This window comes from Aliiroseovarius sp., assembly GCF_030148435.1.
Taxonomy (GTDB): domain Bacteria; phylum Pseudomonadota; class Alphaproteobacteria; order Rhodobacterales; family Rhodobacteraceae; genus JASBTN01.
The window spans coordinates 1-104,346 of record NZ_JASBTN010000040.1 but is presented as its reverse complement, the minus strand read 5'-3'; the positions used below and the strand labels follow the sequence as shown (position 1 = coordinate 104,346).

The window sequence follows — 104,346 nt, the reverse complement described above, 5'->3', positions numbered from 1 at the left end:
GCCATCAATCTGGTCATAGGCCTTGAAATCACCGAAATACTTGGTGATCGCAGCCGTCAGAGTGGTCTTGCCGTGGTCGACGTGACCAATGGTGCCGATGTTGCAGTGCGGTTTGCCGCGTTCAAACTTTTCCTTAGCCATACGCCTTGTAAGCCTTGTCTGTTGGGGGGCTCGAACGAACCCAGTTCATCATCGCGCGCTCGTTACTTCTTTGCGCGGAGAAAATCAAGCGGGACTTGTCGTCAGCCCGCCCCTAACCACCCTCAGCGGGAGGTTCGGGGGCTGCTTCGCCCGGAACAGGGATCGGTTCGCCGGTTTCCGGGTCGATCGGCACGTTCACGGTGCTGAGGTCGATCTCGGGCTCTTCCGTTTCCTCTACGCCTTCCAGCGGCTCACCGCCGAACCATTCGGGATTTTTCAGCATCCAGTCGTGAATCTTCTTCGCCAGGTTACGCGCCAGGTTGCGCCGCTGGGCATGGCGGTTCTGGGTCAGACCCGAGGACAGGAAGGTCTCGGGCGAGGCCCGCTCGAACACGGTAAAGCGTTTGGGCTCCTCGTTGAGCTTGCTCTGGGTCTCGTCTTCCCAGATCGTCACGCCGGCAATCAGAACGGATTTCGGGTTTGCCACCAAGGGGATACCAGGCAGGGCCAGCACGTATCCCTCGACCTTGACCGCGATGTGGAAATAGCGGTCTCCGTCGTAGCGCCCGAAGCGCTCGTCGATCGCGGCGGTAATGCTTTCCTGCCATTCCTCCTCGGTGGCCGGGCGGGTGAGCGGCCCGGGCACCGGGTCCGGCGCCACGACGATATTGTGGCCCAGCAGGAAATCGCCCATCGGTTCGGGCGGCTCCTGCAGGTCCTTGAATTCTCCACAGGCGCTCAGGCCGAGAGCCAGCGTCAGCGCGGTCAGAATACGGTACATGGATAGCTCCCCTTGGGTCGGTCCCAGCAGGAATACCGTGTAGGCGCACCAAGCGCAAATGCGCGATTTGCGCAGCGCGCCGCTCCGGGCATAGACTGCCCTCAGGAGGAGCCCCGATGCACGCCAGCCTGCCCGTCTCCGTCGCCCTGTCGACCCGCGAGCGCGGCTTTCTGCGCGTACTGGCCGAGGCCCGGCGCAATGCGCTGGCAATCATCCCGGCGCTGTGCCTGAAACAGCCGATCGTGTCGGGCAAGGTGGTCAGGCGGTTCCACATGGTACAGGATCCGGAAAGCCTGCGCGTGATCCTGCGGGACCGGGTCGATCAATACCCGAAATCCCCCGAGGTGGGCGCGATCCTGCGCCCGGCCATCGGCCGCGGGCTGTTTACCTCGGACGGCGATCACTGGCGCTGGCAGCGCCGCGCCGCCGCGCCTGTGTTCTCCCGTCGCAATGTCGAAACGCTCGGCCCGGTGATGACCCGCGCGGCCCGGGCCGTATCGGGGCGGCTCGATGCTGCGCTGGACGGCACCGCGACGGCCGAGATCGACATGGCCGACCAGATGCTGCTGACCGCTTTCGACGTGATCGGGCAGGTCTGCTTCAGCCACAATGACGGCATTCCCCATGACCTCGCGCGGCGCGCCATCGAACGCTATCTGGCGGGCGCCGGACGGGTCTCGCTGTTCGATTTCCTTGGCCTGCCGGAATGGGTGCCCCGCCCGGCCCGACTGATGGTGGGCGGCGATCTCAAGCGTCTGAAATCCGCCGCCGTCACCGCGATCGAGGCGCGGCGCACCATGGAAGTGGACAGCCCGGACCTGCTCGACATGCTGATGGCCAGCGAAGACCCGGACACGGGCCGTCGCATGACCACGGAGGAACTGCGCGACAATGTGCTGACCTTCCTTGTGGCGGGGCATGAAACCACCGCGCTGGCACTGTCCTGGTCGCTTTACCTGCTTGCCTTCGACCCTGCGGTGCAGACCCGCGCCCGGGATCAGGCGCGGCAGGTGTTGGGGAGCCGGGCGGCGACGGTGGAAGACGTGCCTGCCCTGCCCTTCTTTCGCCAGATCATCGACGAGGCGATGCGGCTCTACCCGCCCGCCGCGCTGCTGACCCGAACGGCGCTGGCGCCGGATCAGTTGCGTGATCGAGAAATCCGCACCGGCGACACGGTGATGCTGCCGATCTACGCGCTGCACAGAAACCGCGAGCTGTGGGACAACCCGGACAGTTTCAACCCGGATCGTTTCGAAGACCCGCGCGCGATCCCGCCATTTCAATACCTGCCCTTCGGCACCGGCCCGCGCGTTTGCATCGGCATGAGTTTCGCGATGCAGGAAGCGGTGATCATCCTCTCGACCCTGCTCGCGCGGTATCGGTTCGAGGCCATCCCCGACCGCGACCCGCGCCCCGAAATGGTGTTGAGCCTGCGCCCGGTGGGGGGCGTCTGGCTGAGGGTCAGCCGCGCCTAGTCCTTTTTCGACCCGCTTTGGTCGAGATTGCCGGTGGGGGCAACGCCGGTGTCAGCCGGGGCCTCCCCTGCCCGCCCCTTGCCGCCTTTCCTGGGCGCCTCGGCGGTCCCACCCGGAGTTTCGCCAACCTCGCGCCCGACATCTTCCAGCACGCCGCTGCGCGTGCCGCCACAGATGCGGCGCAAGGCCAGCCAGTCGCTGTCCGGGATCACCGGTGTGGCGCTGATCCCGGCGGCGGCCTCGGCCTCCAGCGCGGCCCGGATACGTTCCTCATGCGTCGGGTGCGAAGCAAAGTGGGCGACGATCCCTTCGGCATCCCCGTATTCCTCGCGCAGCCGTTCGAAAAAGTGGCCCAGAGCGGCCGGGTTGACCTCGGCCCGGGTCAGCACCCCGTAGGCGAAATCATCCGCCTTGACCTCGGCGGCCTGGGAATAGCTCGCGTTGATCAGGCTTTGCGCCATCATCAAAACCACGGTGCCGCCCGCGAAATCGCCCAGCAGCAGCCCCAGCACCCCGATGGACCCAGCGGTGCGCAGCGCGCCGCGGGTGGGATCACGATGAGCCACGTGGCCGATCTCGTGCGCGAGCACGGCGGCGACCTCGTCCGGGCTTTGCGCCGCGTCGATCAACCCGCGGAACAGGACCACATGGCCGCCCGGCAGGGCAAAGGCGTTGATCATCTCGTGATCCAGCACGTGGAGCTGCAGCGGATAGGGCAGCTCTCCCTCGGCGTTCAGCCGCCCGCGCATCGCCAGAAGCGCCGCATCGCCTTCGCGGCTGGAACAGGCAGGCAGCGGCGTCGCCCCCGCTTCGTTCAGCGCGACCCGGATCTGCCTTAGCGTGGCGTCGCCCAGCGCCTTTTCCCCCTCCGGCGGAAGCAGCATCGCCAGTTGCGCCGCCAGGACCGGGACCAGGCCGAAAATGATCAGCGCGACCGAGGCCACGGCGGCCACGGACCATTTCAGAAGCCGCCCCAGGTTCTCGACCGGCGGACGGCGATCAAGCGCGGGCGCGACGCTGCGGACATGCGCCACGATCTCTGCTCCGCACAGCATCAGGCGGGCGGGGTCGCGCCCGTCCTGCCGCAAGACGATGGACTGTTTTGCCCCGGCCTGATCCCGCAAGGCGCGCAGGTCCGACAGCGGCCAGTCCAGCCGGCTGCCATCGGGCAGGGTCAGGCGCAGCCGATCCGGACGCCCCCCGCCCGTCGGCGCGGACAGCTCGACCTCGACCCGCTGCCAGCGCGCATCTATGCCATCCACGAACCAGGCGAACAATCGGTCGGAGTCGGGCGGACCCGGCGGCCCGGGCGGGTCCGGGGGCGGCGGCGGCGGTTCCGGCAGGATGATCTCGCTCATAACGCGGCCCCCACATCCAGAGCGTCGGCAAAGCCTTCGGCCTCGGCAAACTCGTCCCGCGCCCTCTGGTCGATGCCCGCCAGCGCCTCGGGGTTCAGGATCTGCGTCTGGCTGGCGAAATGCGCCGCCATCGGCAGGGTGATGAACGTATGGCTGAGCGCGCTGCCGAGCAGAAAGAAGCTGAAATAGATGCCAATGCCCGCAAGGGTGAAGATCCAGGCGGGGATGGTGTCGAAGTTTTCTTCGAGGTTGTTCAGGAACTCGATCATTTCGACCGAGGCGCTGGCGGCCAGCAGGGCCACCACGCCGATCAGCAACGCAAATATGATGGCCAGCACGCTGAGATAGATCAGAAAGCCGCCCAGCAGCCATATGCCCAGCACCCGCCCCGCGCGCGGAGTGGAGCGAAAGCGCACCTCGCCCAGCTCCTTGTGATCGGTCAGCAGGCGCCAGCTGTGCGCACGCCAATAGGCCCCTGCGAACCCGGCCCAGGGTGCGGCCAGCACCGCCAGCGCGAGCCAGGTTTCATTGTCGCTCAAAACTGCCGCGCCGATCGACACGGCCAGAACTGCGATTGCGTAAAACGCGTGTTTCAACGGCCCATATAGCATGGTCCAGCGCCCGCCCTGTTGAAATGTCATCGAGCCGAAATGGGTGCGGTCGATCAGGTATTTCTCCAACCGGAACGCCTTGAGCGGATAGAGCAGCCCGAGCGTCGCGATTGCCAGCGCCCAGTAGAACATGGCACGCCAGGCATAGCCCCAGGCGCCGGGCTCCAGCCCGAAACGAATGCCGCGCCAGCGGGTGCGCGCCAGGATATAGCGCCGCGCGCGGTACTGGGCGAAAAAGATGATCGGCAGCACGCCGATAAAGCTCAGCGCATAGGCGGTGACATTGCCTTGGAACAGGGCAAAGCTGAAAAACATCAGGATCAGGTTCACGACCCCGATGTAGAAGGCCATGACCACCACGGCGACGAGGAAGCCCAGCAGTTTTTCCAGCGGCTGGCCGGTATATTCCAGCGGCGCACCACCAGGGCGAATCGCGCTCCAGTAATAGCGCCTGAGCCGGGTTTTCATCCAGAAACGGTAGATGCCAAGCGTGAGAACGGTCAGCACGCTCGCCTTCAGGGCCAGCCGGAACAGCACCCCCCTTTCACCAACATATTCCGTTGCAAGGGGTGTCATTTCTTACTCGAACCTGTTGTTGCGCGGAAAACCGTAGGGTGGCGCCTTGCCCACGCCCGCGCGTTTGCCGATCCAGGGGGACATGTCCACCTCGGTTCGGGTGCGGTCGCCGGCGGCGGGCCAGCTCAGCCCCTCTGCGAGGTTGAAGGTCCTGGCGTCGGACAGGCCCCCATCCAGTTCCAACACCCCCTGCTTGCCGCGGGCCGAGTTGTATTTCTGCAGCCTGACCCCCTTGCCCCGGCCCATTTCGGGCAGTTCGGACACCGGGAACACCAGCATCTTTCGGTTCTCCGACATGATCGCGACATGGTCTCCGGTGATCGGCACACAGAGCTTTGCCACGTCCTCGCCGACGTTCAGAACCTGTTTTCCGGTGCGGGTCTGGGCCAGCAGATCACTTTCCGATACCACGAAACCGTTGCCCGCGTTGGAGGCCACCAGGCGCCTCGCACCGGCGCTGTGGATGAACAGGTCGATGATCTCGGCCTCGTTGGGCAGGTCCACCATCAGGCGCAGGGGTTCCCCCATGCCGCGCCCGCCGGGCAGGTTCGCCGCCGACAGGGTGTAGAACCGCCCGGTCGAGGCGAAGACCAGCAGTTTGTCTGTGGTTTCGGCGTGGAAGATGAAGCGCGGACCGTCACCATCCTTGAATTTCAGCTCGCGATTGAGGTCGATATGGCCCGACATGGCGCGGATCCAGCCCATCTGCGAACAGACCACGGTGATCGGTTCACGTTCGATCATCGCCTCCAGCGGCACCTCTTCAACCTCGGCGGCCTCGGCAAACCGGGTGCGGCGCGCGCCGCCTGCCCAATCCTTGCCGAATTTCTTTTTCGCCTCTTTCAACTGATCGGAGATGCGGGTCCATTGCAGGTCCTCGCTGGCCAGAAGATCCTCGATCTCGGCCCGTTCGCGCATCAACTCTTCCTGCTCGCGCTTGAGTTCCATCTCTTCGAGTCGCCGCAAGCTGCGCAGGCGCATGTTGAGGATGGCCTCGGCCTGGACCTCGGACAGCTCGCCCTCGCCTGGCGCCGGGCTGCGGTAATCCGCCTCGGAGGTGGCTCGGACATGGGAGATGCCCCAGTCCTCGCGCATCAAGGCGGCCTTGGGGTCGTCGTCATAGCGAATGATGTCGATCACGCGGTCCAGGTTCAGGAAGGCGATGATGAAGCCTTCCAGAACTTCCAGACGCTTGTCGATCCTGCCCAGACGGTGGCGCGAGCGGCGCCCCAGCACGTCGCGGCGGAAGTCGAGAAACGCGCGCAGCACTTCCTTCATCGAACAGACCTTGGGCGTCACCCCGTCGATCAGCACGTTCATGTTGAGGGAAAACCGCGTCTCGAGGTCAGAGTTGCGGAACATCATGTTCATCAGCAGGTCGGGATCGACGTTCTTGGACTTGGGTTCCAGAATCAGACGGATGTCATCCGCCGATTCGTCGCGCACATCGCCCAGGATCGGAATTTTCTTGAGCTGGATCACCTCGGCGATCTTTTCGATCAGCTTGGATTTCTGCACCTGATAGGGGATTTCCGTGACCACGATCTGCCATTGGCCGCGCCCCAGGTCCTCGACCTCCCATTTGGCCCGCAGGCGGAAGCTGCCGCGCCCGGTGGCATAGGCCTTGGCGATGTTTTCCCTGGGCTCGACGATGACGCCGCCGGTCGGGAAATCAGGGCCGGGCACGTAGTTCAGCAACGTGTCATCGCGCGCGTCCGGGGTCTTGATCAGATGCAGGCAGGCGTCGATCAGCTCGACAATGTTATGCGGCGGAATGTTCGTCGCCATGCCCACGGCGATGCCCGCCGCGCCATTGGCGAGAAGGGTCGGGAACTCGGTTGGCAGCACGACCGGCTCGGTCAGGCGGCCGTCGTAATTGTCACGGAAATCGACCGCGTTTTCGTCCAACCCCTGCAACATCGCCTCGGCGATGAAGGTCATCCGTGCCTCGGTGTAACGCGAAGCAGCCGGGTTGTCGCCGTCGATATTGCCGAAGTTGCCCTGCCCATCGACCAGCGGGTAGCGCACCGCGAAATCCTGCGCCAGACGGGCCATGGCGTCGTAGATCGCCGCGTCGCCATGCGGGTGGAAATCGCCCATGGTGTCGCCGGAAATCTTCGCCGATTTCAGGAACTTGCCATTCGAGACCAGTTTCAGCCGGTTCATCGCGTAGAGGATACGCCGATGCACCGGTTTCAGCCCGTCGCGTGCATCGGGCAGCGCCCGGTGCATGATCGTCGACAGGGCGTAGGTCAGGTATCTCTCGCCAATCGCGCGGCGCAGGGGCTCGGCGGTTTCGCGGATGTGTTCGTTGTTATCGCTGCTCTCACTCATGCATGCGTTTTACCGGCCCGCGCGGGGCCGAACAAGGCGATGCGGAAAAACTTGACCGCTTTTCCCCGCCATTCTGCCCTTGCCTGAGGGGCTAAGCGCCCTTCCTCCGGGGAACGAACCTCCCCTGCGCTTGCCGACAGGCCCGCGCTGCCCTAGGTCAGGGGCATGACACAGCGTAGCCTTCTGATCACCGGGTGCTCGTCGGGCATCGGATATGACGCCGCCCATGGCATGGCCAAGCGCGGCTGGCGCGTCTTTGCGACCGCGCGCAAACAGGCCGATGTGGACCGGCTGGCCGCCGAGGGGCTGGAGGCGCTGCGGCTGGATTATACCGATCATGACAGCATGACCGCCGCTCTGGACGAGGTGCTGGCCCGCACCGGCGGCACGCTGGACGCCCTGTTCAACAACGGTGCTTTCGGCCTTCCGGGTGCTGCCGAGGATCTGCCCACGGAGGGGCTGCGGTCGATCTTCGAAACCAATGTCTTCGGCGTGCACGAACTGACCCGGCGGGTGATTCCCGTGATGCGCAGGCAGGGTCACGGGCGGATCGTGCAGAACTCGTCCGTCTTGGGCTTTACCACCTACAAGTGGCGATCGGCCTACGTGGCAACCAAATACGCGCTGGAAGGGCTGACCGACACGCTGCGCATCGAGATGCGCGACACGCCGATCAAGGTGATCCTGATTCAGCCCGGGCCGATCCCGACCCGGATCCGCGAGAACTCGCGCCCGCATTTCGAACGCTGGATCGACTGGGAGAACTCGGCGCGGCGCACCCAGTACGAGGACACGTTGCTAAAGCGGCTTTACAACGAAAAACTCGGCCCCGACCCGTTCGAGCTGCCCCCCTCCGCCGTGACCGAAAAGCTGATCCACGCGCTGGAAAGCACCCGCCCGAGGCCAAAGTACTTCGTCACCAAGGCCACCTGGATCGCCGCCATTGGCAAGCGGTTTCTGCCGACCTGGGCGATGGATGCGCTGATCGACCGCAGCTGACGCGCCCCGTCTTTCCCGGCAAGCGCTTCGACGCCAATGTCCCGAGAACGCCGCAGGCGTGGCAGGGTATTGGCGATGCCGTTCAAGGCGGGGCGCGATAAGCCTCGCCAAACGGCTTTGCCCGCGCTATCACACCCCTCACGAAACGCGCGCGAAAGGACCGGACATGTTCCAGGACCCCCTCTTCATCCTTGTTGTCATAGCCGTGCTGGCGGTGCTGGTGATCCTCATGCTGGGGATCGGCACTTTCGGCGCAGGCGGCGAACTGGCGCGCAAACATTCCAACCGGATGATGAGGTATCGCGTGATCGCCCAGGCCATCGCCGTCGCCGTCATCCTCCTGTTCATCTACATGCGTGGAGGCAACTGAACATGGTCGTTCTGAACCGGATCTACACCCGCAAGGGGGACAAGGGCGAAACCTCGCTCTCTGATGGCTCGCGGGTGGCCAAGCACTCGCTGCGCGTCGACGCCTATGGCAATGTCGATGAGACCAACGCGACCATTGGCCTGGCGCGCCTGCATTGCGCTGCCGAGGGTCGCCCCGAGATGGACGAAGCCCTGGGTCGCATCCAGAATGACCTGTTCGACGTGGGCGCGGACCTGGCGCGGCCAAATATCGACAAGGACGATGAGGCAAAATTCACCCCGCTGCGCACCTTCGCCTCGCAGGTCGAACGCCTCGAGGCCGAAATCGACGAGATGAACGAGAAGCTCTCGCCGCTGAAAAGCTTCACCCTGCCCGGCGGCACCCCGCTGGCCGCGCATCTGCATCTGGTGCGCACCGTTTCGCGCCGCGCCGAACGCATGGCGACCCGCCTGGCCGAGGCCGAGCCGGGTGACGTGAACCCCGAAGCGGTGAAATACCTCAACCGCCTGTCCGACTGGGCCTTCGTCGCCTCGCGCATTGCCAATGGCAACGGCGAACATGACGTGCTGTGGGTTCCGGGCGCGAACCGCTGAAAGCGGCGGTCTGTCCTGCGGACAGATCGGCGACCGGAAGGGCGGAGCCCCGGCCCCTTGGGGCGGGCGCGAACCGGTGAATGTCCAGGGCCCGCCACGCGTCAAGCAGGGCGGGCCGGTTTCAGTGCCGCGTTTGGTGCGCGGTTAGTCTTTTACCGGCACCCAGATCTCGTAGCGCATGACCATGCCGTTTTCCTCGGAGGCCTCGCAGTCCGGGTCGTCCGGATAGCATTCGAACACCGGCCCCTCGGCCAGCTCCACCCCTGCCCCGGGCAGCCAGTCCTGCAAGACCGCATCGAACATCTGCGGGATTTCCATTACCGGGCCCCGTGCACGGAACACCGCGTAGCGCCCGGCCGGTGTGCCGACGCGGCAGGCCCCGTCCGGAACCGCGCCATTGCCCGAAACCTCGACCGCCACCGCATAGTCGAACCCCTCCGGCGCGGAATTGTAGGACAGTCCGAAAAGCGCCCCGCACAGCCCGTGCTCCGGGCAGAGCTGCGCCTGGAAGAACCGCTGGTAAAGCGCCGGGATGCGATCGCGCGTCTCAGGGGTGAACCGGTCCGACAGACCGACGAAACAGCGCGCCGGGGCATCGACGAACTCGGGCATGGGCAGGGAGACCATCACCCACCCTCCTCCGGTTGCCACAGCTCGATCGGGTTTCCCTCCGGATCGTGAATGCGGGCAAAGGCACCGATGCCTTCCATCTCGACCTCATCTTCGACCAGCACGCCCTGATCGCGCAGCTGCGCCACCATCCCCGCCAGATCCGCCACGCGGAAGTTCAGCATGAACTGCTTGTCCGGATCGCCGAAGTAATCCGTGTCCTCCGGAAAGGGTGCAAACACCGTGGCCCCGCCACCGGTCTGCCAGGGCTGTTCCTCGACCGAAGTCGGCACCGGATTGATGCCCAGGTGTTTCTCATACCAGGCCGCCAACAGCCCGGGGTTTGCCGCGCGGAAGAAAAACCCGCCGAATCCCTGCACCTTTTGCATGCACTTCCTCCTTGTTCGCGCTACCAATTTCCGCCGAAGTCACGAAACGCGACGTCGCGGCGCAATTTCCTGTCGATTTTGCCCTGTTTTCCGATGGGATGAAACGCTAAACGATGTGCGAGAGCATGTCCGCCCTTCGGGGCAAAACTGGGAGAGATCCGCCAATGAAGGTGCTTGTGCCTGTCAAACGCGTGATCGACTATAACGTGAAGGTTCGCGTCAAAGCGGACGGAAGCGGTGTCGATCTTGCCAATGTGAAAATGTCGATGAACCCCTTTGACGAGATCGCCGTCGAAGAGGCCATCCGCCTGAAGGAAGCCGGCAAGGCCGACGAGATCGTCGTCGTCTCGATCGGTGTGAAGCAGAGCCAGGAAACCCTGCGCACCGCGCTGGCCATGGGCGCCGACCGCGCCATCCTGGTCAATGCCGCCGATGACGTCCACACCGACATCGAGCCGCTGGCCGTAGCCAAGATCCTGGCGAAAGTTGTCGAAGAAGAGCAGCCGGGCATCGTTCTGGCCGGCAAGCAGGCGATCGACAACGACATGAACGCCACCGGCCAGATGCTGTCGGCGCTGCTGGGCTGGTCCCAGGGCACCTTCGCCTCCGAGCTGGACATCGACGGCGACAAGGCCATTGTGACCCGCGAAGTGGACGGCGGTCTGCAGACCATCAAGGTGAACATGCCTGCCATCATCACCGTCGACCTGCGCCTGAACGAACCGCGTTACGCTTCGCTGCCGAACATCATGAAGGCCAAGAAGAAACCGCTGGACGAGAAGACCGCTGCCGATTACGGCGTCGACGTCACGCCGCGCCTCGAAATCGTTTCGACCACCGAGCCGGAAGCGCGTGCCGCCGGCATCATCGTCGGCTCGGTTGATGAGCTGGTTGGGAAACTCAAAGAAGCGGGGGCTGTGTAATGGCTGTTCTTCTTCTCGCCGAAGTCAACAATGGTGAACTGGCGCTGGACGCCACCGCCAAGGCCGTCACCGCCGCGAAAGCCCTGGGTGACGTGACCGTTCTGGCCGCCGGCGCCTCTGCCGCTGCTGCCGGTGAAGCCGCCGCCAAGATCGACGGTGTCGCCAAGGTGCTGGTCGCCGAGGACGCATCATTGGGCCACCGCCTGGCGGAACCCACCGCTGCGCTGATCGTGTCGCTGGCCGGTGACTATTCGCACATCGTGGCCCCGGCCACGACCGATGCGAAAAACGTCATGCCGCGCGTCGCTGCCCTGCTGGACGTGATGGTGATCTCGGACGCGTCCGGCGTGGTTGACGCCGACACGTTCGAGCGCCCGATCTACGCCGGCAACGCGATCCAGACCGTCAAGTCGTCGGATGCCAAGAAGGTCGTGACCTTCCGCACCTCGACCTTCGACGCGGCTGGCGAGGGTGGCTCGGCCGCGGTTGAAACCATCTCGGCTGCCGACAACCCCGGCCTGTCCGAATGGGTCGAAGACAAGGTCGCCGCATCGGACCGCCCCGAACTGACCTCGGCCGGCGTGGTCGTGTCCGGTGGTCGCGGCGTGGGTTCGGAAGAGGACTTCGCCCTGATCGAGAAACTGGCCGACAAGCTGGGCGCCGCCGTCGGTGCCTCGCGCGCCGCTGTCGACTCGGGCTACGCCCCGAACGACTGGCAGGTGGGTCAGACCGGCAAGGTCGTCGCCCCCGAGCTTTACATCGCCGTGGGCATCTCGGGCGCGATCCAGCACCTCGCGGGCATGAAGGACTCGAAGGTCATCGTCGCAATCAACAAGGACGAAGAAGCGCCGATCTTCCAGGTTGCCGACTTCGGCCTGGTCGCCGACCTGTTCGACGCCGTTCCGGCCATGACCGACCAGCTGTAAGCACGGTCAGACAGAATGCGAAAGGCCCGCCAATCGGCGGGCCTTTCCTTTTGCGGCGGGGCAACCGGCCCCCTACTCTTTACACTAGATTGGCCCTGCCGGCACCGGTCCTGTGTCTCGCCTCCGCCAGCTACAGATGCGGGCGCAGCGCCGCTTCCAAACTGTCCGCCGCCCGCGCATGGGCCACGGTGCCCAACATGGCCCGCGCGGCGGGCTCTTCCAGTTCGGAGTAGACCATGCCTTCGTGCCCGGCTTCGATTTCCGCCTGAGTCACCCGGACCTCGACCACGTCGGTGACAAAGGGGCGCAACTCATTGATCATTTCGCCCCCCACGAACAGCGGATCCGAACCCTGGATGGAACTGCTTTCGCTGCCTGCGGGCGCGTGATCGGCCATCCACAGAAGCACGATCTTGCCGTCGATCTTCGAAATCAGTGTCTTCATCCGCGCAACCCAGGCTTCCTTCAATTCCTGTTCAACCATGGCAAACCTGTCGGGGCTCACCCTGTGCAGGCTGGTCAGCAGGTGGCGCGTGAAACTGAATTCGGTGAAATCGACATCGCGGTAGATCGTCTTCAACAGATTCGAGGCGCGCAAGAACCGGTCGTTGCGCCGCGGGTGCACCGCATAGAACCGGTTCGACAGGTTCTGCGCCCCGGTCAACTGCACCACGGTCACGGCGGCCTTGCTGGCAGCCTCCAGGATTGTCCGGTCATTGACGTAAACGTCGATGCCGGCATTGACGCATCCGAAGTTCACGACCCTGTGGTCCAGCATCTCTTCAATTTGTTGCGGAAAGGGGCGTGTGACGAATTTTCCATAGGTCTCGGTGCCCCCCAGAACCGCCACGTATGGCCCGTCGAGCTTGCGCTTCGGCCCACGCAGCAGCAGTTTGGATTTTCCATACCGGCACGGATAATAGTCAAGGGCTCCCCTGCCCAGGTTCTGATAGACCATTCCACCCACTCCTTCTAATTCACCCGAATCCGAGATTCGCAGCGAAAGCTTGAGGAAGAGCTAAACTTACAATTCGTTCTGCTTTCCAAACCCCCGCTTAACCCTTGCACCCATGCCGCACTGCCGCATAGGGTGTGAGCAACTTACGAAAGGGAAATCCATGGCGATCGAAACGGTTGGTGTTGTCGGAGCAGGCCAGATGGGCAACGGCATTGCCCATGTTCTGGCTGTTGCGGGGTATGAGGTTCTTTTGAACGACATCAGCCAGGACAGCCTGGACGCGGCCATAGCGCGCATTGCCAAGAACCTGGACCGCCAGGTGACGCGCGACGCGATCAGCGCGGCGGACCGCGACGCGGCACTGGGGCGCATCCGCACCACGCTGACCCTGACCGACCTGGGGCCGACCGACCTGGTGATCGAAGCCGCGACCGAACGCGAGACGGTGAAACAGGCCATTTTCGAGGACCTGATCCCGCATCTGAAACCCGACACGATCCTGACCTCGAACACCTCGTCGATCTCGATCACACGGCTGGCCTCGCGCACCGACCGGCCGGAAAAATTCATGGGCTTCCACTTCATGAACCCGGTGCCGGTGATGCAGCTGGTTGAGCTGATTCGCGGCATTGCCACCGACGAGCCGACCTACAAGGCCTGCCTGGCCGTGGTGGAGAGCCTGAACAAGACCGCAGCCTCTGCGGAAGATTTCCCCGCCTTCATCGTGAACCGCATCCTGATGCCGATGATCAACGAAGCGGTCTATACGCTCTACGAAGGTGTGGGCAACGTGAACTCGATCGACCAGTCGATGAAACTGGGCGCGAACCACCCGATGGGGCCGCTGGAGCTGGCGGATTTCATCGGGCTCGACACCTGTCTTGCAATCATGAACGTATTGCATGACGGGTTGGCCGATACCAAGTACCGGCCCTGCCCGCTTCTGACCAAATATGTCGAAGCCGGCTGGCTGGGCCGCAAGACCGGACGCGGTTTCTATGACTATCGTGGCGACACGCCGGTGCCGACACGCTGACATCTGCGCGGCACAGCAGAAACCCGCGTGATCAGGAACGTCCCAGACGTAGGGTATGATCGCGCAACCAGGCCATGAACCCGCGTGGATCGCTCTGCAGAAGCTCCATCTGCGCGGCGGTCAGCTCCGGGCCGACGACGGGGGCTTGGGGCTTGTTGCAGGCATGCACGATCTCGTGCAGCAGCAGCGCCTGGCGCAGGGTAGCCGACAGGCGGTTGGCGATCTGGTACCAGCGGCTGTTCGAACCCGGGAAGAAGATCGGCACGACCCGCGCACCGGACCGGCGGATCAACTGGGCGGTAAAGACGTTCCATTCCTGTTCGATTGCCGGACCGAAGAACGTGTCGGAGCTGGCCACCACCCCCGAGGGGAACAGGGTCACGAGCCCGCCCGCCCTCAGGTGGGCCATGGCCTGGGCGCGCATCTCGACCATCTTCTTCTGCGCGTCCTTGTCATCCGGGAAAGGCACCGGGATCATGTAGCTCGACGCGACCTCGTCAATCCCGTCCAGCACCGCGCGGGTCAGGATGCGATAGTCGTCCCGCCGCCGCCCGATCAGGTCAGCCAGGATCATGCCATCGACCATGCCATGCGGGTGGTTGGCCACGACCACCACCGGCCCTTCGGCGGGGATGTTCGCAAGCTGCTCTTGCGGGGTCAGAAGCGGGATGCCCATAACGTCCAGACAGGCGCGCCAGAAGGCCTGACCCACCGGCGCCCCACGACGCTCCAGCTTGCGGACCATGCGGATGATGGTCAGCTTGCCGGTCAGCCATTCGATCGCCCGCACAAGGGTGGCCTGGAGCGGGTTTTCGAAACTGTCGGCATAGGTCAGAGAGCGGCGGTCATAGTGTTGCGCCTGACGGTCCTGCTCATCGTCACCCGTGCCAGATGTCTGCGTGCTTTCGACCAATTCTGCGCCTTCTCGAGTGTCTTTCACATGCCTTCGCCGAACTTGTCGGCCACCAGGGCGTCCAGAGCCTCCATCAGTTGGGCGGCCTGAGGCCCGGACGTCTGCACGTCAATAGTCGTTCCCTTGGACGCTGCCAACATCAAAAGGCCCATGATGCTGTCCCCCTCGGCGTCCAGCCCGTCCTTTTCCACCCGTGCCGAGGCGTCATGCTTCTCGACCACGTCAACGAATTTGGCCGACGCACGGGCGTGGAGGCCTTTCTCGTTCACGATCTCAAGCTTACGCATCATCTGGTCTGACATCGGTCACTTACTCCTGAGGGCCATCGATACAGTCAATATATTTGCGTCCCGCTTTCAACGCAGCCTCGGTGGCGCGGGGCACGGACAGGTGGCGGGACTTCGCCAGCTTCAGAAGCATGGGAAGGTTCGCGCCATAGAGAATCTTTCGGTCGCTCTTGCAACAGGCGGGCAGAGAGAGGTTCGACGGGCTGCCGCCGAACATGTCCACCACCACGACCACGCCGTCACCCGTGTCCACCGCATCGGCCGCGGCCTGGATTTCCGTACGCTTGTCGGTCCGGTCGCATTCCGCATCCGTGGAAATGGCCCGCATGCCGTCCTGTCTGCCCACCACATGCTCGACCGCGGCCAGGTATTCCCCGGCCAAGCCACCATGTGCGACAATGACGATCCCGATCACGCGTCCACTACCCCGCTTGCTGCGCTGTTCCGGGCAGGCCTTCGGCCCGGAGTTCCAGTTCCCGATGCCTAATTGACACCTGCCAGCCAGCCTGTGCAAGCGCATTTGCCAGCTTTTCGGCCAGTGCGACGGAACGATGTTTTCCGCCGGTGCAGCCAAAGCCGATCGACAGGTGGCTCTTGCCTTCCTCGCCATAGGCGGGCAACAGGAATTCGACCATGCCGAGCACCCGATCGAAGAATTCGTCGAAGCGTGCGTCTTCGGCCACGTAGGCCGCGACCTCGGGGCTGCGGCCATCCAGCGCGCGCAGGGTGGGGTCCCAATGCGGGTTGCGCAGGAAGCGCGCGTCGAACATCAGATCCAGCCCGCGCGCCATGCCGCGTTTGTAGCTGAAACTCTGCACCGAGACAGCCAGCATCTCGGCCCCGCCATTGCCGAGCCAGCGCAGCACCTCCTCCTTGAGGTCGTGGACCGACAGCTCCGAGGTGTCGATCAGCACCGATGCGCGCGCGCGAACCGGGGCCAGAAGCTCCACCTCGCGCAGAATGCCGTCCCCCGGCGCCTCTTCAGGTGCCAGCGGGTGGCGGCGGCGGGTTTCGGAAAAGCGCCGGATCAGAACGTCACGCGAGCAATCGAGGTACAGAAGCTCTGCCTCCCAGCCGCTTTCGCGCCTCAGCCAGTCGAGCAGCTCCAACAGCCGTTCGACCGAAAAATCACGGTTGCGCACGTCAATGCCCAGGACCAGCGGATGATCAAGAGGCGCGCCATCCAGAAGCCGTTCGATGAGAGACATCGGCAGGTTGTCGATCGCCTCGTAGCCCACGTCTTCCAAAGCGCGAATTGCCGTTGATCGCCCGGCCCCGGAGGCCCCGGTCACAAGCACGATACGCTGTGCCTTAGCCTCCTTGTTCCTGTTGTTCTTGTCCGTCACCGAACAGCTTCTCCATTTACCAATTGCCATATGGCACTTGGAAAATGTGGGGCGTCAACCCGCCAGAGCAAGTCCAGCGCCATTCCCGATATCGTGAGGCTTTTGGGGTGCGGCAGGCGGTCGGGCTCCTCCCGGGTCATGTCCACGGCCAGGTGCAGGGGCGCGGTTTTGACATGCGGCACCCGTATCAGCCCGACATTGCGGGCTTCGATCACCCCGGCCATGCGGGGCGGCGCATGGGCTATCAACCTGCCATCCGTACAGATCACCCGGCTGCGGTCATCGGCCACCAGCACCGCGCCCAGCGCCAGCAACTGCAGAGCAAGGCCGCTCTTGCCGCTGCCGGAGGGCCCCAGGATGAGCACCCCCTTGCCGTTTATCGCAACGGTGGTCGCATGAAAGACCTCGCCCTGCGGGGCGGTCACAGCGGCAGGCCCACCACGAAGCGGGCACCCAGCGGTTCCGAGGTGACATCGGTGTCTGTCGGGCGGATATTCTCGGCCCAGATCACACCGCCATGGGCCTCGACGATCTGTTTCGAGATCGCCAGCCCGAGCCCGGAGTTGTTGCCGAACTGCCCCTCGGGCCGTTCCGAATAGAAACGGTTGAAGATCTTCGCCAGCGCCTCGTCGGGAATGCCGGGGCCGGTGTCCTCCACCACGATCAGCACGCGGTTCTCGCGGTGACGGGCCCAGACACGGATCGCGTCGCCGTCGTCGCAAAAGCTCAGCGCATTGGTGATCAGGTTGACGAAAACCTGCGCCAGCCGCGCTTCGAGCCCCTGGATGACGACCGGATCGGGCGGCAGGTCGGTGATGAAGTCCACGCCCTTCTCCGACGCTTCGTTGCCCAGGTATTCGGTCAGATTGCGCAGCATCTTGAGAAGGTCGAAGGCCTCTTCATCCTCCTTCACCAGCTCGCTGTCCAGCCGCGAGGCGTTGGAGATGTCGCTGACCAGACGGTCAAGGCGGCGCACATCGTGGTCGATCACGTCCAACAGCTTCTCGCGCTGGTCATCGCGCTTGGCAAAACGCAGCGTGCCGATGGCCGAGCGCAGGCTGGCCAGCGGGTTCTTGATCTCATGCGCCACGTCGGCGGCGAATTGTTCGTTCGCGTCGATCCTGTCGTAGAGCGCCGCGACCATGCCGCGCAGGGCGGTCGAAAGCCGCCCGATCTCGTCCGGGCGGCCCGCCAGGTCCGGGATGCGGACCCGGCCCGGATTGACCCTTTTGGTGTTCTTGTCGCGCCCCAGCTCGGCGGCGGCGGCCAGATCCGACAGCGGGTTGGCAATGGTCGATGCCAGAACCAGGCTCAAACCGATCGACACCAGGATCGCAATGACGAACATCTGCAACACCTGCTCACGTTCGCTGCGCACCAGGGCGTCCAGCTCGCCCGAGGCGCTGGTCAGCGCGACGGCGCCCACCGCGCGGCCCTCAACGAGGATCGGCGTCGCCACCGAGAAGACCGTGCTGCCGGTCCCGTCCACGCCGGTCGATACCTGGGTCGTGCCAGAGAGTGCGGCACGGACAAGAGAGCGTGCCTGACCTTCCGCATCCACCCCGGAGGGCACCGGTTCACCCGAGTCGACAAGCGACGATATCCCCTCCCACACCCGGTTCAGCAGGTCGGTGATGATGGTGGAACGCCCATCGCGTTCCAGCCCCTCGACCGGGGCCGGCGCGGCGCGTTCCTGACCCATCGTGGTGCCAATCAGCGCCTCGGAACGATCGAAGACGAACGCCTCGACCCCGGGCGACAGATCGAGGTTGGCCAGAAGTGCCGCCGGGTCCACATTCCCCGTTTCGGCCCGAGCAAGCTCCCCCCCGGACACCGCGCCGGTGCCGGCAAGCTGCCCCAGGGCACGCGTGGCTTCGAACATGTCGGCGACTAGCTGAGCCTCGGCCACAAGGGCCGTTTCACGCTGAAAGACCAGACTGTCACGGAACGGGTTCAGATACAGAACCCCGGCCACCATGACGATCATGCCAAGAAGGTTGAACGTGATGATCTTGCGCGCCAGGGGCGAGCGGTTGATCGAAATCACCCCGCGCCGCTCGCGCCGTGCACGCAGCGCGCTGTCCACCGCGCTCTGGGGCGCGACCCAGTCCTCGCCCAATACCACGCCCGAGCCGGAGGACTTTGTATCTCGCACCGTATCTCGCACTTTGCTTTCCAGATTTTCCCCCGTTCGTTACGGGTTATTCCTCGTTGTATCTGTAGCCGATCCCGTAGAGCGTCTCAATTGCCGAGAACTCGGAATCCGCGCCACGCATCTTCTTGCGAAGCCGCTTGATGTGGCTGTCGATGGTGCGGTCGTCGACATAGATGTCGTCGTCATAGGCCACATCCATCAGCTGATCGCGGCTCTTGACGAACCCGGGACGTGTCGCCAGCGCCTGCAACAGCAGGAATTCGGTCACTGTCAGGGACACGTCCTGCCCCTTCCAGGTCACGGCGTGACGCAGCGGGTCCATCGCCAGATCGCCGCGCACCATGGTCTTGCTTTCCTCGACCTGGCCGATTTCGTCATTGGCGATCACTTCCTGGCGGCGCAGAAGCGAGCGGATGCGTTCAACCAGAAGGCGCTGCGAAAACGGCTTCTTGACGTAATCATCCGCGCCCATGCGCAGGCCCAGCACCTCGTCGATCTCGTCATCCTTGGAAGTGAGAAAGATCACCGGCAGGGTCGACGTCTTTTGCCGCAGACGCTGCAACAGGTCCATCCCGTCCATGCGCGGCATCTTGATGTCCAGGACAGCCATGTCCGGCAGGCGGTGATTGAACGCGTCCAGCGCGCTTTGCCCGTCATTGTAGGTTTCAACTTCGAAGCCTTCCGCTTCGAGAGTCATGGAGACCGACGTCAGGATGTTCCTGTCGTCGTCGACCAATGCGATCCTCGACATGTGAGGGTTCCTTGTACTGCTCGTTTTCATGTTTTTCCCCACTTTTCCGGTTTCGGCCTTGGGAATCAACAAAATAGTGCGAATCAAGCCCCGACTGCGGCTATTGAGCACCCGAAATCGGAAAATAATGACTAATATGCCTCACTTTCCGTTCCGATTGGTTGCGCAAACAGGGGTTTGGTATCGCTAACTTTGCGTTTGCGACCTGTTCCCTGATCAAAGCGTCGTGCTATAGCCACGCCACCGGTCCTCGTTCACATGAGGTCCGGCGCGCGGATATGGCCCTCCGTGCTCTCATGTGGAAACCATACGCCGGCAGACAGGACCAGAGCCGGCGACAGGAGTTAAATCAGATGACCAATGGACGCGTGAACCCGGCTTGTCGCCTGGAAGATCAAGGCATCACGGGGCTCGGCAATGTCTATTACAACTACATGGAGCCGGCGCTTGTCGAAGAGGCTCTGAAGCGCGGCGAAGGGCATCTGGGCAACGGAGGCGCTTTCCTGGTCGAGACCGGCAAGCACACCGGTCGTTCGCCCAAGGACAAGTTCGTGGTCAAGACCCCCAGCGTCGAGGACACGATCTGGTGGGAAAACAACCCGCCGATGGATCCTGCGAAATTCGACGTGCTGCATGCGGATATGCTGGAGCACATGAAGGGCAGGGATTATTTCGTTCAGGACCTTTATGGCGGCGCCGACCCGGCCCACCGCCTGGACGTGCGGATGATTACCGAACTGGCCTGGCACAACCTGTTCATCCGTCACCTGCTGCGCCGCCCCGACCGCGACGAGCTGGACGAGTTCGCGCCCGAGTTCACCGTGATCAACTGCCCCAGCTTCCAGGCCGACCCGGCCAGGCACGGCTGCCGGTCCGGGACCGTCATCGCACTGAACTTCGAACAGAAGCTGATCCTGATCGGCGGCACCGAATACGCTGGCGAAAACAAGAAGTCGGTTTTCTCGGTTCTGAACTACATTCTGCCCGGCAAGGGCATCATGCCGATGCACTGCTCGGCCAACCACGCGCCGAACAACCCGGTCGACACCGCGATCTTCTTCGGCCTCTCGGGCACCGGCAAGACCACCCTGTCGGCGGACCCCTCGCGCGTCCTGATCGGCGACGACGAGCACGGCTGGTCCGAACGCGGCACCTTCAACTTCGAAGGCGGCTGCTATGCCAAGACCATCGATCTGTCGGCCAAGGCCGAACCCGAAATCTACGCCACAACGTCAAAATTCGGCACCGTGATCGAAAACATGGTCTGGGACGAAGAGACCAAGGAACTGGACTTCCACAACGATAGCCTGACCGCGAACATGCGCTGCGCCTATCCGCTGGAATACATCTCCAACGCCTCCCCGACCGCCCTGGGTGGCCATCCGAAGAACATCATCATGCTGACCTGTGATGCCTTCGGCGTTCTGCCCCCGATCGCGCGTCTGACCCCGGCGCAGGCAATGTATCACTTCCTGTCCGGCTTTACCTCGAAGGTGGCTGGCACCGAAAAAGGTGTGACCGAGCCCGAGCCCACCTTCTCGACCTGTTTCGGGGCGCCCTTCATGCCGCGTCGCCCGGAAGCCTACGGCAACCTGCTGCGCGACAAGATGGCGTCGCATGGCGCGACCTGCTGTCTGGTCCACACCGGCTGGACCGGTGGCGCCTACGGCACCGGCTCGCGCATGCCGATCCGCGCCACCCGCGCCCTGCTGAAGGCCGCGCTGGACGGGTCGCTGGCCGAGGCCGATTTCCGCAAGGACAAGAACTTCGGTTTCGACGTGCCGATCAAGGTCGAAGGGGTCGCCGACCTGCTTCTGGACCCGCGCCGCACCTGGGACGACCAGGCGGCCTATGACACCCAGGCCGCCAAGCTGGTCGATATGTTCTCGAAGAACTTCGCCCAGTACGACGCCTATATCGACGACGACGTGCGCGCGATCGCAATCGGCTGATCGCGTCACGATCGGACTTCTGGAACGCCCCGGCCACGCGCCGGGGCGTTTTGCATTCGAGGCACGGGATCTGCTTGCATGGGGCATCTGCCGCGCGCGCCCTTCCCCGCTGCACCATCCCGCGTTACGCTTTCGCCAGATGATCCATGGAAAGAAACCCATGTTGCGCCTCCTGCTATTTCTCGTTTCGCTGGTGCCCGCGGCGGCCGGCGCCAACCCGCAGGTCCTGTCGGTCCAGTCGGGTTTTCTGTGTGGCGTGATCGGCAGCGGCAGCGCGCTGGCAGAGGACACCCTTGAAGGGCGCACCGACCTGATGGATGTTCACTTGCTCCGCGTCATCCCGACCCGCGTCGCCCCGGCGGCCAAGGGCATCCATATCGGCGTCGTGCTGCAGCGCGACCCCTCTTTCACCTCGCCCATCCGTGCGGTCACAGCCCATCCGCCGATGGGCCCCGACGGCGTGACGCAGCAGAGCTTCTTCACCAACCAGACCCCGGACGGGCTGGTCGGCGTGGGTTGGGAGTTCGAATACAGCTATGAAATGCTGCCAGGTGACTGGTCGATCACGCTCTATGACGGCGCAACCGAGTTGCACCGCGCCGAGTTCACGGTTGTTCCCCCCGCCCTTTTCCCGCAGGACATCGACATCTGCGACGGGCCGGACCTGTTGTCCTAGAAAACGTCAGTCACACCGCCTGAGCGGCCCGTTGACCAGACGCTCGTCCCACAGGATCGTCAGCGCTTCGCCTTCCAGCACGAATCCCAAATTGTAACCCCGCACGGAATCTTCTCCACACAGCGCCCTTGCCGCACGGAACAGCCCGCCGCTCTGCGGCTGAGCGTCAAACCACGTGAGCCTGCACCAGACCTCACCCTGCCTGAGCCACTCGGGGCCGATTTCGAACGGAGCGGCCAGACGCGTGCCGCCTTCGAGGACCGGACGCCCCGCACATTGCGCCGGGGTGCCCCACCGCCCGAGCAACGGGTCAGCCAAGGCCGGGGTCGAGATCAGGAGGAAAACAAGCCAACGCATGGGGCGAGCCTAAGGCAATGTTGCCGTTTCGCGCAGTCACGATCCGGTCAGCCCATCAGACCCTTGCGCAAAAGGTTCAGACCCGCCAGCACCAGCACCACCAGGGTCAGCCGCTTGAACAGGGCCTGGTCCATCCGGTCATGCGCCCAGGTGCCCACGGCCATGCCGATGAGCGCAGGGGCCAGCATCAGCACCGACAGGGGCGCGGTATGGGCACTGAATACGCCGGAGCGCAGATGCGCCGCCACCAGCACCACCGCGCCCAGACCATAGATCACCCCCTGCACCCGCATCTGTTCCGCCTTGGGCGTGTCGATCGCGGTCAGATAGGCCACCGTGGGTGGCCCCCAGACCCCGGACATGCCACCGAAGAACCCTGCGAACCCGGCAATCGCCGCCTCGTCACGCATCCGGTTCTCGGGCCGCAGATTGGGTCGCCAGCCGACCAACTGCATCACGCTGAACAGAACCACCGGCAAGCCGATGGCAATGAAAAGCGCGCGCGGAGAAAGCACCGTCACCAGTTGCGCGCTGGCACTCAGAACCCCGAGCATGACCAGCAGGTACACCCGGAACCGAAGGATTGCCGACAAGGCCACGCGCCAGCCCTGCCGCAGGCTCTGGTACAGGTTCGAAACCACCGTGGGCAGGATCAATGCCGCAAGTGCAACCTCGCCGGGCAAAACCGTCGCCAGACCCGAGATCATCAGCATCGGCATGCCAAAGCCCACCGCGCCCTTTACGAAGCCCGCCAGCAGGGTAAATCCGCCCGCCGCCAGGAGAATCCAAACCGGGATTTCGGCAACTATCCCACTCATTTCACGCCCTTTTTCACACCTTTGCCCGCAGCCTACCGGATTCCGCACCGCCCCGCACGGCAAAACATCGTTGCGTCATTTTCGTTCGCGTTCGACATTCGTGACGTATTTTTATTGCGCTGCACCTGCGAAATGGCTATCTCTTCCCGGACCTTTGTTACGGAGCCGAATCCATGCCGCATGATGGACAGGAGATGACCATGACCACCGCCCTGATGGACAACCTGATGACCCTGACCGGCGCCGCCGTGGCGCCTTGCGAAACCGTGCTGGAGGCCGCGAAAGCTTCGGTCCGCGACATGGTGACGGATGGCGATCGTGTCTCGGGCAGCCTGCTGGAAGCCAACCAGAGCGCCGCCCACGCCCTCTCGTGGCTGGCCACCTACGTGGAAAGCCTGCGCCAGATGCAGGCCTGGGCCACCCGCCTGACCGAGGCCGGGCAGATGGGCGAGATGGAAAGCCTGATCCTGCAGATCGCCTTCGGTGAATACCTGGCCCAGATCAAGGGCGGCATGATGATGAGCCAGAACGAGATGGCCCGCCTGTCGGACATGAATGTCGACGCGGCCCCGCTGGCCACTGCCGAGATCGACGCTCTGATCGCTGGTGGCAACACGCCCGCCGCCCGTGCCCGTCTGGTCGAGTTGATGCAGGGCAATGCCGGTCACGCCACTTTCGGCGCCACCGGTCTGGACGAAGAGCTGGAAATGATCCGCGAGACCTTCCGCCGCTATGCCGACGACCGGGTGGTGCCGAATGCCCACGAATGGCACCTGAAGGACGAATTCATCCCGATGGAAATCCTCGAGGAACTGGCGGAGATGGGCGTGTTCGGCCTGACCATTCCCGAAGAATACGGCGGCATGGGCCTGTCGAAAGCCTCGATGGTGGTGGTCTCCGAGGAGCTGTCGCGCGGTTATATCGGCGTCGGCTCGCTGGGCACCCGGTCGGAAATCGCCGCCGAGCTGATTCTGGCCGGTGGCAGTGATGAGCAGAAGGAAAACTGGCTGCCGAAACTGGCCTCGGCCGAGATCCTGCCGACCGCCGTCTTTACCGAACCGAACACCGGGTCCGACCTCGGCTCGCTGCGCACACGCGCGGTCAAGACGCAGGACGGCGATTACGAGATCACCGGCAACAAGACCTGGATCACCCACGCCGCGCGCACCCATGTCATGACCCTGCTGGCGCGCACCGATCCCGACAGCACCGACCACCGCGGCCTGTCCATGTTCCTGGCCGAAAAAACCCCGGGCGACGATGCCAACCCCTTCCCCACCGAAGGCATGACCGGCGGCGAGATCGAGGTGCTGGGCTACCGCGGCATGAAGGAATACGAGCTGGGTTTCGACGGGTTCAAGGTCAAGGGCGAGAACCTCTTGGGCGGGGTCGAAGGCCAGGGTTTCAAACAGCTGATGAAGACCTTCGAAGCGGCCCGCATCCAGACCGCCGCCCGCGCCATCGGCGTGGCGCAGAACGCGCTGGAGGTCGGCATGCAATATGCCGAGGACCGCAAGCAGTTCGGCAAGTCGCTGATCAACTTCCCGCGCGTCTCGGGCAAGCTGGCGATGATGGCAGTCGAGATCATGGTCGCCCGCCAGCTGACCTATTTCTCGGCCTGGGAAAAGGATCACGACCAGCGCTGCGATCTGGAGGCCGGCATGGCCAAGTTGCTGGGCGCCCGCGTCGCCTGGGCCTGCGCCGACAATGCGCTGCAGATCCATGGCGGAAACGGCTTTGCGTTGGAATATCAGATCAGCCGCATTCTTTGCGACGCACGGATTCTCAACATCTTCGAAGGTGCCGCCGAAATCCAGGCGCAGGTGATTGCCCGACGCCTGCTGGGGTGATCCGGCCACAGTTTCATACCGACACGCCCTCCGGACCCCCGGGGGGCTTGTTTTATTTTGCAGGTGCAGCATAATCTTTCTGCACCTGCAATCGCCGGTGCTATCCTTCGCCGCTGCCCGAGGAGGCCGCCATGCTCAAGAATAAGACCCGCCTGAACGCCGATGATTGGCTGCAAACCGGCTTCGATGCCCTTGTCGAACAGGGCCCCCAGGGGCTGAAGGCCGAACCGCTGGCGCGACGCATCGGCGCCACCAAGGGATCGTTCTACTGGCATTTCCGCGACCTGCCCGACTTCCACGCGCGCCTGCTGGCAAAGTGGGAGGAACGTACGCTGCTGGCGCTGGCGGCAACCGGGCAGGAGGAAGCGGATGCGGTGAAACGGTTGGACCGGCTGGGCTCGCTCAACAGCGACGATCCCGCCGAACAGGCCATTCGCGCCTGGGGTCAGGACAATCCAGCGGTGGCCGAAACCGTCGCCCGTGTTGACGGCCATCGCCGCACCATGCTGTCGGTCACATTGGATGAGCTGGATCTAACCAATCCCGAGTTTGCCCGCATCGTGCAGGGCGCACATATGGGGCTGGCAGAGCTGTCCTCAGCCGACGGGGCCGACAATTCCGGCGCCATGTCTACCCTGCTGGCTGCTTTGCTGGCGTTGCGGGACGCTTGACGCGGGCCTCGGGCCGCCCCACATTTAACAAATGCGTTAAATAGGAGAGCCCCATGCGTGCGATCACAATTACCTACGCCTATTCCGGTGACGAGGACACCTGGACACAGGCGATCCACAACTTCATCAGCGCCGTTGACAATGACCCGCAGGCGGCGGGCAAGTTCACCTACCAGGTGGCCGTGGCCGACGACGGAGTAACCCGGTTCCACTGGGGCCGCTGGGACGCGCCCGAAACCCTGGCCCACGTGCAATCCCAGGAATATTTCCGGACTTTTGCCGGCCAGGTGAAGGCCTTCGCAGGCGGGGCACCGCAGAACACCGGCCATGATGTGGTGATGAAAACCGGTGGGTGGTAGGCGTCCGCATGAAAAAGCTTCTTGCCCTGCTGGTCGTCGCTGTCGCGGTGTTCGTCCTTCTGCAGGTATCCGGCAGGGACGAGACGATTTCCGGGTATGCCCCGTCGGGCGTGACCTGGAGTCTGGAGGCGCTGGGCGGCACCGCTTACCCGGCCCGGGCGACGATCAGCTTTCCCGAGGAAGGCCGGATCATCGGCGACGCTCCCTGCAACGGCTACAGCGCCACGCAATCCGCGCCCTATCCCTGGTTCGAAGCCGGGCCCATCGCCGCAACCAGACGCGCCTGTCCCGAGCTTGCGGAGGAAGCGGCCTTTTTCGAGGCGCTTGCCCGCGTCACCCTGGCCGAAGTCGCGGGCGAGGTTCTGATCCTCTCTGGCGAGGATGGGTTCGAGATGGTGTTTTACGCCCGACGTTGACTGTCTGGCCGGGCACCCCGCCCCCCGCGACCCTTCCTTGCTCCGCCGCACCGCCACGCAGCGAGGTTTTTCGTTGCCCTCCCCGCCTGCCCGACGCAAACTGCGCCCAGGTGCTGACGGGTGAGGGATACAGGTGGCGTTCAGTTTCGTGCACACGGCGGATATTCACCTCGATAGCCCGTTGAAATCCCTGGCGCTGCGCGATGCGGAACTGGCCGAAATGGTTGCCAATGCCTCGCGCACGACCTTTGCCCGCATCATCGACCTCTGCCTTGCCGAACAGGTGCAGGCGCTGCTGATCGCGGGCGACCTGTATGATGGGGCGCAAACCTCGATGAAGACGGCAGGCTTCCTGGCCCGGCAACTGGAGCGGTTGGACGCGGCGGGGATTGAAACCTTCATCATTCGCGGCAATCACGACGCCGCCTCACGCATTACACGCGAGCTGGTTCTGCCCGACAGTGTACATGTCTTTGGCGGTCGCGCAGGTGTCGAGGAACGCGACTGGAACGGCCAGCCAGTGGCGCTGCATGGCATCTCCTTTGCCAAGCCCCACGCACCGGACAGCCTGCTGGAGAAGTTCGGAACACCCCGCCCGGGCGCTTTCAACATCGGCATGCTGCACACCAGCCTGGGCGGATCGCCCGGCCACGACCCCTATGCGCCCTGCACGCTGGCCGAGCTGCAGGCAACCGGCTTCGACTACTGGGCGCTGGGACATATCCACAAGCGGGCGCAACACTCAGGCCCGACAACGGTGGTCATGCCCGGCGTTCCCCAGGGCCGGGACATTGGCGAGGCTGGCGAGAAATCGGTCACATTGGTCCGGGTGGACCAAGGCAGCGTCACGACCGAGGCGCGGCCGCTCGCCGTGGCGCGGTTCGACCGGCTGGACGTGGATTGTAACGGTCTGGCGGATTGGACCGACCTTGTGCGTGCGCTGAAGGCGGCACTGCGCGTGGTGGATCCGGGGGACACACAGCGCATCATTCGCCCCGTGCTCAGCGGTGTCACGCCTCTGGCCTGGCGGGCCGGGCGCGATGCGGAACTGCTGCTGGAAGAGGCGCGCAGCGAGGCGGAGGGAACCGATGGGCTGTGGATCGACAAGCTGACCCTGGCGCTTCAAGCCGAAGGTAACGCCGCCCCCGCCGGTCCGGTGGGCGAGTTGATGGAGATGATTGCGCAGACCCCCTTGTCACCCAAGGACCCGCGCGTACAGGCGGAATACGAGCTCCTGCGCAAACAACTGCCCACGGAGCTGCGCGACATTTTCGGCGCGGATGAGGCGGACACGGCCGCAACCCTGACCGAGGACCTCGCCAAGGGCGCGCGCGACCTTCTGTCCCGTCTGGACGGGGAGGGCTGAGCAATGCGTCTGGACCGGCTCGAACTTACGCGCTATGGCAAATTCACCGACCAGATGGTGGATTTCGGCCTGGCGAAAGCGCCCGATCTGCATGTGATCCACGGGCCGAACGAAGCGGGAAAATCCACGCTTCTGTCCGCCTGGCTGGACCTGCTTTTTGGCGTGCCGGACCGCAGCACCATGAATTTCCGGCATGATTACAAATCCATGCAAATCCGCGCGGCGCTGGACATCGGTGGCAGGGCGCATCATGTGACGCGGCTTAAGAAACGCGAAGGGTCACTTCTGGATGCAACGGGAAGTCCGGTGGGCGAAGCCTTTCTGTCCGGTGCCCTGCACGGCATGAGCCGGGGCAGCTACACTGCCATGTTTTCGCTCAACCGGCAGACGCTGGAGGAAGGGGGAGAGAGCATCCTGGCCTCGCAAGGCGATCTGGGCGAACTGCTGTTTCAGGCCAGCGCCGGCTTGAGCGACCTGTCCGCACAGCTGGCCGGGCATGATGCAAAAACCCAGGAGTTCCTGAACCGTACCGGGCGCAAGGGACAGCTGCGGGAGCTGGGCAAGGACCTGATGGAGCTGACCCGGCGGATCAAGGAACTGGACACCCAGGCCACCGCGTTTGCCCGCCTGGTCGCGGCACGCGATCAGGCCGAAACCACCTGGCGCAGCTCCAGGAACCGGCTGGACATCGCCAGCCGGCGCAGCATCGAATTGGAACGCCTGCGCAACGCGCTGGGGCCCGGCAACCACTTTCGCCGGCTCGAAGCAGGGATCACCGGGTTCGGGAACCTGCCCGATCCCCCTGCGGACTGGCTTCGCGAGGCGGGCGCTCTGGACCGGGCGCACTCCGATCTGCGCGCGCGGCACAAAGCCGCCGCCGACAGGGTCGAGGCCCTGAGCCGCGACCTGTCCCGGGTGCCCGACGACCCCGAGTTCCGCGCTCTGGCGGACCGGATCGCCGAGGCCGAAGCGCTTAAGTCCGCCCACGACACCGCGCAGACCGATCTGCCGAAACGCGAACGCGAACGTGAAGGCGACGCGGCGCGTCTGGCGGACTGCCTCTTCCGATTGGGGCGCCCCGGCCAAGACCCCGCGGTTCTGCTGCCTGACGCTGCCACCATGGGCCAGTTGCGCGGGCTGGTCGAAACACACGCCTCGCTTCACGCCGCACATCAGACTGCCAGGAGCGAGCTCCTCCGCGCCCGCACGCGGGCGGATCAGGCCACGCAACGCCTGACCGACGCCGGCGGCGGCACGACCGACCCCGGAGAGGTGCGCGGGCTGGTGGCCATGCTGCGCAGCGAAGACCTGCGCGGTGCGGCCGACCGCGCCCTGACGCAGCGGGATCAGGCGGAAACCGCCCTGGCCAAGGCCCTTGCGGCACTGGCGCCCTGGCAGGGACAAGCGGCGGAGTTGGCCAGCCTGCGCCTACCGGACAGAAACACGTTGACCCGGTTGGGCGAGCGGCTGGACGCCGCTGCGCAACACGCGCGGGCCGCCGAGGCGGAGCTGACCCGGCAAGAGCAGGACCTCGCCACCCGCCGGGCCACGTTGCAGAAACAGACCCCGCCTGACGGTACGAACGCCCAGGAAGCCGCCAGGGCCCGCGCCCACCGCGAGGCGACCTGGGCCGCGCACCGGGCCAGCCTGGATCCGGCCAGCGCTGATCGGTTTGAACAGGCCATGCGCCTGGATGACCGGATCAGCGCCACATTGGCCGATCGCACCGCCAAAGCCGATCGCGCCCGCGAGGCGGCACAGGCACTGGCCCAGGCCGAGCATCAAGCCAGTCAGGCGCGTGGCACCCTCGAAGATACCCGCCGCGCCCATGAGGCATTGCGCGAAGAACTGGATGGGTTGCGCCTCGCCATCTCCCCCTCCCTGCCCGACGACATGGAGGCTTCTCATTTGACCGACTGGCTTGACCGCGTGGCGGTGGCCCTCGACGCCCTGGTCATACGCGACGATGCCAACCGCGCGCTGTCCCGCGCAGTGGGTCAGGCGGAACGGGCCCGAAACGAGCTTCTGGCCGCTTTGGACCGGGCCGGCCGCTCCTTGCCGAAGGACGCGGGACTTACCCCGGCACTGGAAACCGCACAGGCCCTTCTGGATGCCGCCGCCCGTTTGGATACCCTGTCCGACGCGGCCCGGCAGGCCGGTGACGATCTGAGCGAACGGCAACATATGGAAACGGAAGCTGCCGCCGCACTGGCCGAATGGCAGGAAGGTTGGAGCCTTGCTCTGCAGGGCACCGCCTGGGCCGATCCCCTGCCCGAAGCGGCCGAAATGCGCGCCATTCTGGAAGAGCTTGGCACGCTGCGCTCCCTGCAAGAGAAACTGCGCGAGCTGGACCATCGCATCGCTGCCATGACCGAAAACCGCGACCGGTTTGCACTGGCCGTCAGAGATTTGGCGCGCGACGCCAGACTCGACCATACCCTTACGTATAGCGACGCCTGGCGAGTGCTGCGCGATCGCGCGCTTCAGGCCCGGGCAGCAGACACCCGGCGCGGCGATCTGCAATCGCAACTGGACCGCGCCCGCAGGGACCTGTCCGAACTGGACAGGGAAAGCGCCAGTCACCGCGCGCGGATCGACCAGATCGCGGCTTTCTTCAGCGTTGCGGACTGGACTGCGGCGCGGGCTGCATTGGCGCAGGCCGAGCAACGCGCGCAGCTAAAGCGGGCACAGGCCGAACGGGCCGACGAATTGTGCGAAATCCTCGGCACGCAGACCGAGGAAGAGGCCCTGGCCTCGCTGGAGGGGGTGGACGCAGACAGCATCTCTGCCGAGATCGACCACCTGAACACTGAGCTGGCGACGCTGCGCAGCGCACAGGACGAGAGCCACGCGACCTTCCGCGAGGCCGCAGCCGCGCTTGCGGCCGTGGGCGGCGATGGTGAGGTGGCCCGGCTGGAAGAGACCCGACAGACCTGCCTGATCGAGATCGAGGAGGGCGCGCGGGCGCATCTGCGGGCACGGTTGGGGCTGGTGGCGGTTGAAGACGCCCTGAGACGCTACCGCGACACGCATCGCAGCGGCATGATGACCCGCGCCTCGCAGGCGTTCAGCACCATTACCGGCGGGCGCTATTCCGGCCTGACCACTCAGGCCGACGGCCAGCGCGAAACTCTGGTAGCCCTTCCTGCCGAGGGTGGATCGCGCCAGGCCGGCCAACTGTCAGAGGGTACTCGGGCGCAGCTTTACCTCGCCTTGCGCATCGCGGGCTATCATGAATTCGTGCGACAGAACGGACCGGTGCCCTTCATTGCCGATGACATCATGGAAAGTTTCGACGATGAGCGCGCAAAGGCGACCTTCGGCTTGCTCGCCGCGATGAGCGGGCTGGGGCAGGTGATCTATCTGACCCACCACGCCCACATGCGCGATCTGGCGCAGGCGGCCTGTGCCAAGGTGCGGCTGCATGAGCTCACCTGACCCTACGGGGGCATAGGGTCAGCCTTGGAGCTTGTCCAGCCCGTCGCGCAGCAGATGGTATCCCGGTTCCATGTGGTCGCGCAGGCGCTGGTTGTAGCCACCCGGCGTGTCGAGCGCGGCAAGGCTGTCGGCGAGCGAACCCGCCTTCATCGAATTGGCGATCAGCGTGGTCAGGAAGGCTTCGGCCCGGGTAGCGTCCCCGGTGCGCTCAGCAAGCCATTCCCCTGCCGTGGCCACCAGCTTCAACGCGGGGGACAGCGTGGCCTGGGCAGCCATGAAGGGGACCATCTGGGCGGGATCATCGAAGGCAATGACCAGGTTGCGTGCGCCGACCAGCGCCTGAACCGTGGGGGACGGCGGGCAGGAAAACACCGGTGAACCGCCGGTCGCGATGACCGGAAAGGGGATCAGCATCACCGGATTTTCGGCCGGGGCCACAAGTCGGGCCACATGGTCAAGCGGCAGGTCGCCCATCAACGAAACCACGATGTGATCGGGCCGGAAGGAAAGCGGCTCAAGCGCCGCGTCTGCCTGAGCCCCGGTGGTGCCGATCAGCACCACGTCGCAGGTATCCAGAACCGCTTGGTTTTCCGCGACACAGACATTTTCGAACTCCGCCGCCAGCGCCCGGGAATTTGCCGCCGAACGGGCGGAGACGGTGATCTGATGCCCGTCCCCCGCAATGCCGCGCACCACCGCCGTGGCAATGGTGCCGGTGCCGATCACGCCGATACGCATGTCAGATATCCTTTACAAGCCGCAGCGCATCATAGATCGCCGCATGGGTGTTGCGGGCGGATACGGCGTCGCCAATGCGGAAGAGCTGATAGCTGCCCTCCGGATTGCGCACCACGGTCTGTGGCCGTCCTTCAATCAGCGCGTCATGGTCGACGGCGCCTTGGTTGGACGCCCCTTCACGAAGCTCGAAATAGAGGTCATCCAGCGGCAGGGTGCCATAGTTCACCACGACCTGGTCATACACTTGCGTATGGGTATGGTCGGAATAGTCCGTGCCGATGGTGGCGACGAGTTTGTTGCCCTCGCGCGCCACGTCCAGCAGACGGCGCGTGACGGTGAAGGTCACATCCTTGTCCTGCAGCGCCCGCATGTAGGGCACCAGATTCATCGCCATGATGTCCGGGGCAAAGACGCGGTCAGGGGTCATGACCTCGACCTTGGACCCTGCTCCCGCTGCGATCTCAGCGGCCTGAAGCCCTGGGTGATCGCCGCTTTCGTCATAGATCAGCACATGTTCAGCCGGTTTCACGTCGCCCGAGATGATATCCCAGGAGGTTATCACATGCTGTGCCTCGCCATTCTCGAACAGTTCGGTATTGGGCAAGCCGCCGGTGGCGACGATCACCACGTCCGGGTTAAGCGCGGTCACGTCATCGGCCTCCGCCCAGGTGTTGAAACGAAACTCCACATCGCGCGCGGCGCATTGTGACATGCGCCAGTCGATGATCGAGATCATCTCGCGGCGGCGGGGCGATTGTGCGGTCAGCCGGACCTGGCCACCGGGATCGGGCTGGGCCTCGAAAACCACCACTTCATGCCCCCGCTCAGCGGCAACACGGGCGGCTTCCAGACCGCCAGGGCCTGCACCGATCACCACCACCTTCCTCTTCTCATCCGCCGGCGGGATGTCATGGGGCATGGTCAGCTCGCGCCCCGTTGCCGCGTTGTGCATGCACAGCGCATCGCCCGCCTGATAGATCCGATCCAGGCAATAGGTGGCACCGACGCAGGGGCGGATGTCCTCTTCGCGCCCTTCCTCGATCTTGCGCACGATATGCGGGTCGGCCATGTGCGCACGGGTCATGCCGACCATATCCAGCAGCCCCTCGGCCACCGCATGGCGGGCGGTGGCTACGTCGGGGATCTTGGCGGCGTGAAAGGTCGGCATGCCGGTGGCCTTCTTCACCGCACCCGCGAAATCCAGATGCGGCGCGTTGGCCATGCCCTGAACCGGGATCACGTCGGTCATCGCCGGGTCGGTGTGAATGCGCCCCTTGATCACGTTCAGGAAATCGACCTGCCCGATGGCGGCCAGCCGTTTCGAGATCTCGATGCCTTCCTCGGCCGTGATCCCACCCTTCTGCGCCTCGTCGGCCGTATAACGCAGCCCGACGATGAACTCGGACCCGACGCGTTTGCGAATGGCATCCAAAACATCCATCGGAAAGCGCAGTCGGTTTTCCAGCGTATCCGCCCCGTAGGGCCCGACAAGGTCATTGGTCAGCGGCGACCAGAACTGATCCAGCAGGTGGCCATAGACCTGCAGCTCGATCCCGTCCATGCCACCGGCCTGCATACGTTCCGCGGCATCGGCAAAATCACCGATGATCCGCTCGATATCCCAATCTTCGATCAGCTTCGGAAAGGCCCGGTGCGCCGGCTCGCGGTGCTTCGACGAGGACACGGAGGGCAGCCAGTTTCCCTTGTTCCATCCGGTGCGCCGCCCCAGGTGGGTCAACTGGATCATCACCGCGCAGCCATGTTCATGCACGCCGTCGGTCAGGCGTTGCACCCAGGGCACCACTTCGTCGCGATAGGCCAAGATATTGTTGAACACCGGCGGGCTGTCACGGGACACCGCCGCCGACCCCGCAGTCATGGTCATCGCCACGCCCGCCTTGGCACGCTCCACGTGATAGGCGGCATAGCGTTCCTTGGGCATCCCGTCCTCGGGATAGGCGGGCTCGTGACTGGTCGTCATGATCCGGTTCTTCAGCGTCAGGTGCTTCAGCTGAAAGGGTTGCAACAGGGGATCTTTGGACATGGCTACATCTCGCTGTTCGGGGCGAATTGCCCCTCTTTATCTTGCCGAAAATCTCCCGGGGGAGCGCGAGGGGGCAGCGCCCCCTCGCCCCGGCCGGACCGCACGGGCGGCCCGGAACTCAGTACCACATATCGTCCACAGACGATTTTTTGCGCGTGACGAAATCGCACAGCGCCTCGTCGACGGCTTCGTCCAGCGCCGGGGCCTCGTATTCCGCCAGAGCCTGTTTCCAGCGTTTGTTTGCACGCTCGGCCATCTCGACAGAGCCCTGTTCGTCCCAGCTTTCCCACGGCTGGTCATCGTTCAGCGCGCTATCGTAATAGGCGGTCTTGTAGTGGCGCATCGTGTGCTCGGTCGAGAACAGGTGCTCACCCGGTCCCTTCTCGGCCAAAGCCTCGAATCCCAGCGTGTCCTCGTTCACCTCGAACCCTTTCATATAGGCATGCAGCGCACCGCAGATGTCCGTGTCCATCATGAATTTCTCATAGGACATGGACAGCAGACCGTCGACAAAACCGGCCGAGTGCAACAGGAAGTTCGCGCCGCAGTGGATCGCCGACATCATCGACATCATCGACTGCTGCATCGCCTGCCCGTCCGGCGCCTTGGAGGTCGAGAAATTCCCGGCGCAGCGCAGCGGCAGTTTCAGACGGCGCGCCAACTGGCCATAGGCGAGCGACCCCAGAGCCGGCTCCGGCGTGCCGAAAGTGGGCGATCCCGAGCGCAGGGACATCGAGCTGATGAAGCTGGCCAGCACCGCTGGCGCGCCGGGGCGCACCAGCTGGGTCAGCGCGCAGGAGACCATGCTTTCCGCAAGACACTGCGCGACCGACCCGGCCACGGTCAGCGGCGACACCGCGCCACCCAGAAGGAACGGCAGATGGACGGACCCCTGCCCGGCTTCGGCATAGGCGCGGATCCCGGCGGTGGTCACACCGTCCAGCACCAGCGGCGATGTGGTGTTGAAGTTGCCCATGATGACGCAGTTCTGATCGGTGAATTCCGCGCCGAACAGGATGCGCGCCATCTCGATCGAATCCTCGGCCCGTTCCGGCGCCGTGATCGACCCCAGGAACGGCCGGTCGGAATATTTGATGTGGCTGTAGACCATGTCCAGGTGGCGCTTGTTCACCGCCACGTCGGTGGGTTCGCAGATCGTGCCGCCCGAATGGTGCAGCCAGGGCGAGCTCTGCGCCAGCTTGATCAGGTTCTGGAAATCTTCGATCGTGCCATAGCGGCGCCCCTTGTCCATGTCCATCACGAAGGGCGAGCCGTAGGACGGGGCAAAGACCGTATGCGGTCCGCCGATCTGCACCGTGTTCTTCGGGTTGCGCGCGTGCTGGGTAAAGACCTCGGGCGCGGTTTTCAGGATCTCGCGGATCATGCCGGGCGCGAATTTCAGGTTCCAGCGTTCCGGGTCCAGCTGCGTGACCTCGGCGCCGGCCTTGCGGAACAGCTCGACAGTGACCGGATCCTCACGGAATTCGATGCCGATCTCGGCCAGGATCCGTTCCGCCGTGGCCTCGATCCGATCCAGGCTTTCCTCGGACAGGATGTCATAGGTCGGAATGCCGCGCGTGATGTAGGGCACCTCCAGATGCGGGTTCTGACCGGGCTGGCCGGACCGGGCCTCTCCGCCGCGCGACCGCCTCCGCGTCTTGCGCACAACCGTTGCTTCGCTCATCGCTGTCTCCCTGACGATTCACTTGAGTTGACATAGCTGTCACCACAATTGACATACCTGTCAAGTTCTCTAAGAATGCGCCCATGGACCAAAAACGACATATCGCCGCCGCAAAACCAGCAACCCGGACCCGGGCCAGCGAGGATATGTGGCTGAACGCCGCCCATGAAGTGCTCTGCGAAAGCGGGGTGGAGGCGGTAAAGGTCATGCCCCTGGCCAAGCGGCTGGGACTGACACGCACGGGATTTTATTGGCATTTCAAGGATCGCGACGCGCTGCTCGAAGCCATGGTGGCCCGGTGGGAGGACAAGAACACCGGCAACCTCATTGCCCGCTGCGAGGCCTATGCGGAGACCATCTGCGAGGCGATGTTCAACCTGTTCGACTGCTGGCTGGATGCCAACCTGTTCGACGCGCGGCTGGACCTGGCGATTCGCAACTGGGCGCGCAATGATCCGGCATTGCAGGAAAGACTCGACCGCGCGGATGCCCGGCGGCGCAAGGCCATTACCGACATGTATCTGCGATTCGGGTTTTCCGATGCTCAGGCCACTGCACGGGCGATGACGGTGATCTATACTCAGGTCGGCTATATCTCGATGCAGATCGAGGAAGACCGCGCGGAACGTATCGCGCGCATGCCCGATTTCATCGAGGTCTATACCGACGCCCGCCCCAGCGATGCCGAAGAACGCCGCTTTCGCGCCCGCCACGACGTCTTGCAGGCCCGCGCCAGCTAACCTCCCCCCGCTCGGCACCGAGGTTTTCGGCAGGAATTCAGGGTCTTCCATGCGCACCAGATCAGCCAGCCGTGGCCGATTTGCCACCCCCTCGCAGCCTGGTGAACGCGCGAACCATTGAGATCGGCAAAACCCGGTGTTATTTTCAGGGTACGCCCAGCGCCGGGGCTGGACGGCGTGTAGTGAAGGAGGACTATGTCCTGTCTCATGTTACAAAGGCCGCCGATGACGCGGCCGACGCGGAGCCTTCCATGGTGACGGCATCCGATCTCACGGTAAGCAACGCCCTGCTTGACCGCATCCTCAAATCGCTTGACGAAGACAAGGCCGAAGACGTCGTGACAATCGACCTTTCGGGCAAGTCGGAAATGGCCGACCACATGGTGGTCTGCTCGGGCCGCAGCTCGCGCCAGGTGGCGGCAATCTCGGAAAAGCTGACGGATCGCATCAAGCAGGAGTTTGGCATCTTTTCGAAGATCGAGGGCAAGGACCAGGGCGACTGGGTGCTGATCGACACGGGCGACGTGATCGTCCATGTGTTCCGCCCGGAAGTGCGCGAGTTCTACCAGCTTGAAAAGATGTGGCTGGATCCGGGCGCCGCGCGCACCGGCAACTGAGCCGCGATGCGGATCCATATCTGCGCGGTGGGCCGCCTGCGGGCGGGCCCCGAACGTGAGCTGATCGACGACTATCTGACACGATTTGACCGCACCGGGCGGGCCTTGGGCCTGGGCCCGGCCAATGTGGTCGAGGTCGAGGACAAGAAAGGGGGCGGCATGGCCGCCGAAGCGGCTCTGCTGGAACGCTCCATTCCCAGGGGCGCGGTGATCTGCGCGCTGGACGAGCGCGGCAAGCTGATGTCCTCGCCGGATTTCGCCGCCCAACTGGGCCGTTGGCGTGATGACGGACGGGGGGACCTGGCCTTTGTCATCGGTGGGGCGGACGGGATCGACCCCAGCCTGCGGGGGCGGGCGGATGCGAAGTTGTCTTTCGGCAAGATGGTCTGGCCGCATATGCTGGCGCGGGTGATGCTGACCGAACAGCTTTACCGCGCCGCGTCGATCCTGGCGGGCAGCCCCTATCACCGGGTGTGATCGGTCTAACCCAGCCCCATATCGGTTGGGGCCAGCCTGAAGGCCTGGCCGAACCCTCCGTTCAGAAACCCGGCCTCCACCGCGAATCTCACGAAGCGGAAATCACCGAAATCGACATAGAGTTTCGCCTTGGGGTGCCGGGTCAGATAGTGGTCACGCAGGGCGCCATGGCTGGTTTCGCGTTCTGGAAACTCGGCCCGCGCGGTCAGGGTCAGGCGCGGGTGCACGAGGGGGTTTCCCTTTTCTCCGGGCTCCCCCACCAGCAACGAACAGGCCGGGTTCGCCTTCAGCGCCCTGCTGTGAAAAGCGATGTCCGAGATCAGGCTGACCGGATGCCCGTCCGGGTCCGTCGCCAGCGCAATGCGGGTGACGAAGGGCGCACGGGTATCGGGGTCCAGCACGCCCAGCGCGGCAAAGCCCGCCCCGTCGATCAGGCCGCGGGCCAGTGCCCGGGCCTCGTCGTCGGTGGGGCGGACCGGGCCTGTGTCCTTGTCGGACATCCCCTTACCCGACCTGCAGGACGATCTTGCCGATATGCTGGCTGGTCTCCATCCGGGCATGGGCCTTGGCGGCGTCGTCGAGGGCAAAGACCTGGTCCATCACCGGTGCCACCCGGCCCGCATCCAGCAGAGGCCAGACTTTCTCGGCCAGTTCTTCGGCGATACGCGCCTTGGCCAGGTCCGACTGCGGGCGCAGGGTGGACCCGGTCACGGTCAGGCGCTTGGCCATGATCAGGGCGAAGTTGACCTCGGCCTTGGGGCCCGAAAGGAAGGCGATGTGCACCATCCGGCCGTCCGGCGCCAGGCTCTTGATATTGCGTGCAATATAGTCGCCGCCGACCATATCGAGCACCAGGTTCGGCCCGCCTTCGGGCTTCATCACCGCGACGAAATCCTCCTCGCGGTAGTTGATCGCACGCTCGGCCCCCAGATCGCGGCAGACCTGGCACTTCTCTTCCGAGCCCGCGGTGGTGAAGACCCGTGCGCCGAAAGCATTGGCAAGCTGGATCGCGGTGGTGCCGATGCCGGACGAGCCGCCATGCACAAGAAAGCGTTCGCCCGCCTGCAGCCCGCCGCGCATGAAGACGTTGGACCAGACGGTGAAGAAGGTCTCGGGCAGGCAGGCGGCTTGTTTCATCCCCATGCCCTCGGGCACCCGCAGCGCGTGGGCGGCAGGTGTGGTGACATATTCCGCGTAACCGCCGCCGGGCAGCAGCGCACAGACCTTGTCGCCAAGGCTCCACTGCGTCACGCCCTCGCCCAAAGCGACCACCTCGCCCGAGGCTTCGAGCCCCGGCAGCGGGCTTGCCGTCGGCGGCGGCGCGTAGCTGCCCGCGCGTTGCAGCGCGTCGGGGCGGTTCACCCCGGCAAACGCCACCTTGATCAGGATGTCGCCGGGACCGGGCACGGGCACGGGCGCCTTGATCGGGCGCAGAACCTCGGGGCCGCCGGGTTCGGAAATCTCGACGGCACGCATGGTTGTGGGCAGGGTCATTGGTTTTCCTTCTGTTCCCAGTGTCCGGGGTAATTCGGGCGTGGGCTGCCGGGGGCCTTGATCGTCTCGAGGATCTTGCCCGGCCCCGCCATGAAGGCCCGGGCAAGCTTGCTGTCGCGCGCCTTGGCCTTGAATTTCTCGAAGCTCATTACATTGTCGATACGCCGGTCCAGAAAGGCCCAGGTCGCGGCATGGCCCTCGCTGTCATCGCCCAACCAGTAGAGCACGGTGGAACTGTAGACCGCCGACAACGTCGCCCGCTTGGTGTACCAGTTCACGTCGCGTGAACTGTCGCCCAGCGTGGTCCAGATCAGGTCACTGGTGCCCCACAGCGCCGCCGCCCCGTCGCTTGCATGCTGCGGCAGGGCAAAGAGCGTCATGCCGCGGCGCACCACCTCCCTGTCGGCCAGTTCGAGGCGCATGCGCACCCCGGCGGCAATCCGGTCGCGAAAGCGCATTTCGCCCAGGTCGGCCGCCTTCAGCCGCGCCACCATCTCCGCGTCGCCCTGCCTGTGAAAGGCCAGCGCCATATCCACCGCGCCGCGAGGATACATGCCCCGCGCCTCGTCTGCGCTGAGCCCGCAATCGGCGGCAGCCGCGTCGAAACATGCCGCGGTCCAGCCGTCGAAGGGCACATGCAGAAGGGCGGCGTTCAGAAGGTCTTGTGCTGTCGTCATGGGGGCGACTGTCGCACAGGGCGCAAAGCTGGACAAGCGGACAAAGGCCTGCTAAGGGAGGCGCTCCTGCAATTCTGCAAACTCCAACTTAGAAAGGTGGTGACAACCACATGCAGGTTTCGGTTCGCGATAACAACGTAGACCAGGCGCTTCGTGCGCTGAAGAAGAAACTTCAGCGTGAAGGTGTCTTCCGCGAGATGAAGCTTCGGCAGCATTTCGAGAAGCCCTCCGAGAAGAAAGCGCGCGAAAAGGCGGAAGCCATTCGCCGTCAGCGCAAGCTGGCTCGGAAGAAAGCGCAGCGTGAAGGCCTCCTCTGAGGTCTGACGCATCCGGCAGAGGGGTTCACCCCGAACGCCACGACGACCCCCGCGGCCCCGCCTCGGGGGTTTGTTGTTTTAAGGGGGGCAATTCCCCCCAATTTGCCCGACTCACCCCATATGGGGCACACTGGAGGCACAGCACTGACGGCGCCCCGGGCGCCCGGTGACAGGATCGACGCAGCACAGACAGAGGCCAGACACTGGACACACCTTGGGCGCCTTCGCGAATACGGAGGACACCATGGCTTTATCCGCACGCCTTGAAAACCACCTGAGCGCCCGCGAGATCCCCTACTCGACGCTCAAACACCCGTTCAGCGTCACCACCGCCGAATGCGCCGAGGCCGCCCATATCCCGGGCGATCACCTGGCGAAATCGGTCCTGATCCACATGGAGGAAGGCCCGATGCTGGCGGTCGTGCCCAGCAACCACCAGGTCGACCTGCACGCGCTGCAGAACATGATGCACCGCCGCCTGGGACTCGCCGGAGAAGAGGAAGTACGCGAGCTCTTCGACGATTGCGACCTTGGCGCAGCCCCGCCTGTCGGCGAGGCCTATGACGTGCCGACTGTGGTCGATGACAGCCTTACCGGGCTCGACAAAGTCTGGTTCGAAGGCGGCGACCACCGCACCCTTGTCGAGATGCGGGGGCGCGACTTCGACCGCTTGATGAAACGGGCCAAACACGGCTCGTTCTGCTGCATGCACTGACACTTTCCCCGCCGGCCGCCTGACTGCCGGCGGGGCAACCCAGAAGGAGGAATATGAATGAAACCGGTTGTTCTGTTGGTCGGGCGCCTGCCGGACGTGATCAGCAACGTGGCGCGCCAGCTCGAGGATCTGCCGATCCAGTGGCTCGGCGCCCACGACCGCGAGGAAGTGATCCGTCAGCTCGAGGCCGAACCCGGCATCAGCGCGGTGGTGATCGGCGCCGGGCTGGACGATACCATCCGCGGCGATCTGATCGGCGTCATAGCCGCGCGCCGCCCGGATGTCTGCATTCACCTCAAGGACCGTGCCTCGGGTGCGCCGGGCATGGCCCCGTTTGTGCGCCGCGTGGTTGAAATGGAGGTGCTGGAGAAGGCACGGGTTTGAACACACAGGCCAGCGCACCCCGCGCCATTCCCTCTTTTCCTTGCTGAAAATATCCCGGGGTGAGGCCGCCAGGCCGAGGGGCAGCGCCCCTCCAGGCTCACGAAGTGAGCCACGCCCAACCCCTGACAAGCCGAAGGCGCGGGAAGGGGGCAGGAGCGCGCCCTCAAACCTCGCGCAGGTTTTCCTGTACGGCGGCAATGATCTCCTGCGGGTGCGTGTAGCCAATGCCGTGGCCCGCGCCGGGCACTTCCAGCTTCCAGGCGTCGCGATTCCACACGGTCAGCTTGCCGATGGCGCTGGCGGGGATCACGTCATCCTCGGCGCCCCAGATCGAGACAACGGCCACATACATCCTGGACAGCTCGCGGTGTTCCGCCTCCAATTCTTCGCACAACATATGGCGCTCGCTGGACAGGATCGACCGCAGGTAGCCCCTGGTACGAAGGTCGGCTGCAATTCGGTCGGGCAGGTCGGGGATTACCGTCGCCCCATCCGCATCCGCCCGCGCGCCACGCTTCAGAAGCAGCCCGCCAAAGCACATCCACAGCCAGGTGCCGAACCGCCCTGAGATGCGCGCCTGCTTCAGCAGCGGATGGGGCGTGTAATCCATTCCGGCCGGGGCCAGCAGAAACAGCCGGTCCACCCGCTCGGGGTGTTTCGCGGCAAAACAGGTCGAAATCGACCCGCCCATGGAATAGCCGAACAGGCAAATCTCCCTGTCCTCGGGAATGCCAAGAGCCGCCAGCAGCTCCTCGAGCTGCCCGAGGAAGAAATCCCTGTCCTGTATCCCGGCGGGACGGTCGGAGTATCCCCGCCCGTAGAGGTCATAGGTCAGGATGCGAAATCCCATCAGGCCGAGCCCGTGAAAGAGGCCGGAAAACACCCAGCTGGCCGAACTCAGCCCATGCACCATCACGATCACCGGCCCGTCGACATGGCCGTGCCACTGGTAATGGGTCACGCCGCGCGACAGGGTCACGAACTCACCCGGCGCATCGCGGCGCGCGGCCGCGTCCATCGGGCGGCGGGTGCGCTCGATCAGCCAGGGAGCGGCGATAAGCAGCGCCAGGAGGAGAAGGAAAACATAGCCGATCAAGCCGCTCTCCACAGCACCGGGAACCAGTCCTCGCGCAGGCGCTGGCCGGTCTCCATCCCGTGGCCCGGGAAGGGCGGCGATGTGCGGCCGGGGCGCTCGATGTATCGCGCGTCGTCGCCCATCCAGCGCAGAGACAGTGCCCGGCGGCGGGTATCGGCAAAGTTGCCACGCGCGCCATGCACGGTGCGATAGTCGAAAACCACCACGTCACCCGGCTCCATCGGCCATTCCAGCACCGTCATGTCACCGGGGTTGGCATCCGGGTCCGGCACCGCAATCCAGTCCTGCCCGGCGTCATAGAAGTCACTGTCATCCGCCCAGCTGACCGGGCGCACCATGCGCTCCCATTTGTGACTTCCGGCAATGAAGCGCAGCGAATTCTCGCCAACCGGATCGAGCGGGATCCAGAAGCTTGCGGTCTGCTCGCCCTCGACGAAATAATAGGGCCCGTCCTGATGCCAGGGCGTGGGTTTCGGCGTGCCCGGCTCCTTCACCAGCACGTGGTCATGGAAAAACTGCGCGCGCGCGCTGCGCATGAGCCGCGCGGCGATCTCACCGGCCGGGCTTTCGCGGATCAGGTGCTCGTATTCAGGAATCCGGGTCCAGTTGACATAGTCGTCAAAGAAGCGCCCTTCGGTCACTGCGTTTTCCGACGCATATTCTCCCGGCGAGGCCAAGTTGCGCTCGACACCCGCGCGCATCACCTCGACCCAATCGGTCAGCGCGCCGGGGATCATCACAACGCCGTCGCGCTGGAAGTCCTCGATCATCCGATCTGTAATCCTGGGGGCGCTCATCTCATTCTCCACGCTTGCAGGATATAGGTGCTGGTCATCAGGTCCAGGTGGGCCCCGCCGCCGTTCTTGAACAGCGTAATGTCCTCGGGGTTGCGAGAAAAAGCTCCGCTCACCACGTCATAGTAATCGCCTGCCACATCATCGCGGGTAATGATCCCGCGCGCCAGCGGGTCCTTGAATTCACCGATATGGTCAAGCACCGTGTCGCGGCTGTCCATGAACAGGCGGGCCCGTTTCAGGACGTCGTCATCGGCCTCGCGCATGTCCGGGCGGTAGGCGCCGATCAGGTCGAGGTGCTGGCCGGGGCGCAGCCACTCACCCTTGAGGATCGGTTCGGTGGTCATGGTGGCGGAGGTCACGATGTCAGCCACGCGCACGGCGGCCTCCAGATCGGGTGCGACCTCGGTATCGGGGAAGTCGGCCGCTATCGCCTCGGCCCCGGCGGGGCTGCGGTTCCAGATCAGGAAGCGGGCAGCGGGGAAGGTCGCACCATAAGCCTCGCGCAATGCGCGCGCGACGGTGCCCGCGCCGACGATCAGGATAACCTCGCTGTCGGGGCGGGCCAGCAGGCGGGCCCCCAGAACACTGTCACCGGCGGTTTTCCACTTGGTCACAAGCAGGAAATCGACCAGCGCCTCCAGTTCGCCGGTCACATCATTGTAAAGGTTCACCGCCCCCTGGATGGACCCCAGGCCCCGCGCCACATTGCCCGGAACGATATTGGCGGTCTTTACCGCCGACCCAAGCCCGTCGATCCAGGCCGCACGGGACAGCATCGTGTCCTCACCACGATACAGGAATGTATCGCCGACCTCGGCCCTGGGCAGCTTGTGTCCGGCCAGAAAGGCGTCGCCCAGGGTGGACCAGTTCAGGTGTTCTTCGGCTTCGAACGGTACGATTTCGATGCTCACGGCTCGCCCTCCTCCAGCAATCCGGCGATGATCAGGCGCGCCACCCAGCCCTCGGGCGAGGTAAAGATATGCCCCTGCCAGCCGCGCGCCTCGGCCGCGGCGATGTTTTCGGCGCGGTCGTCGACAAACAGCAGGCGCTCAGGTGCGACGCCGCAGTCTCGTTCGACCATTTCATAGATGCGGGCCGAGGGTTTGGTGCACCCCATATGGCCCGAGATGTACCGACGGTCGAATTCGCTCAGAAAGTCCTCGCGGCTCTCGGAGAGCGCAAAGGAGCCGATGCCGAAATTCGACAGTACAAAGACCGGCACGCCCTTGGACCTGAGCACCCGCAGCGTGCGAACGGACAGGTCGATTACCGGTGTGGCCAGGTCCAGCCAGCGGTCATGCCACCAGCGGATTTCCTGTTCGAATTCCGGATACTCGGCGGCGGTGCCATAGATCGTCTCGCGAAAATCTCCACCGCGGTCGACCAGCTCGTTCATGTGATGCAGGTCCACGGTCGCGAACATTTCGCGGCGGCGTTCCTCGCCGATCCAGCGGTCGTAATGTTGCTCGGGCTGCCAGGTGATCAGCACGTTGCCGATGTCGAAGATCACCGCCTCGGGTCTGGGAAGGGCCCTGGAATTCGTCTGTGTCATGGCGCGACCCTAGCGCGGGATTTGACCAAGGGGAATGTGAAAAGAAGCAGAGCAGCCGATGCGGAATCCACTACCGGAAACAGGGGCCTATTCGGCCGCAGCGGTGCCGGCCTGGCCGTGGTAGCTCACCAGGGTTGCCAGATCTTCCGGCGCCGTTTGCGCCGAGAGACAGGCACAGGCGTTTGCAGAATGCGCAAAGATCGAGCCGTCCGAGAAGAAGCTGGAAGCGGTCACGAAGATCACCTTGGCGTCAGGGTGGCGGTAGGCGGCGAAATCGGCCACGGTCAGCGCGCCGCCCCGGGCCAGATCAAGGTTCAGCACAATCACGTCGACGGCGCTTTCGGTCAGGTAGCGGACCGCGCTTTCCTCGCCATCCATCAGCCGCACTTCTGCGTCCTGACGTTCGAGATGCTGTTTCCAGATCCCGCCAAGGTCTTGATTGCTTTCAACAATCAGAACGCGCATTGCCACCTCTCCATTTCATTAAACTGTCGCATAAATCCGCCGGAAATTCCATTTGTTTCCTTCCAACTGGTTAAACCCGGGTGGCCTCGCCCATAGCGTGTCAGGCAGGGCGAAAGGAATGGACAAAGCGTTGCAATTCGGGTTGAAACCCGGGGCGGGAATTGGCGATCTGGCCCGGCGGGCCTGTCGATAGCGTCAGGAAGCCTGTCGCAACTTGCAAAATTCGCCCCGGGGGACCTGCGGTTCCTGACCAAAGGTTGTTCTTCCCGCGTATCGGGGGGCAATTGCCGTTAACAAAGGTTAATTTCAACCGGGAAGTGTTCCCTCGGAACACTTCCGCCAGCGGTTGGACCGGGGAATCGGCCGATAGAATCGCCCGGGGAATAAGGGGGAAGCACAGGATGGCACAGCGCGATCACGGCGGCGGTCTGGACGCCGCGAAAGCCCGGTTCGGAGGGGGGGCAAACGACTGGTTGGACCTGTCCACCGGCATCAATCCCCTGCCCTACCCGGTCGGCGAAACGGCGCCCGAAGCCTGGACGCGTCTTCCCGACCGGAACGCCTTCGACCGGCTGGAACAGGCGGCGCGCGACTTCTGGAAGATCCCGGACCAAGCGGCCGTTCTGGCCGCGCCCGGCGCCTCGGCGATCATCGCCCGTGTGCCGACGCTGGCCGCGCCCGGCGTGGTGGACATTCCCGCGCCCACCTATAACGAACATGCGGCCGCGTTCACCGGATCGGGCTGGCAGATCGGCGACAGTGGAACGGCCCGCGTGCTGGTGCACCCGAACAACCCGGACGGGCGGCTGTGGCAGGAGGGGCTGGACGCTCCCTTGATGGTGATCGACGAGAGCTTCTGCGACGTGACCCCCGAGGCCACGCATATCGCCCGCGCCGCCGCGCCCGGCACGCTAATCCTGAAGAGTTTTGGCAAGTTCTGGGGTCTCGCAGGGTTGCGGCTGGGCTTCGCCATCGGCAATCCGGCCCTGATCGAAAAGCTGCGCGAGGCGCTGGGGCCCTGGCAGGTCTCCGGTCCGGCGCTGGAGATCGGCGCGCGGGCCTTGGAGGATCTGGCCTGGGCCGAAGCAACCCGCGCCCGTTTGACCCGCGATACGGCCCGCATGGACGGCTTGCTCACCGCGAGAGGGGCCCGGCTGGCGGGGGGCACGACGCTTTTTCGCCTCTATGAGGTCGACAGTGCCGAAACCTGGTTTTGCCGCCTGGCCCGAGCCCATGTCTTGACCCGCGTCTTTCCCTACTCGAAAACTTGGATACGGCTGGGCCTGCCCGGACCGAATGGTTGGGATCAGTTGGAGCGTGCCCTGTGACGATTGTGATTGCGATGCTGCTTGATGCCCTCATGGGCGAACCGGACTGGATCTGGCGGCGGGTGCCGCATCCGGCGGTGCTGATGGGGCGGGCAATCGGCTGGCTCGACAAACGGTTCAACCATGGCAGCCTGTTGGCAGGCGGCGCAGTTCTTGCCGTTCTGGTCGTTGCGGCGGGGATGCTGGGCCTGTTGCTGAGTGCATTTGGCCCGGTGGCGGAGGTCCTGATCGGTGCGATTCTGATCGCGCAGAAAAGACTGGTCGAGCACGTGCGCGCAGTGGCCACGGGGCTGCGGTTCTCGCTTGCCGAGGGTCGGCGAAACGTGGCCATGATCGTCGGACGTGATACCGCAGGCATGGACCGTTCGGCAGTGGCCCGCGGCGCGATCGAAAGCGCGGCCGAGAACCTGTCGGACGGGGTCATCGCGCCGGTGTTCTGGTTTCTGATCGGGGGCTTGCCGGGGCTCATGATCTACAAGGTGACGAACACGGCGGACAGCATGATCGGCTACCGCACGGCGAAATACGAGCGCTTCGGCAAGGCGGCGGCTCGGTTCGATGATCTGCTGAACTGGATTCCCGCGCGGCTGAGCGCAGTTCTGATCGTGGCCGCCCATTTTCGCCCCGACGCCTGGCGCGCGGTGCGGGCGGACGCACCCAGGCACCGCAGCCCGAACGCGGGCTGGCCCGAGGCCGCGATGGCGCAGGTTCTGGGCGTCGCCCTGTCCGGCCCGCGCACCTATGACGGCGAGCTTCGGCAGTATCCCTGGGTCAATATCGGCGGGCAACGCATGCTGACCCATGAAGATGTCGACCGCGCGGCGTCTGCGTTGTGGCGCACCTGGGCCCTGCTCTTCGCGGTGGTCGCGCTGGGTGCACTGATCATCGCGGTTGTCTGAGGAGCCAAACCCTTTATCCTGACTTCAACGTCTTTCAGAGAGGGTTTCATGCGTATCATTCTCAGCGCCGCCGCGCTTCTCTTCGTGGCTGGCGCCGCCAGCGCGCAGGTCAGCGTACAATGTGGCGGCAGTTTTTCGAATTTCGTTGCCAAGATGACCGATGCCGCCGCGCGCAAGGGCCATGACCGGGGGGTCGCGCAGCGTTTCTTTGCCGGCGTTCGCCATGACCCGGCCACGATCAAGGCGGACCGCGCCCAGGGGATTTTTGCCAAGACCTTTACCGAGTTCTCACGTCAGTTGATCAGCCAGAATCGCATGGATCACGGCCGCCGCAACCTGCAAAAACACGCCGCGATCTTTGATCGGATGGAACGGCAATACGGCGTCTCGCGCGGGGTGCTGACAGCTTTCTGGGCCTTCGAGACGGATTACGGCGGCTTTCAGGGCAATTTCAATACGCTGAATTCGCTGATGACCTTGAGCCACGACTGCCGCCGACCGGAGCTGTTCCAGCCGCAGGTCTTTGCCGCGTTGGAGCTGTTCGAACGGGGCGATTTCAACCCGGCCACTTCGACAGGCGCCTGGGCGGGCGAGATCGGCATGGTCCAGATGCTGCCCGGCGACATTATCGAGGCGGGTGTGGACGGCGATGGCGACGGGGTGGTGGACCTGCGCCGCTCGCCTGCCGATGCGCTGCTCTCCGGGGCCAATATGCTGAAACGGCTGGGCTGGCGCGCGGGCGAACCCTGGCTGCAGGAGGTTGTGGTGCCAGCCGATCTGGACTGGTCCAGGACCGGGCTCGATACCTCGATGAAGGTCGGCGAATGGGCCAGGCTGGGCGTCACGGCGCGCAATGGCAACCTCGGGCCGGAAACCCTTGAGGCCTCGATCCTGCTGCCCCAGGGACGCAAGGGTCCGGCCTTCATCGCCTATCCGAACTACCGGGTCTATTTCGAGTGGAACAAGAGCTTCGTCTACGTGACCACGGCAGCCTATTTCGCCACCCGTCTGGAAGGCGCGCCGGTGTTCGACCCGCGCAACCCGGAAGCGGGACTGTCTGGGGCGCGGATGAAACAGCTTCAACAGAAACTGAAGGCGCGTGGTCATGACGTGGGCAAGGTGGACGGTATCCTGGGCGCCAAAACCCGCGCCGCCGTGCAGGCGGAACAGAAGCGGCTGGGAATGCCCGCGGATGCCTGGCCGACACCGGCGCTTCTGAACGCGCTGTAGGAGCCGCGAGCCCGGGCGCCAAAAAAAAGAAACGCCGCGGAGAACCCGCGGCGTTTGCTGTTTCCTGTCTCAGGCGTGGCTTACCAGCCGATGGTCGCCTCAAAGCCCTCGAACTCTTCGACCCAGAGCGCCACGACCGACGCGAAGTCCACAGCATCCATGCCCTGGCCACCCATGTAGACGTCGTATTCCAGCTTCGTCACCCCGTCATCCAGCACATAGGCGCGCGAGTAGCGGCGGTCGGTGTTCCATTGGTTTACCATCTGCATCGACACGGACCCATCGGCGTTATAGCCCGAATAGAACTGGATCGATCCGCAATCGGCCCCCCCCGTGCAATCGTAAAAGAAGATCGTATATTCACTGCCGGACTGGCGCACGGTGATCATCGGATCATCAACGGTGTCACGACCAAGGCGCGCGGGCACCCCTTCGTTGAAATAGTAGTCCATGATCGACTGCGGATTGCTTGCCGTCACGTTCTGTGCACTTGCCGCCGTCGCCACGAACGCCAGCGCGCCTGCCGCAAGAACAGTCTTGAAATCCATTAAACCTCTCCCCGGAATAGATCTTGTCGGCTTGAGCTTACGCAGCACAAGACAGGCGGGCAACGGGGGAATTCCAGAAAGTTTCCAGCGCAGGCTAGGTCGGGTCAGGCGACCATCGCCTCGGCCTTTTTCAGGTCCACGCTGACCAGTTGGCTGACGCCCTGTTCGGCCATGGTCACGCCGAAAAGACGGTCCATGCGGGCCATGGTGACGGCGTGGTGGGTGATGATCAGAAATCGCGTGTCGGTGCGGCGCGTCATCTCGTCCAGCATGTCGCAGAAACGGGTGACATTGGCATCGTCCAGCGGCGCGTCGACCTCGTCCAGCACACAGATCGGCGCGGGATTGGCAAGGAACACGCCGAAGATCAGCGCCAGCGCCGTCAGGGTCTGTTCACCGCCCGACAGCAGGCTCAGGGTCGAGAGTTTCTTGCCCGGCGGCTGGCACATGATCTCCAGCCCCGCCTCCAGCGGGTCGTCGCTTTCGACCAGCACCAGCTTGGCCTCGCCACCGCCGAAGAGGTGGGTGAACAGCATGCGGAAGTTGTTGTTGACCTGTTCAAAGGCGGTCAGAAGCCGCTCGCGGCCTTCCTTGTTCAGACTGGCAATGCCGGTGCGCAGCGCGCGGATGGCTTCCTCCAGGTCGGTCTTTTCCTTGACCAGGTTGTCGTGTTCTTCCTGAACTTCCCTGGCATCCTCTTCGGCGCGCAGGTTCACCGCACCAAGGGCATCGCGCTGGCGTTTCAGCCGGTTCACATCGTGTTCGATCTGCTCGGAGCCGGGCATCTGGTCAGGATCGACGTCGAGACTGTCCAGCAGGTCCTGCGGCGAGACCTCCTGTTCCTCGCCGATCCGTTCGGCAGCATAGGCGACTGTCTCGCGGGCGGCATCCGTGCGGGCTTCGGCGCGGGCGCGGGCTTCGCGGGCCTCACCGGCCATGCGGGCGGCGTCGCGTTCGGCACCCGCCGCTTCGCGTTCCTGGTTTTCGCCCTCGGCCAGCGCATCGGCGCCGGCCTGGCGGCGCGCTTCGGCCTCGTCGATGGCCGAGGACAGCTCTTCGCGCTTGGCGGCCAGTTCCCCGGGGGCGGCGGTGGCTTCATACAGGTCTTCGGTCGAGGCCTCGCGGCGCTCTTCCAGCTCGGCGATACGCCGTTCGGCGGTGTCCAGGCGGTGGCGCCAGCCGCTGATTTCCTTGTGGATTTCCTGACTGCGCTTGACCCGGGCCTCACCCTCGCGGCGCAGCTCGTCATGGGACGACCGGCGCGTCATCATCGTCATGCGCGCGGCCTCGACGGTCATTTTGATGTCTTCGACCTGCCCCCGTGCCGAGTCCAGGTCGCCCAGATCGGCCACGGCGCGTTCTGCCTCGGCAAGACGCTGACGGGCAGCCATCGCCTCTTCCTCGTGGCGGGTCACGGCCAGGCCGAGGTTTTCCAGCTTGCCGCCGGCGATATTGCGGTCGGCCTCGGCACGCGACAGGGCGCGGTTGGCCTCGTTCACGGCGCGGTCGGCGTCGCGGCGGCGTTCGCGGGCCAGCTTGTCGGCCTCGGTGGTCAGGACCAGCTGCTCTTTCAGCATGTCATGCGCGGCGCGGGCGCCGTCGGCACGGGCGGTCGCTTCTTCGAGGTCCTGTTTCAACTCCTGCAAGCGGTTCAACTGCTCCAGCCGCAGCGCGGCGGTCGAGGGCGCATCCTCGGCGCCCGCGCGGAACCCGTCCCAGCGCCACAGGTCGCCTTCAATGGACACCAGCCGTTGCCCGGGTTTCAGCTCCGATTGCAGACGCGGCGCATCTTCCGGGTCAATCAGTCCGACCTGGGACATGCGGCGGGCAAGGACTTCGGGCACGGTGACATAGTTGGTCAGCGCCATGACACCATCGGGCAGCGGCTGCGCCTGCGGATAGACCGGCAGCGTGGCCCAGCCCGAGGGCGCATCGCCGTCGATGGCGGGCGCCCGCAGGTCATCGGCCAGCGCCGCACCCAGCGCCTTTTCATAGCCCGATTTGACCCGCACCAGATCCAGAACCTGGCCCTGTTCGGAGCTGTCACGTTCCACCAGACGGGCCAATGCCTGTACCTCGGCATGGAGCGCATTCACCTCACCCTCGGCGGAGGAACGCGCGGCGCGGGCATCGGCCTCGCGGGCCTGCGCATCCGCGCGGGCGTCATCGGCTGCGGCCAGCGCATCTTCGGCCAACTCGGCGGCTTCGGCGGCCTGTTCGTGGGCCTCGGTGGCGCGTTCGAAATCCTCGTCCGACCGGGACAGAGACGCGCGGGCCTCGTCCACGGCAGCACGGGCCTTGGTCGCCTCGACCTCGGATTTCGCCAGCGTCTTCTGGCTGTCCTCCAGCAGGCGGTGGGCGGATTGGTGACGGGCGGCGAGGCGTGCGACATCCTCGGTCAGTTGGGCAAGGTCGCTTTCGCGTTCCTGCAGCACACCGGCGGCCTCACGTGCGGCTTCCTTGGCCTCTTCCAGCTTGTCGTCATGGCCCTCGCTGGCCTTGCCGAGCTGCTCCTGCTCCCATTCCAGCCGCTCGATCGTTTCGCCCGCGTCCTTGTTCAGCCCGCTTTCACGGTCAATATCCTGGCCCAGCTGGTCGATCCGGCGTTTCAGCGTTTCGATCAGTTCAAGCGCCTGGGCCTCCTGATCGCTGAGCGTATCGCGCTGGACTTGCAGGCGCTGCAACACCGCCGCTGCAATCGCCTCTTCCTCGCGCAGGGCGGGCAGCTTGTCCTCGGCCGCCTCGCGCAGCTTGGTGGCGTTGCGGGCGTTGGCCTCGGCGCGGGCAGCGAGGGTGGTGCGTTCGGTCAGCTCTGCTTCTGCCGCCGAGCGGGCCTCATCAGCCTCCTTCCAGCGACGGTAGAGAAGCAGCCCTTCGGACTTGCGCAGCTCTTCCCCGATGGCGCGGTAGCGCTGCGCCTGACGGGCCTGACGGGCAAGCTGCGACAGCTGTCCGGCCAGTTGTTCGATCACGTCATCGACGCGGGTCAGGTTGGTCTCGGTCCCCTTGAGCTTCAATTCCGCCTCGTGGCGACGACGGTACAGGCCCGAAATGCCGGCGGCTTCCTCCAGCACCCGGCGACGCGCCTTGGGCTTGGCATTGATCAGCTCGGCGATCTGCCCCTGCCGTACCAGCGACGGCGAATGCGCCCCGGTGGAGGCGTCCGCGAACAGCATCTGCACGTCACGCGCGCGCACATCCTTGGTGTTGACCTTGTAGGCGGACCCGGCATCCCGGGTAATGCGGCGCACGATATCCAGACTGTCGGAATCGTTGAACCCCGACGGCGCGAGCCGTTCGGAATTGTCCATAAGCAGAGCCACCTCGGCGAAATTGCGCGCAGGGCGCGAGGAGGCACCGGCGAAGATCACGTCCTCCATCCCCGCGCCGCGCATCGCCTTGGCGCGGTTCTCGCCCATGACCCAGCGCAGGGCTTCCAACAGGTTCGACTTGCCGCAGCCGTTTGGCCCGACAACGCCGGTCAGCCCGTCCGCGATCACCAGATCGGTCGGGTCGACGAAGCTCTTGAAGCCATTCAGTCTGAGTTTGCTAAACCGCACGCGGGGCAAGGCCTGTTAGTGATTCCTGTAAAGGATGATTGTTCGGCCGCATTGGGAATGAGTCAACGCCGATCCCCACAATCTGGGGAAATCCGCCGAGTTATCCACAAGATATCGTGGTTGTGCGCGATTAAAATCCGGCGCAACCTGCGCGAAATGGTGTTGGGCGGCTTATGGGGGTGAAAATGAGCGTCATCATCGAAACGGGCGATCCGCGCGAGCCGCAGGCAACCGCCCTTCTGAAACAGTCTCACGCGCTGATGGAGAGCCTGTTTCCCCCCGAAGACAACCATTTCCTGGATATTTCCGAGCTCTGCCAGCCCGAGATCACCTTCTTCGTGGCACGTCAGGGCGACAAGATCCTGGGCACCGCAGCCCTGGCCAACAAGGGCGGCTATGGCGAGGTGAAGTCGATGTTCGTCTCGCCCGATGCGCGCGGGCTGGGAGTCGGGGCACGGCTGCTCGACCGGCTGGAAGCGCAGGCGCGCGAGATGGGACTGGGTGCGATGAAGCTGGAGACGGGGTCGCTCCTGAGGGAAGCGCACCGGCTCTATGCACGGGGCGGATTTGCCGAATGCGGGCCTTTCGGTGAGTACGAGGAAAATTCGTCGTCGCTTTTCATGGAGAAGGCGCTGTGACCCGGTACGAGATCGACGGAGCCCGGTTTGCAGATTTTGACGGTTTCTGCGACGAGATTTCCCGCCAACTGATCCCCGACACCTATTGGGGGCGCAACCTGAACGCCTTCAACGACATCCTGCGCGGCGGCTTCGGCACGCCGGAAGAGGGGTTTCACCTCGTCTGGCGCAACGCGGATCTGTCGCGGGACAGTCTGGGCCGGGCCGAGACCCTGCGCGTGCTGCGCGCGCAATTGAAGGCCGCGACGCCCGAGCAGCGTCCGCTGGTGCTGGAGGACATCGAGGACGTGCTGCGCGGCAGCGGCGATACGCTGTTCGACTGGCTGGTGATGATCCTGCAGGAACACGGACCCGGTGGCAGCGAAAGCGAGGACAACGTTACCCTGACCCTGCTGGGCACGGGTGGAACGGAGATGAAGCCTTGAAAACGATCGGCATTCTGGGCGGCATGTCGGCCGCTTCGACCCAGACCTATTACAAGGTTCTCTGCGACGAGACCCGGGCGCGGCTGGGCGGGCTGCATTCGCCCGACCTCCTGATCCGTTCGCTGGATTTTGCGCTGATCGAAAACTTGCAGATGGCGGGCAACTGGCAGGAGGCCGGTCGCATCCTGAACACCGAGGCACAGGCGCTGGAACGGGGTGGGGCCGAGCTGATCGTGCTGGCCACCAATACGATGCACAAGCTGGCAGGGGAAATGATGGGCGGCGTGGGCATTCCCATGCTGCACATCGCCGACGCCACCGCATCCGCGATCACCGAGGCCGGGTTGAAGCGGCCGGGGCTGATGGCGACCGCTTTCACGATGGAGCAGGACTTCTACACCTCCCGTCTGGTCTCGGCCGGACTGGAGCCGGTGATCCCGGGGGATGAGGATCGCGCCGAGACTCACCGCATCATCTATGAGGAACTGTGCAAGGACGTCACCACGGATGACAGCCGCGCGGCCTTTGAAAAGATCGCGGCACGGCTGGTCGAGGCGGGCGCGGATTGCCTCATCCTGGGCTGTACCGAGGTCGGGATGCTGCTGAACGCTGGCAATGTCGCGGCGCCGGTCTTCGACACCACGCTGATCCATTGCGAACGGGCCCTGGACTGGGCGCTGGCGGAGTGACTTCGCAAGGGGCCACCGGTTCGCAGGCGGCCCGGAACATGCGCGCCCGTATGGAGCTGGCCGCAATCCCTGCCGCCCTTTGAACCACGGGCTCTCAAAAGGCTGCCAGGATCTCCCGCGTGGGGGGGACTGCCCGGCCTCCTCTCTGCATTTCGCAGGCCGGTCCGAGGCCGCTCACACCGGGTCGCAATAGATTTCGGTCATGCGCACCCCGCGCCCCGCACTTTCCCAATCCGCCACCACCTGACAGTCATAGGCTTGCGGCCCGATCCGTTCGACCGGCGACAATCGACCCGAGCAATTCAGCCGCGCCCTCGCCATGGCCGGATCGCCGGCAAAGGTATTGCGGCGCAGCTTGCAACCGGTGGCCTGACGGATCGCCATTTCCGCCTTGGCTTGCGCCTCCGCCCAGTCCGGCAGCCATTCGCGCGAGGTTCGGATAAGCTCGACCCGGTCATCGCGGCGATAGACGGAAAAGCGGCTGCCATCGACCACAACTACCGTTCTTTCGGCCCGCGCCATGCCCGGCGTGGGACTGTCGCACGCCGCAAGGGGCAGAAATATTGACGCAAAAGCAAGGATCTGGCGCATGGGAGCCTCCTGTGCCGAGCGTCGCACACCTTGGTTAACCAAGTGTTACCAATTCCGGCCTCCCCCCTCCCCACCAATGCAAACCCTCAGGAATGCGGCGTGGAAACCTCGATCAGGTTGCCGTCCGGATCACGAAGGTAAAGCGACAGGATCGGCCCGGTTGCCCCGGTGCGCGCCACGGGGCCTTCCTCGACCTCCAGACCATGGGCCACGAAATGCACCTGCCAGTCAGCGAGCGGTGTCTCGGTCAGGAAACACAGATCGGCCGAGCCGGGCCCGGGCATGGCGGCCCTAGGCTCGAATTCCGCCCCCGCCTGGTGCAGGTTGATCTTCTGCACCCCGAAGGCAAGTGCCATGCGGGTCGTGCCATCGGCGGACTGGAACCGCTCTGCCTGCATACCAAGCACCCTGGTGTAGAAGGCAACGGTTTCGCCAATGTCCGCTACCGTCAGAACCAGATGATCGAGCGATGTGACACGCATGGGTTTTCCTTTTGGCGGGGCGGGGCTACGGTGCCACCATGACCGATGACCTGACCCGAACGCAAAGCGTTTCCGACGTGATGGACCCGGCTCGCGCGCACGCGCTTCATACTGCGCTGGGCCTGCCCGGTTCGCCGCCCGATATCCTGCCGCCCTTTTTCCACCATCTCTATTTCTGGGACGTCCAGCCATCCGATGCGCTAGGGCGGGACGGACATCCGAAAGTGGGCGGGGTGATCCCCGACATGGGTCTGCCACGCCGCATGTGGGCGGGAGGACGGCTGGAGTTCCTGTCGCCGTTACAGGTGGGGCAACCGGCGCAAAAACACAGCCGGGTAGAGAAAGCGTCCCACAAGGTCGGTCGCACCGGCCCGCTTGGCTTCGTCACCCTGCGCCACGAGGTCACGCAGGACGGGGAGGTGAAATTGCGCGAGTACCAGGACCTGGTCTATCGCGAGGACCCGAACCCGACAGCGCCCAAACACCTGCCCCCCGAGGCGGGCAAGGATGAAGACAGCTGCGAGGCCCACGGCTTTACCTCCACACTGCTTTTCCGCTATTCGGCGCTGACCTTCAACGGCCACCGCATCCACTATGACCTGGACTATTGCCGCGACTTCGAAGGCTACGCGGGGTTGGTCGTGCACGGCCCCTTGCTGGCGCAGTTGCTGATGCTGAAAGCCGCGCGGGAATTGGGCCCACTAAAGACGTTTGGTTTTCGCGCCACCGCCCCGCTGGTGCATAGGGAAACCGCCGAGCTTTGCCGAAAGGGCACCGACCTCTGGGTGCGGGGCCCGGACGGGCGCCAATGCATGGAAGCAACCGCAGAGGTTTGAGAGCCGCCTATGGAAATGCGCCTCTGCTTTCATCTTTCTTCAAATATCCCGGGGGGTCCGGGGGGCAGCGCCCCCCGGTCCAGCGGCCCTGACGAGAGCACCACAGGCGCTTGAACAAGGCCCTCTTGAGGGTTACAGGCTCGCCTCCACCCGGAACCGCTCCGGCACAAGATCCACGCCGTCCAGCACCAGATCCGCCATCACCTCGGCCACCTTCGGAGCCATGCCGAAACCGGTCTTGAACCCGCCATTGGCGATGAATTCCCCGTCCCGCCCAGGCCAGGCCCCCAACATCGGCGCACGGCTGCGGGCGCGGGGTCTGAGCCCGGCCCAGCGCTCGACCACCGGAGCAGCGCGCAGCACCGGCAGCACCTCGCCCGCCCGCAGCAGGATCTCATCCAACAGCTCGTCGGTACCATCTGGCGACGTATAGTCCCGCTCGGACGTCGATCCGACCGCCACGGTCCCATTCTCATGCGGCACGATCAGCACCGGCCCGGCCGCAACCTGCGCCATGCCGCGTGCATCCAGGCCCAGCACGGCGGCCTGGCCCTTGACCCCGTTGCCGACCTGCTTCTCACGCTCGGCGGACAGGGCCTGCAACCCGGCCAGCCCCGTGGCCCAGACCACTTTGCCTTCCGCAGGAGTGTCACCAATCACAACCTCTCCACCCAGCGCGCGAATGGCCCCCGCCAACGCGTCGCAGGCGGATCGTGGATGGATGCGGGCACTCAGCGTATCGTGAATCACCAGCCCCGTCGCGGAGGCGGGCGACCAGTCACCCCCGGGCGCCTCGACCACCTGCCACACCGCCTTGCCCTGCCAACAGGCCAACGCAGTTTCCGCCCTCTCGCGCGCCAGCTCCAGCCCGCGCTCGGTATCGACGGGCTGCAACCGTCCAATCCGGCCGTAACCTGTGGACAGGCCCGACAGCTCAGCCGCCCGCCCCCAGAACGCCTCGGCGAAAATCAGGCTCTGAAACTGAAACTCTTTAATATCGTTCCACTTTTCCGGCGCGTGAGGGGCCAGCATGCCGACTACGCCACCGGAACAGCCCGCCGCCACACCGGTGCGCTCCACCACGCGCACCTTCGCCCCGCGCAGCGCGCAGGCAAACGCGACGCTCAAGCCGAACACGCCCGCGCCCATCACGGTCACATCAGTGATTGCCAAAGCGCAAATCCTTCCCCATTGTCGCCCAGTTGCCCCCACTCATAGGCGATCACATGGGACAGGACCAGACGGCAGAGCTTGAATGGAAGGACGGTGCCACGCCGGTGGCCGTACGGTTCGACGACCCCTATTTCAGCCTGCAAAACGGGCTGGAAGAAACGCGCCATGTCTTCCTGGCGGGCAATGACCTGCCCGCGCGGCTCCGCCCCGGGTTTCACGTGGCCGAGCTGGGCTTCGGCACCGGGCTGAACATGCTGGCGCTGGCACTGGTGGCTGAATCCCCCACGCGTTTCACCAGTTTCGAGGCCTACCCGATGGCTACTGATGACATCGCCCGCGCGCTGAACGCCTTCCCCGAGGCGCGGGCAATAGCCGACCCCTTTCTGGACGCCTGGGCCAGGGGCGCACGAAGTTTTCGGGTCGGCCAGATCGAGGTCGAGGTGGTGGAAGGCGACGCCCGCAAGACCCTGGCAAAATGGGAAGGGCAGGCCGACGCCTGGTTCCTCGACGGGTTCTCGCCGGCCAAGAATCCCGAGCTTTGGGGCGACGAGTTGATGTTGGCCGTCGGCACCCATACTGCGCCGAATGGAACCTGTGCGACCTATACCGCCGCCGGCTTCGTGCGCCGCGCGCTGGAGGCCGCCGGTTTCCGGATCGCCCGTATCCCCGGCTATGGCCGCAAACGCCACATGACCGTGGGGAACCGCTGATGAGCGGCACGGACAATCGGCTGGGCATCTGGCTCATGGTCGCCACCACCTTCGTCTTTGCGATGCAGGACGGCATCTCGCGCCACCTGGCCGAAGCGACCAATGTCTACATGGTCGTCATGGTGCGCTACTGGTTCTTTGCCGCCTTCGTCATGGCCCTGTCCGCGCGCCGGGCGGGCAGCCTGTGGAAGGCGGCGGCGACCGAACAGCCGGTCCTGCAGGCCTTTCGCGGCACGCTCCTGGCCGCCGAGATCTGCGTCACGGTGCTGGCCTTCACCATTCTGGGCCTCGTGGAAAGCCATGCGGTGTTTGCCTCCTACCCGCTGATCGTCGCCGCGCTGTCCGGCCCGGTGCTGGGTGAACAGGTCGGCTGGCGACGCTGGGCGGCAATCGGAGTGGGGCTGATCGGCGTTCTTGTCATCCTGAAGCCGGGCTTCGGTGTGTTTTCCCCGGCCGCGATCATCCCGCTGATCGGGGCGGCCATGTTCGCGCTCTACGGGCTTCTGACCCGCTATGCCGCACGAAAGGACACCACTGCGACCAGCTTTTTCTGGACCGGCGTGACCGGCGCGGTCGTGATGACGGCGGTCGGCCTCTGGTTCTGGGAACCGATGAGCGGCCGGGATTGGATCTGGATGGGCGTGCTGTGCCTCTCGGGCGCCTTCGGCCACTGGCTGCTGATCAAATGCTACGAGGTCGCCGAGGCCAGCGCCGTGCAGCCCTTTGCCTATCTGCAACTGGTCTTCGTCTCGGTGCTGGGCGTGACCGTCTTCAACGAAACGATCGAGACCAACGTGATCCTCGGCGCAGCCATCGTCGTGGGCGCGGGGACCATTAACCAGATCCGCGCCCGCAGGGTGGCCTGAACCGGACAGCTACAACTTTATATTGCCAAAAAAATCCCGGGGAGCTCGAGGGGCAGGGCCCCTCGACACCGCGACGTCGAGGAGCGCGCCTGAGGCGCGTGAGGAGACGGCGCAATCCCTACTGCTTCAGTTCCCGAGACAACGAGAGCGGCGCGACCTTTCCCGTCAGACGCGCGCGATAGACGGCAAGGCTTTCCGTCACCCGCATCACGTAATTGCGTGTCTCGCGAAACGGAATGTGTTCGATCCAGTCGACGATATCGACCTCGGCGACGCGCACGTCCCCGAAAAGCTCGGACCAGCGCACCGACCGGGTCGGCCCCGCATTGTAGCCCGCCGCGATCAGCACCGGGTTGCCGTCGAATCGTTCGATCAGCGCGGCCAGATACTCGGACCCCAGCCGCGTGTTGTATTCCATATCCGTTGTCAGCCGGGCCTTGTCGTAGGACAGGCCCACTTCGGCGGCCATGTCCCGGGCCGTTCCCGGCATCAGTTGCATCAAACCCATCGCACCTGCGCCTGACACGACGGAGGGATCGAACTCGCTCTCGCGCCGGGCAATCGACAGCTCAAGGGCGCGCGGCACCGACCGGTTGCCGCGTCCGATGTCCGGTGTCGGGAAATAGGGCCCCGGTATGACCCAGCCCTTCCGCGCGGCATTTTTTGCCAGCATGACCTGCAAATGCGGCTCGTTCACCGACCCCGCCCAATCGGCCAGTTGCCCGATCCCTTCACGGGTCTGGGCGTCCGCCAGGTGCACGACGAAACGCCTCGCCCAGTAACGTTCTCCCGCCGCCTGCCAGAGCCGCACGGCCTCCATCAGCTCGCTGTTCCAGAATTCGGCCTCGGTAAAAGGTGGGAAAGTTTCCGTACCCGCCAGGTCGGGATCCATCGGCAACCCGGCCGCTTCGCCAGCCAGCTGGCCATAGAACGAGGTCTGATACTCCGCGCCAAACTCGTAAGCGGCCTGGGCCGCGATTTCATTGCCCACCGCGGCCTGTGCCCGGCCTTCCCAATACCCTGCCCGACCCAACGAGATCGGCGTCTGCACCCCCAGGCGGAAGCTGCGGAAATGCTCAAGCGCAAGCTCGGGCTTGTCCAGCTTGCGCAAGGCGAGGTAGCCCGCGAGCCATTCCAGATCGTTCTGGTTCGCGCCGCCCGAAAGGTAATGGGCCGTTGCCAGACGATAGGCCTCTTCCGCCCGGCCCTCCCGCATCAACCAACGCGCCAGCACGCGGCGCCAGCTGGCCCAGCGACCGGGATTCCCCAATGAGATCGCCGAGACGGAGCGTTCCAAGAGCAAAGCCACCGCATCGTCGTTGCGCCCCTTCGACGCCCGCCAGAGGAACCGTTCATAGGCCAGGCCGGGATCATCCTTCAGCGCGGCAGGCACCCCGGCAATCAGCGCATCCACGCCGTTGACCTTGCGCCGCAGGCCAATCCGCGCCTCTGCCAGCTTTTGCCGGTCCGCATCCACAAGCGGCAGCATGCGCCGGGCCTGTTCGGTCAGGCCGCGCCAGAGCAGCATGTCGAGGCGGTTCCAGTGATGTGCCCGGAGCACCGCGCGCCAGCCTGATTTGAACGCCTCTTCTTCCTCCTCGGACAGGGACATGGAAATCCAGGCAAGAACCACCTGCCCTTCAGCTTCCTCGCCTGCCCCGGTTTCCGTCAAGGCACGCGCATATTGCAACGCCCCGTGGCCGGTCTGCGGCGGCTGGTCGGCGAAATAGGCGAGCACCTCGGCGGCGGGCGTGTCGGGCGCTATCGTCCCCTCCATGCGTTTGCGCAGCAGCTTCAGACCGGGCCAGTCCCCATTGTCAGCAAGGAAAGCCCGCGCTTCGCCGAGCGTCCCCTCACCCGCGCGCAGACGGTGCCAGGCGATCAGTTCACCGGGCAACCCGGCCCCGGCCGCCTCGGTGGCGGCAGGCCAGTCCTCGTTCTCGACCGCGTCCATTGCGCGGCTCAGCGCGGCGACCTGGGCGGCATTTTGGGAAAGGGCGGGCAGGGCCAGCCAAATGGCGGCCAGCAGGCAAAGAATCCGTTTCATGGGAAAAAGGTAACGTCACGATGTCACTGGGCAACACACAAACTTGGCATTTGCCCCGAACACGGCTAATTTCCGCCGCGTTTGCAAAGGGGCGACTCGCGCCCCGCCAACTGGACAACAAAGGAACGTGTCATGTTCAAAGGATCTCTTCCTGCCCTGGTCACGCCGTTCAAGGACGGCGCAGTGGATTTCGACGCGCTCAAACACCTGGTCAACTGGCAGATCGAGCAAGGCTCCTCGGGCCTCGTGCCGGTGGGCACGACGGGGGAAAGCCCGACCCTGACCCATGAGGAACACGAGGCGGTCATCGAGGCCACGGTCGAAGCCGCCGCGGGCCGCGTGCCGGTGATCGCCGGAGCCGGGTCGAACAACACCGCCGAGACCCTGCGGTTCATGGAACACGCCAAGCGCGTCGGCGCCACCGCCGGGCTGGTGGTCACGCCCTATTACAATAAGCCGACCCAGCGCGGGCTGATCGCGCATTATACCGCCGTGGCCGATGCCGTGGACCTGCCGATCGTGATCTACAACATCCCCGGCCGTTCCGTGGTGGACATGTCGCCCGAGACCATGGGCGAGCTGGCAAAGCATAAGAACATCGTCGGCGTGAAGGACGCGACCGGCGACCTGGCCCGCGTGAGCTTTCAGCGCATGACCTGCGGCGCGGAGTTCTGCCAGCTGTCCGGTGAAGATGCCACCGCCCACGGCTTCAATGCTCAGGGCGGGGTGGGCTGTATCTCGGTTACTGCCAACGTGGCACCGCGTCTTTGCGCCGACATGCAGGCGGCGACGCTGGACGGCGATTATGCCCGCGCGCTGGAGATCGCCGACAAGCTGATGCCCCTGCACCAGGCGATCTTTACCGAACCAGGCCTGGTCGGAGCCAAATACGGCCTGTCGAAACTGGGCCGCTGCTCGACCGAGGTGCGCTCGCCGCTGACCGAGCTGGAGGACAGCACCAAGGCGCTGATCGACGCGGCCATGCGTCACGCCGACCTCGTCTGATGGGGTTCGAGAAACGCGAGGGGGAGGTCGCCCTCCCCTTCGATCCCGCCGACAGCGACGGACCGCGCGTGGCCTTCATCGGTCGCGTGCGTTCACGCTGGCAGCCGGGCGATGCGCCGCGCAATATCGGCTCGGCCCGCGAAGCTGGGGCGGCGGCGACCGTCGAGCTGGAGCCCGGCTATGCCCAGGGTCTGCAAGGGCTCGACGTCGGACGACATATCATCCTGATGTATTGGATGGATCGCGGACGGCGCGACCTGATCGTGCAAAGCCCCCGCCACACGGCGGCGGGACGCGGCGTGTTCTCCCTGCGCAGCCCGGTGCGGCCGAACCCGATTGCCATGTCGACGGTCAGGATCACTTCGCTGGACATCGAGGCGGGCGTGATCGGCATTGACGCCATCGACTGTTTCGACGGCACGCCGGTGGTGGACATCAAACCCTGGATCGAAACGATCGACATGCCGCAGGGGTAAGCGCACACCCCGCCTCCCGGAAACCGGGGGCATGTGCGGACCATGGCGCGCGAACGACAACGGCGCACCCGTTGCGCGCCGGGTCTGGACAGTGCCCGCTCAGGAGCCTACATCCCGGCCATGGCCAAGAAACCCAAATCCGACCCCAACTACAAGGTGATCGCCGAAAACCGGCGCGCGCGGCATGACTATGCGATCGAGGAAGACCTCGAATGCGGCATCGTGCTGTTGGGGTCCGAGGTAAAGAGCCTGCGCGCGGGCGGCGCCAATATCGCTGAAAGCTACGCCGCGGTCGAGGACGGAGAGCTCTGGCTGGTCAATGGCCGCATCGCCCCCTACGCCCAGGCCAAGACCTGGGGGCACGAGGAACGACGCAAGCGCAAGCTGCTGGTGTCGAAACGCGAACTCGCGCGGCTGTGGAACGCCACCCAGCGCAAGGGCATGACCCTGGTGCCGCTGGTGCTCTACTTCAACCACAAGGGCCTGGCGAAGATGAAAATCGGCATCGCCAAGGGTAAGAAGCACCACGACAAGCGCGCCGATGCCGCGAAACAGGACTGGAACCGCCAGAAGGCCCGCCTGCTGCGCGACAAGGGCTGACCACCTCGGCCTTCCCTTTCATCTTTCCAAAAGGGTCTATTCCAGCTCAGCGCCTGAGCGGTTTCAGTCTGCACGATTTAAGCAGCCCTTTGTAGAGGTCTTCGTTGCGCGTGTTGAAGCGGAATCCGGTCTCCTTCAGGAACACCGGGAAAGCGGTTCTGCGCAATCCATTAAACTTCTGGTGACGCCGCTTTGCGTAGCTCCAGAAGCTCTCGATCCCGTTGATGTGACGCCCGTCTTGAACGAACACCGGGGCTGCCTTGCCATAGTATTTCGTAATCCGGTGAAGGCGCCTGAAGCCGGCCTCGACCAGGCCGTCATAGGACCGGAAGCCGTCCGTGGTGATCTCGGCCGAAAGTTCCACCCAGCGCGACCGGAAGGTGCAGCGATCCGTGGATCACGCGATCTACCGCCAGAGGAACCTCTTCGAGAGATACTTCAACAAGATCAAACACTTCCGCCGCATCGCCACCAGGTTCGAAAAGCTCGCCGTCACCTTCCTTTCCGCAATCGCCCTCGCTTCAGCAAGACTGTGGACCAGAGCTTATGAGTCCACTACCTAGCCCCGTCCGTGCGGTTCCATCCAGTCCAACACCGGGTTGATCGGAATGATCCTGTGCGGATTGATGGTTTCATGGCTGTAGTGATAGTGCCGCACGATATGGTCGAAATGCACCGTGCCCGCCACTCCCGGCCACTGGAATAGCTCCCGCGTATAGGCCCAGAGGTTGGGGTAGTCGATCAGTCGCTTCCGATTGCATTTGAAATGCAGGTGATAGACCGGATCGAAACGTACCAGCGTGGTGAACAGCCTCCAATCCGCTTCGGTGACACGATCGCCCAGCAGGTAGCGGTTTTCGCCAAGACGCTCCTCCAACCAGCCGAGACTGTCAAACAGCTCCCTCACCGCCGCGTCATAAGCCTCCTGGCTGGTTGCGAATCCCGCCTTGTAGACGCCGTTGTTGACTGAACTGTAGACGCGCGCATTCACCTCTTCGATACGGGGGCGTAGGGCCTCGGGCCAGTAATCATCGCTGTTCCCGGTCAGCCCGTTGAAGGCGGAGTTGAACATGCGGATGATCTCGGAGCTTTCATTCGATACGATGGTTTCACGGTCCCGATCCCAAAGGACCGGCACCGTGACGCGGCCCGAGACATCGGGCTCCGCGCGGGTATAGACGTCGCGCATGAAGCGCTGGCCATGCAGCTGGTCTCCGGTCGCACCGGGGAAGCCCGTGTCGAAGGTCCAGCCCTCCGACAGCATGTCCGGATGCACGACCGAGACACCAATATGCTCCTCCAATCCCTTGATTTCCCGAAAAATTAAAGCACGATGCGCCCAGGGACAGGCATAGGAGACGTAGAGGTGGTAGCGCCCGCTTTCCGCCGCGAACCCGCCTTCTCCCGAGGGGCCTGCCGCCCCTTCAGGCGTGACCCAGTTGCGAAACTTTGCCGGTTTGCGCACGAAGGCGCCACCGGTGGATTTGGTATCGTACCAGGTGTCGTGCCAGGTGCCGTCGACGAGCTGTCCCATGGAATCTCCTTTCCTTCCCAACCTAGGCGCAGGTGCGCGGGGGGGGAAAGCGGCACCCCTGCGCAGGGGCGTTGCAAATCTGCACAGAAGACCCGGGAAACGCTGTGTCGCCAAAGGTTAACTTGACCGCAACCAAGCGAATGCCATGATTGGGGCCCGTCTTGGAGGATGGACATGGAATTTCTGCCCAAAGAGGTGCGCGAGGGTCTGGAAGCCGCCCGCAAACGCGACCTGAAGAAAAAGTCCCGTCTGCGCGTACGCGTAAACGAAGAGGCGTTCCCGGTGCTCAAATTCTGGGACACCGGCTTTGCGCTGGACATCGAGCGTGCGCCGCGACTGCGCGGGCTGGTCGATCTCTATGACGGGTCGCGTCACCTCTACCAGTGCCTGATTATCGCCTCGGAGGAGGAAAACGGTCAGATGAAATACGAATTCAAACGCAACACCGCGGTCGAGGATCGCGCGCCTCTGGATTTCGCCAGGGATGAAAACGCGCCCGTCGCGCTGATCCCCGGACGGGCGTAAGCCCCGCTGCCGGACACGGCTAAGGCCCGGACTTGGTCAGGGGCGGATTTTCGCCTCGGGTTCACCCCCGGCCATGGCCCGGGTTTCATGTATATCGGCATCCGAAGCGGCGATGCGCCCGGCGGTCCGGTCAGTGGGATATGTCACTGCCCGTCCCGCTCGCGCAGATCACCACCTATTGCAGATCACCGAAGGCCGCCTGCATGCGTTTCACCGCCTCGACCACCCGATCGCGCGAGGTGGCCAGGTTGAAGCGCATGAAGCTTTCCCCTCCGGTGCCGAAAGACGGGCCCGGGCTGGCGGCAATCTTCGCGTCGTCACGAATGCGGGCGGCAATCTCGTCATGTGTCATGCCCGTGTCCGAGAAATCCACCCAGGCCAGGTAGGTGGCGGCAAGGGGCAGCGAATGCAGCCCCGGGATGGCATTGATCCCCGTGTCAAAGATCCGCCTGTTCTCGGCAAGATGCGCAATCTGCGCATCGACCCACGCGGCGCCTTCCGGACTGTAGGCAGCGGTGATCATTTCGACACCCAGCATGCCGGGCCCGTAGTCGAGGGTTTTCAGCCGGTGACGCATGGCCGCGCGCAGGTCGGGGTCCGCGATGATCATGTTGCCTGTGCGCTGCCCGGCAACATTGAAAGTCTTCGAGGCCGCGGTCAGTGTCACCAGACAGGGGCGGGCTTCCGGCGCAGCCACGTCCATCGGCACGAAGGTGCTGCCCGGATAAACAAGGTCATGGTGGATTTCGTCGGAAATCAGCAACAGATCGTTGCGCCGGGCAAATTCGGCAACCTGGCGCAATTCCTCGGGCGTCCAGACCCGTCCGGACGGGTTCTGTGGCGAACACCAGATGAGGATCTTCTCGGCGCCCGTCAGCCGGGCCTGTGCGTCCTCCAGATCCAGCGCATAGGTGTCACCATCGCGCTTCAGCGGGCATTCAACCACCTTGCGGCCGGCCCGGTTAATCTTCATCGCGAATTCGTGGTAGACCGGTGAGAAGATGACAATGCCATCCCCCGGATTGCTCCACACATCAAGGCTCAGCGCGATGGCATTGCCAAGCCCCTGGCTGGTCAGCACCCAGTCTGGTTCGATCTGCCAACCGTGCCGGTTCTTCATCCACCAGACCACGGCATTCAAATAGTCGGGATGGTCCCAGGAATAGCCGAACACGCCATGGTCCGCCGCCTTGCGAAGAACCTCGCGCACACAGGGCGCGGTGGGAAAATCCGAATCCGCCGTCCACATCGCCAGGCCGCCCTCGGCCGGGACACCGAACAGGGCCTCCATCTTGTCCCATTTGGTACAGTTGGTGCCGACACGGTCGACGTGTTCATTGAAGTCGTCGGAAAAGGTCATTCATGGGCTCCCCGGATGCGTCCGCGACAAGCTAGCGCCGAATTTGCCATGTGCAAGAGGCGTTGCGCCCAAACGGGTCATCGCATACATGAAACCCATGACACTGCGACCGATCCTGATCCACCCCGACCCGCGCCTGAAGAAGGTGTGCGATACCGTGCCGGACCTGTCCGACGAGCTGCGTACGCTGGCGAAGGACATGCTGGAAACCATGTATGATGCGCCCGGCATCGGCCTTGCCGCGCCGCAGGTCGGCGTGACCAAGCGGCTGATCGTGCTGGACTGCGTCAAGGACGAAGACACCGCGCCGCAGCCCTTGATCATGTTCAACCCCGAGATCATCGGCAAAAGCGACGAGACCAACGTCTATGAGGAAGGCTGCCTGTCGATCCCCGAGCAATTCGCCGAAGTGACCCGCCCGAAAGAGGTCGCCGTGCGCTGGCTCGACATGGACGGCAATGTGCAGGAGCGCGACTTCGACGGGCTCTGGGCGACCTGCGTGCAGCATGAGGTCGACCATCTGAACGGGATCCTGTTCATTGACCACCTGAAGCCGCTCAAGCGCCAGATGATCACCCGCAAGATGCAGAAGCTGAAACGCGAGATGGCGCGCGGATGAGCCACCGACCCTTTCTCATGTGGCCGGATACGCGGCTGCGCACCCCGGTCGCACCGATCGAGGCCGTCACCGACGAGACCCGCGCGATCTGGGACGAGATGATCGAGGCGATGGATGCGATGCCCGGCGTCGGTCTGGCCGCAGTGCAGCTGGGCATCATGCAGCGGCTGGCCGTGGTGGACGCCTCGGACGAGCGCGGCCAGGCGGTGCGCATGGCCAATCCGGAAATCCTGCACAGCTCGATCGAGTTTCGCGAGCACGAGGAAGCCAGCCCCAACCTTCCTGGCGTGTCGGCCAGGTTCAAACGCCCACGCGCCGTGACGGTGCGGTTTCTGAACCAGGCAGGCGTCTGGGACCGCAAGGATTTCGTCGGGCTCTGGGCCACCTCGGTGCAGCACCAGATCGACCACCTGAACGGGCGCATGTATTTCGACAACCTGTCGAAAATGAAGCGCGACATGCTGCTGAAGAAGGCAAAGAAGCTGCGGTGAGGACCGCTCCAGTCCGACAAGAGGGAAGCGTGATGCGTGTCATTTTCATGGGAACTCCGGATTTCTCGGTCCCCGTTCTGAACGCCCTTGTCGAGGCTGGCCACGAGATTGCCGCCGTCTATTGCCAGCCACCCCGTCCCGCCGGGCGCGGCAAGAAGGACCGGCCGACCCCGGTACACGCCCGCGCGCTGGAGCTGGGATTGGACGTGCGCCACCCGGTTTCCTTGAAAGGCGCCGGGGAACAGGCGGAGTTTGCCGCTCTGAAAGCCGATGTCGGCGTGGTCGTCGCCTATGGGCTGATCCTGCCGCAGGCAGTGCTCGACGCCCCTGCCCATGGCTGCCTGAACATCCATGCGTCCCTGTTGCCCCGTTGGCGCGGCGCCGCCCCGATCCATCGCGCGATCATGGCGGGCGACGCCGAGACCGGCATCTGCATCATGCAGATGGAGGCAGGGCTCGACACCGGTCCGGTGCTGCTGCGCGAGGCAACACCGATTAGGGCCGAAGAAACCACCGCCCTTCTGCATGATCGCCTGTCGGAAATCGGCGCGCGGCTGATCGTCGAGGCGCTTGGCCGGCTCGGCACGTTGAGCCCCGAAGCGCAGCCCGAAGTGGGCGTCACCTATGCCGAAAAGATCGACAAATCCGAGGCCCGCATCGACTGGACCCGCCCGGCCACAGAAGTTGACCGGCTGATCCGGGGCCTCTCGCCCTTCCCCGGCGCGAAATGTCAGATCGGAACGGAACAGGTCAAGCTGCTGGCCTCCCGCCTGACCGACGGGGCCGGTGAGCCGGGCCAGGTGCTGCACGGGCTGACCATTGCCTGTGGGGACGGCGCGGTGGACATCCTGCGCGCCCAGCGCCCGGGCAAACGCGCGATGGACACCGGGGATTTCCTGCGCGGCTTCGACCTGCCAGACCGGATTTCCTGACCTTCACATCTGCGGGCGATGCCCCATATTGAAGGTATGTCAGTCGTTCTTCTGGTAATCATCGGCGCCGCCGCGGGCTTTCTGGCCACGCGGCTCATGGATGTGCAGACCTCGGTGCCGGTGACGGTGGCCATCGGTGTGCTGGGCGCGCTGGTCGGCAGCCTGCTGCTGCGACTGGTACTGGCCATGACCGGGATGGCCTTCGGCTTTCTTGGCGCTGTTCTGGGGGCCATCGCTCTGATCTGGCTATGGCAGAGGTTTTTTCACAACTGACATTTGGGCCTGCCCGGTAGTCCACATCGCTCCCCTTGGGCATGGCCTCGAAGGGGGGGCATTTCGTGAAAGAGCCCGACACGCGGCGGCTGTCACGCTGCATCGGCTTGCGCGGAACAAGGTCGGACAACGCAGCGGGGGGCTTGCGTTAACCTCAGGTTAACCGGATTGGCCCATTCTTGACCTCATGGTTATCCGCTGTCTGACCCTTGCCTGTCTCGCGATCCTGTACCTGACACAGGGCGCCGAAGCGGGCGCGTGGCCGCGCGGGGACGGGGCGGGGTTTCTGCAACTCCAGCTACGACAGCCCACCACCGGATTGGCTGAGGCTCCCATCGCCTCGGCCTATCTGGAATACGGATTGACCCCATCCGTAACAGCCGGCGGGAAGATGGAGATCGATCTGGACGCTGGCACATTGTCCTCCGGCATGCTGTTCGGTCGGTGGCATTTCACCTCCGACAGCTTTCCGTTCAAATCAGCGGTCGAAATTGCGGTCGAGGGGAACGAAGATCGGCTTTGGGTCACACCGACTTTGCACTTGGGAAAGGGATTTGACACCGCTTTCGGCCCCGGTTGGATCGACACGACGTTATCGACCGACCTGTTTGCGGATGGAAACTCGACCGCCTATACGGGCTTCGCGCAGATCGGGTTCAAACCGGCGGACCGCCTGTTGACCATGATGGGTATCGAAGCCATGTACCAGTCCGGTCAGAGCCAGATGAAGCTCATGCCCTCCATCGCCTGGGAATTTGGCGAGGGCCGCCACCTGACGGGCAGCTACACCCACACACGAAAGGGCGACACCCTGGACGAACTTTCGCTGGGCCTGTGGCTCAACTTCTAGCGCTCAGCCCTTGAACGGCGCCATACCCTCGCGGGCCAGCGCGTCAGCGCGTTCATTTTCGGGATGGCCGGCGTGGCCCTTGACCCATTCCCAGGTCACTTGATGGCGCGCCTGGGCCTCGTCCAGCCGTTGCCACAGGTCGGCGTTCTTGACCGGTTTCCTGGCCGAGGTCTTCCACCCGTTTCGCTTCCAGCCGTGGATCCAGCCGGTCACGCCGTTCTTCACGTACTGGCTGTCAGTCACCACGGTAATGGCGCAGGGCTTGCCCAGGGTTTCCAGCGCGCTGATCGCCGCCAGAAGCTCCATGCGATTGTTGGTCGTATTGGCGTCCCCGCCCTTCAGCGCGCGTTCCTTGACCAGCTTGCCGCCTTCCATGGCCTGCAGCAGCGCCCCCCAGCCGCCCGGGCCGGGATTCCCGGAACAGGCCCCGTCGGTATAGGCAAAGAACTCAGCCATGCGACTGCACCAGAATCCAGCGGGAAAGCGACCCGTCCAGACCGGTCCCTTCCCCGTGTTCGACATGATCAGGCGTGAACCCGGCGGTGGTCAGATGCTGCAACAGCTCGTCCTCGGAATAATGGGCATAGAAGCGACCGATCGTGTCGCGGTGCTCGCCAGTACCGAGTTTCATGCCGATGTGAAAGAGCCCGTTCGGCACAAGCGCCGCGTGGATCCGGGCGAGCACATCGGGCAGGTCAGATTTTGCCATGTGGAGCAGGCTGAAATTGGCCCATACCCCGTCGTACTGTGCCTGTTCCGTCAGGGCGGCAAAAACCGCCACCTGCGCCGCGACACCCTGCGCGCGGGCCAGGGCGACCATCTCGACACTGGCATCCGTGGCCGCGACCGAAAGCCCGTGGGCAGCCATTTCAACGGCACATTGTCCAGGGCCGCAGCCCAGGTCCAGCACGCGGGCGCCGTCGGGCAGACCCGAGATGAAACGCGGCAGGCCGGGCGTGACCTCCCGGGCCACCATCTCGGCATAGGCCTGCGCCTGCGCGTCATAGACGGCCAGGGTCTCGTCATCGTGGCTCATGTTTCCTCGACCATCGCAAATCCGGGGGCAAGACCCGCCTCAGGCCGGTTCGCGCAGCACGCGCGGGATCTTGAATTCGATATCCTCCTGCGCGGTTTCCACCAGCTCGACGGTCACGTCGAAATGGTCGCGGAAGGCATCAATTACCTCGTCGATCAGCACCTGTGGCGCCGAGGCCCCGGCGGTAAGCCCGACCCCGCGCACGCCCTCGATGGCGCGCCAGTCGATTTCGGAGGCGCGTTGCACCAGCATGGAATAGGTGCAGCCGGCTGCGCGGGCCACTTCGACCAGGCGGCGGGAGTTCGACGAGTTCGGCGCACCGATTACCAGCAGCGCCTCAACCTTCGGCGAGACCGCCTTGACCGCCTCCTGCCGGTTTGTCGTGGCATAGCAGATATCTTCCTTGTGCGGACCGATGATGGCAGGAAAACGGGCGCGCAGAGCGGCGACGATTTCAACCGTGTCATCCACCGACAGGGTGGTCTGGGTGATATAGGCCAGGCGATCGGGATCGCGCGGGGTGATGCTGGCCACGTCGGCGGGAGTTTCGACCAGCAGCACCTCGCCATCGGGCAGTTGGCCCATGGTGCCGACGGTTTCCGGGTGGCCCGCGTGGCCGATCATCACCATCTGCAGCCCGTTCGCGTGGTGGCGCTCGGCCTCGATATGCACCTTGGACACCAGCGGGCAGGTCGCATCGACATAGACCATCTTGCGGCGCGCAGCCTCGGCAGGCACCACCTTGGCCACACCGTGGGCGGAAAAGATCACCGGCCGGTCATCGGGGCATTCATCCAGCTCTTCGACAAACACCGCGCCCTTGGCCCGCAGCCCGTCCACCACGAATTTGTTGTGCACGATCTCATGACGCACATAGATCGGCGCCCCCCATTTCTCGATCGCCATCTCGACGATCTTGATGGCCCGGTCGACACCGGCGCAGAAGCCGCGGGGGGCGGCGAGGTAGAGCGTCAGCGGGGGCTTGGTCATGTCTGGCGTCCTCATATCCTTACGGCGCGGTGATAGCGCGGGCAGGCCCTCCGGGTCCATCGCAAAAGAAAACCGGAGCCGCTGGCCCCGGTGTTCCAAATCGTCCTTACACCCGCGGGCCGTCCCGTGCCCCCGATGCGTCTATTCGCTGAGAGGATCAGTCCTCCTCGCTCTCGGCTTCCGCAGGCTCGTCCGGGGCAGGTGCCTTGTCGGTGAATTCGCGCGGTTCGCGCGGCGGGCGACCGATGACATCTTTCAGCTCGTCCAACTCGATGAAATTGTCGGCCTGACGGCGAAGCTCATCGGCAATCATCGGTGGCTGCGAGCGAATGGTCGATACGATCGACACGCGCACGCCCTTGCGCTGTAGGGCGGCCACAAGCGGCTTGAAGTCGCCATCGCCGGAAAACAGCACGATGTGGTCCACGTGGGCGGCGATTTCCAGGGCATCGACGGTCAGTTCGATGTCCATGTTGCCCTTGACCTTCCGCCGACCCATGGAATCCGTATATTCTTTGGCCGGCTTCGTCACCATCGAGAAGCCGTTGTAGTGCAACCAGTCTACCAGCGGGCGGATCGGAGAGTAGTCGTCATTCTCCAACAGGGCCGTGTAGTAGAAGGCACGCAGCAGTTTGCCTCGTCGCATGAACTCTTGCCGCAGCAGTTTGTAGTCGATATCGAACCCGAGCGACTTGGCAGCCGCATACAAGTTCGATCCGTCTATGAACAGCGCGAGCCGTTCGTCTCGGTAGAACATAATGCTTCCTTTCGAATTCTTTCGTCGAACATCTCGTGAGTGGTAAGGGATTGATCTATACGCCGACGAAAGTTTTGGGCACCTTAGGGAAGTTTGAGCATGTCGCAACCCCATACCGCGCCGAATACAGGCGATATCGCGCTGATAGCGCTAGGAGGCAACCTTGGCTCAACCCACGGTATGCCCAAGGAAAATTTACACCGCGCCCTATCGGCGCTGGAGGCCATGGGCATCGAAATCACGGCGGTGTCCCGATTCTACCGCACACCTTGTTTTCCTCCCGGTGCGGGTCCGGATTTCGTCAATGCCGCAGCGATGATTGTAACACATTTCGCCCCGGATGTCCTGTTGACCCGGCTGCATGCGGTGGAAGCACAATTGGGACGCGAGCGGACCAGCAGGTGGGAAGCCCGGGTGGTGGACCTGGACCTGCTGGCGATCGGCGACCTTATCCTGCCCGACGCGGTGACGCTGGACCACTGGATCGGCTTGCCGCCGGAGGTGCAGGCCCGGGAGGCGCCGACCCGGTTGATCCTGCCCCACCCGCGCCTTCAGGACCGGGGGTTCGTACTGGTCCCGCTGGCCGATATCGCGCCCGATTGGCGCCATCCGCGGCTCGGTCGTTCCGTGACCGAGATGCTTGCCGATCTGCCGGACGGTGAAATTGACGGGGTCGTCCCGCTTTAGCCTCCGCAGAAGCGGGCGAATCGGCTTGCCTTCACACGGTCAAGTCCCTAAATAGGCACTTCACACCCCTTTCAAGGATGGAGCTGCACATGGCCCGCGTGACGGTTGAAGATTGCGTTGACAAGGTCCCGAACCGGTTCGAACTGGTAATGCTCGCCGCACATCGTGCGCGCGAAGTGTCCGCCGGTGCCGAGATCACCGTAGATCGCGACAACGACAAGAACCCCGTCGTGTCCCTGCGCGAAATCGCGGACGAGACCCAGACGGCAGACGAGCTGCGCGAGCGCATGATCGAAAGCCACCAGACCCAGATCGAGGTGGATGAGCCCGAAGAGGACCAGATGGCCCTGCTGATGGGCGCCGAAGCCGCCGACAAGCCGGCCGAGGACGACATGTCCGAAGAAAAGCTCTTGCGCGCTCTGATGGAAGCGCAGGGCCAGGGTTGATTTTCAGGGGCTGAACACCTCTGCGAGTGGGGAGCGTCGCGGGTGGCGAGCTGGAAAGACGAGCTTGAGCATCTCGATATCGACGGGCTGATCAAGCTCATCGCCACTTACAACCCGAACTCCAATTCGGACCTGATCCGGGCCGCCTTCGAATATGGCGGCCTGATGCATTTCGGCCAGTATCGCCATTCGGGCGACCCCTATTTTACCCACCCGTTCGAAGTGGCGCAGATCCTGGCCGATATGCAGCTGGACGATGCCACGATCATCACCGCCCTGTTGCATGACACGATCGAGGACACCGGATCGACCTACGGCGAGGTGGTCGAGAAATTCGGCGCGGAAATTGCCGGGCTGGTCGATGGTGTTACCAAGCTGACCAATCTGCAGCTGTCCTCGTCCGAGACCAAGCAGGCGGAAAACTTCCGCAAGCTCTTCATGGCCATGTCCAAGGATCTGCGGGTGATCCTGGTCAAGCTTGCCGACCGTCTGCACAACATGCGCACGATCAAGGCCATGCGGCCGGAAAAGCAGGTCATCAAGGCACGCGAGACCATGGATATCTATGCCCCGCTGGCCGGACGCATGGGTATGCACTGGATGCGCGAAGAGCTTGAGGACCTGGCCTTTTCGGTGCTGAACCCGGACGGGCGCAAGTCGATCATGCGCCGCTTCCTGAGCCTGCAGAAACAGACTGGCGACGTGATCCAGAAGATCACCGGCGACATTCGCACCGAACTGGCCAGGGCCGGGATTGACGCCACCGTGCTGGGGCGCGCCAAGAAACCCTATTCGATCTGGCGCAAGATGGAGGAAAAGGAGCAGAGCTTCTCGCGCCTCTCGGACATCTACGGCTTTCGCATCATTACCGAGCACGAGGGCGCCTGCTACCGTGCCCTGGGGGTCATCCACCAGCGCTGGCGTGCGGTGCCGGGCCGCTTCAAGGATTACATCAGCCAGCCGAAATCGAACGGCTACCGGTCGATCCACACCACGGTATCGGGCCGCGACGGCAAACGGGTCGAAGTGCAGATCCGCACCCGCGCCATGCATGACGTGGCCGAAACCGGCGTGGCGGCGCATTGGTCCTACAAGGATGGGGTGAGATCCGAAAACCCCTTCGCGGTCGATCCGGCCAAGTGGATCGCCGCGCTGACCGAACGGTTCGAGACCGCCGATGACCACGACGAGTTCCTCGAACACGTGAAGCTCGAAATGTATTCGGACCAGGTCTTCTGCTTCACCCCCAAGGGCGAGGTGGTAAAGCTGCCGCGCGGCGCGACGCCGCTGGATTTTGCCTATGCGATCCATACCAAAATCGGCGACAGCTGCGTCGGCGCCAAGGTGGATGGCATTCGCGTGCCGCTCTGGACCCGGATCAAGAACGGCCAGTCGGTCGAGATCATGACCGCCGAGGGCCAGAGCCCTCAGGCCACCTGGATCGACATCGTTGTTACCGGACGCGCCAAGGCCGCGATCCGCCGCCGTCTTCGCGAAGAGGACCGCGACCGTTTCATCCGCCTGGGCCGGGAACTGGCCCGCGTGGCCTTCGAACATGTCGGACGCCGGGTCACTGACCGGGTGCTGGAAACCGCCGCCAGGCAACTGCGCCTGAAAGACGCGAGCGAGGTCCTGGCCCGCCTTGGCAGCGCCGAGTTGACCGGCGTCGAGGTCATCGCCACCGTCTATCCGGAACTGCATTCGGTCGGCGACGAGATCGACGTGGACGCCGCCGTGGTCGGCCTGCAACCCGGCCAGGCCTTTACCCGGGCGGATTGCTGTCAGCCGGTGCCGGGCGAGCGCATCGTCGGCATCACCTATCGCGGCAAGGGCGTGATGGTGCACACCATCGACTGCAAGGCGCTGGCCGAACTGGAGGACGACAGCAACCGCTGGGTCGATATCCAGTGGCATTCGGGCCGCCACCCTGCGGTGCACACGGTCAGCCTGGAAACCACCATCGCGAATGATGCAGGGGTGCTTGGGCGGATTTGCACATTGATTGGCGAGCAGAAGGCCAATATCTCGGACCTGAGGTTCCTGGACCGCAAACCGGATTTTTACCGCCTGATTGTCGATGTCGATTTACGAGACCTGGAACATCTACATGCTGTTATGCTGACTCTTGAGGCCGACAGCGACGTGGCCGCCCTGCGGCGCCACCGGGACCTCGACCGAAAACCGTAACCGGCCGCAAGGTCCAGACCAATGGGGTCAGGCTTGTTCAAGCGCAACCCACGTAGCTATCTCAGGATCACCGCGGAGTTCTTCTATCCGCGCGGTGGCTGGTATCGTGCGGCCGGATATGTGATCCACCGGCTCAGGCGTCTGCCCGATCCGCCGCACCGGATCTCGCGCGGGATCGCCGCCGGGGTCTTTGTCTGCTTTACCCCGCTCTTCGGGCTGCATTTTCTGACCGCTGCCATCATCGCTTTCCTGATCCGGGGAAATATCCTGGCCTCGATCCTGGCGACCTTCTTCGGCAACCCTCTGACTTTTCCGCTGATCGCCGAACTGTCGATCAGCCTGGGTGCACGTTTCATGGGCCTGCCGATCGACATGCACCTGCCGCAGATCATCGACGCCTTCGGTGGCGCCCTGGGGGATCTGTGGTTCAACACCCGTGCGATGTTTACCGACGAAATCGCCGACTGGGGCGAGCTGCACCATTTCTTCCGCCGGGTATTCATGCCCTACCTGGTCGGCGGGCTGCTGCCGGGTCTGGGCGCGGGCATGATAGCCTATGGGCTGTCGCGCCCGGTAATCCACGCCTACCAGCGCCGCCGCATCAAGAAGCTGCGGGCGCGGTATGAAAAGCGCATGGCCGCGCGCGCAGAGGCTGACGCGGCCGAATAAAGGCGTTATGGATTCGCCGAGGACAAGGCGAAAGGAACGCGCGATGACCGGATATCTTGGCAAGCTGCGGCTGGGGGTGAACATCGACCACGTGGCCACCGTGCGCAACGCGCGTGGTTCGGCCTATCCGGACCCGGTGCGGGCTGCCAGACTGGCTGAACAAGCCGGCGCCGACGGTATCACGGCCCACCTGCGCGAAGACCGCCGCCACATCGCCGACGCGGATATCGACGCGCTGATGGAGGCGCTCACCGTGCCGCTGAATTTCGAGATGGCCGCCACGGAAGAAATGCAGGCCATCGCACTGCGCCACAAGCCACATGCGGTCTGCATCGTGCCGGAAAAGCGCGAGGAACTGACCACCGAGGGCGGATTGGAAGTGGCGCGTCAGGAAAATCGCCTGGCCCATTTCATCAAACCGCTGCGCGACGCGGGCTGCCGGGTGTCGATCTTCATCGCCGCCGACCGTGCCCAGATCGAGGCTGCCGCGCGCATCCGCGCCGAGGTGGTCGAACTGCACACCGGCGCCTATTGTGACCTCCACGCCGAGGGCCGGTTCGAGGAACGCGACGCGGAGCTGGAACGCCTGCGCGACATGTCCGCCTATGCCCATTCGCTGGGGCTGGAGGTGCATGCCGGTCACGGGCTGACCTATGACACGGTCGCCCCGATCGCGGCCTTCCCCGAGGTGATGGAGCTGAACATCGGCCATTTCCTTATCGGCGAGGCGATCTTTCGCGGGTTGACCCCGGCCATTGCCGAAATGCGCCGCGTGATGGACGAGGCGCGGACATGAAGGCGGTCTGGTATGAGGGCTTCGGCCCCGCCGACAAGGTGCTGGTCCACGGCGACTTGCCCACACCTGATCCGACACCGGGTGAAGTTCTGGTGCGCATTCGGGCCTCGGGCATCAACCCTTCGGACGTGAAACTGCGCGCAGGTGCACGGCCCGGTGCAACCATGGCTTATCCGCGGATCGTGCCCCATTCGGACGGCGCGGGCGTGATCGAAGCAGTGGGTGAGGGCGTGGATCCCGCGCGGATCGGCCAAAAAGTCTGGCTCTGGAATGCCTGCTGGCAGCGCGCCTTCGGCACCGCCGCCGAATTTGTCGCCCTGCCCGCCCATCAGGCCGTGCCCCTGCCCGATGGAACGTCTTTCGCCGAAGCCGCCTGTTTCGGCATCCCCGCAATGACCGCCTGGTACGCGCTCTATCGTGACGGGCCAATCGCAGGCAAAACCGTGCTGATCACCGGCGGCGCGGGCACGGTCGGGCGTTATGCCTGCCAGATGGCCGCGCTGGGTGGCGCCCGGGTGATCACCACCGTTTCTTCTGCCAGGAAAGCCGCACATAGCGGCACCGAAGAGTGGGTAAACTATCGGGAACAGGACGTGGCCGAGGCTGTGCGTGACATGACGGATGGCGCGGGCGTCGACCGGATCGTCGAAGTCGATTTCGCCGCCAATCAGGCGGCCTCGCTGGCGCTGATCAAACCGGGCGGCACCATTGCCTCCTATGCCTCTGCCAGCCAGATGGCGCCGGAGCTGGCCTTCTATCCGTTCATGTTTCTCAACGTAACGCTGCAGATGCTGATCGTCTACCAGCTCGACCCCCAAACCCATGCGCGCGGCGAGGCGCAGCTGACCGAATGGCTGTCGGCCGGCAAGCTCTCGCACGCGGTCGTGCCCGGCGGCAGTCTGGCCGACACCGCCGCCGCCCATGCCACGGTCGAGGCCGGGCGGAAACTGGGCACTGTCGTGGTCGAGGTCTGAGATGATCCTGGGCATCGGCACCGATCTTGCGAATATCGACCGTATCGCAGGCACGCTGGAGCGGTTCGGCGACCGGTTCCGCCACCGCGTCTTTACCGACACCGAACTGGCCAAGGCCAGGCGCCGCAAGGACGAGGCCGGTACGCTGGCCAAGCGCTGGGCCGCCAAGGAAGCCTGCTCCAAGGCCCTCGGCACAGGCCTGGCCATGGGCATCTCCTGGCGCGACATGGCGGTGTCGAACATGAGGACCGGTCAGCCCGTGATGGAAGTCACCGGATGGGCCGCCGAACGGCTGGACGAGATGACCCCGCCGGGACACCAAGCGATCCTTCACGTCACCCTGACCGACGACCACCCCTGGGCCCAGGCCTTTGTGGTGATCGAGGCCCGGCCGATCCCCCCGACTTCGGGTTGACTTGCGGCCCCCATCCGCCCACATAGCCTCCGACAGCCCAAAAGTCATAGCAACAGGCAGGACAGATCATGGCAGAGAAGAAAGAGGACGGCCTCTGGGAGAATGTGAAGACAATCTTCTGGGCGCTCATCATCGCGGGCATCTTCCGCACGCTCTTCTTCCAACCGTTCTGGATCCCCACCGGGTCGATGAAGGATACGCTCCTGATCGGCGATTTCCTGTTCGTGAACAAGATGGCATATGGCTATTCGCGCTATTCCTGTCCCTTCTCGATGTGCCCGATCTCGGGTCGGATCTTCGGCTCGGAACCCGAACGCGGCGATGTGGTCGTGTTCCGCCACCCGGTGCTGGGCACGGACTATATCAAGCGCCTGATCGGCCTGCCGGGTGACAAGATCCAGATGAAGAACGGGATCCTGTACATCAATGGCGAAGCCGCGCCGCAGGTGCCCGCCGGCACCTTTACCGAAACCAAGGCGCTTCAGGGCCGGTTCGGCACCATGCCGCGCTGCATCAACGATCCGGTCGGCCAGGGCGGCAGCTGCGATAAGGAACGCTTCATCGAAACCCTGCCGGGCGGTGTTGAACACGTGGTGCTGAATGCCACCAACCGCAACGGCACCGACAACACCCGCGTCTTTACCGTGCCCGAGGGGAACTATTTCTTCATGGGGGACAACCGCGACAACTCGACCGACAGCCGGGTCGTAGCACAGGCCGGCGGCGTCGGCATGGTGCCCGCCGAATACCTGCTGGGCCGGGCCGATCGCGTGATCTTCTCTTCCGCCGGCAAGCGGCTGGTCTATTTCTGGACCTGGCGCAAGGACCGTTTCTTCGAGGCAATCGAGTGAAACTGTCGGCCGACCTCAAGTCCTTCGAGGACCGGTTGGGCCATAGTTTCGCGCGGCCCGAACTGCTGATCCGTGCGCTGACGCACGGGTCGATCAGCTCGGCCACCCGGCCCGACAACCAGCGGCTGGAGTTCCTGGGCGACCGGGTGCTGGGCCTGGTGATGGCCGAAAAGCTGCTGGCCGACGATCCGGATGCGCCCGAGGGCACCCTGGCGCCGCGCTACAACGCGCTGGTGCGCAAGGAAACCTGCGCCGACGTGGCGCGCCAGGTCGATGTGGGCGCGGTGTTGAAACTTGGCCGGTCCGAAATGAAGACCGGCGGGCGGCGAAAGCTGGCCCTGCTGGGCGACGCAATGGAGGCGGTGATTGCCGCGATCTACCTCGATGCGGGCTTCGAGGCGGCGCAGGCGGTGATCCTCCGGCTCTGGGGCGACCGGATCCGAAATGTCGAGGCGGATGCGCGCGACGCCAAGACCTCGCTTCAGGAATGGGCCCAGGCACGCAAGCTGCCGCCGCCCGCCTATGTCGAACTGTCACGTGAAGGCCCGGACCACGCGCCGGTCTTTACCATCGAAGTGCGGCTTGAGAACGGGCGCAACGCCACCGCCACGGCGCCGTCGAAACGGGCCGCCGAACAGGCGGCCGCCTCGGCCCTTCTGGCAGAGATCAAGGGCTGATCCTTGCAGCGCTCGCCCCGGCGGGGCGACAAGGCAGCGCTTGTCGCGAAGCTCTGGCCCCTGCCCTCGGAATGCGCTACACCCCGAAGCCGCAACAAAGGACATGCCATGACCCAACGCGCCGGTTTCGTCGCCCTGATCGGAGAGCCCAATGCGGGCAAATCGACCCTGACCAATCACATGGTCGGGGCGAAAGTCTCGATCGTCACTCACAAGGTGCAGACCACCCGCGCCCGTATTCGCGGCGTGGCGCTGGAAGGCGACAGCCAGATCGTCTTTGTCGACACGCCCGGCCTGTTCCGGCCACGCCGCCGTCTGGACCGCGCCATGGTTGCCGCCGCCTGGGGGGGCGCGGCGGATGCCGATATCATCGTCCTGCTGATCGAGGCGCATCGCGGCGTCACGGACGGGGTGAAACGCATTCTCGAGGGGCTGGAGGAGATCGGGCGCGGACGTCAGGTCGCGCTGGCCATCAACAAGATCGACCGGGTCCAGGCCGAGCAGTTGCTGGCCCTGTCCAAGGACATGAACGAGCGCTTCAATTTCGTCGAGACTTTCATGATTTCGGCCGAGAAGGGCCACGGCGTGGGCGACCTGCGCAAGTGGCTGGCCGCGCGCATGCCGGAAGGCCCCTGGCTCTATCCCGAGGACCAGATCGCCGACCTGCCCCTGCGCATGATCGCCGCCGAGATGACGCGCGAGAAGCTGACCCTGCGCCTGCACCAGGAGCTGCCTTATCAGCTGACTGTCGAGACCGAAAACTGGGAGGAGCGCAAGGACGGGTCCGCCCGGGTTGACCAGATCGTCTATGTCATGCGCGACGGCCACAAGGGCATCGTGTTGGGCAAGAAAGGCGAAACGATCAAGGCGGTCTCGCAATCTGCCCGCGCCGAGTTGGAGGAATTCCTGGGCCGCAAGATCCACCTGTTCCTGCAGGTCAAGGTCCGGCCGAACTGGCTGGAAGAGAAAGAACGTTATTCGGAAATGGGCCTGGACTTCCGGGACGGGAACCAGTGACGCGACTAACCGCGGATGTCTGGGTCTCGGCCTATCTGACCCGCCTGCGGTTGCAGGACATTCCGGCCTTCGTGGTCAAAAAGGGCGACCTGACCGCAGGCACTGTGCTGGTCAAGCTGAACACGCTCGACGGCAATGCCACCGCCTACCAGCGCAGCTTCGACCTGATGAGCGGGGAGCGCGCCTGGGTGGTGCTGTCGGAAGGCGAAGAACGGGGTGTCGACGCGGCCCTGGCCCGGCAGCGCGGCTTTGACCCGGACCTCTGGGTGATCGAAGTCGAAGACCGCGCTGGCCGCCACCTGCTGGATGAACCCGGACTCAGCGATTGACCTTGGCCGTAAGGCAGGCACAGTAGCCTCATGGACTGGCGGGATCAGGGCGCGCTTTTGAGCGTTCGCAAACATGGCGAGACATCGGCGATCATCGAGGTCTTCACGGCCGAACATGGCCGCCATGCGGGCGTTGTGCGGGGCGGTGTTTCCCGCAAGATAGCACCAATCCTGCAACCGGGTGCGCAACTGGACGTGGCCTGGCGCGCACGGCTTGAGGAACATATCGGCAGCTTTACCGTCGAACCGGTGAAAAGCCGGGCCGCCGTCCTGTCGGACCGCACCGCGCTGGCCGGCCTGAACGCGATCTGCGCGCTCCTGGTCTTTGCCCTGCCCGAACGCGAGCCCCATCCGGTGCTCTATGAGCGCACCCAGGCGATGCTGGACCTGCTGTCCACCAACGACGCCTGGCCGCTGGCCTATCTGAAATGGGAGCTGGCATTGCTGGAGGAGCTGGGCTTTGGGCTCGATCTGTCCGAATGCGCCGTTACCGGCACCCGCGAGGATCTGGCCTATGTCTCGCCGAAATCCGGCCGGGCGGTCAGCGCGGAAGGTGCTGGCGAATGGGCCGACCGGCTGCTGCCTCTGCCCGCCGAGCTGCTGGGCATCGGAACCGGCGACCCGGCGGGCGTTTTGCAGGGGCTTGCGACCACCGGCCACTTCCTTGTCACCCGCCTGGCACATAGCCTGCATGACAAGCCACTGCCCGAGGCGCGGGCGCGGCTGATCGATCGATTGAAGAAGGAGGCCCCATGAAAAGCTTTGCCGAACTGCGTGACCTGGCCGTAGCCCGCAAGGGCGAGGATTATCTGGCCGCCCATATGCCGGAACCGCCCAAGGTGTCCCTGCGCGACCAGAGCGACGATCGCGTGCTGGCCGCCTTTGCCCGTGGCGTATTCCAGGCCGGGTTCAGCTGGAAAGTGATCGAGGCCAAATGGCCGGGGTTCGAGACCGCCTTTCACGGCTTCGACGTCGGGCGCAATGCCTTCATGTCCGACGAAGACCTCGACGCGCACCTGCACGATACCGGGATCGTGCGCCATGCTGGCAAGATACTGTCGGTACGCGACAACGCCATCTTCCTATCCGACCTCGCCCGCGAACACGGCTCAGCGGCGGGATACCTGGGCAACTGGCCGCACGAGGACACGGTGGGACTGTTTGCGCTCTTGAAGAAACGCGGCGCGCGGCTGGGCGGCATGACTGGACCTTATGCCCTGCGCTCGCTGGGCTATGACAATTTCATCCTGTCGAAATCCGTCACCGCCGCGCTGAACCTGGCGGGGGTGATCGACGGGGCAGCCTCGTCGAAAAAGGCGCAAATGGCCGCACAGGAAGCGTTCAACACCTGGGCCGAGGAAAGCGGCGAAAGCCACGCCGTAATCAGCCGCGTACTGGCTTTCGCGGTGCCGGACTAAGGGCAGGTCGGCGCGACAAGAATGCTGTTTTGCACAGGCACCGAAACAGATATACCCCTGCCAACACGCATTCCAAGAGGGCACCTCCGTGACCGACAACCAGAAAACCACCCATTTCGGGTTCCAGACCGTGCCCGAGTCGGAAAAGGCGGGCAAGGTGCATGGTGTGTTCACCAATGTTGCCTCGAAATACGACATCATGAACGACGTCATGTCGGTCGGAATCCACCGGGTCTGGAAAGACGCGATGATGGATTGGTTGGCCCCGCGTGCCGGGCAGCGGCTGCTGGATGTGGCAGGCGGCACCGGCGATGTCTCGTTTCGCTTCCTGACCCGCGCGCCGGAAGCGTCGGCAGTGGTTCTGGACATGACAGAAAGCATGCTGGTCGAGGGCCGTCAGCGCGCTGAGGCGGGGCAGAAGGCGGACAAGCTCGACTGGGTGGTCGGCGACGCCATGGCGCTGCCGTTCGAAGACAACAGCTTCGACGTTTACACGATCAGCTTCGGCATTCGCAACGTGACCCGCATCCCCGATGCGCTGTCCGAGGCCTACCGCATCCTGCGCCCCGGCGGGCGCCTGATGGTACTGGAATTCAGCCAGCTGCCGGTGGACGGCATGCAGAAGCTTTATGACCTCTATTCCTTCAACGTCATTCCGAAGATGGGCAAACTGATCGCGAATGACGCGGACAGCTATCAGTACCTGGTTGAAAGCATTCGAAAATTCCCCGACCAGGAGACCTTCGCCCAGATGATCCGCACCGCCGGGTTCGAGAATGTGAAATACCGCAACCTGTCAATGGGCATCGCCGCGCTGCATTCTGGCTGGAAGATCTGAGATGAAGGGTCCGCTCAATATCTGGCGCCTGATCCGCACCGGCGCCACCTTTCAGCGCACCGGCGCCATGGGCGTGGTGCTGGACGCTCTGGACGCGCCGCCGCAGCTGCGCCTGGCCGCCCGCGTGATCGGCTTTCCCTTCGCCTGGCTCGGCAAGAAGGGCGACCCGGACCTGCCCCCCGTGACCCGCGCCATTACAGCGCTGGGCCCCGCCTACATCAAGTTCGGCCAGATCCTGTCGACCCGCCCCGACGTGGTCGGGGCCGAACTGGCCGATCAGTTGCAATACCTGCAGGACAAGCTGCCGCCCTTCCCCACCGAAGTGGCGCGCAAGATGATCGAGGAGGAGCTGGGCCGCCCGGTGGACGAGATGTTCACCGAGTTTTCCGAGCCCGTCGCCGCCGCCTCCATCGCCCAGGTTCACCGCGCGCGCCTGGCCGTGGATGGCTCCGAAGTGGCGGTGAAAGTGCTGCGCCCGAAGATCGAACGCGCCTTTCGCACCGATCTGGACGCGTTCCATTTCTCTGCTGCCGTGATCGAATTCCTGTTGCCCCAGACCCGCCGGTTGCGCCCACAGGAAGTGGTCGCGCATTTTGAAAGCGTGGTCATGGGGGAACTTGACCTGCGGCTGGAAAGCGCCTCGGCCAGCGAATTTGCCGAAAACACGCAAAACGACGAGGGCTTTGTCGTGCCCCGTGTGCGTTGGGGTCATTCCGGCAAGACAGTGATGACACTGGGCTGGGGCGAAGGCATCCCGGCCAACAAGCTGGAAGACATCCGCACCTCGGGCCTGGATATGGACCGGCTGGGCGAACGGGTTCTGCAACTGTTCCTGTCCCACGCCCTGCGTGACGGGCTGTTTCACGGCGACATGCATCAGGGCAACCTGAAATTTGCTCCGAACGGCGACATCATCGCGCTGGATTTCGGCATCATGGGGCGGATCGACGAATATACGCGCCGGGTCTATGCGGAAATCCTCTATGGGTTCATCATGCGCGACTACACCCGCGTGGCAGAGGTGCATTTCGAAGCCGGCTACGTGCCCGCCGACCGCGACGTCGAGGAATTTGCACGCGCGCTCCGCGCCGTTGGTGAACCGATTTTCGGCATGGACGCGACGCAGATTTCCATGGGGCGACTTCTGAATTACCTGTTTGAAGTGACAGAAAAATTCGGCATGGAAACCCGAACCGAGCTGATCTTGTTGCAACGCACGATGGTGGTTGTCGAAGGGGTCGCGCGGTCGCTCAATCCGCATATCAACATCTGGCAGGTCGCCAAGCCCGTGGTGGAAAGCTACATCACAAATTCGATCGGGCCGAAGGCGCTGCTGGCGGATCTGGCCAAGACCGCGCGTGTGCTGGCCCGGTTCGGCCCGCGCCTTCCCGCCCTGGCCGAGGCAGCGCTGATCGCGCAATCCACCCCGGCGCCGGACCACGACCGGGCACGCCCGTTGCGCGCCATGGGCTATGTTGCCCTGGGCGGCGGGTTGTCCCTGGCGGCGGTGTGGATCTCAACCCTGCTCTGAAGCGGCCAGTTCCAGCGGCATGGCCTGCGCATAGGCCGCGTCACCGTGCTGCGCCTTCCACAGGCAATAGGCTGCCATGCGCCAGTGAAACAGAGGCGCCAGAGCGCGGTAGCGGCGCGTGACCCCGGTATCGCCATAGGCCTCCAGGAAAGCCACTTGCTGTTCCGGCGAGAACGGCACATTGCCGTTTACCTGTTGCATCGCCGGCGACAGGAACAAAGCCAGGTCCAGGCAGGGATCGCCGATCGCCGGACATTGCCAATCGATCAGGGTGAGCCGCCCCCCGGCTTGCAGAAGATTTCCGGGGATCGGATCGCCATGTAGAAAGGCCGCCCCTTGCAGGGCCGCTTCGGGGGCCGGGGGCAGCGGCAAGGCGCCCGGAGTACCAATCTGGGCGAGCATTGCGCGCCCCTGTTCGGCCAGCCCTGTTGCATCCGGCAAGGCCCGCGGGAGTGCCCGCGGTGGTCCAGTGTCGTGCAGCCGACGCAGCAGGCCCGCGACAGCGGGCGGGTCGGTTTTCCAAGGGCGCCCGGGCACATGGCGATAGAGCAGGCTGTCGCCCAACGCGGTGCGCGACGAGGCCACAGGTTCCGGCGCGATGGCCGTCCCTGCCAGGGCGCGCAGCGCAGCCCATTCGGCCGCCGGGTCATTGGCAAAAAGCGGTGTGGCGGCCTCTGGCAGAAACAGCTTGCAGACCAGCGGGCCCATGCTGCCGTCAATGCGCCAGATCGGGTTGGTGCGCCCGCCGGTCAGAGGGGTCCAGACCGCATCCGGAGCAACCTGCCCGGCCACCTGCCAATGGCGCTTCAGCGCAGCGGGCGCTTCCCCCGGTTGGGTGGGGCGATCAGGGGATGGGGCATCAGGCACGGGCACTTCCTGCGGGTTGAGCGTCGCATCACGCTACGTGGCGTCGCGCGGCGGCACAAGCACTCCGCCCCCGGTTCAGACCGGATCGCGCAGTGCGGTAATGACATCCGCATCCACCCGGGCGCCACCCTCAAGCACAAGGTACATCGATCCGCCCTCGGTCTGGATCTCGGCCACACGCGCATAGCTTTCCATCGTGTCGGTGGCAATATGAACGCCGTTTCCATAGGTCTCCAACTCGAAGGTATAGACGCCTTCGGACAGCGGATTACCATTCCCATCCACGCCCGCCCAGGCGATCGGCTCCTCGGACACGGGGATGTTGGTGCGGCTCACCTGCGCCCCTGTTGAATCGCGCACCACAAGATAGGCCAGGTCCGCCGCCGTGGGCGGTTTGGCGTTCAGTTCGATCGGGCTTCCGTCGAATTTCACGGGCGCGGCCACCCGGGCCTCCTTGCCAACCCAGCTGGCCAGGTCCGCCATGCCCATAACGCCCAGCTGGCCGGCCAGCTCCTTGAGCAGGTCGTTGGTCTGAACCTGCTGCTCGACCCCGGAGAAGGTCGCCAGTTGCACCGCGTAATCGGTTGATTCGACCGGGTTCAGCGGATCCTGGTTTTCCAGCTGCGCGGTGAGCATGGTCAGAAAGGTTTCGAAATCCGAACTGATCATCGCCGCGTCGGATTGCGCCTGGGTTTGTGCCTGGGTCTGTGCCTGTGTTTGACCCGTCGCGCCGCCGAACCCGGCAGCAGGGGAATTGGAGGTCACGTCCATGATTCTCTCCTTATAAACGAATGTCGATCCCGCCCGTCGGGCCCAAGGTCAGGCGGGCGGGATCGGGCGGCGGCTCGGAGGCGGACGAGCGCGCGCCTTCATCCGAACCGGAAAATTGGGCTGAGCTTGCACCATCGTCATTCCCACCCCGCGCATTGCCACCTTGGGTGAAATCGAAGTTGACCTCGTCATAGCCGATCTCGCGCAGTTCCTGCGCGAGGGCGTCAATATTGCGACGCAGGAGGTCCATGGTCTCGGGTCGTTCGGCATTGACCGCGACTGCCATCGTGCCACCGTCGACGGTAAAGGTCAGGCGAAGGCGCCCCAGTTCTTCCGGGCTGAGGGTAAGTTCGACCGGGCGGTCGGGCATCATGCGCGCTACATCGGCCACCTGTTGGGCTAGGTGCCGGGACAGATCTGCTCTGGGAACCAGGGCTTCGATCCGAGCCGAGGGCAGCTCCATCCCCCTGATGGCCAGAGGAGCAAGTTCGACCGCCTCACCCTCCCGCGTGTGCTGCTTGCCCATATCGAACACTTGCCCGGCCGCAACGACCACCTGGGCGGTAACGGGAAGTGACGAAGCCGCAAGCGGCGTGGCCGACTGGGGTGTCACGGCGGCTTCGTGGACAGGTCGACCCATATCAGGCGCGGGGAAGCTGCGTTCTGTCGGGGTGGTGGGCGTTGAATAACCCCAGAAGTCGCCCGGCACGCGCGGGGAGGGTTGCGGCGCGTACTCCGCAGGGGCCACAGCCGGGACGGGGGGGGCGGCGGCGCTGGCCTGAATCCCGGGCCCGGCACGCATGTCCTGCGGCGGAAAGAAAGCCCCATCGGGTTTCCCCGAAACAGGAAAACCCGGCAAGGGGAGGGATGTCGGCTGGTCGGTGGCCCCGGGGCGTCCAAACGGAGCCGTATCGTTCCGGCTCGCACGCATCTCTTCAAGCAAGGATGCACGCGGCGTGGCCTCGAAGCTCGGGCGCACCGGCTGAAGTTCGACATCCTGACTCAGGCCGGGTGGGGCCCGCTCCGCGGCAATGCCGGGATTGATATACCCGTTCCCTGAAACCTGCAGCTCCTTGCCTGTTGGCGGCTCAAAAACCCTCGCCAGGTCGGAGGACTCGGGCGCGACCGGGGCATTCTGCCGGGTTGGGAAGGTAGTTTCAGCAGGAGGGGCAGGGTCCTGTCGGCGCGACTCCGGAACCTGCGCGGGCAAGAGCGGATCAGGCGCCTGATCCGGGGTTTTCACCGACAACGTTTCCAGCGGCGGGCGTTCCGTGGCTGACGCACCGGCAAGCGGGCGGAGGCCAGGGTCAATCGAACTTGGATCTTGTGGAAGGTCTGGCACCGGTGTGGCCGCGGCTCCCGAAGGTTCAGCCGCGGGGAACGACGGCGCGTCCACGCCTCGAATCACGGGGCGCGGTGCGCTCGAAACCCTCTGATTCGAAATGGGTTCGATATCGGAGACGGGCACAGTGTCAGCCTCGGCGAGGCCGGGCACCGCGAGCGCATCCGGGCGTTCGATGGGGTTGGGCCGCCTTCGGCCGGAGGTGCTGACCGGCTCCAATTCGGGCCCGCGGGACTCCGCTGAGGACGCCTGTGTGAGGCGTCTGATGTCTTCGGCCTTGGCCGCACCCTCAACCGGAGATTCCGCTGCGGGAGCTTTCGATTTCGGCGCAAAAACAGGAGGCTCTGCCGTCGCACTTTTCAAAAGCTCGGGACTTGTGATTTTCCCCTTTGTTTCAATATCATCCGGGTAGATCGCGGCGGCGCCGTCTGCCAGGACCGCCGACGGATAATCGCCATCAACACCTACGGGCGCATCACCAACCTCCGGCGCGCCGGACAGAGTGGAAGGCAATAGACCGGGCGGGGTGGAGACAGATCCGGACAAATCGGCCTCGCGCCCCTGTCCCACGGATTGCGGTACACCGGGCCTCATCACCATGATCGACAGGAAAGAGGTTTCCCCCTCTGCGCCTTCCAGCGCCGGCATGGAAAAACTGCCACCACCCGAATTGTCGGGTGCGGGGCGCGCGAAAATCGGCGTAGCGATCTGCATTGTCTGCTCCGGGTTTTCTGACTCCGTTGACCCATCATAGACAGATGTGAGTTACCGCTTTCTTTACCCCTGCCGGTCATAGTGGAGGAAATCGAAGCAATCGAAGGAAACGCCATGACGTCGATTTCCCCGATCTCTGCGGGCGCCCATCCCCCGGCGCCGACGCAGGATGACAAGATGATGCAGGCCGCCAGGGATCTGGAGGCAAACTTCCTGGCCGAGATGTTGAAAAGTGCGGGCCTGGGCAAGACTCCGGATCTGTTCGGCGGCGGCAGCGGCGAGGACCAGTTCGGGTCTTTTCTGCGCATGGCCCAGGCGGAGCAGATGGTCGAGGCCGGGGGAATCGGCCTGGCCGAAAGCCTGTTCGAAGCCTTGAAGGAGCGCGCAGATGGGGCTGTTTAAGCAGATCCGCGCCGAGGCAGCCCTGGAACGGCTGCTGGATCAGGAGCGGCAATTGATCCTGTCGGGACGCATTGATGCCCTGCCTCCGATTTCGGTGGAAAAGGACCGGCTCCTGACCCGGCTCGGCCAATCGCATGGCAACGCGGGCGACCTCGATCACCTGCGGCGCAAGGCGGATCGCAACCAGCAGCTTCTGCTGGCCATGGCACGCGGTATCCGCACCGTCTCGCGTCGGCTGGAAGCGCTGAAAGCCCAGCAGGGCGGGCGGGCGCGGTTCTCTACCTATGACCAGGGTGGGCGCTCCGCCCAGCTAATCCCAGGCAGGTCCCAGTTCGAACGGCGGGCCTGATCCACGTGTCGCAGTCCGATCAATCCCTCAAATTGAAATCATTCGGGAGACGGGTCTTAGGGTTCTTTTAGCACTTCGGATTCAGGCTGTGTCTGCATCCAGAGGGGGTGGCACGGAGCAGCCAAGCCTGAATGTCCGTATTGGTCAGAACGACCCTGAACCTGCTCGCAAAGGCAGAAACCCAAACCCGGCGCGAACGCGCTGAAAGACTGAAGGAACTCGTCAATGTCCAGCATTCTGACCAACAGCAGCGCGATGGTGGCGCTGCAGACGCTGAAATCAATCAACTCGAACCTGGCCGAAACCCAGTCCCAGATTTCGACCGGCAAGTCCGTCGGATCGGCCAAGGACAACGCGGCCGTCTGGGCGATCTCGAAAGTCATGGAATCCGATGTTAAAGGGTTTTCCGGCATTTCGGAAAGCCTGTCATTGGGGGAAAGCACCGTGGCCGTTGCCCGCCAGGCGACCGAAACGGTCACTGACCTGCTGACCGAGATCAAGGGCAAGGTCGTCGCCGCCCAGGAAGAAAACGTCGATCGCGAGAAGATCCAGACCGACATCAACGCCCTGCGCGACCAGATCAGCTCGGTCGTGAATGCCGCCCAGTTCAATGGCCTGAACATGGTCAAGGGCACCGAGGACGTGAACATCCTGTCGTCATTGGATCGCGCCTCGGACGGCACCGTGACCTCCAGCAACATCACCGTTGCCCGCCAGGACATGAGCACCGGTCAGGGGACTTTCGGCGCGGGTGCCTCGCTGGCCGCAAACGGCACTGCCAGCGATACGGCGGTGGCCAATACCGCAAACACGGCGATCGTGACCATCGGAAATACCTGGGCCGCAGGCGATGTCGCGAATATCACCGTGGCCGGGGTCGATCTGAGCTATACGCTCGGCACCGGCGAAGGGGCGAATGAGGCGGGTACGGCGCTGGCCGGTCAGATCAACGCCCTGGGCCTCACCGGGTTGACCGCATCGGACGACGGGTCGGGCAATGTGACCATCAGCTCGACGCGTGCCTTCGAGGACGTGTCGGTCGCCACCGCCGAAACAACGGCCGGTGACGGGGACGTGCTGATCACGACCCTAAACGGCACCGGCTCGCTGACGCTGACAAGCGGTGACATCGCAGAGCGTGCCGAAAACATCGCCTTCTCGACGTCCGCGGCGGTAAATGACGGTGACAGTTACAAAGTGACCGTGGGGGCTTCCTCCTTCGACTACATCGCCGGCAAGGGCGAGACGATGGAAGACGTGGCACGGGGGCTTAAGATCGCCATCGACTCGGCGGGCAACGCGGACCTGACCACTTCCGTCACGCAGGACAGCTCGACCGGGCAATGGTCGCTGAAGGTCGACAACAACGGTACCAGTGCAGCCTTCTCGTTGTCAGGGAACGCCGGCGGTGAAGCCTCGGGCGGCCTGTTCGGCTTGGCTTCGATCGACGTAACCACCAATGCCGGCGCCGATGCGGCGCTGGCCAACGTGGAAACCCTGATCGACAACTCGATCGACGCCTCGGCAGCTTTCGGTTCGGCCCAGGGCCGGATCGAGATTCAGAACGACTTCATCGGCAAGCTGAGCGACTCGTTGAAAGCGGGTATAGGCACCCTGGTGGATGCCGACATGGAAGCGGCATCGGCCCGTCTGCAGGCGCTTCAGGTGCAGCAACAGTTGGGCACCCAGGCGCTGTCGATTGCCAACCAGGCACCGCAGAACATCCTGTCGCTGTTCCGTTAACGATCTGAGGACGGGGCGCCAAAAGGCGTCCCGTCTTCCTTCATCGCTCCCTGATTTCAATCGTTAACGGAAGGAAACCCCGTGAACGCTATGAACATGGCCAAAACGGCTTACGCGGCAACTCGGAACACGGTTCGAACGCCACGTGGCGTCGAGTACGAGGCCTTTGCCCGCATTACCTACCGCCTAAAAAGCTCCGCCGAAGAAGGCCGGGCAGGTTTTGGGAAACTGGCTCAGGCCATTCATGAAAACCGCCGTCTCTGGACGCTGCTTGCCGCCGATGTGGCCGCCAAGGATAATGCCCTGCCGCCGGATCTACGCGCCCGCATTTTCTACCTGTCGGAATTCACCAACCAGCATTCGCGCAAGGTTCTGAAGGACCCCGCCGAGGCCGGCGTACTGGTCGAAATAAACACGGCCATCATGCGCGGTTTGAAACAGAAGGCGGAAGCGGCATGAGCGGTCTTGTTCTGAAACTCGGACCCAAGGAACGGGTTCTCATAAACGGGGCAGTAATCGAAAACGGCGACCGCCGGTCGCGCCTGGCGATCGTCAGCCCCAATGCCAACATCCTGCGCCTGCGCGACGCAATCCATCCGGAGGAGGTGACGTCTCCGGTCCGGCGCGTCTGCTATATTGCGCAGCTCGTCCTGTCAGGCGATGCAGACAAGGACGAGGCGCGCATGCAGCTCCTGCGTGGGATCGAACAGTTGAGCCAGGTCCTGACCGACCATGACAGTCGGATTCAGCTGGACCACGCGACCGAGGCTGTGCTGGAGGACCAGTTCTACCCGGCACTGAAAGCGCTGCGCGCGCTGCTGCCTCGTGAAGAACGACTGATGGCGGCGGCCTCATGACCTACCAGCCGGTCGTACCCTATGGCGGCATGGCCGGCTGGGCCTTCCTGCAACGCACGCAGGGGGCTCAGCAGGATGCGTTTGAGCAAAGCCCGGTGATCCAGCGCGACACCGACTATTTCCTCGAAAATATCGGCCGGATCGACACGGCCGAACAGCTGGTGAGTGATCGCCGGCTGCTCAACGTCGCCCTGGGCGCCTTCGGCTTGGATGAGGATATCGACAACTCGTATTTCATCCGAAAGGTCTTGGAAGACGGCACCCTGGACAGTGACGACCTGGCCAACAAGCTGACCGACAAGCGCTACCTGGACCTTGCCCAGGCCTTTGGCTTCGGCGATTATGGAATTCCCCGCACCAAGCTCAGCGATTTCGGGGCAGAGATCGTCAATGCTTACACGGAACGGCAATTCGAGATTGCCGTTGGCAACCAAAGCACCGAAATGCGCCTGATGATGGGGCTGGAACGAGACCTGGGGGCGGTCATGGACAAGGGCGCGTCAGACGCAGGCAAGTGGTATTCGATCATGGGCAACACCGCGCTACGCTCGGTGTTCGAAACGGCCTTCAGCCTGCCCGGTTCCTTCGGCGCACTGGATGTTGATGATCAACTGGTGCGGTTTCAGGACAAGGCGGAGGCCTATTTCGGTGAAAGGTCGGTCGATCAGTTCTCGAATCCGGAAAAGATGGAGGAACTGAGCCGCCTCTACCTGGCGAAATCCCAGATCAGCAATGGATCGATCACGCTTTCCGGCGGATCAATCGCCTTGACCCTGCTCCAAAACGCGTTCGGATGACTGGGCGACGCCGACGGTTGGCAGCCCATTTGCCACTCTGTATCAGCCCGGCCTCTCCGGTTTCTCCTCTACCATACAAGTACCAAGCCGACGGAAACTGGCCTGGGCATTGTCCCATTCGTCCTCCGTCAGGAAGGCATCCAGCTTCGGCCAGGCCTTGATCGCGGCATCAAGCACCGGATCGGTCCCTGCGGAGTAGAGTCCGGCCTGGATCATCATTTCGGACCGGTCATAGGCGCCCAAGCGCTGGCGGGCGGCCGAAATGAGCGCATTCTCGGCCTCTGACGCACATCCCGGAAGCGCACGAGAGACCGAGCGCAACAGGTCGATCGCCGGAAACCGCCCGCGTTCGGCGATCTTGCGGTCCAGCACAACGTGGCCATCCAGAACCCCGCGCAGGATGTCCGCGACCGGTTCCTCCATGTCGGACCCCGCCACCAGTACGGAATAGACCGCAGTGATGTCACCAACGGTGCCGGTGCCTGGGCCGGAACGTTCGCAAAGCGAAGTGATCTGGTGCGTGGTCGACGGGGGAAATCCACGCAGGGACCCGTCTTCGCCAGAGGCCAGCGCAATTTCGCGATGTGCTTCGGCAAACCGCGTCACCGAATCAGCCAGGAGCAGCACATGTTTGCCCTGGTCGCGAAAGTGCTCCGCCACCGCCATCATGGCCCAGCCGCAACGGCGGCGGACCAAGGGGGATTGGTCCGAGGTTGCGGCCACCACGACCGCGCGCTTCATACCTTCGGAGCCCAGGACACGCTCGACGAACTCGCGCACCTCACGGCCACGTTCACCGATAAGCCCGATCACCACCACATCCGCGTGCACCCCGCGTGCAAGTTTGGCCAGCAGAGTGGATTTCCCCACGCCTGAGCCCGCAAAAAGCCCGATCCTCTGCCCACGCACGAGCGGCAACAGCGTATTGAATACCGCCATGCCGGTTTCCAGTCGGGGGCCCAGTACGCGCCGTTCTGTGGGGTTCATGGGAGTGCCACGCAAGGGTCGCGGTTCGGCCCCGCGCAGGATCGGCCTCCCGTCGAGCGCCTGGCCGAACGGATCGATCACGCGACCGATCCAACTGTCATCCGGTGCAATCTGGTTGGCGCCGCGCAAGGACACAGCGGCGCCGATCTGCAACCCCTCGACGTCGCCGTCAGGCAAGACCATCACCCTGTCGGCCGAGAGGTTCAGCACTTCGCCCAGCCGCCCCCTTTTGCCGGGCGGTCCGATTTCGACCAGATCGCCTTGAGCGGCCACATCGGACAGGCCCGACACTTCCAGCGTGCCGCGCCCGATTTCGACCACCCGCCCGATATCGCGCACAGGGTGTACGGCCGCCACCTCTGCGGTCAGTTGATCAAAGCCGATTGTCTGCATTTCGGAGGGCTCCTGTCTGTCTGAAACCCTTTCTAAAGGAATCAGGGTTAAGCCTTGGTTGAAACCAATCGAGGGAGAAGCCCCGATGTTCGACAAACTGGAAATTTTCCGCATGAGCCAGGGCCTGGCCATGCATGCCGCCAAGCGGCAATCGACGATCGCGCAGAATGTCGCGAATGCGGATACGCCTGGCTACCGCGCGAGGGACATTGCATCATTTGCCGAGACCTATGCGCCACTGGCCACAGATGGCATGCGCGCCACACGGGCGGGGCACCTGAATGTCACTTCCGGCCCGCATGAGGTTGCCCAGGCGCGCGAAGCGCTGCGCCCCGGCGCCGTTTCACCCAATGGCAACACCGTTTCGCTTGAAACCGAAGTCATGGCCTCCGCCTCTGCAAAGGGCGACTACGACCTGGCCTTGGGTGTTTATCAGAGCTCGCTACGCATCATGCGCGCTAGCCTGGGAAAGCAGTGAGGGGGTGAAAGATGAGTGATTTTCGCGCCTCCACCGCCGCGTCGGCCTCGGGCATGCAGGCCCAGGCCAACCGCCTGCGCCATGTCTCGGAAAATATCGCCAATGTGGACACGCCCGGCTACCGCCGCAAGATCGTGTCCTTCGACCAGGTGCTCGACGGGGGCCGGGCAACCGGGCAAGTGGAAACCGGCCCGCTCAAACTGGATCAAAGCGCCCTGCCGCAGATTTACGACCCCTCGCACCCATTGGCGAGTGAAACCGGCTACTACGAAGGATCGAACGTCAATCTGGTGGTCGAAATCGCCGACGCGCGGGAAGCGCAGCGTTCCTACGAGGCAAACCTCAAGATGTTTGACCAGGCACGTCAGATGAAGAGCAGCCTGCTCGATCTTCTCCGCAGATAGGAGGGTCCAGAATGGACATCAAATCCGCATTTGCCGCACAAGGCTATGCCGCCACCCGCCCGGCCACGGCGCCAACGCCGCAGACCGGAGGCCCGGACGGGTCCGATTTCGCGGGAGTGGCCCGCGACTTCGCCCAGACAATTCGCGAGGGAGAACAGACCGCCATGGCCGCGATGGCCGGCGACGCCGACCCACATGCGCTTGTCCAGGCCCTGGCCCAGACCGAATTGGCGGTCGAAACCGCCGTCACCGTGCGCAACAAAGTGGTCGAGGCCTACCAGGAAATCCTGAGGATGCCGGTATGATGGATGAGGTCATCTTCTACGACACGCTGCGTGCTGGGCTATGGAACGCGGTTTTGATCGCGCTTCCGATCCTGACTGTCGCCCTTGCCGCCGGCGTCGCGGTGGGCCTGTTCCAGGCACTTACCTCGATCCAGGAACTGACCCTGACCTTCGTGCCGAAACTGGCTGCGATCCTCGCCGTGTTCTGGGTCTCGATGAGTTTCATGACCGAAACGCTGGTGGGCTTCTTCCAGGCCACCATCATCACGTTGATCGCGGGAGGATAAGCCATGGACAACGCCAGTTACACCACTCTGACCCGCCAAGCGGGTCTGCTGCGTGAAATGCAGAGCGTGGCCAACAACATCGCCAACTCCGCCACCACCGGTTATCGGTCGCAGAACGTAATCTTCTCGGAATTCGTAAAGGCATTGGAGCCGGGCGAGCCCTCCCTGTCCATGGCCACGGCGAACACCCGCTCGATCAGCCTGATCCAGGGCGCGCTGACCCAGACCAATGGCACCTTCGATTTCGCGGTTGAGGGCGAAGGCTTCTTCATGGTCGAAGGGCCCGAAGGCCCGCTCCTGACCCGCGCGGGTTCCTTCACGCCAAATGGCGAAGGCGAGCTGGTCACTCCCGACGGGCTGCGCCTGCTGGACCTGGGCGGCGCGCCGATCTTTGCCCCGCCCGATGCGGCCAGTATCTCGGTCGCCGCCGATGGCACCCTGTCGGCCGACGGCCGCCCACTGACTCAGATCGGCCTGTTCGTGCCCGCCGATCCGACCGACCTGCAATACCGGGACGGGGTGCGGTTTGACGCCCCCGGCGGCACCGAGGCGGTGATCGAGGGCGCCGCCATCCTGCAGGGCTATGTTGAAGGGTCCAACGTCGACCCGGTGGGCGAGATCGCCCGCATGATCGAGGTTCAACGCTCCTATGAGCTGGGCCAGACCTTCCTGGAACGCGAGGACGAGCGCATCCGCGCGGTTTCGCAGACCGTCATCAAGTAGAGGAACCCACCATGCGTGCCCTGAAAATCGCCGCCACCGGGATGCTCGCCCAGCAGATGCGGGTCGAGACGATCTCGAACAACCTCGCCAATATGAACACAACCGCCTACAACGCGCGCAAGGCGGAATTCGCCGACCTGCACTACCAGCAGATGGCGCGCCCCGGCACGATCAATGCGGCCGACGGTACCGTGCTGCCGACAGGTGTCCAACTGGGTCTGGGGGTGCGCCCCGCCGCGGTCTCGATGATGGTCGAACAGGGGGCCCTGGCCCAGACCGGCGGCGAGCTCGACCTGGCGGTCGAGGGCTCCGGATATCTTGAAGTCACCCTTCCATCCGGCCAATCCGCCTATACCCGCGATGGAGGACTGAAAATGACCGGCGATGGTCAAGTTGTAACTTCGGACGGCTATGTGGTCGTGCCTGACCTGACCATTCCCAACGATGCGTTGCGGGTCACGATCAACGCCGATGGCGAGGTTTACGCCTATTTCAACAACCAGATCGAACCAGAGCTCCTGGGCCAGTTCACACTGGCCAATTTCACCAACCAGAAGGGGCTGCAGGCGATCGGCTCGAACCTGTACCTGGAGACCGAGGCTTCGGGACCGGCCACCGTTTCCGTCCCCGGCGAGGACGGGTTGGGTTCCCTGCGACAGGGCTACCTGGAAAACAGCTCGGTCGATGCGGTGCGCGAAATCACCGAGCTGATCGAAGCGCAGCGTGGCTATGAACTGAACTCCAAGGTGATTTCGGCCGCCGACCAGATGCTCGCCGCAACCACACAGGTGCGCTGATGATCCGAATCCTTGCCCTCTTGCTGATGAGCACGCCGGCCTTCGCCGAAATCATCGTGCCGACCCGCACCATTCGCAGCCAGGCGATCCTGGGCCCTGGCGACGTGCAGCTTATCCAGGGGGAGGCGCCCGGCACTTATGTCGCGCTGGACGAGGTGGTGGGCCAGGAGGCCCGCGTCGTGCTTTATGCCGGGCGCCCGATCCGGATCGAAGATATCGGCCCACCTGCCCTGATCGAACGCAACCAGATCGTCACGATCTATTATGTCTCCGGGCCGCTGATCATCGCGGCCGAGGCCCGCTCCCTGTCGCGCGGCGGCATTGGAGATACGATCCGCGCCATGAACCTCGGCTCGCGCAACACGGTCACCGGCATCATCCGCGCCGACGGCACCGTGACCGTCAATCCGCCCACCATTCCCTCCATGTAAAGGACACAGACATGCGGCGCCTTGCCTTCCTTATATCCCTCGTTCTTGCCGCTTCCGCCTGCGGGCGGCTGGAAAACGTCGGTAAAGCCCCGGCCATGACCCCGGTCGAAGGGGGCACGGAATATGCGGCGATGAACCGCGCGGGCCTGCCGGTTGACACCGAAGGCCAGCGCCCTGTTGACCGCGCCTCACTCTGGAGCGGCGGACGGCAGTCGCTGCTGGGGGACCGCCGCGCCCAGGCCTCGGGTGACATTCTGACCGTGGTCATTGAAATCAACGACCAGGCGGAGTTTTCGAACGATTCGGCGCGCTCACGCAGCGGAACGGAAACCATGGGCGTGCCGCATCTGTTCGGCATACCGCAAACCGTGGACCAGGTGTTGCCGACCGGGGCAACCATGGGATCGGCTGTCGAGACCACCTCGAACAGTGCTTCCTCGGGCAGCGGCTCGACCAAACGGAACGAGAAATTGACCCTGCGTGTCGCCGCCACCGTGATCGGCACCCTGCCCAATGGCGTACTGCAGATCCAGGGCACTCAGGAAGTGCGGGTGAACTTCGAACTGCGCGAGCTGATCGTGACCGGTTTCGTACGACCCGAGGACATCTCGCGCCAGAATGAAATTCCCTATGACAAGATCGCCTCGGCCCGCATTTCCTACGGTGGCCGTGGTCAGATCACCGATGTGCAGCAACCCCGCTATGGCCAGCAGGTTGCCGATATCATCCTTCCCTTCTGATCCGAGGTTCCCATGGGCAAGATTCTTCCCATCCTTCTGGCATTGATCGGTCTTGGCGGCGGCGTGGGCGCGGGGCTGCTGCTCCGCCCCGAACCGGAAGTGGTCGAGATCACCCCCTGCGGAGATCTCGGTGCGGACGTGCAGCACGCCGCCGTTCCAGACGGCGAGGAGGCAATTGAAAACGATGCGGCAACTGGTGATTTCATCAAGATGAACAACCAGTTCGTCGTGCCCGTCATTGCCGATGGTCAAGTATCGGCCCTGGTAGTCATGTCCCTGAACCTTGAGGTCAAGGCCGGCAGTACCGAAAAATTCTATCAGCGTGAGCCCCGTCTGCGCAGCGAATTTCTGGACGTGCTCTTTGCCCACTCCAATGTTGGCGGGTTCGACGGGGTGTTTACCGACAGCGCCAAACTGAGTTCGCTGCGCAAGGCGTTGAAAGAGGTGGCAGTCAAGACAATGGGCAATTCGGTCATCGACGTGTTGATCACCGATTTCGTGCGCCAGGACATCTGACGCCGCTCAGCTCTGCCGCGACTGCTTTCTCAACCGCGCCTCCCGCGCACGAGTTTGCAATGCCTCGATTGCCTGAGCCCTCCCGAAAGACCGTTTCGCCCGCGCCAGCTTGTCTTCGCGGTCGGCCATCAGCTCCGCAATTTGGCGACGCAATTCGGCCTTCTGAAGGCAGACCCATTCCACCCAGGTTTGATCCCGGCCATTGCACAGTGCCAGATCTTCTTCCCGCGCCACTGCTGCAGTCCGGGCACGCGCAGACAGTTGCGCGTCGAGCTCGTCTACCCGCGCCCGAAGCGCGTCGATCCGCTCGGACAGCTCGCGCAGCACGACAAGATCGCCGTCCAGAACCATTTGCCCGATCCGGGCCATATCGGCCAACCCCTTGCTCATCGCATGCGCACAGTGCTGTTCCTGGCCTTGGTCCGCATCTTCTCGGCGAAACGGATCGCAGCGGCCACAGCCTGGTAGTGTTCGGGGTGAATTTCCTGGCCGATGTCCACCAGAGCATGCAACGATCGGGCGGTTGGCGGATCGCGATGGATCGGCACTCCGGCTTCCGCAGCCACCTCGCGAATACGCGCGGCCACTTCGTCGGTCCCCTTGGCCAAGCAAACCGGCGCCTCGCCGGGCAGGCGCGACCATTTAAGCGCAACCGCGTAGTGAGTCGGGTTGACCACAACGACATCGGCGTCCGGAACATCCCGGATCCCCTGGTTCATTGCGATGTCATACCCTTTCTGGCGGCGTTGTTGCTTGACGTGTGGGTCTCCCTCGTTCTGCTTGGCCTCATCCGTCAACTCCTTGTGGGACATGCGGTTCTTGCGCAAGTGCTCTTGGTATTGCCACATGAAATCAACCCCGCCGAGCACCAGAGAAACCAGCAAGACGATACCAAAAAACTGTACGCAGAGCGTCAAAAGAACGGTGGTTGCCATTGCCGGTTCAACGCCGATCGAACCGATGACCTCGGGCAATTTCTGCCACAAAAAGACCCCCAGGATGATCGAGAAGATGGTGAGCTTGGCGAAACTCTTGGCAAACTCGAACAACCCGCTGCGCCCGAATTTATTCTTTGCGTTTGACAGCGGCGAGATACGGTTCAGCTTCGGCGTCAGCTTTTCGGGCGCGACCACCACACCGCGCGTGGCCACCAGCACCGCAAGGGCAGCTACAGCCGGCAACAGGAACCAGGGCGCGAGCAACCCCGCCAGATCCAGGAGCAGGGTGCCCGCGAAAGTCTGCCCACCGCCACTGAACACCTCGATTGCCAAGCTATCGGCGCGGGCGAAAATCCCGGCCAGCTCGGCGCCGACACCTTTCAAATTGGTGGCACCGATGGCCGTGGCAGCGACCAGCAATCCGGCATAGGACGCCGCCGTGGTCAGGTCGGCAGAACGCGGGATTTCCCCCTTCTTGCGGGCATCGTCCAGTTTCTTCTGGGTCGCTTCATGTTGCTTGTCCTGGTCGTCCGAGCCATCAGCCATCACCAAGCTCCAAACGGGGCATTGAGGAACAGATCCAGCGCGCGGATCCAGGTAGACAGCAGGACCGGAGCGGTCAGGAACAACAGGATCAATCCCGCCGCAGTGATCGCGGGCGCACCGACGAAGGCCACCATCAGTTGCGGCATCGCACGGTTGATGACACCCAATGCCACGTTGTAGATCAGCGAGGCGATCACAAATGGCGCAGCCAGGGTAAACGCCAGGCCGAAGGCCTTTGCGATACGCGCAACACCCCATTGCGACAGCAGATCACCGCCCGGCATCTGCCCAGCCGGCAGAATGTCGTATGACAGGATCAACACCTGGGCCAGGCGCACATGCAAGCCAAGCATCACGGCCAGGGCCAGCCCCGCGACCAACAGCACATGGCCGATCGCTGGCTGCGGCTCCACCGTATCCCCACCGAAAATCTGTGCCAGTGAAGTCGATTGCGCGGCGATGCTGCCGGCGATCTGCAGCGCCAGCACGAACAGGCGGATCACGATTCCAATGGCCAGTCCGGCCACCGCCTCGGTGATCAGGAAGAAACCCGGCAGGGTTCCCGCATCGAGTCGTGTCTGCAAGCTTGTGGCAACGGCCGGAAACACGATCGCGGTAAAGGCCAGGGCCAGAACCAGGCGGATGCGTTCCGGGATCGAGCGTTCGCCGAAGGCCGGCAGCAGGGCCATGGCCGCTCCTACCCGCAGAAACACGATCCCGGCGAGTACCAGCCAGCCCCGTCCCATGGCCACCAGCTCTGCGAACATCTCGTTCATGCCGGGATCAACCCGACCAGGGATGGCCGTGCTTCTGTTCCGATCTCTTCGAATGAGAATACAGGGTTGGCAATACCCTTTGCGCTCATCACCGTACGCAGAAAGCGGCGCCTTCGGGTCGAAGTGACCAGCGCCGGATAAATCCCATCCGCCCCCGCCCGCGCAATGCGTTCGGCGATCGAACTGGCAAGGCGATTGAAGTCCTCGGGCGGCAGGGCCACGTCACTGGACCCACGTTCGCCGTTGAGCTGATAGGTGGTGAAAGTCTGCTCCCACTCCGGCGCCAACTGAACCAGTGGCAAGGTGCCGTCTTCACGCTTCAATTCGGCAACCAGTTGGAAGCCGAGGCGCTGGCGCACATGTTCGCAAATTCCCTCCGGGGTCGGAATGGCGGCACGGGCTTCGGCGATGGCTTCGAGGATCAGGGGCAGGTTCCGGACCGAGACCCGCTCCTCCAACAGCAAACGCAGCACCGTCAGAAGCAGATCCATCGGCACCTTCTCCGGGACCAGGTCGTCCAGCAATCGCTTATTGGCCTCGGCGCGGGCCGGATCGGACAGGTTGGTGAATTCATCCAGCAGGCGGCGCAGGGCCTTCATGCTCAGAAGCCGGCCGAAATTGCGTTTCATGACTTCAAGCAGGTGGGTGGCCAGCACCTCTGTCGGGGACACCACGGTACCACCTTGCAAGGCCACCGCCTCTTGCTCCGCAATCGGAATCCAGCGAGCGGGCGCGCCATAGACCGGTTCCTTGACATCTTCGCCCGGGGGCAGATCAGCCTCGGTCCCGGTCAGGATCGCAAGCGCCATGTCCGGCTCCAATCGGTCTCGGGCCTGTTCGACCCCCTGGATGCTGACCACATATTGCCCGGTTGGCAGGGCGGCATTGTCGGTCAACCGGATCTCGGGAAGGATCAGGCCGAACACCGTGGCAACATGGTTGCGCATGTTGGCGATACGGGCATCCAGTCCGGTTGCCGGGTCTAGCACCATGGCGACGAGGTCCGGAGCGAACTCGACATGGATATCGTCGAGGTCCAGAACATCCCCCATGCTTTCAGCGCGCACCGGTTCCTCCCGGTCCGTGGTAGCTGCTTCCTCGTCGGCTGTTTTGCGCGCATTGCGGTGCACCCACCAGGCCGCCCCGCACAGCACCGCAGCCCCGGCCACGAAGGGGATGAAGGGCAGACCGGGCACCAGGGCGAACAGCGCCATGAGAACACCGACCGTGGCCAGAGCGGGCGGGTAGCGGCCAAGCTGCGAAAACAGCGCCATGTCGGTTGACCCCGTCGCCCCGCCACGCGCCAGAAGCAGCGCGGATGCGATCGAGATGATGACCGCGGGGATCTGGCTTACCAGCCCGTCACCGACGGTCAGAATCGCATAGGTTTCGAACGCACGGGCCAGTTCCATGTCGTGGATGACAATGCCGATGATCAGGCCCATGGTCATGTTCAGAAGGGTGATCAGAAGACCCGCGATGGCATCGCCCTTGACGAATTTCGACGCGCCGTCCAGCGACCCGAAGAATGTCGTCTCCTGCTGTTCCCTTTCGCGACGCGCCTTGGCCTCGGCATGGTCGATCGCACCCGCCGACATGTCGCTGTCGATCGCCAACTGCTTGCCGGGCATACCATCCAGGGCAAACCGCGCGCCCACTTCAGCCATGCGCGCCGCCCCCTTGGTAATCACGATGAAATTGACGATCAGCAGCACGCAGAAAACTACCAGCCCCAGAAACACACTGCCCGACATCACGAAATTGGCGAACCCTTCGATTACGTCCCCGGCGGCCCCTGTCCCGCTATGCCCTTCACCGATGATCAGCTTGGTCGAGGACACGTTCAGCGACAGGCGCAACATCAGGCTCGCCAACAACACGGTCGGGAAGGCTGAAAAGTCCAGCGGACGTTCGATGAAGAGTGTCACGGTAAACATCAGGATTGCCAAGGCAAAGGAGGCCGCCAGCCCGATATCCAGCACCCAGGCGGGCATCGGCAGAATCATCATTACAATGACCGCCATGAGCGCCAAGGCCAGCAGAATTGTCGGCTTGAAAATGGTCGAGAGGTCCAGCGTCATCGCACGGTCGTCCCACGGTCAGACGCGGCGGGATCGTGGAGGTCGCGCTGGAGAAACAGGAAGCCAACGTCACCAGCTGATCCGGTTTCGCCCCAGAGAAATGAAGCCATTCCCTTAGGTTCCAGCCTCGGGGAACGGTGGAGCCCCCACGGCGGAGAAACGTCGGTTACAGTTGAGATCGGCCGTAAGAACACGAACTTACGTCGTTTTCGTGGCCCTGCGGATTGTCCCATATTCGTCGCATTTCTTGCTGACTTCATCGAAAGTCAGGGTAGGAACAATTGGTTTACAATTGGTAACCATCTGCCTCTGTGTCAGGGGTTTTCAGTCTGCTCCAGCAAAGATGTCAGTGCGAACCGCGCCCGTTGGCTCCTGGACAAAACATCCTGGCCCTGCGTCATTGCATTTTCCGGCTCCTTCCCCCGTTCCAACATTTCGGAGCCCGTTGCCCTTTCCCCTAGAATGATCCGCGCCACATCCTGATACGGCGAATTCCCAGCCTGTTCGAGCTGCGCCCAGTCTCCGGCCAGCCAGGCCGCGTCCCATTGTGCCCGCTGCTCGCCGATCTTCGCCCAGCTGAGCGAGGC

Annotated in this window: 119 protein-coding genes and 1 pseudogene; 70 read left to right on the top strand and 50 right to left on the bottom strand. The window is 64.1% G+C overall.

Annotated elements, in window-relative coordinates:
• Nucleotides 1-141: GTP-binding protein (locus Q1V43_RS07470; protein WP_287473517.1), on the bottom strand; the 141-nt coding region annotated here is incomplete at its 3' end.
• A gap of 112 nt (nucleotides 142-253) precedes the next feature.
• Entirely contained in the window at nucleotides 254-922 is a 669-nt protein-coding gene (locus tag Q1V43_RS07465; RefSeq protein ID WP_300515996.1) for a hypothetical protein, read from the bottom strand.
• A gap of 116 nt (nucleotides 923-1,038) precedes the next feature.
• On the opposite strand from Q1V43_RS07465, the gene Q1V43_RS07460 reads away from it, so the two are divergent.
• A complete protein-coding gene (locus tag Q1V43_RS07460) occupies nucleotides 1,039-2,397 on the top strand; it encodes a cytochrome P450 (protein WP_300515994.1) in 1,359 nt (452 codons plus the stop codon).
• Here Q1V43_RS07460 and Q1V43_RS07455 read toward each other — a convergent pair.
• Genes Q1V43_RS07455 through Q1V43_RS07445 form a run of 3 tightly spaced genes read right to left on the bottom strand, consistent with a single transcriptional unit; the run spans nucleotide 2,394 to nucleotide 7,276 of the window.
• The gene (locus Q1V43_RS07455) at nucleotides 2,394-3,755 is read right to left on the bottom strand and encodes a M48 family metallopeptidase (protein WP_300515992.1); all 1,362 of its coding nucleotides are present in this window, start codon (nucleotides 3,753-3,755) and stop codon (nucleotides 2,394-2,396) included. The genes Q1V43_RS07460 and Q1V43_RS07455 overlap by 4 nt on opposite strands.
• Nucleotides 3,752-4,942, bottom strand: a complete 1,191-nt coding sequence (locus tag Q1V43_RS07450; RefSeq protein WP_300515989.1) for a DUF898 family protein — start codon at nucleotides 4,940-4,942, stop codon at nucleotides 3,752-3,754. The genes Q1V43_RS07455 and Q1V43_RS07450 overlap by 4 nt, the downstream gene beginning before the upstream one ends.
• Before the next feature lie 3 nt (nucleotides 4,943-4,945).
• The gene (locus tag Q1V43_RS07445; protein WP_300515988.1) at nucleotides 4,946-7,276 is read right to left on the bottom strand and encodes a DNA topoisomerase IV subunit A; all 2,331 of its coding nucleotides are present in this window, start codon (nucleotides 7,274-7,276) and stop codon (nucleotides 4,946-4,948) included.
• A gap of 165 nt (nucleotides 7,277-7,441) precedes the next feature.
• Between Q1V43_RS07445 and Q1V43_RS07440 the strand changes: the two genes are divergently transcribed.
• The 3 genes from Q1V43_RS07440 to Q1V43_RS07430 all read left to right on the top strand — a co-directional run bounded on the left by Q1V43_RS07440 (nucleotide 7,442) and on the right by Q1V43_RS07430 (nucleotide 9,238).
• The gene (locus Q1V43_RS07440) at nucleotides 7,442-8,275 is read left to right on the top strand and encodes an SDR family NAD(P)-dependent oxidoreductase (RefSeq protein ID WP_300515986.1); all 834 of its coding nucleotides are present in this window, start codon (nucleotides 7,442-7,444) and stop codon (nucleotides 8,273-8,275) included.
• A gap of 166 nt (nucleotides 8,276-8,441) precedes the next feature.
• On the top strand, nucleotides 8,442-8,645 hold the full coding sequence (locus tag Q1V43_RS07435; RefSeq protein WP_300515983.1) for a twin transmembrane helix small protein: 204 nt from the start codon (nucleotides 8,442-8,444) through the stop codon (nucleotides 8,643-8,645).
• Nucleotides 8,646-8,647: 2 nt separating this feature from the next.
• Complete coding sequence (locus Q1V43_RS07430) at nucleotides 8,648-9,238, top strand: cob(I)yrinic acid a,c-diamide adenosyltransferase (RefSeq protein ID WP_300515980.1); 591 nt, start codon at nucleotides 8,648-8,650, stop codon at nucleotides 9,236-9,238.
• Between the two features lie 144 nt (nucleotides 9,239-9,382).
• Here the strand turns inward: Q1V43_RS07430 and Q1V43_RS07425 are convergent, their stop codons facing one another.
• Nucleotides 9,383-9,865: a GyrI-like domain-containing protein gene (locus tag Q1V43_RS07425; RefSeq protein WP_300515977.1), complete on the bottom strand. Its 483-nt coding sequence runs from the start codon at nucleotides 9,863-9,865 to the stop codon at nucleotides 9,383-9,385.
• Nucleotides 9,865-10,236 carry a VOC family protein gene (locus Q1V43_RS07420; RefSeq protein WP_300515974.1) on the bottom strand — a complete coding sequence of 124 codons (372 nt, stop codon included), beginning with the start codon at nucleotides 10,234-10,236 and terminating at the stop codon, nucleotides 9,865-9,867. The genes Q1V43_RS07425 and Q1V43_RS07420 overlap by 1 nt, the downstream gene beginning before the upstream one ends.
• A gap of 164 nt (nucleotides 10,237-10,400) precedes the next feature.
• Here Q1V43_RS07420 and Q1V43_RS07415 point away from each other — a divergent pair, with 164 nt between their 5' ends.
• Together Q1V43_RS07415 and Q1V43_RS07410 are read left to right on the top strand one after the other, a co-directional pair.
• Nucleotides 10,401-11,159 carry an electron transfer flavoprotein subunit beta/FixA family protein gene (locus Q1V43_RS07415; protein ID WP_300515971.1) on the top strand — a complete coding sequence of 253 codons (759 nt, stop codon included), beginning with the start codon at nucleotides 10,401-10,403 and terminating at the stop codon, nucleotides 11,157-11,159.
• Nucleotides 11,159-12,085: an FAD-binding protein gene (locus Q1V43_RS07410; RefSeq protein ID WP_300515968.1), complete on the top strand. Its 927-nt coding sequence runs from the start codon at nucleotides 11,159-11,161 to the stop codon at nucleotides 12,083-12,085. Before Q1V43_RS07415 ends, Q1V43_RS07410 begins: the two co-directional genes overlap by 1 nt.
• A gap of 130 nt (nucleotides 12,086-12,215) precedes the next feature.
• Here Q1V43_RS07410 and Q1V43_RS07405 read toward each other — a convergent pair whose 3' ends face one another.
• A complete protein-coding gene (locus Q1V43_RS07405; protein WP_300515965.1) occupies nucleotides 12,216-13,043 on the bottom strand; it encodes a DUF6473 family protein in 828 nt (275 codons plus the stop codon).
• Nucleotides 13,044-13,203: 160 nt separating this feature from the next.
• Between Q1V43_RS07405 and Q1V43_RS07400 the strand changes: the two genes are divergently transcribed.
• Nucleotides 13,204-14,079, top strand: coding sequence for a 3-hydroxybutyryl-CoA dehydrogenase (locus Q1V43_RS07400; RefSeq protein WP_300515962.1), 876 nt, complete (start codon nucleotides 13,204-13,206; stop codon nucleotides 14,077-14,079).
• Nucleotides 14,080-14,110: 31 nt separating this feature from the next.
• Here the strand turns inward: Q1V43_RS07400 and Q1V43_RS07395 are convergent, their stop codons facing one another.
• From Q1V43_RS07395 to Q1V43_RS07365, 7 genes are read right to left on the bottom strand one after another with little or no spacing between them, the layout of a single operon-like run.
• Nucleotides 14,111-14,992: a lysophospholipid acyltransferase family protein gene (locus Q1V43_RS07395; RefSeq protein ID WP_300516000.1), complete on the bottom strand. Its 882-nt coding sequence runs from the start codon at nucleotides 14,990-14,992 to the stop codon at nucleotides 14,111-14,113.
• A gap of 23 nt (nucleotides 14,993-15,015) precedes the next feature.
• Nucleotides 15,016-15,282, bottom strand: coding sequence for an HPr family phosphocarrier protein (locus Q1V43_RS07390; RefSeq protein ID WP_300515960.1), 267 nt, complete (start codon nucleotides 15,280-15,282; stop codon nucleotides 15,016-15,018).
• Nucleotides 15,283-15,301: 19 nt separating this feature from the next.
• The gene (locus Q1V43_RS07385) at nucleotides 15,302-15,694 is read right to left on the bottom strand and encodes a PTS fructose transporter subunit IIA (protein ID WP_300515957.1); all 393 of its coding nucleotides are present in this window, start codon (nucleotides 15,692-15,694) and stop codon (nucleotides 15,302-15,304) included.
• Nucleotides 15,695-15,701: 7 nt separating this feature from the next.
• A complete protein-coding gene (rapZ, locus tag Q1V43_RS07380) occupies nucleotides 15,702-16,625 on the bottom strand; it encodes an RNase adapter RapZ (RefSeq protein WP_300515954.1) in 924 nt (307 codons plus the stop codon).
• A complete protein-coding gene (locus Q1V43_RS07375) occupies nucleotides 16,622-17,050 on the bottom strand; it encodes a serine kinase (RefSeq protein ID WP_300515951.1) in 429 nt (142 codons plus the stop codon). The genes rapZ and Q1V43_RS07375 overlap by 4 nt, the downstream gene beginning before the upstream one ends.
• A complete protein-coding gene (locus Q1V43_RS07370) occupies nucleotides 17,047-18,780 on the bottom strand; it encodes a sensor N-terminal transmembrane domain-containing protein (protein WP_300515948.1) in 1,734 nt (577 codons plus the stop codon). The genes Q1V43_RS07375 and Q1V43_RS07370 overlap by 4 nt, the downstream gene beginning before the upstream one ends.
• 46 nt (nucleotides 18,781-18,826) lie before the next feature.
• Entirely contained in the window at nucleotides 18,827-19,531 is a 705-nt protein-coding gene (locus Q1V43_RS07365; protein ID WP_300515945.1) for a response regulator transcription factor, read from the bottom strand.
• A 353-nt stretch (nucleotides 19,532-19,884) separates the two neighbouring features.
• Between Q1V43_RS07365 and Q1V43_RS07360 the strand changes: the two genes are divergently transcribed.
• Together Q1V43_RS07360 and Q1V43_RS07355 are read left to right on the top strand one after the other, a co-directional pair.
• On the top strand, nucleotides 19,885-21,483 hold the full coding sequence (locus tag Q1V43_RS07360) for a phosphoenolpyruvate carboxykinase (protein WP_300515943.1): 1,599 nt from the start codon (nucleotides 19,885-19,887) through the stop codon (nucleotides 21,481-21,483).
• A gap of 160 nt (nucleotides 21,484-21,643) precedes the next feature.
• On the top strand, nucleotides 21,644-22,159 hold the full coding sequence (locus tag Q1V43_RS07355) for a DUF3859 domain-containing protein (protein WP_300515940.1): 516 nt from the start codon (nucleotides 21,644-21,646) through the stop codon (nucleotides 22,157-22,159).
• 6 nt (nucleotides 22,160-22,165) lie between these two features.
• Here the strand turns inward: Q1V43_RS07355 and Q1V43_RS07350 are convergent, their stop codons facing one another.
• Together Q1V43_RS07350 and Q1V43_RS07345 are read right to left on the bottom strand one after the other, a co-directional pair.
• Nucleotides 22,166-22,516, bottom strand: coding sequence for a hypothetical protein (locus Q1V43_RS07350; protein WP_300515937.1), 351 nt, complete (start codon nucleotides 22,514-22,516; stop codon nucleotides 22,166-22,168).
• Between the two features lie 47 nt (nucleotides 22,517-22,563).
• Nucleotides 22,564-23,334: a sulfite exporter TauE/SafE family protein gene (locus Q1V43_RS07345; RefSeq protein WP_300515935.1), complete on the bottom strand. Its 771-nt coding sequence runs from the start codon at nucleotides 23,332-23,334 to the stop codon at nucleotides 22,564-22,566.
• A gap of 173 nt (nucleotides 23,335-23,507) precedes the next feature.
• Between Q1V43_RS07345 and Q1V43_RS07340 the strand changes: the two genes are divergently transcribed.
• The 6 genes from Q1V43_RS07340 (at nucleotide 23,508) to Q1V43_RS07315 (ending at nucleotide 31,434) form a co-directional block, all read left to right on the top strand.
• Nucleotides 23,508-25,184, top strand: a complete 1,677-nt coding sequence (locus tag Q1V43_RS07340; protein ID WP_300515933.1) for an acyl-CoA dehydrogenase family protein — start codon at nucleotides 23,508-23,510, stop codon at nucleotides 25,182-25,184.
• A 131-nt stretch (nucleotides 25,185-25,315) separates the two neighbouring features.
• Nucleotides 25,316-25,855, top strand: coding sequence for a TetR/AcrR family transcriptional regulator (locus Q1V43_RS07335; RefSeq protein ID WP_300515930.1), 540 nt, complete (start codon nucleotides 25,316-25,318; stop codon nucleotides 25,853-25,855).
• Between the two features lie 53 nt (nucleotides 25,856-25,908).
• A complete protein-coding gene (locus Q1V43_RS07330; RefSeq protein WP_300515927.1) occupies nucleotides 25,909-26,214 on the top strand; it encodes a hypothetical protein in 306 nt (101 codons plus the stop codon).
• Between the two features lie 8 nt (nucleotides 26,215-26,222).
• Nucleotides 26,223-26,630, top strand: coding sequence for an META domain-containing protein (locus Q1V43_RS07325; RefSeq protein ID WP_300515924.1), 408 nt, complete (start codon nucleotides 26,223-26,225; stop codon nucleotides 26,628-26,630).
• Nucleotides 26,631-26,763: 133 nt separating this feature from the next.
• The gene (locus Q1V43_RS07320; RefSeq protein ID WP_300515922.1) at nucleotides 26,764-27,996 is read left to right on the top strand and encodes a DNA repair exonuclease; all 1,233 of its coding nucleotides are present in this window, start codon (nucleotides 26,764-26,766) and stop codon (nucleotides 27,994-27,996) included.
• Nucleotides 27,997-27,999: 3 nt separating this feature from the next.
• Nucleotides 28,000-31,434, top strand: a complete 3,435-nt coding sequence (locus tag Q1V43_RS07315) for an AAA family ATPase (protein WP_300515920.1) — start codon at nucleotides 28,000-28,002, stop codon at nucleotides 31,432-31,434.
• Nucleotides 31,435-31,452: 18 nt separating this feature from the next.
• On the opposite strand, the gene Q1V43_RS07310 is transcribed toward Q1V43_RS07315, so the two are convergent.
• The 3 genes from Q1V43_RS07310 to Q1V43_RS07300 form a co-directional block, all read right to left on the bottom strand.
• Nucleotides 31,453-32,172 carry an NAD(P)-binding domain-containing protein gene (locus Q1V43_RS07310; protein ID WP_300515917.1) on the bottom strand — a complete coding sequence of 240 codons (720 nt, stop codon included), beginning with the start codon at nucleotides 32,170-32,172 and terminating at the stop codon, nucleotides 31,453-31,455.
• A 1-nt stretch (nucleotide 32,173) separates the two neighbouring features.
• Nucleotides 32,174-34,216 carry an NADH:flavin oxidoreductase gene (locus Q1V43_RS07305; protein ID WP_300515915.1) on the bottom strand — a complete coding sequence of 681 codons (2,043 nt, stop codon included), beginning with the start codon at nucleotides 34,214-34,216 and terminating at the stop codon, nucleotides 32,174-32,176.
• 118 nt (nucleotides 34,217-34,334) lie between these two features.
• Nucleotides 34,335-35,900 carry a trimethylamine methyltransferase family protein gene (locus Q1V43_RS07300; protein ID WP_300515912.1) on the bottom strand — a complete coding sequence of 522 codons (1,566 nt, stop codon included), beginning with the start codon at nucleotides 35,898-35,900 and terminating at the stop codon, nucleotides 34,335-34,337.
• An 83-nt stretch (nucleotides 35,901-35,983) separates the two neighbouring features.
• Between Q1V43_RS07300 and Q1V43_RS07295 the strand changes: the two genes are divergently transcribed.
• From Q1V43_RS07295 to rlmH, 3 genes are all read left to right on the top strand, one after another.
• Entirely contained in the window at nucleotides 35,984-36,640 is a 657-nt protein-coding gene (locus Q1V43_RS07295) for a TetR/AcrR family transcriptional regulator (RefSeq protein ID WP_300515907.1), read from the top strand.
• 182 nt (nucleotides 36,641-36,822) lie between these two features.
• Nucleotides 36,823-37,257 (top strand): ribosome silencing factor, encoded by a 435-nt coding sequence (gene rsfS, locus Q1V43_RS07290; RefSeq protein WP_300515905.1) that lies wholly within the window; start codon nucleotides 36,823-36,825, stop codon nucleotides 37,255-37,257.
• Between the two features lie 6 nt (nucleotides 37,258-37,263).
• Nucleotides 37,264-37,734, top strand: a complete 471-nt coding sequence (rlmH, locus tag Q1V43_RS07285; RefSeq protein ID WP_300515902.1) for a 23S rRNA (pseudouridine(1915)-N(3))-methyltransferase RlmH — start codon at nucleotides 37,264-37,266, stop codon at nucleotides 37,732-37,734.
• A gap of 5 nt (nucleotides 37,735-37,739) precedes the next feature.
• On the opposite strand, the gene Q1V43_RS07280 is transcribed toward rlmH, so the two are convergent.
• The 3 genes from Q1V43_RS07280 to Q1V43_RS07270 are packed head-to-tail and all read right to left on the bottom strand — an operon-like array spanning nucleotide 37,740 to nucleotide 39,905.
• Nucleotides 37,740-38,234, bottom strand: coding sequence for a pyridoxamine 5-phosphate oxidase (locus tag Q1V43_RS07280; protein WP_300515900.1), 495 nt, complete (start codon nucleotides 38,232-38,234; stop codon nucleotides 37,740-37,742).
• A gap of 4 nt (nucleotides 38,235-38,238) precedes the next feature.
• On the bottom strand, nucleotides 38,239-39,222 hold the full coding sequence (locus Q1V43_RS07275) for an NAD(P)H-quinone oxidoreductase (RefSeq protein WP_300515998.1): 984 nt from the start codon (nucleotides 39,220-39,222) through the stop codon (nucleotides 38,239-38,241).
• Between the two features lie 2 nt (nucleotides 39,223-39,224).
• Nucleotides 39,225-39,905 carry a COQ9 family protein gene (locus tag Q1V43_RS07270; protein ID WP_300515897.1) on the bottom strand — a complete coding sequence of 227 codons (681 nt, stop codon included), beginning with the start codon at nucleotides 39,903-39,905 and terminating at the stop codon, nucleotides 39,225-39,227.
• Nucleotides 39,906-40,015: 110 nt separating this feature from the next.
• Here Q1V43_RS07270 and rpsU point away from each other — a divergent pair, with 110 nt between their 5' ends.
• The 3 genes from rpsU (at nucleotide 40,016) to Q1V43_RS07255 (ending at nucleotide 41,321) form a co-directional block, all read left to right on the top strand.
• The gene (rpsU, locus tag Q1V43_RS07265; protein ID WP_018302784.1) at nucleotides 40,016-40,222 is read left to right on the top strand and encodes a 30S ribosomal protein S21; all 207 of its coding nucleotides are present in this window, start codon (nucleotides 40,016-40,018) and stop codon (nucleotides 40,220-40,222) included.
• A gap of 244 nt (nucleotides 40,223-40,466) precedes the next feature.
• Nucleotides 40,467-40,937 carry an aminoacyl-tRNA deacylase gene (locus tag Q1V43_RS07260; RefSeq protein ID WP_300515885.1) on the top strand — a complete coding sequence of 157 codons (471 nt, stop codon included), beginning with the start codon at nucleotides 40,467-40,469 and terminating at the stop codon, nucleotides 40,935-40,937.
• Nucleotides 40,938-40,994: 57 nt separating this feature from the next.
• Complete coding sequence (locus Q1V43_RS07255) at nucleotides 40,995-41,321, top strand: hypothetical protein (RefSeq protein WP_300515882.1); 327 nt, start codon at nucleotides 40,995-40,997, stop codon at nucleotides 41,319-41,321.
• 163 nt (nucleotides 41,322-41,484) lie between these two features.
• Here Q1V43_RS07255 and Q1V43_RS07250 read toward each other — a convergent pair whose 3' ends face one another.
• The 5 genes from Q1V43_RS07250 to Q1V43_RS07230 all read right to left on the bottom strand — a co-directional run bounded on the left by Q1V43_RS07250 (nucleotide 41,485) and on the right by Q1V43_RS07230 (nucleotide 45,231).
• Nucleotides 41,485-42,417, bottom strand: a complete 933-nt coding sequence (locus Q1V43_RS07250) for an alpha/beta hydrolase (RefSeq protein WP_300515880.1) — start codon at nucleotides 42,415-42,417, stop codon at nucleotides 41,485-41,487.
• Nucleotides 42,414-43,214 carry a phytanoyl-CoA dioxygenase family protein gene (locus Q1V43_RS07245; protein ID WP_300515878.1) on the bottom strand — a complete coding sequence of 267 codons (801 nt, stop codon included), beginning with the start codon at nucleotides 43,212-43,214 and terminating at the stop codon, nucleotides 42,414-42,416. The genes Q1V43_RS07250 and Q1V43_RS07245 overlap by 4 nt, the downstream gene beginning before the upstream one ends.
• Complete coding sequence (locus Q1V43_RS07240) at nucleotides 43,211-44,125, bottom strand: ornithine cyclodeaminase (protein ID WP_300515875.1); 915 nt, start codon at nucleotides 44,123-44,125, stop codon at nucleotides 43,211-43,213. Before Q1V43_RS07240 ends, Q1V43_RS07245 begins: the two co-directional genes overlap by 4 nt.
• Nucleotides 44,122-44,766 carry an HAD family phosphatase gene (locus Q1V43_RS07235; protein ID WP_300515873.1) on the bottom strand — a complete coding sequence of 215 codons (645 nt, stop codon included), beginning with the start codon at nucleotides 44,764-44,766 and terminating at the stop codon, nucleotides 44,122-44,124. Before Q1V43_RS07235 ends, Q1V43_RS07240 begins: the two co-directional genes overlap by 4 nt.
• An 87-nt stretch (nucleotides 44,767-44,853) precedes the next feature.
• The gene (locus Q1V43_RS07230; RefSeq protein ID WP_300515871.1) at nucleotides 44,854-45,231 is read right to left on the bottom strand and encodes a response regulator; all 378 of its coding nucleotides are present in this window, start codon (nucleotides 45,229-45,231) and stop codon (nucleotides 44,854-44,856) included.
• A 401-nt stretch (nucleotides 45,232-45,632) separates the two neighbouring features.
• Here Q1V43_RS07230 and Q1V43_RS07225 point away from each other — a divergent pair, with 401 nt between their 5' ends.
• From Q1V43_RS07225 to Q1V43_RS07215, 3 genes are read left to right on the top strand one after another with little or no spacing between them, the layout of a single operon-like run.
• Complete coding sequence (locus Q1V43_RS07225; RefSeq protein WP_300515868.1) at nucleotides 45,633-46,559, top strand: threonine-phosphate decarboxylase; 927 nt, start codon at nucleotides 45,633-45,635, stop codon at nucleotides 46,557-46,559.
• On the top strand, nucleotides 46,556-47,458 hold the full coding sequence (gene cbiB, locus Q1V43_RS07220; protein WP_300515865.1) for an adenosylcobinamide-phosphate synthase CbiB: 903 nt from the start codon (nucleotides 46,556-46,558) through the stop codon (nucleotides 47,456-47,458). The genes Q1V43_RS07225 and cbiB overlap by 4 nt, the downstream gene beginning before the upstream one ends.
• Before the next feature lie 48 nt (nucleotides 47,459-47,506).
• Nucleotides 47,507-48,688, top strand: coding sequence for a peptidoglycan-binding protein (locus Q1V43_RS07215; protein WP_300515863.1), 1,182 nt, complete (start codon nucleotides 47,507-47,509; stop codon nucleotides 48,686-48,688).
• An 80-nt stretch (nucleotides 48,689-48,768) separates the two neighbouring features.
• Here the strand turns inward: Q1V43_RS07215 and Q1V43_RS07210 are convergent, their stop codons facing one another.
• Together Q1V43_RS07210 and smc are read right to left on the bottom strand one after the other, a co-directional pair.
• A complete protein-coding gene (locus Q1V43_RS07210; protein ID WP_300515860.1) occupies nucleotides 48,769-49,236 on the bottom strand; it encodes a YbjN domain-containing protein in 468 nt (155 codons plus the stop codon).
• 104 nt (nucleotides 49,237-49,340) lie between these two features.
• A complete protein-coding gene (smc, locus tag Q1V43_RS07205; protein ID WP_300515858.1) occupies nucleotides 49,341-52,796 on the bottom strand; it encodes a chromosome segregation protein SMC in 3,456 nt (1,151 codons plus the stop codon).
• A gap of 185 nt (nucleotides 52,797-52,981) precedes the next feature.
• On the opposite strand from smc, the gene Q1V43_RS07200 reads away from it, so the two are divergent.
• From Q1V43_RS07200 to Q1V43_RS07190, 3 genes are read left to right on the top strand one after another with little or no spacing between them, the layout of a single operon-like run.
• Nucleotides 52,982-53,434: a GNAT family N-acetyltransferase gene (locus Q1V43_RS07200; protein WP_300515856.1), complete on the top strand. Its 453-nt coding sequence runs from the start codon at nucleotides 52,982-52,984 to the stop codon at nucleotides 53,432-53,434.
• A complete protein-coding gene (locus Q1V43_RS07195) occupies nucleotides 53,431-53,859 on the top strand; it encodes a barstar family protein (RefSeq protein ID WP_300515854.1) in 429 nt (142 codons plus the stop codon). The genes Q1V43_RS07200 and Q1V43_RS07195 overlap by 4 nt, the downstream gene beginning before the upstream one ends.
• Nucleotides 53,856-54,548, top strand: a complete 693-nt coding sequence (locus Q1V43_RS07190; RefSeq protein WP_300515852.1) for an aspartate/glutamate racemase family protein — start codon at nucleotides 53,856-53,858, stop codon at nucleotides 54,546-54,548. Before Q1V43_RS07195 ends, Q1V43_RS07190 begins: the two co-directional genes overlap by 4 nt.
• 174 nt (nucleotides 54,549-54,722) lie before the next feature.
• Here the strand turns inward: Q1V43_RS07190 and Q1V43_RS07185 are convergent, their stop codons facing one another.
• Nucleotides 54,723-55,139, bottom strand: a complete 417-nt coding sequence (locus Q1V43_RS07185) for a hypothetical protein (protein WP_300515849.1) — start codon at nucleotides 55,137-55,139, stop codon at nucleotides 54,723-54,725.
• 86 nt (nucleotides 55,140-55,225) lie between these two features.
• On the bottom strand, nucleotides 55,226-55,621 hold the full coding sequence (locus Q1V43_RS07180) for a VOC family protein (protein ID WP_300515846.1): 396 nt from the start codon (nucleotides 55,619-55,621) through the stop codon (nucleotides 55,226-55,228).
• Nucleotides 55,622-55,659: 38 nt separating this feature from the next.
• Here Q1V43_RS07180 and Q1V43_RS07175 point away from each other — a divergent pair, with 38 nt between their 5' ends.
• The gene (locus tag Q1V43_RS07175; RefSeq protein WP_300515843.1) at nucleotides 55,660-56,457 is read left to right on the top strand and encodes a MaoC family dehydratase N-terminal domain-containing protein; all 798 of its coding nucleotides are present in this window, start codon (nucleotides 55,660-55,662) and stop codon (nucleotides 56,455-56,457) included.
• Between the two features lie 132 nt (nucleotides 56,458-56,589).
• Here Q1V43_RS07175 and Q1V43_RS07170 read toward each other — a convergent pair whose 3' ends face one another.
• A complete protein-coding gene (locus Q1V43_RS07170) occupies nucleotides 56,590-57,630 on the bottom strand; it encodes an FAD-dependent oxidoreductase (protein ID WP_300515840.1) in 1,041 nt (346 codons plus the stop codon).
• A gap of 53 nt (nucleotides 57,631-57,683) precedes the next feature.
• Here Q1V43_RS07170 and mnmD point away from each other — a divergent pair, with 53 nt between their 5' ends.
• Nucleotides 57,684-58,340, top strand: coding sequence for a tRNA (5-methylaminomethyl-2-thiouridine)(34)-methyltransferase MnmD (mnmD, locus tag Q1V43_RS07165; protein ID WP_300515837.1), 657 nt, complete (start codon nucleotides 57,684-57,686; stop codon nucleotides 58,338-58,340).
• Nucleotides 58,340-59,206: a DMT family transporter gene (locus Q1V43_RS07160; RefSeq protein ID WP_300515834.1), complete on the top strand. Its 867-nt coding sequence runs from the start codon at nucleotides 58,340-58,342 to the stop codon at nucleotides 59,204-59,206. Before mnmD ends, Q1V43_RS07160 begins: the two co-directional genes overlap by 1 nt.
• Nucleotides 59,207-59,324: 118 nt before the next feature.
• Here Q1V43_RS07160 and Q1V43_RS07155 read toward each other — a convergent pair whose 3' ends face one another.
• The gene (locus Q1V43_RS07155) at nucleotides 59,325-61,253 is read right to left on the bottom strand and encodes a lytic transglycosylase domain-containing protein (RefSeq protein WP_300515831.1); all 1,929 of its coding nucleotides are present in this window, start codon (nucleotides 61,251-61,253) and stop codon (nucleotides 59,325-59,327) included.
• Between the two features lie 132 nt (nucleotides 61,254-61,385).
• Between Q1V43_RS07155 and dapA the strand changes: the two genes are divergently transcribed.
• The 3 genes from dapA (at nucleotide 61,386) to smpB (ending at nucleotide 63,334) form a co-directional block, all read left to right on the top strand.
• Nucleotides 61,386-62,258: a 4-hydroxy-tetrahydrodipicolinate synthase gene (dapA, locus tag Q1V43_RS07150; protein ID WP_300515828.1), complete on the top strand. Its 873-nt coding sequence runs from the start codon at nucleotides 61,386-61,388 to the stop codon at nucleotides 62,256-62,258.
• The gene (gene tsaA, locus Q1V43_RS07145; protein ID WP_300515826.1) at nucleotides 62,258-62,734 is read left to right on the top strand and encodes a tRNA (N6-threonylcarbamoyladenosine(37)-N6)-methyltransferase TrmO; all 477 of its coding nucleotides are present in this window, start codon (nucleotides 62,258-62,260) and stop codon (nucleotides 62,732-62,734) included. The genes dapA and tsaA overlap by 1 nt, the downstream gene beginning before the upstream one ends.
• 120 nt (nucleotides 62,735-62,854) lie before the next feature.
• A complete protein-coding gene (smpB, locus tag Q1V43_RS07140; protein WP_300515823.1) occupies nucleotides 62,855-63,334 on the top strand; it encodes an SsrA-binding protein SmpB in 480 nt (159 codons plus the stop codon).
• A 46-nt stretch (nucleotides 63,335-63,380) separates the two neighbouring features.
• Here the strand turns inward: smpB and Q1V43_RS07135 are convergent, their stop codons facing one another.
• Complete coding sequence (locus Q1V43_RS07135) at nucleotides 63,381-63,698, bottom strand: transposase (protein ID WP_300515820.1); 318 nt, start codon at nucleotides 63,696-63,698, stop codon at nucleotides 63,381-63,383.
• Between Q1V43_RS07135 and Q1V43_RS07130 the strand changes: the two are divergent.
• Nucleotides 63,692-63,897: pseudogene (locus Q1V43_RS07130) on the top strand (transposase); the annotation flags it as partial. The gene Q1V43_RS07135 and the pseudogene Q1V43_RS07130 sit on opposite strands and share 7 nt — an antisense overlap.
• Here Q1V43_RS07130 and Q1V43_RS07125 read toward each other — a convergent pair.
• Nucleotides 63,894-64,868, bottom strand: a complete 975-nt coding sequence (locus tag Q1V43_RS07125) for a glutathione S-transferase family protein (RefSeq protein ID WP_300515817.1) — start codon at nucleotides 64,866-64,868, stop codon at nucleotides 63,894-63,896. The pseudogene Q1V43_RS07130 and the gene Q1V43_RS07125 sit on opposite strands and share 4 nt — an antisense overlap.
• A gap of 174 nt (nucleotides 64,869-65,042) precedes the next feature.
• Here Q1V43_RS07125 and Q1V43_RS07120 point away from each other — a divergent pair, with 174 nt between their 5' ends.
• Entirely contained in the window at nucleotides 65,043-65,393 is a 351-nt protein-coding gene (locus tag Q1V43_RS07120; protein ID WP_300515814.1) for a hypothetical protein, read from the top strand.
• A 175-nt stretch (nucleotides 65,394-65,568) separates the two neighbouring features.
• Here Q1V43_RS07120 and Q1V43_RS07115 read toward each other — a convergent pair whose 3' ends face one another.
• Nucleotides 65,569-66,753, bottom strand: coding sequence for a PatB family C-S lyase (locus Q1V43_RS07115; protein ID WP_300515811.1), 1,185 nt, complete (start codon nucleotides 66,751-66,753; stop codon nucleotides 65,569-65,571).
• A gap of 97 nt (nucleotides 66,754-66,850) precedes the next feature.
• On the opposite strand from Q1V43_RS07115, the gene def (Q1V43_RS07110) reads away from it, so the two are divergent.
• The 5 genes from def (Q1V43_RS07110) to Q1V43_RS07090 all read left to right on the top strand — a co-directional run bounded on the left by def (Q1V43_RS07110) (nucleotide 66,851) and on the right by Q1V43_RS07090 (nucleotide 69,918).
• Complete coding sequence (gene def, locus Q1V43_RS07110) at nucleotides 66,851-67,372, top strand: peptide deformylase (RefSeq protein ID WP_300515808.1); 522 nt, start codon at nucleotides 66,851-66,853, stop codon at nucleotides 67,370-67,372.
• Nucleotides 67,369-67,863: a peptide deformylase gene (gene def, locus Q1V43_RS07105; RefSeq protein WP_300515806.1), complete on the top strand. Its 495-nt coding sequence runs from the start codon at nucleotides 67,369-67,371 to the stop codon at nucleotides 67,861-67,863. The genes def (Q1V43_RS07110) and def (Q1V43_RS07105) overlap by 4 nt, the downstream gene beginning before the upstream one ends.
• 32 nt (nucleotides 67,864-67,895) lie before the next feature.
• The gene (fmt, locus tag Q1V43_RS07100) at nucleotides 67,896-68,795 is read left to right on the top strand and encodes a methionyl-tRNA formyltransferase (protein WP_300515804.1); all 900 of its coding nucleotides are present in this window, start codon (nucleotides 67,896-67,898) and stop codon (nucleotides 68,793-68,795) included.
• 36 nt (nucleotides 68,796-68,831) lie between these two features.
• Nucleotides 68,832-69,068, top strand: coding sequence for a GlsB/YeaQ/YmgE family stress response membrane protein (locus tag Q1V43_RS07095; protein ID WP_300515802.1), 237 nt, complete (start codon nucleotides 68,832-68,834; stop codon nucleotides 69,066-69,068).
• A gap of 187 nt (nucleotides 69,069-69,255) precedes the next feature.
• Nucleotides 69,256-69,918 (top strand): hypothetical protein, encoded by a 663-nt coding sequence (locus Q1V43_RS07090; RefSeq protein WP_300515800.1) that lies wholly within the window; start codon nucleotides 69,256-69,258, stop codon nucleotides 69,916-69,918.
• 3 nt (nucleotides 69,919-69,921) lie between these two features.
• Here the strand turns inward: Q1V43_RS07090 and rnhA are convergent, their stop codons facing one another.
• The 4 genes from rnhA to Q1V43_RS07070 form a co-directional block, all read right to left on the bottom strand.
• Nucleotides 69,922-70,374 carry a ribonuclease HI gene (rnhA, locus tag Q1V43_RS07085; protein WP_300515797.1) on the bottom strand — a complete coding sequence of 151 codons (453 nt, stop codon included), beginning with the start codon at nucleotides 70,372-70,374 and terminating at the stop codon, nucleotides 69,922-69,924.
• Nucleotides 70,367-70,954, bottom strand: a complete 588-nt coding sequence (locus tag Q1V43_RS07080; protein ID WP_300515794.1) for a class I SAM-dependent methyltransferase — start codon at nucleotides 70,952-70,954, stop codon at nucleotides 70,367-70,369. Before Q1V43_RS07080 ends, rnhA begins: the two co-directional genes overlap by 8 nt.
• 39 nt (nucleotides 70,955-70,993) lie before the next feature.
• Entirely contained in the window at nucleotides 70,994-71,944 is a 951-nt protein-coding gene (ispH, locus tag Q1V43_RS07075) for a 4-hydroxy-3-methylbut-2-enyl diphosphate reductase (protein ID WP_300515791.1), read from the bottom strand.
• 157 nt (nucleotides 71,945-72,101) lie between these two features.
• Complete coding sequence (locus Q1V43_RS07070) at nucleotides 72,102-72,701, bottom strand: NYN domain-containing protein (RefSeq protein ID WP_300515788.1); 600 nt, start codon at nucleotides 72,699-72,701, stop codon at nucleotides 72,102-72,104.
• A gap of 99 nt (nucleotides 72,702-72,800) precedes the next feature.
• Between Q1V43_RS07070 and folK the strand changes: the two genes are divergently transcribed.
• The 15 genes from folK (at nucleotide 72,801) to ubiB (ending at nucleotide 85,536) form a co-directional block, all read left to right on the top strand.
• Nucleotides 72,801-73,388: a 2-amino-4-hydroxy-6-hydroxymethyldihydropteridine diphosphokinase gene (gene folK, locus Q1V43_RS07065; RefSeq protein WP_300515785.1), complete on the top strand. Its 588-nt coding sequence runs from the start codon at nucleotides 72,801-72,803 to the stop codon at nucleotides 73,386-73,388.
• An 89-nt stretch (nucleotides 73,389-73,477) separates the two neighbouring features.
• Complete coding sequence (gene rpoZ / locus Q1V43_RS07060; protein ID WP_300515782.1) at nucleotides 73,478-73,834, top strand: DNA-directed RNA polymerase subunit omega; 357 nt, start codon at nucleotides 73,478-73,480, stop codon at nucleotides 73,832-73,834.
• 42 nt (nucleotides 73,835-73,876) lie between these two features.
• Nucleotides 73,877-76,021: a bifunctional (p)ppGpp synthetase/guanosine-3',5'-bis(diphosphate) 3'-pyrophosphohydrolase gene (locus Q1V43_RS07055; RefSeq protein WP_300515779.1), complete on the top strand. Its 2,145-nt coding sequence runs from the start codon at nucleotides 73,877-73,879 to the stop codon at nucleotides 76,019-76,021.
• 33 nt (nucleotides 76,022-76,054) lie between these two features.
• Nucleotides 76,055-76,690 (top strand): DUF2062 domain-containing protein, encoded by a 636-nt coding sequence (locus Q1V43_RS07050; RefSeq protein ID WP_300515777.1) that lies wholly within the window; start codon nucleotides 76,055-76,057, stop codon nucleotides 76,688-76,690.
• A 43-nt stretch (nucleotides 76,691-76,733) separates the two neighbouring features.
• A complete protein-coding gene (locus Q1V43_RS07045) occupies nucleotides 76,734-77,486 on the top strand; it encodes a pyridoxine 5'-phosphate synthase (RefSeq protein WP_300515775.1) in 753 nt (250 codons plus the stop codon).
• Nucleotides 77,483-78,460 carry an NADPH:quinone reductase gene (locus Q1V43_RS07040; RefSeq protein ID WP_300515772.1) on the top strand — a complete coding sequence of 326 codons (978 nt, stop codon included), beginning with the start codon at nucleotides 77,483-77,485 and terminating at the stop codon, nucleotides 78,458-78,460. Before Q1V43_RS07045 ends, Q1V43_RS07040 begins: the two co-directional genes overlap by 4 nt.
• Nucleotide 78,461: 1 nt before the next feature.
• Entirely contained in the window at nucleotides 78,462-78,875 is a 414-nt protein-coding gene (gene acpS / locus Q1V43_RS07035) for a holo-ACP synthase (RefSeq protein ID WP_300515769.1), read from the top strand.
• Nucleotides 78,876-78,943: 68 nt separating this feature from the next.
• Nucleotides 78,944-79,726 (top strand): signal peptidase I, encoded by a 783-nt coding sequence (gene lepB / locus Q1V43_RS07030; protein ID WP_300515766.1) that lies wholly within the window; start codon nucleotides 78,944-78,946, stop codon nucleotides 79,724-79,726.
• Entirely contained in the window at nucleotides 79,723-80,403 is a 681-nt protein-coding gene (gene rnc / locus Q1V43_RS07025; protein WP_300515763.1) for a ribonuclease III, read from the top strand. The genes lepB and rnc overlap by 4 nt, the downstream gene beginning before the upstream one ends.
• 108 nt (nucleotides 80,404-80,511) lie before the next feature.
• Nucleotides 80,512-81,420, top strand: coding sequence for a GTPase Era (gene era, locus Q1V43_RS07020; RefSeq protein WP_300515760.1), 909 nt, complete (start codon nucleotides 80,512-80,514; stop codon nucleotides 81,418-81,420).
• A complete protein-coding gene (locus Q1V43_RS07015; protein ID WP_300515757.1) occupies nucleotides 81,417-81,749 on the top strand; it encodes a DUF1491 family protein in 333 nt (110 codons plus the stop codon). Before era ends, Q1V43_RS07015 begins: the two co-directional genes overlap by 4 nt.
• A gap of 30 nt (nucleotides 81,750-81,779) precedes the next feature.
• The gene (gene recO / locus Q1V43_RS07010) at nucleotides 81,780-82,505 is read left to right on the top strand and encodes a DNA repair protein RecO (protein ID WP_300515755.1); all 726 of its coding nucleotides are present in this window, start codon (nucleotides 81,780-81,782) and stop codon (nucleotides 82,503-82,505) included.
• Nucleotides 82,502-83,167: a DNA-3-methyladenine glycosylase I gene (locus Q1V43_RS07005; RefSeq protein ID WP_300515753.1), complete on the top strand. Its 666-nt coding sequence runs from the start codon at nucleotides 82,502-82,504 to the stop codon at nucleotides 83,165-83,167. The genes recO and Q1V43_RS07005 overlap by 4 nt, the downstream gene beginning before the upstream one ends.
• 88 nt (nucleotides 83,168-83,255) lie before the next feature.
• Nucleotides 83,256-84,005, top strand: a complete 750-nt coding sequence (ubiE, locus tag Q1V43_RS07000) for a bifunctional demethylmenaquinone methyltransferase/2-methoxy-6-polyprenyl-1,4-benzoquinol methylase UbiE (RefSeq protein WP_300515750.1) — start codon at nucleotides 83,256-83,258, stop codon at nucleotides 84,003-84,005.
• Between the two features lies 1 nt (nucleotide 84,006).
• Nucleotides 84,007-85,536 carry a 2-polyprenylphenol 6-hydroxylase gene (gene ubiB, locus Q1V43_RS06995; protein ID WP_300515747.1) on the top strand — a complete coding sequence of 510 codons (1,530 nt, stop codon included), beginning with the start codon at nucleotides 84,007-84,009 and terminating at the stop codon, nucleotides 85,534-85,536.
• Here the strand turns inward: ubiB and Q1V43_RS06990 are convergent.
• The 3 genes from Q1V43_RS06990 to Q1V43_RS06980 all read right to left on the bottom strand — a co-directional run bounded on the left by Q1V43_RS06990 (nucleotide 85,522) and on the right by Q1V43_RS06980 (nucleotide 89,230).
• Nucleotides 85,522-86,403, bottom strand: coding sequence for a phosphotransferase (locus Q1V43_RS06990; protein ID WP_300515744.1), 882 nt, complete (start codon nucleotides 86,401-86,403; stop codon nucleotides 85,522-85,524). The genes ubiB and Q1V43_RS06990 overlap by 15 nt on opposite strands.
• Before the next feature lie 75 nt (nucleotides 86,404-86,478).
• Nucleotides 86,479-87,174 carry a flagellar hook capping FlgD N-terminal domain-containing protein gene (locus Q1V43_RS06985; RefSeq protein WP_300515742.1) on the bottom strand — a complete coding sequence of 232 codons (696 nt, stop codon included), beginning with the start codon at nucleotides 87,172-87,174 and terminating at the stop codon, nucleotides 86,479-86,481.
• Between the two features lie 10 nt (nucleotides 87,175-87,184).
• On the bottom strand, nucleotides 87,185-89,230 hold the full coding sequence (locus Q1V43_RS06980; protein WP_300515740.1) for a flagellar hook-length control protein FliK: 2,046 nt from the start codon (nucleotides 89,228-89,230) through the stop codon (nucleotides 87,185-87,187).
• A 114-nt stretch (nucleotides 89,231-89,344) separates the two neighbouring features.
• Between Q1V43_RS06980 and Q1V43_RS06975 the strand changes: the two genes are divergently transcribed.
• From Q1V43_RS06975 to Q1V43_RS06950, 6 genes are all read left to right on the top strand, one after another.
• Complete coding sequence (locus Q1V43_RS06975; protein WP_300515738.1) at nucleotides 89,345-89,632, top strand: rod-binding protein; 288 nt, start codon at nucleotides 89,345-89,347, stop codon at nucleotides 89,630-89,632.
• Nucleotides 89,619-89,981, top strand: coding sequence for a hypothetical protein (locus Q1V43_RS06970; RefSeq protein ID WP_300515735.1), 363 nt, complete (start codon nucleotides 89,619-89,621; stop codon nucleotides 89,979-89,981). The genes Q1V43_RS06975 and Q1V43_RS06970 overlap by 14 nt, the downstream gene beginning before the upstream one ends.
• Before the next feature lie 225 nt (nucleotides 89,982-90,206).
• Nucleotides 90,207-91,724 carry a flagellin gene (locus tag Q1V43_RS06965; RefSeq protein ID WP_300515733.1) on the top strand — a complete coding sequence of 506 codons (1,518 nt, stop codon included), beginning with the start codon at nucleotides 90,207-90,209 and terminating at the stop codon, nucleotides 91,722-91,724.
• A gap of 90 nt (nucleotides 91,725-91,814) precedes the next feature.
• Nucleotides 91,815-92,183, top strand: coding sequence for a flagellar biosynthesis regulator FlaF (gene flaF / locus Q1V43_RS06960; protein WP_366146210.1), 369 nt, complete (start codon nucleotides 91,815-91,817; stop codon nucleotides 92,181-92,183).
• Complete coding sequence (flbT, locus tag Q1V43_RS06955) at nucleotides 92,180-92,581, top strand: flagellar biosynthesis repressor FlbT (protein ID WP_300515729.1); 402 nt, start codon at nucleotides 92,180-92,182, stop codon at nucleotides 92,579-92,581. Before flaF ends, flbT begins: the two co-directional genes overlap by 4 nt.
• On the top strand, nucleotides 92,578-93,378 hold the full coding sequence (locus tag Q1V43_RS06950) for a DUF1217 domain-containing protein (protein ID WP_300515728.1): 801 nt from the start codon (nucleotides 92,578-92,580) through the stop codon (nucleotides 93,376-93,378). The genes flbT and Q1V43_RS06950 overlap by 4 nt, the downstream gene beginning before the upstream one ends.
• Nucleotides 93,379-93,420: 42 nt before the next feature.
• Here the strand turns inward: Q1V43_RS06950 and Q1V43_RS06945 are convergent, their stop codons facing one another.
• Nucleotides 93,421-94,758, bottom strand: a complete 1,338-nt coding sequence (locus Q1V43_RS06945; protein WP_300515726.1) for a FliI/YscN family ATPase — start codon at nucleotides 94,756-94,758, stop codon at nucleotides 93,421-93,423.
• 85 nt (nucleotides 94,759-94,843) lie between these two features.
• On the opposite strand from Q1V43_RS06945, the gene Q1V43_RS06940 reads away from it, so the two are divergent.
• From Q1V43_RS06940 to Q1V43_RS06900, 9 genes are read left to right on the top strand one after another with little or no spacing between them, the layout of a single operon-like run.
• Nucleotides 94,844-95,236, top strand: a complete 393-nt coding sequence (locus Q1V43_RS06940; RefSeq protein WP_300515724.1) for a FlgB family protein — start codon at nucleotides 94,844-94,846, stop codon at nucleotides 95,234-95,236.
• Between the two features lie 11 nt (nucleotides 95,237-95,247).
• The gene (gene flgC / locus Q1V43_RS06935; RefSeq protein WP_300515721.1) at nucleotides 95,248-95,640 is read left to right on the top strand and encodes a flagellar basal body rod protein FlgC; all 393 of its coding nucleotides are present in this window, start codon (nucleotides 95,248-95,250) and stop codon (nucleotides 95,638-95,640) included.
• A gap of 11 nt (nucleotides 95,641-95,651) precedes the next feature.
• Complete coding sequence (fliE, locus tag Q1V43_RS06930) at nucleotides 95,652-95,945, top strand: flagellar hook-basal body complex protein FliE (RefSeq protein ID WP_300515718.1); 294 nt, start codon at nucleotides 95,652-95,654, stop codon at nucleotides 95,943-95,945.
• On the top strand, nucleotides 95,942-96,211 hold the full coding sequence (locus Q1V43_RS06925; RefSeq protein WP_300515716.1) for a flagellar biosynthetic protein FliQ: 270 nt from the start codon (nucleotides 95,942-95,944) through the stop codon (nucleotides 96,209-96,211). Before fliE ends, Q1V43_RS06925 begins: the two co-directional genes overlap by 4 nt.
• Nucleotides 96,212-96,214: 3 nt before the next feature.
• Nucleotides 96,215-96,934 carry a flagellar hook-basal body complex protein gene (locus tag Q1V43_RS06920; RefSeq protein ID WP_300515714.1) on the top strand — a complete coding sequence of 240 codons (720 nt, stop codon included), beginning with the start codon at nucleotides 96,215-96,217 and terminating at the stop codon, nucleotides 96,932-96,934.
• An 11-nt stretch (nucleotides 96,935-96,945) separates the two neighbouring features.
• A complete protein-coding gene (gene flgG / locus Q1V43_RS06915; RefSeq protein ID WP_300515711.1) occupies nucleotides 96,946-97,731 on the top strand; it encodes a flagellar basal-body rod protein FlgG in 786 nt (261 codons plus the stop codon).
• Entirely contained in the window at nucleotides 97,731-98,162 is a 432-nt protein-coding gene (flgA, locus tag Q1V43_RS06910; protein WP_300515708.1) for a flagellar basal body P-ring formation chaperone FlgA, read from the top strand. The genes flgG and flgA overlap by 1 nt, the downstream gene beginning before the upstream one ends.
• A gap of 11 nt (nucleotides 98,163-98,173) precedes the next feature.
• A complete protein-coding gene (gene flgH, locus Q1V43_RS06905) occupies nucleotides 98,174-98,902 on the top strand; it encodes a flagellar basal body L-ring protein FlgH (protein ID WP_300515705.1) in 729 nt (242 codons plus the stop codon).
• Between the two features lie 12 nt (nucleotides 98,903-98,914).
• Nucleotides 98,915-99,418, top strand: a complete 504-nt coding sequence (locus tag Q1V43_RS06900; RefSeq protein ID WP_300515701.1) for a flagellar basal body-associated FliL family protein — start codon at nucleotides 98,915-98,917, stop codon at nucleotides 99,416-99,418.
• A gap of 6 nt (nucleotides 99,419-99,424) precedes the next feature.
• On the opposite strand, the gene Q1V43_RS06895 is transcribed toward Q1V43_RS06900, so the two are convergent.
• The 5 genes from Q1V43_RS06895 to Q1V43_RS06875 all read right to left on the bottom strand — a co-directional run.
• On the bottom strand, nucleotides 99,425-99,808 hold the full coding sequence (locus tag Q1V43_RS06895; RefSeq protein ID WP_300515698.1) for a hypothetical protein: 384 nt from the start codon (nucleotides 99,806-99,808) through the stop codon (nucleotides 99,425-99,427).
• Nucleotides 99,805-100,902: a flagellar type III secretion system protein FlhB gene (locus Q1V43_RS06890; RefSeq protein WP_300515695.1), complete on the bottom strand. Its 1,098-nt coding sequence runs from the start codon at nucleotides 100,900-100,902 to the stop codon at nucleotides 99,805-99,807. Before Q1V43_RS06890 ends, Q1V43_RS06895 begins: the two co-directional genes overlap by 4 nt.
• A complete protein-coding gene (locus Q1V43_RS06885; protein ID WP_300515692.1) occupies nucleotides 100,902-101,678 on the bottom strand; it encodes a flagellar biosynthetic protein FliR in 777 nt (258 codons plus the stop codon). Before Q1V43_RS06885 ends, Q1V43_RS06890 begins: the two co-directional genes overlap by 1 nt.
• Complete coding sequence (gene flhA / locus Q1V43_RS06880; RefSeq protein ID WP_300515689.1) at nucleotides 101,675-103,759, bottom strand: flagellar biosynthesis protein FlhA; 2,085 nt, start codon at nucleotides 103,757-103,759, stop codon at nucleotides 101,675-101,677. The genes Q1V43_RS06885 and flhA overlap by 4 nt, the downstream gene beginning before the upstream one ends.
• Before the next feature lie 314 nt (nucleotides 103,760-104,073).
• Nucleotides 104,074-104,346: hypothetical protein (locus Q1V43_RS06875; RefSeq protein WP_300515686.1), on the bottom strand; the 273-nt coding region annotated here is incomplete at its 5' end.

What these genes read in the sequence shown, in the direction of transcription:
- Q1V43_RS07465 (WP_300515996.1), bottom strand. Translation starts at nt 922, where the DNA reads ATGTACCGTATTCTGACCGCGCTGACGCTGGCTCTCGGCCTGAGCGCC.
- Q1V43_RS07460 (WP_300515994.1), top strand. Translation starts at nt 1,039, where the DNA reads ATGCACGCCAGCCTGCCCGTCTCCGTCGCCCTGTCGACCCGCGAGCGC.
- Q1V43_RS07455 (WP_300515992.1), bottom strand. Translation starts at nt 3,755, where the DNA reads ATGAGCGAGATCATCCTGCCGGAACCGCCGCCGCCGCCCCCGGACCCG.
- Q1V43_RS07450 (WP_300515989.1), bottom strand. Translation starts at nt 4,942, where the DNA reads ATGACACCCCTTGCAACGGAATATGTTGGTGAAAGGGGGGTGCTGTTC.
- Q1V43_RS07445 (WP_300515988.1), bottom strand. Translation starts at nt 7,276, where the DNA reads ATGAGTGAGAGCAGCGATAACAACGAACACATCCGCGAAACCGCCGAG.
- Q1V43_RS07440 (WP_300515986.1), top strand. Translation starts at nt 7,442, where the DNA reads ATGACACAGCGTAGCCTTCTGATCACCGGGTGCTCGTCGGGCATCGGA.
- Q1V43_RS07435 (WP_300515983.1), top strand. Translation starts at nt 8,442, where the DNA reads ATGTTCCAGGACCCCCTCTTCATCCTTGTTGTCATAGCCGTGCTGGCG.
- Q1V43_RS07430 (WP_300515980.1), top strand. Translation starts at nt 8,648, where the DNA reads ATGGTCGTTCTGAACCGGATCTACACCCGCAAGGGGGACAAGGGCGAA.
- Q1V43_RS07425 (WP_300515977.1), bottom strand. Translation starts at nt 9,865, where the DNA reads ATGGTCTCCCTGCCCATGCCCGAGTTCGTCGATGCCCCGGCGCGCTGT.
- Q1V43_RS07420 (WP_300515974.1), bottom strand. Translation starts at nt 10,236, where the DNA reads ATGCAAAAGGTGCAGGGATTCGGCGGGTTTTTCTTCCGCGCGGCAAAC.
- Q1V43_RS07415 (WP_300515971.1), top strand. Translation starts at nt 10,401, where the DNA reads ATGAAGGTGCTTGTGCCTGTCAAACGCGTGATCGACTATAACGTGAAG.
- Q1V43_RS07410 (WP_300515968.1), top strand. Translation starts at nt 11,159, where the DNA reads ATGGCTGTTCTTCTTCTCGCCGAAGTCAACAATGGTGAACTGGCGCTG.
- Q1V43_RS07405 (WP_300515965.1), bottom strand. Translation starts at nt 13,043, where the DNA reads ATGGTCTATCAGAACCTGGGCAGGGGAGCCCTTGACTATTATCCGTGC.
- Q1V43_RS07400 (WP_300515962.1), top strand. Translation starts at nt 13,204, where the DNA reads ATGGCGATCGAAACGGTTGGTGTTGTCGGAGCAGGCCAGATGGGCAAC.
- Q1V43_RS07390 (WP_300515960.1), bottom strand. Translation starts at nt 15,282, where the DNA reads ATGATGCGTAAGCTTGAGATCGTGAACGAGAAAGGCCTCCACGCCCGT.
- Q1V43_RS07365 (WP_300515945.1), bottom strand. Translation starts at nt 19,531, where the DNA reads ATGTCGAGGATCGCATTGGTCGACGACGACAGGAACATCCTGACGTCG.
- Q1V43_RS07360 (WP_300515943.1), top strand. Translation starts at nt 19,885, where the DNA reads ATGACCAATGGACGCGTGAACCCGGCTTGTCGCCTGGAAGATCAAGGC.
- Q1V43_RS07355 (WP_300515940.1), top strand. Translation starts at nt 21,644, where the DNA reads ATGTTGCGCCTCCTGCTATTTCTCGTTTCGCTGGTGCCCGCGGCGGCC.
- Q1V43_RS07350 (WP_300515937.1), bottom strand. Translation starts at nt 22,516, where the DNA reads ATGCGTTGGCTTGTTTTCCTCCTGATCTCGACCCCGGCCTTGGCTGAC.
- Q1V43_RS07345 (WP_300515935.1), bottom strand. Translation starts at nt 23,334, where the DNA reads ATGAGTGGGATAGTTGCCGAAATCCCGGTTTGGATTCTCCTGGCGGCG.
- Q1V43_RS07340 (WP_300515933.1), top strand. Translation starts at nt 23,508, where the DNA reads ATGCCGCATGATGGACAGGAGATGACCATGACCACCGCCCTGATGGAC.
- Q1V43_RS07335 (WP_300515930.1), top strand. Translation starts at nt 25,316, where the DNA reads ATGCTCAAGAATAAGACCCGCCTGAACGCCGATGATTGGCTGCAAACC.
- Q1V43_RS07330 (WP_300515927.1), top strand. Translation starts at nt 25,909, where the DNA reads ATGCGTGCGATCACAATTACCTACGCCTATTCCGGTGACGAGGACACC.
- Q1V43_RS07325 (WP_300515924.1), top strand. Translation starts at nt 26,223, where the DNA reads ATGAAAAAGCTTCTTGCCCTGCTGGTCGTCGCTGTCGCGGTGTTCGTC.
- Q1V43_RS07315 (WP_300515920.1), top strand. Translation starts at nt 28,000, where the DNA reads ATGCGTCTGGACCGGCTCGAACTTACGCGCTATGGCAAATTCACCGAC.
- Q1V43_RS07310 (WP_300515917.1), bottom strand. Translation starts at nt 32,172, where the DNA reads ATGCGTATCGGCGTGATCGGCACCGGCACCATTGCCACGGCGGTGGTG.
- Q1V43_RS07305 (WP_300515915.1), bottom strand. Translation starts at nt 34,216, where the DNA reads ATGTCCAAAGATCCCCTGTTGCAACCCTTTCAGCTGAAGCACCTGACG.
- Q1V43_RS07300 (WP_300515912.1), bottom strand. Translation starts at nt 35,900, where the DNA reads ATGAGCGAAGCAACGGTTGTGCGCAAGACGCGGAGGCGGTCGCGCGGC.
- Q1V43_RS07295 (WP_300515907.1), top strand. Translation starts at nt 35,984, where the DNA reads ATGGACCAAAAACGACATATCGCCGCCGCAAAACCAGCAACCCGGACC.
- rlmH (WP_300515902.1), top strand. Translation starts at nt 37,264, where the DNA reads ATGCGGATCCATATCTGCGCGGTGGGCCGCCTGCGGGCGGGCCCCGAA.
- Q1V43_RS07280 (WP_300515900.1), bottom strand. Translation starts at nt 38,234, where the DNA reads ATGTCCGACAAGGACACAGGCCCGGTCCGCCCCACCGACGACGAGGCC.
- Q1V43_RS07270 (WP_300515897.1), bottom strand. Translation starts at nt 39,905, where the DNA reads ATGACGACAGCACAAGACCTTCTGAACGCCGCCCTTCTGCATGTGCCC.
- rpsU (WP_018302784.1), top strand. Translation starts at nt 40,016, where the DNA reads ATGCAGGTTTCGGTTCGCGATAACAACGTAGACCAGGCGCTTCGTGCG.
- Q1V43_RS07260 (WP_300515885.1), top strand. Translation starts at nt 40,467, where the DNA reads ATGGCTTTATCCGCACGCCTTGAAAACCACCTGAGCGCCCGCGAGATC.
- Q1V43_RS07255 (WP_300515882.1), top strand. Translation starts at nt 40,995, where the DNA reads ATGAAACCGGTTGTTCTGTTGGTCGGGCGCCTGCCGGACGTGATCAGC.
- Q1V43_RS07245 (WP_300515878.1), bottom strand. Translation starts at nt 43,214, where the DNA reads ATGAGCGCCCCCAGGATTACAGATCGGATGATCGAGGACTTCCAGCGC.
- Q1V43_RS07235 (WP_300515873.1), bottom strand. Translation starts at nt 44,766, where the DNA reads ATGACACAGACGAATTCCAGGGCCCTTCCCAGACCCGAGGCGGTGATC.
- Q1V43_RS07230 (WP_300515871.1), bottom strand. Translation starts at nt 45,231, where the DNA reads ATGCGCGTTCTGATTGTTGAAAGCAATCAAGACCTTGGCGGGATCTGG.
- Q1V43_RS07225 (WP_300515868.1), top strand. Translation starts at nt 45,633, where the DNA reads ATGGCACAGCGCGATCACGGCGGCGGTCTGGACGCCGCGAAAGCCCGG.
- Q1V43_RS07215 (WP_300515863.1), top strand. Translation starts at nt 47,507, where the DNA reads ATGCGTATCATTCTCAGCGCCGCCGCGCTTCTCTTCGTGGCTGGCGCC.
- Q1V43_RS07210 (WP_300515860.1), bottom strand. Translation starts at nt 49,236, where the DNA reads ATGGATTTCAAGACTGTTCTTGCGGCAGGCGCGCTGGCGTTCGTGGCG.
- Q1V43_RS07200 (WP_300515856.1), top strand. Translation starts at nt 52,982, where the DNA reads ATGAGCGTCATCATCGAAACGGGCGATCCGCGCGAGCCGCAGGCAACC.
- Q1V43_RS07185 (WP_300515849.1), bottom strand. Translation starts at nt 55,139, where the DNA reads ATGCGCCAGATCCTTGCTTTTGCGTCAATATTTCTGCCCCTTGCGGCG.
- Q1V43_RS07180 (WP_300515846.1), bottom strand. Translation starts at nt 55,621, where the DNA reads ATGCGTGTCACATCGCTCGATCATCTGGTTCTGACGGTAGCGGACATT.
- Q1V43_RS07175 (WP_300515843.1), top strand. Translation starts at nt 55,660, where the DNA reads ATGACCGATGACCTGACCCGAACGCAAAGCGTTTCCGACGTGATGGAC.
- mnmD (WP_300515837.1), top strand. Translation starts at nt 57,684, where the DNA reads ATGGGACAGGACCAGACGGCAGAGCTTGAATGGAAGGACGGTGCCACG.
- Q1V43_RS07160 (WP_300515834.1), top strand. Translation starts at nt 58,340, where the DNA reads ATGAGCGGCACGGACAATCGGCTGGGCATCTGGCTCATGGTCGCCACC.
- Q1V43_RS07155 (WP_300515831.1), bottom strand. Translation starts at nt 61,253, where the DNA reads ATGAAACGGATTCTTTGCCTGCTGGCCGCCATTTGGCTGGCCCTGCCC.
- dapA (WP_300515828.1), top strand. Translation starts at nt 61,386, where the DNA reads ATGTTCAAAGGATCTCTTCCTGCCCTGGTCACGCCGTTCAAGGACGGC.
- tsaA (WP_300515826.1), top strand. Translation starts at nt 62,258, where the DNA reads ATGGGGTTCGAGAAACGCGAGGGGGAGGTCGCCCTCCCCTTCGATCCC.
- smpB (WP_300515823.1), top strand. Translation starts at nt 62,855, where the DNA reads ATGGCCAAGAAACCCAAATCCGACCCCAACTACAAGGTGATCGCCGAA.
- Q1V43_RS07125 (WP_300515817.1), bottom strand. Translation starts at nt 64,868, where the DNA reads ATGGGACAGCTCGTCGACGGCACCTGGCACGACACCTGGTACGATACC.
- Q1V43_RS07120 (WP_300515814.1), top strand. Translation starts at nt 65,043, where the DNA reads ATGGAATTTCTGCCCAAAGAGGTGCGCGAGGGTCTGGAAGCCGCCCGC.
- Q1V43_RS07115 (WP_300515811.1), bottom strand. Translation starts at nt 66,753, where the DNA reads ATGACCTTTTCCGACGACTTCAATGAACACGTCGACCGTGTCGGCACC.
- def (WP_300515808.1), top strand. Translation starts at nt 66,851, where the DNA reads ATGACACTGCGACCGATCCTGATCCACCCCGACCCGCGCCTGAAGAAG.
- def (WP_300515806.1), top strand. Translation starts at nt 67,369, where the DNA reads ATGAGCCACCGACCCTTTCTCATGTGGCCGGATACGCGGCTGCGCACC.
- fmt (WP_300515804.1), top strand. Translation starts at nt 67,896, where the DNA reads ATGCGTGTCATTTTCATGGGAACTCCGGATTTCTCGGTCCCCGTTCTG.
- Q1V43_RS07095 (WP_300515802.1), top strand. Translation starts at nt 68,832, where the DNA reads ATGTCAGTCGTTCTTCTGGTAATCATCGGCGCCGCCGCGGGCTTTCTG.
- Q1V43_RS07090 (WP_300515800.1), top strand. Translation starts at nt 69,256, where the DNA reads ATGGTTATCCGCTGTCTGACCCTTGCCTGTCTCGCGATCCTGTACCTG.
- rnhA (WP_300515797.1), bottom strand. Translation starts at nt 70,374, where the DNA reads ATGGCTGAGTTCTTTGCCTATACCGACGGGGCCTGTTCCGGGAATCCC.
- Q1V43_RS07080 (WP_300515794.1), bottom strand. Translation starts at nt 70,954, where the DNA reads ATGAGCCACGATGACGAGACCCTGGCCGTCTATGACGCGCAGGCGCAG.
- ispH (WP_300515791.1), bottom strand. Translation starts at nt 71,944, where the DNA reads ATGACCAAGCCCCCGCTGACGCTCTACCTCGCCGCCCCCCGCGGCTTC.
- Q1V43_RS07070 (WP_300515788.1), bottom strand. Translation starts at nt 72,701, where the DNA reads ATGTTCTACCGAGACGAACGGCTCGCGCTGTTCATAGACGGATCGAAC.
- folK (WP_300515785.1), top strand. Translation starts at nt 72,801, where the DNA reads ATGTCGCAACCCCATACCGCGCCGAATACAGGCGATATCGCGCTGATA.
- rpoZ (WP_300515782.1), top strand. Translation starts at nt 73,478, where the DNA reads ATGGCCCGCGTGACGGTTGAAGATTGCGTTGACAAGGTCCCGAACCGG.
- Q1V43_RS07045 (WP_300515775.1), top strand. Translation starts at nt 76,734, where the DNA reads ATGACCGGATATCTTGGCAAGCTGCGGCTGGGGGTGAACATCGACCAC.
- Q1V43_RS07040 (WP_300515772.1), top strand. Translation starts at nt 77,483, where the DNA reads ATGAAGGCGGTCTGGTATGAGGGCTTCGGCCCCGCCGACAAGGTGCTG.
- acpS (WP_300515769.1), top strand. Translation starts at nt 78,462, where the DNA reads ATGATCCTGGGCATCGGCACCGATCTTGCGAATATCGACCGTATCGCA.
- lepB (WP_300515766.1), top strand. Translation starts at nt 78,944, where the DNA reads ATGGCAGAGAAGAAAGAGGACGGCCTCTGGGAGAATGTGAAGACAATC.
- era (WP_300515760.1), top strand. Translation starts at nt 80,512, where the DNA reads ATGACCCAACGCGCCGGTTTCGTCGCCCTGATCGGAGAGCCCAATGCG.
- recO (WP_300515755.1), top strand. Translation starts at nt 81,780, where the DNA reads ATGGACTGGCGGGATCAGGGCGCGCTTTTGAGCGTTCGCAAACATGGC.
- Q1V43_RS07005 (WP_300515753.1), top strand. Translation starts at nt 82,502, where the DNA reads ATGAAAAGCTTTGCCGAACTGCGTGACCTGGCCGTAGCCCGCAAGGGC.
- ubiB (WP_300515747.1), top strand. Translation starts at nt 84,007, where the DNA reads ATGAAGGGTCCGCTCAATATCTGGCGCCTGATCCGCACCGGCGCCACC.
- Q1V43_RS06985 (WP_300515742.1), bottom strand. Translation starts at nt 87,174, where the DNA reads ATGGACGTGACCTCCAATTCCCCTGCTGCCGGGTTCGGCGGCGCGACG.
- Q1V43_RS06980 (WP_300515740.1), bottom strand. Translation starts at nt 89,230, where the DNA reads ATGCAGATCGCTACGCCGATTTTCGCGCGCCCCGCACCCGACAATTCG.
- Q1V43_RS06975 (WP_300515738.1), top strand. Translation starts at nt 89,345, where the DNA reads ATGACGTCGATTTCCCCGATCTCTGCGGGCGCCCATCCCCCGGCGCCG.
- Q1V43_RS06970 (WP_300515735.1), top strand. Translation starts at nt 89,619, where the DNA reads ATGGGGCTGTTTAAGCAGATCCGCGCCGAGGCAGCCCTGGAACGGCTG.
- Q1V43_RS06965 (WP_300515733.1), top strand. Translation starts at nt 90,207, where the DNA reads ATGTCCAGCATTCTGACCAACAGCAGCGCGATGGTGGCGCTGCAGACG.
- flaF (WP_366146210.1), top strand. Translation starts at nt 91,815, where the DNA reads ATGAACATGGCCAAAACGGCTTACGCGGCAACTCGGAACACGGTTCGA.
- flbT (WP_300515729.1), top strand. Translation starts at nt 92,180, where the DNA reads ATGAGCGGTCTTGTTCTGAAACTCGGACCCAAGGAACGGGTTCTCATA.
- Q1V43_RS06950 (WP_300515728.1), top strand. Translation starts at nt 92,578, where the DNA reads ATGACCTACCAGCCGGTCGTACCCTATGGCGGCATGGCCGGCTGGGCC.
- Q1V43_RS06945 (WP_300515726.1), bottom strand. Translation starts at nt 94,758, where the DNA reads ATGCAGACAATCGGCTTTGATCAACTGACCGCAGAGGTGGCGGCCGTA.
- Q1V43_RS06940 (WP_300515724.1), top strand. Translation starts at nt 94,844, where the DNA reads ATGTTCGACAAACTGGAAATTTTCCGCATGAGCCAGGGCCTGGCCATG.
- flgC (WP_300515721.1), top strand. Translation starts at nt 95,248, where the DNA reads ATGAGTGATTTTCGCGCCTCCACCGCCGCGTCGGCCTCGGGCATGCAG.
- fliE (WP_300515718.1), top strand. Translation starts at nt 95,652, where the DNA reads ATGGACATCAAATCCGCATTTGCCGCACAAGGCTATGCCGCCACCCGC.
- Q1V43_RS06925 (WP_300515716.1), top strand. Translation starts at nt 95,942, where the DNA reads ATGATGGATGAGGTCATCTTCTACGACACGCTGCGTGCTGGGCTATGG.
- Q1V43_RS06920 (WP_300515714.1), top strand. Translation starts at nt 96,215, where the DNA reads ATGGACAACGCCAGTTACACCACTCTGACCCGCCAAGCGGGTCTGCTG.
- flgG (WP_300515711.1), top strand. Translation starts at nt 96,946, where the DNA reads ATGCGTGCCCTGAAAATCGCCGCCACCGGGATGCTCGCCCAGCAGATG.
- flgA (WP_300515708.1), top strand. Translation starts at nt 97,731, where the DNA reads ATGATCCGAATCCTTGCCCTCTTGCTGATGAGCACGCCGGCCTTCGCC.
- flgH (WP_300515705.1), top strand. Translation starts at nt 98,174, where the DNA reads ATGCGGCGCCTTGCCTTCCTTATATCCCTCGTTCTTGCCGCTTCCGCC.
- Q1V43_RS06900 (WP_300515701.1), top strand. Translation starts at nt 98,915, where the DNA reads ATGGGCAAGATTCTTCCCATCCTTCTGGCATTGATCGGTCTTGGCGGC.
- Q1V43_RS06895 (WP_300515698.1), bottom strand. Translation starts at nt 99,808, where the DNA reads ATGAGCAAGGGGTTGGCCGATATGGCCCGGATCGGGCAAATGGTTCTG.
- Q1V43_RS06890 (WP_300515695.1), bottom strand. Translation starts at nt 100,902, where the DNA reads ATGGCTGATGGCTCGGACGACCAGGACAAGCAACATGAAGCGACCCAG.
- Q1V43_RS06885 (WP_300515692.1), bottom strand. Translation starts at nt 101,678, where the DNA reads ATGAACGAGATGTTCGCAGAGCTGGTGGCCATGGGACGGGGCTGGCTG.
- flhA (WP_300515689.1), bottom strand. Translation starts at nt 103,759, where the DNA reads ATGACGCTGGACCTCTCGACCATTTTCAAGCCGACAATTCTGCTGGCC.